107 protein-coding genes, 1 other RNA gene and 2 pseudogenes (1 of these 110 cut by a window edge) are annotated in these 112705 nt (G+C 63.7%); 34 read left to right on the forward strand and 76 right to left on the reverse strand.

What is annotated here, in order from left to right; all coding sequences use genetic code 11:
- Positions 1-210 precede the first annotated feature (210 nt).
- The gene (locus tag AU465_RS00930) at positions 211-1125 is read right to left on the reverse strand and encodes a LysR family transcriptional regulator (RefSeq protein WP_192243111.1); all 915 of its coding nucleotides are present in this window, start codon (positions 1123-1125) and stop codon (positions 211-213) included.
- 104 nt (positions 1126-1229) lie between these two features.
- On the opposite strand from AU465_RS00930, the gene AU465_RS00935 reads away from it, so the two are divergent.
- The 3 genes and pseudogenes from AU465_RS00935 (at position 1230) to AU465_RS00945 (ending at position 3657) form a co-directional block, all read left to right on the forward strand.
- On the forward strand, positions 1230-1778 hold the full coding sequence (locus tag AU465_RS00935) for a hypothetical protein (RefSeq protein WP_192243113.1): 549 nt from the start codon (positions 1230-1232) through the stop codon (positions 1776-1778).
- A gap of 11 nt (positions 1779-1789) precedes the next feature.
- Positions 1790-2023 (forward strand): annotated as a pseudogene (locus AU465_RS00940) (Atu4866 domain-containing protein); the annotation flags it as partial.
- 161 nt (positions 2024-2184) lie between these two features.
- Complete coding sequence (locus AU465_RS00945) at positions 2185-3657, forward strand: MATE family efflux transporter (protein WP_192243117.1); 1473 nt, start codon at positions 2185-2187, stop codon at positions 3655-3657.
- 21 nt (positions 3658-3678) lie between these two features.
- On the opposite strand, the gene AU465_RS00950 is transcribed toward AU465_RS00945, so the two are convergent.
- Positions 3679-4887: an MFS transporter gene (locus AU465_RS00950; RefSeq protein ID WP_192243120.1), complete on the reverse strand. Its 1209-nt coding sequence runs from the start codon at positions 4885-4887 to the stop codon at positions 3679-3681.
- Positions 4888-5029: 142 nt separating this feature from the next.
- Between AU465_RS00950 and AU465_RS00955 the strand changes: the two genes are divergently transcribed.
- Positions 5030-5605, forward strand: coding sequence for a TMEM175 family protein (locus AU465_RS00955; protein WP_192243122.1), 576 nt, complete (start codon positions 5030-5032; stop codon positions 5603-5605).
- Positions 5606-5611: 6 nt separating this feature from the next.
- Here AU465_RS00955 and AU465_RS00960 read toward each other — a convergent pair whose 3' ends face one another.
- Complete coding sequence (locus tag AU465_RS00960; RefSeq protein ID WP_192243124.1) at positions 5612-5893, reverse strand: hypothetical protein; 282 nt, start codon at positions 5891-5893, stop codon at positions 5612-5614.
- Between the two features lie 173 nt (positions 5894-6066).
- Here AU465_RS00960 and AU465_RS00965 point away from each other — a divergent pair, with 173 nt between their 5' ends.
- Entirely contained in the window at positions 6067-6933 is an 867-nt protein-coding gene (locus tag AU465_RS00965) for an SDR family NAD(P)-dependent oxidoreductase (protein ID WP_192243126.1), read from the forward strand.
- Positions 6934-7039: 106 nt separating this feature from the next.
- On the opposite strand, the gene AU465_RS00970 is transcribed toward AU465_RS00965, so the two are convergent.
- The 3 genes from AU465_RS00970 to AU465_RS00980 all read right to left on the reverse strand — a co-directional run bounded on the left by AU465_RS00970 (position 7040) and on the right by AU465_RS00980 (position 9049).
- Positions 7040-7465, reverse strand: a complete 426-nt coding sequence (locus tag AU465_RS00970; RefSeq protein WP_192243128.1) for a low affinity iron permease family protein — start codon at positions 7463-7465, stop codon at positions 7040-7042.
- A gap of 292 nt (positions 7466-7757) precedes the next feature.
- A complete protein-coding gene (locus AU465_RS00975; RefSeq protein ID WP_192243130.1) occupies positions 7758-8399 on the reverse strand; it encodes a DapH/DapD/GlmU-related protein in 642 nt (213 codons plus the stop codon).
- A 164-nt stretch (positions 8400-8563) separates the two neighbouring features.
- The gene (locus tag AU465_RS00980; RefSeq protein ID WP_246505803.1) at positions 8564-9049 is read right to left on the reverse strand and encodes a CreA family protein; all 486 of its coding nucleotides are present in this window, start codon (positions 9047-9049) and stop codon (positions 8564-8566) included.
- A gap of 294 nt (positions 9050-9343) precedes the next feature.
- On the opposite strand from AU465_RS00980, the gene AU465_RS00985 reads away from it, so the two are divergent.
- The 3 genes from AU465_RS00985 to AU465_RS00995 all read left to right on the forward strand — a co-directional run bounded on the left by AU465_RS00985 (position 9344) and on the right by AU465_RS00995 (position 12821).
- Entirely contained in the window at positions 9344-9928 is a 585-nt protein-coding gene (locus AU465_RS00985; RefSeq protein ID WP_312891175.1) for an SCO family protein, read from the forward strand.
- Between the two features lie 78 nt (positions 9929-10006).
- Positions 10007-10879 carry a 50S ribosomal protein L11 methyltransferase gene (locus AU465_RS00990; protein ID WP_192243134.1) on the forward strand — a complete coding sequence of 291 codons (873 nt, stop codon included), beginning with the start codon at positions 10007-10009 and terminating at the stop codon, positions 10877-10879.
- A gap of 97 nt (positions 10880-10976) precedes the next feature.
- The gene (locus AU465_RS00995; RefSeq protein WP_192243136.1) at positions 10977-12821 is read left to right on the forward strand and encodes an aminopeptidase P family protein; all 1845 of its coding nucleotides are present in this window, start codon (positions 10977-10979) and stop codon (positions 12819-12821) included.
- Positions 12822-12842: 21 nt separating this feature from the next.
- On the opposite strand, the gene AU465_RS01000 is transcribed toward AU465_RS00995, so the two are convergent.
- The 23 genes from AU465_RS01000 to mraZ all read right to left on the reverse strand — a co-directional run bounded on the left by AU465_RS01000 (position 12843) and on the right by mraZ (position 40213).
- Positions 12843-13139, reverse strand: coding sequence for a branched-chain amino acid transport AzlD family protein (locus AU465_RS01000; protein ID WP_192243138.1), 297 nt, complete (start codon positions 13137-13139; stop codon positions 12843-12845).
- A complete protein-coding gene (locus AU465_RS01005) occupies positions 13136-13864 on the reverse strand; it encodes an AzlC family ABC transporter permease (protein ID WP_192243140.1) in 729 nt (242 codons plus the stop codon). The genes AU465_RS01000 and AU465_RS01005 overlap by 4 nt, the downstream gene beginning before the upstream one ends.
- A gap of 106 nt (positions 13865-13970) precedes the next feature.
- Entirely contained in the window at positions 13971-14657 is a 687-nt protein-coding gene (locus AU465_RS01010; protein ID WP_192243142.1) for a DUF2461 domain-containing protein, read from the reverse strand.
- The gene (ligA, locus tag AU465_RS01015) at positions 14657-16864 is read right to left on the reverse strand and encodes an NAD-dependent DNA ligase LigA (RefSeq protein ID WP_192243144.1); all 2208 of its coding nucleotides are present in this window, start codon (positions 16862-16864) and stop codon (positions 14657-14659) included. Before ligA ends, AU465_RS01010 begins: the two co-directional genes overlap by 1 nt.
- Before the next feature lie 194 nt (positions 16865-17058).
- A complete protein-coding gene (gene recN, locus AU465_RS01020) occupies positions 17059-18732 on the reverse strand; it encodes a DNA repair protein RecN (RefSeq protein WP_192243146.1) in 1674 nt (557 codons plus the stop codon).
- 8 nt (positions 18733-18740) lie between these two features.
- Positions 18741-19610 (reverse strand): outer membrane protein assembly factor BamD, encoded by an 870-nt coding sequence (locus AU465_RS01025; RefSeq protein ID WP_192243148.1) that lies wholly within the window; start codon positions 19608-19610, stop codon positions 18741-18743.
- Between the two features lie 335 nt (positions 19611-19945).
- Positions 19946-20893 carry a UDP-3-O-acyl-N-acetylglucosamine deacetylase gene (lpxC, locus tag AU465_RS01030; RefSeq protein ID WP_192243150.1) on the reverse strand — a complete coding sequence of 316 codons (948 nt, stop codon included), beginning with the start codon at positions 20891-20893 and terminating at the stop codon, positions 19946-19948.
- A 423-nt stretch (positions 20894-21316) separates the two neighbouring features.
- Positions 21317-22972: a cell division protein FtsZ gene (gene ftsZ / locus AU465_RS01035; RefSeq protein WP_192243152.1), complete on the reverse strand. Its 1656-nt coding sequence runs from the start codon at positions 22970-22972 to the stop codon at positions 21317-21319.
- Between the two features lie 68 nt (positions 22973-23040).
- A complete protein-coding gene (gene ftsA, locus AU465_RS01040; protein ID WP_192243154.1) occupies positions 23041-24348 on the reverse strand; it encodes a cell division protein FtsA in 1308 nt (435 codons plus the stop codon).
- A complete protein-coding gene (locus AU465_RS01045) occupies positions 24345-25286 on the reverse strand; it encodes a cell division protein FtsQ/DivIB (protein ID WP_192243156.1) in 942 nt (313 codons plus the stop codon). Before AU465_RS01045 ends, ftsA begins: the two co-directional genes overlap by 4 nt.
- Positions 25274-26200 carry a D-alanine--D-alanine ligase gene (locus AU465_RS01050; protein ID WP_192243545.1) on the reverse strand — a complete coding sequence of 309 codons (927 nt, stop codon included), beginning with the start codon at positions 26198-26200 and terminating at the stop codon, positions 25274-25276. Before AU465_RS01050 ends, AU465_RS01045 begins: the two co-directional genes overlap by 13 nt.
- A 313-nt stretch (positions 26201-26513) precedes the next feature.
- Positions 26514-27479: a UDP-N-acetylmuramate dehydrogenase gene (murB, locus tag AU465_RS01055; protein ID WP_192243158.1), complete on the reverse strand. Its 966-nt coding sequence runs from the start codon at positions 27477-27479 to the stop codon at positions 26514-26516.
- Positions 27476-28882, reverse strand: coding sequence for a UDP-N-acetylmuramate--L-alanine ligase (gene murC, locus AU465_RS01060; protein WP_192243160.1), 1407 nt, complete (start codon positions 28880-28882; stop codon positions 27476-27478). The genes murB and murC overlap by 4 nt, the downstream gene beginning before the upstream one ends.
- Positions 28879-30003 (reverse strand): undecaprenyldiphospho-muramoylpentapeptide beta-N-acetylglucosaminyltransferase, encoded by a 1125-nt coding sequence (murG, locus tag AU465_RS01065; RefSeq protein WP_192243162.1) that lies wholly within the window; start codon positions 30001-30003, stop codon positions 28879-28881. Before murG ends, murC begins: the two co-directional genes overlap by 4 nt.
- A 6-nt stretch (positions 30004-30009) precedes the next feature.
- A complete protein-coding gene (gene ftsW, locus AU465_RS01070) occupies positions 30010-31161 on the reverse strand; it encodes a putative lipid II flippase FtsW (RefSeq protein ID WP_192243164.1) in 1152 nt (383 codons plus the stop codon).
- Positions 31161-32561 (reverse strand): UDP-N-acetylmuramoyl-L-alanine--D-glutamate ligase, encoded by a 1401-nt coding sequence (murD, locus tag AU465_RS01075; protein WP_192243166.1) that lies wholly within the window; start codon positions 32559-32561, stop codon positions 31161-31163. Before murD ends, ftsW begins: the two co-directional genes overlap by 1 nt.
- Before the next feature lie 8 nt (positions 32562-32569).
- Positions 32570-33652: a phospho-N-acetylmuramoyl-pentapeptide-transferase gene (mraY, locus tag AU465_RS01080; protein WP_192243168.1), complete on the reverse strand. Its 1083-nt coding sequence runs from the start codon at positions 33650-33652 to the stop codon at positions 32570-32572.
- A 26-nt stretch (positions 33653-33678) separates the two neighbouring features.
- Positions 33679-35112, reverse strand: coding sequence for a UDP-N-acetylmuramoylalanyl-D-glutamyl-2,6-diaminopimelate--D-alanyl-D-alanine ligase (locus tag AU465_RS01085; RefSeq protein ID WP_192243170.1), 1434 nt, complete (start codon positions 35110-35112; stop codon positions 33679-33681).
- Positions 35109-36563: a UDP-N-acetylmuramoyl-L-alanyl-D-glutamate--2,6-diaminopimelate ligase gene (locus tag AU465_RS01090; RefSeq protein ID WP_192243172.1), complete on the reverse strand. Its 1455-nt coding sequence runs from the start codon at positions 36561-36563 to the stop codon at positions 35109-35111. Before AU465_RS01090 ends, AU465_RS01085 begins: the two co-directional genes overlap by 4 nt.
- 54 nt (positions 36564-36617) lie before the next feature.
- Positions 36618-38345, reverse strand: coding sequence for a peptidoglycan D,D-transpeptidase FtsI family protein (locus AU465_RS01095; protein ID WP_192243175.1), 1728 nt, complete (start codon positions 38343-38345; stop codon positions 36618-36620).
- Complete coding sequence (gene ftsL, locus AU465_RS01100; RefSeq protein ID WP_192243178.1) at positions 38342-38737, reverse strand: cell division protein FtsL; 396 nt, start codon at positions 38735-38737, stop codon at positions 38342-38344. The genes AU465_RS01095 and ftsL overlap by 4 nt, the downstream gene beginning before the upstream one ends.
- A gap of 4 nt (positions 38738-38741) precedes the next feature.
- Positions 38742-39758: a 16S rRNA (cytosine(1402)-N(4))-methyltransferase RsmH gene (gene rsmH, locus AU465_RS01105; RefSeq protein WP_192243180.1), complete on the reverse strand. Its 1017-nt coding sequence runs from the start codon at positions 39756-39758 to the stop codon at positions 38742-38744.
- Entirely contained in the window at positions 39755-40213 is a 459-nt protein-coding gene (gene mraZ / locus AU465_RS01110; RefSeq protein WP_192243182.1) for a division/cell wall cluster transcriptional repressor MraZ, read from the reverse strand. The genes rsmH and mraZ overlap by 4 nt, the downstream gene beginning before the upstream one ends.
- A gap of 397 nt (positions 40214-40610) precedes the next feature.
- Here mraZ and AU465_RS01115 point away from each other — a divergent pair, with 397 nt between their 5' ends.
- Positions 40611-41726, forward strand: a complete 1116-nt coding sequence (locus AU465_RS01115; RefSeq protein ID WP_192243184.1) for a cystathionine gamma-lyase — start codon at positions 40611-40613, stop codon at positions 41724-41726.
- A gap of 5 nt (positions 41727-41731) precedes the next feature.
- Here the strand turns inward: AU465_RS01115 and AU465_RS01120 are convergent, their stop codons facing one another.
- From AU465_RS01120 to AU465_RS01150, 7 genes are all read right to left on the reverse strand, one after another.
- On the reverse strand, positions 41732-42034 hold the full coding sequence (locus tag AU465_RS01120; RefSeq protein ID WP_192243186.1) for a type II toxin-antitoxin system RelE/ParE family toxin: 303 nt from the start codon (positions 42032-42034) through the stop codon (positions 41732-41734).
- On the reverse strand, positions 42031-42306 hold the full coding sequence (locus tag AU465_RS01125) for a type II toxin-antitoxin system ParD family antitoxin (protein WP_192243188.1): 276 nt from the start codon (positions 42304-42306) through the stop codon (positions 42031-42033). Before AU465_RS01125 ends, AU465_RS01120 begins: the two co-directional genes overlap by 4 nt.
- 147 nt (positions 42307-42453) lie before the next feature.
- Positions 42454-42854, reverse strand: an RNA gene (gene rnpB, locus AU465_RS01130) — RNase P RNA component class A.
- 60 nt (positions 42855-42914) lie between these two features.
- Positions 42915-43625, reverse strand: coding sequence for a lytic transglycosylase domain-containing protein (locus tag AU465_RS01135; protein ID WP_192243190.1), 711 nt, complete (start codon positions 43623-43625; stop codon positions 42915-42917).
- A 186-nt stretch (positions 43626-43811) separates the two neighbouring features.
- Entirely contained in the window at positions 43812-44579 is a 768-nt protein-coding gene (locus AU465_RS01140) for an N-acetylmuramoyl-L-alanine amidase (RefSeq protein WP_192243192.1), read from the reverse strand.
- The gene (locus AU465_RS01145) at positions 44576-45295 is read right to left on the reverse strand and encodes a J domain-containing protein (protein ID WP_192243194.1); all 720 of its coding nucleotides are present in this window, start codon (positions 45293-45295) and stop codon (positions 44576-44578) included. The genes AU465_RS01140 and AU465_RS01145 overlap by 4 nt, the downstream gene beginning before the upstream one ends.
- A 133-nt stretch (positions 45296-45428) precedes the next feature.
- Positions 45429-45635 (reverse strand): hypothetical protein, encoded by a 207-nt coding sequence (locus AU465_RS01150; protein ID WP_192243196.1) that lies wholly within the window; start codon positions 45633-45635, stop codon positions 45429-45431.
- A 186-nt stretch (positions 45636-45821) separates the two neighbouring features.
- On the opposite strand from AU465_RS01150, the gene AU465_RS01155 reads away from it, so the two are divergent.
- The 3 genes from AU465_RS01155 to AU465_RS01165 all read left to right on the forward strand — a co-directional run bounded on the left by AU465_RS01155 (position 45822) and on the right by AU465_RS01165 (position 51541).
- Positions 45822-49433, forward strand: coding sequence for a hydantoinase B/oxoprolinase family protein (locus tag AU465_RS01155; RefSeq protein ID WP_192243547.1), 3612 nt, complete (start codon positions 45822-45824; stop codon positions 49431-49433).
- Between the two features lie 198 nt (positions 49434-49631).
- A complete protein-coding gene (locus tag AU465_RS01160; protein ID WP_192243198.1) occupies positions 49632-50879 on the forward strand; it encodes a BtaA family protein in 1248 nt (415 codons plus the stop codon).
- Positions 50876-51541: a class I SAM-dependent methyltransferase gene (locus AU465_RS01165; RefSeq protein WP_192243200.1), complete on the forward strand. Its 666-nt coding sequence runs from the start codon at positions 50876-50878 to the stop codon at positions 51539-51541. The genes AU465_RS01160 and AU465_RS01165 overlap by 4 nt, the downstream gene beginning before the upstream one ends.
- 8 nt (positions 51542-51549) lie before the next feature.
- Here AU465_RS01165 and AU465_RS01170 read toward each other — a convergent pair whose 3' ends face one another.
- Positions 51550-52938, reverse strand: coding sequence for a serine hydrolase domain-containing protein (locus tag AU465_RS01170; RefSeq protein ID WP_192243202.1), 1389 nt, complete (start codon positions 52936-52938; stop codon positions 51550-51552).
- A 77-nt stretch (positions 52939-53015) separates the two neighbouring features.
- Between AU465_RS01170 and AU465_RS01175 the strand changes: the two genes are divergently transcribed.
- From AU465_RS01175 to AU465_RS01185, 3 genes are all read left to right on the forward strand, one after another.
- A complete protein-coding gene (locus AU465_RS01175) occupies positions 53016-53177 on the forward strand; it encodes a hypothetical protein (RefSeq protein WP_192243204.1) in 162 nt (53 codons plus the stop codon).
- A gap of 42 nt (positions 53178-53219) precedes the next feature.
- Positions 53220-54011, forward strand: coding sequence for a glycoside hydrolase family 25 protein (locus AU465_RS01180; RefSeq protein WP_192243206.1), 792 nt, complete (start codon positions 53220-53222; stop codon positions 54009-54011).
- A 176-nt stretch (positions 54012-54187) separates the two neighbouring features.
- On the forward strand, positions 54188-55366 hold the full coding sequence (locus AU465_RS01185; protein WP_192243208.1) for a lytic murein transglycosylase: 1179 nt from the start codon (positions 54188-54190) through the stop codon (positions 55364-55366).
- An 18-nt stretch (positions 55367-55384) separates the two neighbouring features.
- Here AU465_RS01185 and AU465_RS01190 read toward each other — a convergent pair whose 3' ends face one another.
- Entirely contained in the window at positions 55385-56281 is an 897-nt protein-coding gene (locus AU465_RS01190) for a LysR family transcriptional regulator (RefSeq protein WP_192243210.1), read from the reverse strand.
- Positions 56282-56403: 122 nt separating this feature from the next.
- Here AU465_RS01190 and AU465_RS01195 point away from each other — a divergent pair, with 122 nt between their 5' ends.
- Entirely contained in the window at positions 56404-57135 is a 732-nt protein-coding gene (locus tag AU465_RS01195) for an SDR family oxidoreductase (protein ID WP_192243212.1), read from the forward strand.
- On the opposite strand, the gene AU465_RS01200 is transcribed toward AU465_RS01195, so the two are convergent.
- Positions 57132-58352 carry an alanine racemase gene (locus tag AU465_RS01200; RefSeq protein ID WP_192243214.1) on the reverse strand — a complete coding sequence of 407 codons (1221 nt, stop codon included), beginning with the start codon at positions 58350-58352 and terminating at the stop codon, positions 57132-57134. The genes AU465_RS01195 and AU465_RS01200 overlap by 4 nt on opposite strands.
- Positions 58353-58563: 211 nt before the next feature.
- On the opposite strand from AU465_RS01200, the gene AU465_RS01205 reads away from it, so the two are divergent.
- Entirely contained in the window at positions 58564-59481 is a 918-nt protein-coding gene (locus AU465_RS01205) for a DMT family transporter (RefSeq protein WP_192243216.1), read from the forward strand.
- A 370-nt stretch (positions 59482-59851) separates the two neighbouring features.
- Here AU465_RS01205 and metF read toward each other — a convergent pair whose 3' ends face one another.
- On the reverse strand, positions 59852-60769 hold the full coding sequence (gene metF / locus AU465_RS01210) for a methylenetetrahydrofolate reductase [NAD(P)H] (RefSeq protein WP_192243218.1): 918 nt from the start codon (positions 60767-60769) through the stop codon (positions 59852-59854).
- A complete protein-coding gene (locus AU465_RS01215) occupies positions 60769-61791 on the reverse strand; it encodes an ArsR/SmtB family transcription factor (protein ID WP_192243220.1) in 1023 nt (340 codons plus the stop codon). The genes metF and AU465_RS01215 overlap by 1 nt, the downstream gene beginning before the upstream one ends.
- A 136-nt stretch (positions 61792-61927) precedes the next feature.
- Here AU465_RS01215 and tsaA point away from each other — a divergent pair, with 136 nt between their 5' ends.
- The 3 genes from tsaA (at position 61928) to AU465_RS01230 (ending at position 63846) form a co-directional block, all read left to right on the forward strand.
- On the forward strand, positions 61928-62434 hold the full coding sequence (gene tsaA / locus AU465_RS01220) for a tRNA (N6-threonylcarbamoyladenosine(37)-N6)-methyltransferase TrmO (RefSeq protein ID WP_192243222.1): 507 nt from the start codon (positions 61928-61930) through the stop codon (positions 62432-62434).
- Entirely contained in the window at positions 62431-62745 is a 315-nt protein-coding gene (locus AU465_RS01225; protein WP_192243225.1) for a DUF2293 domain-containing protein, read from the forward strand. Before tsaA ends, AU465_RS01225 begins: the two co-directional genes overlap by 4 nt.
- Before the next feature lie 129 nt (positions 62746-62874).
- A complete protein-coding gene (locus AU465_RS01230; protein WP_192243227.1) occupies positions 62875-63846 on the forward strand; it encodes an aminotransferase class IV in 972 nt (323 codons plus the stop codon).
- Here the strand turns inward: AU465_RS01230 and AU465_RS01235 are convergent.
- Positions 63834-64451 carry an MOSC domain-containing protein gene (locus tag AU465_RS01235; RefSeq protein ID WP_192243229.1) on the reverse strand — a complete coding sequence of 206 codons (618 nt, stop codon included), beginning with the start codon at positions 64449-64451 and terminating at the stop codon, positions 63834-63836. The two genes, AU465_RS01230 and AU465_RS01235, sit on opposite strands and share 13 nt — an antisense overlap.
- Positions 64426-65115 carry a TetR/AcrR family transcriptional regulator gene (locus AU465_RS01240; RefSeq protein ID WP_246505804.1) on the reverse strand — a complete coding sequence of 230 codons (690 nt, stop codon included), beginning with the start codon at positions 65113-65115 and terminating at the stop codon, positions 64426-64428. The genes AU465_RS01235 and AU465_RS01240 overlap by 26 nt, the downstream gene beginning before the upstream one ends.
- Positions 65116-65216: 101 nt before the next feature.
- Here AU465_RS01240 and AU465_RS01245 point away from each other — a divergent pair, with 101 nt between their 5' ends.
- Both AU465_RS01245 and AU465_RS01250 read left to right on the forward strand, forming a co-directional pair.
- Complete coding sequence (locus tag AU465_RS01245; protein WP_192243231.1) at positions 65217-65639, forward strand: tautomerase family protein; 423 nt, start codon at positions 65217-65219, stop codon at positions 65637-65639.
- 140 nt (positions 65640-65779) lie between these two features.
- Positions 65780-66346 carry a methyltransferase family protein gene (locus tag AU465_RS01250; RefSeq protein WP_192243233.1) on the forward strand — a complete coding sequence of 189 codons (567 nt, stop codon included), beginning with the start codon at positions 65780-65782 and terminating at the stop codon, positions 66344-66346.
- 5 nt (positions 66347-66351) lie between these two features.
- Here AU465_RS01250 and AU465_RS01255 read toward each other — a convergent pair whose 3' ends face one another.
- The 5 genes from AU465_RS01255 to ettA form a co-directional block, all read right to left on the reverse strand.
- Positions 66352-67473 (reverse strand): beta-ketoacyl-ACP synthase III, encoded by a 1122-nt coding sequence (locus AU465_RS01255; protein ID WP_192243235.1) that lies wholly within the window; start codon positions 67471-67473, stop codon positions 66352-66354.
- 131 nt (positions 67474-67604) lie between these two features.
- Entirely contained in the window at positions 67605-68396 is a 792-nt protein-coding gene (tam, locus tag AU465_RS01260) for a trans-aconitate 2-methyltransferase (RefSeq protein WP_376774800.1), read from the reverse strand.
- A complete protein-coding gene (locus tag AU465_RS01265) occupies positions 68393-68659 on the reverse strand; it encodes a type II toxin-antitoxin system RelE family toxin (protein ID WP_192243237.1) in 267 nt (88 codons plus the stop codon). The genes tam and AU465_RS01265 overlap by 4 nt, the downstream gene beginning before the upstream one ends.
- On the reverse strand, positions 68656-68904 hold the full coding sequence (locus AU465_RS01270) for a DUF6290 family protein (RefSeq protein ID WP_192243239.1): 249 nt from the start codon (positions 68902-68904) through the stop codon (positions 68656-68658). Before AU465_RS01270 ends, AU465_RS01265 begins: the two co-directional genes overlap by 4 nt.
- 63 nt (positions 68905-68967) lie before the next feature.
- Positions 68968-70617 carry an energy-dependent translational throttle protein EttA gene (gene ettA, locus AU465_RS01275; protein ID WP_192243241.1) on the reverse strand — a complete coding sequence of 550 codons (1650 nt, stop codon included), beginning with the start codon at positions 70615-70617 and terminating at the stop codon, positions 68968-68970.
- A gap of 265 nt (positions 70618-70882) precedes the next feature.
- Between ettA and AU465_RS01280 the strand changes: the two genes are divergently transcribed.
- Positions 70883-72160: a GGDEF domain-containing protein gene (locus AU465_RS01280; RefSeq protein WP_312891171.1), complete on the forward strand. Its 1278-nt coding sequence runs from the start codon at positions 70883-70885 to the stop codon at positions 72158-72160.
- A 13-nt stretch (positions 72161-72173) separates the two neighbouring features.
- Here AU465_RS01280 and AU465_RS01285 read toward each other — a convergent pair whose 3' ends face one another.
- Positions 72174-73184: a ribonuclease T2 family protein gene (locus tag AU465_RS01285; RefSeq protein WP_192243243.1), complete on the reverse strand. Its 1011-nt coding sequence runs from the start codon at positions 73182-73184 to the stop codon at positions 72174-72176.
- Between the two features lie 207 nt (positions 73185-73391).
- Between AU465_RS01285 and AU465_RS01290 the strand changes: the two genes are divergently transcribed.
- The 3 genes from AU465_RS01290 (at position 73392) to AU465_RS01300 (ending at position 77286) form a co-directional block, all read left to right on the forward strand.
- Complete coding sequence (locus AU465_RS01290; RefSeq protein WP_192243245.1) at positions 73392-74351, forward strand: alpha/beta fold hydrolase; 960 nt, start codon at positions 73392-73394, stop codon at positions 74349-74351.
- Between the two features lie 113 nt (positions 74352-74464).
- Positions 74465-75640 (forward strand): CaiB/BaiF CoA transferase family protein, encoded by a 1176-nt coding sequence (locus AU465_RS01295; RefSeq protein WP_192243247.1) that lies wholly within the window; start codon positions 74465-74467, stop codon positions 75638-75640.
- Positions 75637-77286: a thiamine pyrophosphate-binding protein gene (locus AU465_RS01300; protein ID WP_192243249.1), complete on the forward strand. Its 1650-nt coding sequence runs from the start codon at positions 75637-75639 to the stop codon at positions 77284-77286. Before AU465_RS01295 ends, AU465_RS01300 begins: the two co-directional genes overlap by 4 nt.
- Positions 77287-77438: 152 nt before the next feature.
- Here the strand turns inward: AU465_RS01300 and AU465_RS01305 are convergent, their stop codons facing one another.
- Both AU465_RS01305 and AU465_RS01310 read right to left on the reverse strand, forming a co-directional pair.
- Entirely contained in the window at positions 77439-77885 is a 447-nt protein-coding gene (locus AU465_RS01305; RefSeq protein ID WP_192243251.1) for a CHRD domain-containing protein, read from the reverse strand.
- Positions 77886-78048: 163 nt separating this feature from the next.
- Positions 78049-79332, reverse strand: a complete 1284-nt coding sequence (locus AU465_RS01310; protein WP_192243253.1) for a cystathionine gamma-synthase family protein — start codon at positions 79330-79332, stop codon at positions 78049-78051.
- Between the two features lie 123 nt (positions 79333-79455).
- Between AU465_RS01310 and AU465_RS01315 the strand changes: the two genes are divergently transcribed.
- A complete protein-coding gene (locus AU465_RS01315; protein WP_126093047.1) occupies positions 79456-79914 on the forward strand; it encodes an Lrp/AsnC family transcriptional regulator in 459 nt (152 codons plus the stop codon).
- A 139-nt stretch (positions 79915-80053) separates the two neighbouring features.
- Here the strand turns inward: AU465_RS01315 and AU465_RS01320 are convergent, their stop codons facing one another.
- Genes AU465_RS01320 through AU465_RS01335 form a run of 4 tightly spaced genes read right to left on the reverse strand, consistent with a single transcriptional unit; the run spans position 80054 to position 83889 of the window.
- Positions 80054-81025 carry an ABC transporter substrate-binding protein gene (locus AU465_RS01320; protein WP_192243255.1) on the reverse strand — a complete coding sequence of 324 codons (972 nt, stop codon included), beginning with the start codon at positions 81023-81025 and terminating at the stop codon, positions 80054-80056.
- A 39-nt stretch (positions 81026-81064) separates the two neighbouring features.
- Entirely contained in the window at positions 81065-82219 is a 1155-nt protein-coding gene (locus tag AU465_RS01325) for an ABC transporter permease (RefSeq protein ID WP_192243257.1), read from the reverse strand.
- On the reverse strand, positions 82216-83094 hold the full coding sequence (locus tag AU465_RS01330; protein ID WP_192243259.1) for an ABC transporter permease: 879 nt from the start codon (positions 83092-83094) through the stop codon (positions 82216-82218). The genes AU465_RS01325 and AU465_RS01330 overlap by 4 nt, the downstream gene beginning before the upstream one ends.
- A 3-nt stretch (positions 83095-83097) precedes the next feature.
- The gene (locus tag AU465_RS01335) at positions 83098-83889 is read right to left on the reverse strand and encodes an ABC transporter ATP-binding protein (RefSeq protein WP_192243261.1); all 792 of its coding nucleotides are present in this window, start codon (positions 83887-83889) and stop codon (positions 83098-83100) included.
- 116 nt (positions 83890-84005) lie between these two features.
- Between AU465_RS01335 and AU465_RS01340 the strand changes: the two genes are divergently transcribed.
- On the forward strand, positions 84006-84410 hold the full coding sequence (locus AU465_RS01340; RefSeq protein WP_192243263.1) for a cupin domain-containing protein: 405 nt from the start codon (positions 84006-84008) through the stop codon (positions 84408-84410).
- Positions 84411-84433: 23 nt separating this feature from the next.
- On the opposite strand, the gene AU465_RS01345 is transcribed toward AU465_RS01340, so the two are convergent.
- The 6 genes from AU465_RS01345 to aptA form a co-directional block, all read right to left on the reverse strand.
- Positions 84434-84811, reverse strand: a complete 378-nt coding sequence (locus tag AU465_RS01345; RefSeq protein ID WP_312891172.1) for a hypothetical protein — start codon at positions 84809-84811, stop codon at positions 84434-84436.
- 2 nt (positions 84812-84813) lie between these two features.
- Complete coding sequence (gene hydA / locus AU465_RS01350) at positions 84814-86265, reverse strand: dihydropyrimidinase (RefSeq protein WP_192243266.1); 1452 nt, start codon at positions 86263-86265, stop codon at positions 84814-84816.
- Between the two features lie 80 nt (positions 86266-86345).
- The gene (locus AU465_RS01355) at positions 86346-86711 is read right to left on the reverse strand and encodes an endonuclease domain-containing protein (protein WP_192243268.1); all 366 of its coding nucleotides are present in this window, start codon (positions 86709-86711) and stop codon (positions 86346-86348) included.
- 169 nt (positions 86712-86880) lie between these two features.
- Entirely contained in the window at positions 86881-88131 is a 1251-nt protein-coding gene (locus AU465_RS01360) for a Zn-dependent hydrolase (protein WP_192243270.1), read from the reverse strand.
- A gap of 15 nt (positions 88132-88146) precedes the next feature.
- Positions 88147-88545 (reverse strand): endonuclease domain-containing protein, encoded by a 399-nt coding sequence (locus AU465_RS01365; protein ID WP_246505805.1) that lies wholly within the window; start codon positions 88543-88545, stop codon positions 88147-88149.
- A gap of 136 nt (positions 88546-88681) precedes the next feature.
- Positions 88682-90010: an omega-aminotransferase AptA gene (gene aptA / locus AU465_RS01370; RefSeq protein ID WP_192243274.1), complete on the reverse strand. Its 1329-nt coding sequence runs from the start codon at positions 90008-90010 to the stop codon at positions 88682-88684.
- A gap of 254 nt (positions 90011-90264) precedes the next feature.
- On the opposite strand from aptA, the gene AU465_RS01375 reads away from it, so the two are divergent.
- Positions 90265-90894 carry a TetR family transcriptional regulator C-terminal domain-containing protein gene (locus tag AU465_RS01375; RefSeq protein ID WP_192243557.1) on the forward strand — a complete coding sequence of 210 codons (630 nt, stop codon included), beginning with the start codon at positions 90265-90267 and terminating at the stop codon, positions 90892-90894.
- Positions 90895-90901: 7 nt separating this feature from the next.
- Here the strand turns inward: AU465_RS01375 and AU465_RS01380 are convergent, their stop codons facing one another.
- Positions 90902-91774 (reverse strand): helix-turn-helix transcriptional regulator, encoded by an 873-nt coding sequence (locus AU465_RS01380; RefSeq protein WP_192243276.1) that lies wholly within the window; start codon positions 91772-91774, stop codon positions 90902-90904.
- Positions 91775-91876: 102 nt separating this feature from the next.
- Here AU465_RS01380 and AU465_RS01385 point away from each other — a divergent pair, with 102 nt between their 5' ends.
- A complete protein-coding gene (locus AU465_RS01385; protein ID WP_192243279.1) occupies positions 91877-92722 on the forward strand; it encodes an SDR family oxidoreductase in 846 nt (281 codons plus the stop codon).
- Entirely contained in the window at positions 92719-93441 is a 723-nt protein-coding gene (locus tag AU465_RS01390; protein ID WP_192243281.1) for an SDR family oxidoreductase, read from the forward strand. Before AU465_RS01385 ends, AU465_RS01390 begins: the two co-directional genes overlap by 4 nt.
- Positions 93442-93453: 12 nt before the next feature.
- Here the strand turns inward: AU465_RS01390 and AU465_RS01395 are convergent, their stop codons facing one another.
- From AU465_RS01395 to AU465_RS01425, 7 genes and pseudogenes are all read right to left on the reverse strand, one after another.
- Positions 93454-93948 carry a DUF3592 domain-containing protein gene (locus AU465_RS01395; RefSeq protein WP_192243283.1) on the reverse strand — a complete coding sequence of 165 codons (495 nt, stop codon included), beginning with the start codon at positions 93946-93948 and terminating at the stop codon, positions 93454-93456.
- Between the two features lie 100 nt (positions 93949-94048).
- Entirely contained in the window at positions 94049-94426 is a 378-nt protein-coding gene (locus AU465_RS01400; RefSeq protein WP_192243285.1) for a DoxX family protein, read from the reverse strand.
- A gap of 62 nt (positions 94427-94488) precedes the next feature.
- Complete coding sequence (locus AU465_RS01405) at positions 94489-94947, reverse strand: carboxymuconolactone decarboxylase family protein (protein ID WP_192243287.1); 459 nt, start codon at positions 94945-94947, stop codon at positions 94489-94491.
- A 12-nt stretch (positions 94948-94959) separates the two neighbouring features.
- Positions 94960-95484: an RrF2 family transcriptional regulator gene (locus AU465_RS01410; RefSeq protein WP_192243289.1), complete on the reverse strand. Its 525-nt coding sequence runs from the start codon at positions 95482-95484 to the stop codon at positions 94960-94962.
- Between the two features lie 109 nt (positions 95485-95593).
- Entirely contained in the window at positions 95594-96907 is a 1314-nt protein-coding gene (gene preA, locus AU465_RS01415) for an NAD-dependent dihydropyrimidine dehydrogenase subunit PreA (protein ID WP_192243291.1), read from the reverse strand.
- Between the two features lie 2 nt (positions 96908-96909).
- Complete coding sequence (locus AU465_RS01420) at positions 96910-98274, reverse strand: NAD(P)-dependent oxidoreductase (RefSeq protein ID WP_192243293.1); 1365 nt, start codon at positions 98272-98274, stop codon at positions 96910-96912.
- Positions 98275-98388: 114 nt separating this feature from the next.
- Positions 98389-99123: pseudogene (locus AU465_RS01425) on the reverse strand (gamma-glutamylcyclotransferase).
- A 178-nt stretch (positions 99124-99301) separates the two neighbouring features.
- Between AU465_RS01425 and AU465_RS01430 the strand changes: the two are divergent.
- The gene (locus tag AU465_RS01430) at positions 99302-100078 is read left to right on the forward strand and encodes a VOC family protein (protein ID WP_192243295.1); all 777 of its coding nucleotides are present in this window, start codon (positions 99302-99304) and stop codon (positions 100076-100078) included.
- A 139-nt stretch (positions 100079-100217) separates the two neighbouring features.
- Here the strand turns inward: AU465_RS01430 and AU465_RS01435 are convergent, their stop codons facing one another.
- Positions 100218-100724: a hypothetical protein gene (locus AU465_RS01435; RefSeq protein ID WP_192243297.1), complete on the reverse strand. Its 507-nt coding sequence runs from the start codon at positions 100722-100724 to the stop codon at positions 100218-100220.
- A 186-nt stretch (positions 100725-100910) separates the two neighbouring features.
- On the opposite strand from AU465_RS01435, the gene AU465_RS01440 reads away from it, so the two are divergent.
- Positions 100911-101303 carry a DoxX family protein gene (locus tag AU465_RS01440; RefSeq protein WP_192243299.1) on the forward strand — a complete coding sequence of 131 codons (393 nt, stop codon included), beginning with the start codon at positions 100911-100913 and terminating at the stop codon, positions 101301-101303.
- 25 nt (positions 101304-101328) lie between these two features.
- Here AU465_RS01440 and AU465_RS01445 read toward each other — a convergent pair whose 3' ends face one another.
- Together AU465_RS01445 and AU465_RS01450 are read right to left on the reverse strand one after the other, a co-directional pair.
- Positions 101329-103755 carry a GcvT family protein gene (locus AU465_RS01445; RefSeq protein ID WP_192243301.1) on the reverse strand — a complete coding sequence of 809 codons (2427 nt, stop codon included), beginning with the start codon at positions 103753-103755 and terminating at the stop codon, positions 101329-101331.
- 64 nt (positions 103756-103819) lie between these two features.
- A complete protein-coding gene (locus AU465_RS01450; RefSeq protein WP_192243303.1) occupies positions 103820-105358 on the reverse strand; it encodes a trimethylamine methyltransferase family protein in 1539 nt (512 codons plus the stop codon).
- A 211-nt stretch (positions 105359-105569) separates the two neighbouring features.
- On the opposite strand from AU465_RS01450, the gene AU465_RS01455 reads away from it, so the two are divergent.
- Complete coding sequence (locus tag AU465_RS01455; protein WP_192243305.1) at positions 105570-106160, forward strand: transglycosylase SLT domain-containing protein; 591 nt, start codon at positions 105570-105572, stop codon at positions 106158-106160.
- A gap of 126 nt (positions 106161-106286) precedes the next feature.
- Here AU465_RS01455 and AU465_RS01460 read toward each other — a convergent pair whose 3' ends face one another.
- The 4 genes from AU465_RS01460 to AU465_RS01475 all read right to left on the reverse strand — a co-directional run.
- Positions 106287-108503, reverse strand: coding sequence for a dipeptide ABC transporter ATP-binding protein (locus AU465_RS01460; protein WP_192243307.1), 2217 nt, complete (start codon positions 108501-108503; stop codon positions 106287-106289).
- 143 nt (positions 108504-108646) lie between these two features.
- A complete protein-coding gene (locus AU465_RS01465; RefSeq protein ID WP_192243309.1) occupies positions 108647-109804 on the reverse strand; it encodes an ABC transporter permease in 1158 nt (385 codons plus the stop codon).
- Positions 109805-109816: 12 nt separating this feature from the next.
- The gene (locus AU465_RS01470) at positions 109817-110851 is read right to left on the reverse strand and encodes an ABC transporter permease (protein ID WP_192243311.1); all 1035 of its coding nucleotides are present in this window, start codon (positions 110849-110851) and stop codon (positions 109817-109819) included.
- 222 nt (positions 110852-111073) lie between these two features.
- On the reverse strand, positions 111074-112705 hold the 3' portion of the coding sequence (locus tag AU465_RS01475) for an ABC transporter substrate-binding protein (protein WP_192243313.1). The gene runs 21 nt beyond the window's last position; the window shows 1632 of its 1653 coding nt (coding positions 22-1653); the start codon falls outside the window, past its right edge; its stop codon occupies positions 111074-111076.

Genomic DNA, 112705 nt, shown 5'->3' on the forward strand with positions numbered 1-112705 from the left:
AATCACCCAACAGATATCAACTCAACAAATTAATGGGTCCTGACCCTAGCTAGAGCTGCGGCCGGTACCGCAGGCACCGATCTGGGCGGATGCATATGAAACGGGCTGGCGATAACATCGCGGGCTCGCAACCATCTAAAATTGGCCTCTCCGAGCCGGCGAGAACAAGCTGACTTTGCCGTGCTCGCGGCGATAAGGGGTCGGTGGTGGTCAGCGCGATCGACCGCGACGTCCGCCTGAGTTGCCGGCCTTGATATGATCGACCAGGGCCCGCAGCTTCGGGGCCATATTCCTTCTGTTTGGGAAATATAGAAAAAAGCCCGGAAATGACGGCAGATATTGCTCAAGCAAGGAGACGAGCGCGCCGCTCTCGACGTAGGGGCGGAAAGTCTCCTCGGTAGCGAAGGTGATACCAGCCCCAGCCATCGCACTGCGCAGCATGAGGCGCAAATCATTTGTGGTGATCTGCGGCTCAACCGCGACATTGAAGGAAGTGCCGTTTTCTTCGAATTCCCATCGGTAAGGCGCGATTTCCGGCGAACGGCGCCAACCGATGCAGCGGTGGCGGACCAGATCGCGGGGATGTTCCGGCATACCGTTCGCCACGAGGTATTCAGGAGAAGCGACGACAGCCTCTCTCACTTGTCCACCGACAGGCACGGCGATCATGTCCTGCTCTATGACCTCGCCCAACCGAACCCCCGCATCGAACCCGGCGGCAACGATGTCGAATTCCTCATCCGTTACGGTGACATCGACAATCACGTGCGGATGCGCTTCGGCAAAGGCCGCCAACAAAGGACCGGACAGAAACGGCTCGGCAATCGAGGTGACCGCAATCCTCAGCCTCCCCCGGGGGGATTGGTCGCCATCGACACCCTCGAGCACCTGCGCGATATCGGACATCGGCTGACAGAGCGCCTCATAGAGCCGCTGCCCCGCCTCAGTCAGGCGCACGGCCCTGGTGGTCCGCGTGACGAGCATCGCACCGAAACTGTCTTCAAACCGTCGTATCCCCTGGCTGACGGCAGAGCGGGTGACCCCTAGACGATCAGCGGCGGCGCGAAAATTATCCTCCTCGGCCACGGCAAGAAAGAGGGGGAGAAGATTATAGTCTAGCTGCATTGTCAAACACTGCTAACCACTTAGTCGAGCATTCGACAGATACACGCAACATCGATTCTCGTCCAACCTTTTGGTGCCTTTCGACAACCAGAAGGAATATCGACATGAAAGCACTATTTCTCGCAGCCTGCCTGCTGGCCCTGGCTGAACCGGTCGCGGCCCAACCCTGTCCGCAGGACGGAGCCAACGCTCCACTTGCACTTCACAAATCATGGATCATGGAGGGGTGGGAACGCCATGAGGGAGATCCCACTTTCGTCTTCGCCGAGAAGATGAGCCGCTATTATGATTTGAACAGGCCTCGGGGCGTTTTCTACGACAACTTCGCGCCCGGCTCGACACAGCTTTTCGACAACGCCGCTGTCTACGGAGCCAACTGGGAGGATCTGCAGAATGGCGCGCGCTCCGTTCTCCACGCGCTCACCGGCGGTGAGGATCAGATTGCGGGAGGCAATATCGCCTCCACGACGATCGGTTTTGTCGGGCAGATCAGCCGCCTCGACGGAGAGGTCGTCGCATTCGACGGGCGCTCGCAGCTCGGCTGGGTCTGCATCGACGGCGCGTGGAAGATCCGTCAGGAGCTGAATTACGCTCGGGTGGTCAAACCGGAGGATATTGCACACTACTATCGGCAGAAGGCGGAAGGCAAATGAGCATGACCGATGCTACCCATCCCTACGTCGGCATGTGGGTTACGGCAGATGGCCATATCCGGCATGAACTCCTGCCCACCGGTCGCTATGTCGAGGCACGCGGCAATCGTGAGCAAGCCTACGAGGGACGCTACGAGATAAATGCGAGCCACATCGACTATTGGGACGACACCGGCTTCTCCGCCGACGGCGAGTTCGTTGACGGCATCCTGCACCATGCCGGCATGATCCTCTATCGGCAATAGACGGTGGAAATTTGGGGGCAAGGCGTGGATTTCGCGCCCGGCCCTTCCAATACGGCTCACCCTGCAGGCGGGTAGCGCAGGCACCGATCTGGCGGAAATGGATGTATGCGAAACAGGCCTGCGATAGGATCGCGGGCCTGATTCATTTTCGGTGCCCCGCGATGGATGATGACAAGCCCGCTCGCCGGCGGACCAGCGACCTGACCAGCGGCCCCATTCCCCGCACGCTGCTTTTATTTGCCCTGCCGGTGCTCGGCTCCAACGTGCTGCAGTCGCTCAACGGCTCGATCAACGCCGTCTGGGTCGGCCGCTTCCTCGGCGAAGCGGCGCTGACCGCGACCTCCAATGCCAATCTGGTGCTGTTTCTGATCCTCGGCACGGTCTTCGGCATCGGCATGGCGGCGACCATTCTGGTCGCGCAGTCCGTCGGCGCCCGCGACCTGCCGGAGGCACGGCGCATCGTCGGCACGAGCGCCACCTTCTTCTTCCTCGTCTCGGTGGTTTTCGCGGTCTGCGGCTGGATCTGGGTCGACGCCATCCTCACCGGGCTCGGCACGCCGGCGGACGCCTTGCCGCTGGCGCGCGCCTATCTGCGCATCATCTTCGTCGCCGTGCCGATGATGAATCTTTTGTCCTTCGTCATGACGGTGCTGCGCGGCGCTGGCGATTCGCGCACGCCATTTGTCTTCATGGCGCTGGCGGTCGTGCTCGACGTCGTCCTGAACCCGCTCCTGATCCGGGGCATCGGCCCCTTCCCCGCGCTTGGCATCGCCGGGTCGGCCACCTCGACGCTGATCGGCCAGGCGGTGAGCGTGATCGCCATCCTGATCGTGCTTTATGCGCGCAAGCACCCTTTGCGACTGGCGGGCAGCGACCTCGCTCTGCTCAAGCCCGATCCGGCGCTTTTGCGTATCGTCGTCTTCAAGGGCATTCCGATGGGCTTGCAGATGATCGTCATCTCGGCCGCGGCGCTGACCGTGATGGGCATCGTCAACTCCTACGGCTCCCAGGTCGCGGCAGCCTATGGCATCGCGGCGCAGCTCTGGACCTATATCCAGATGCCGGCTCTGGCCATCGGCGCCGCCGTCTCCTCGATGGCGGCGCAGAATGTCGGCGCCGGACGCTGGGATCGCATCGGCAAGGTCGCCGCTTCGGGCGTCGGGTTCAACCTCGTGCTCACCGGCGCGCTGGTGGCGCTGATTTTCCTCTTCGACCGCCCGGTGCTCGGTCTTTTCCTGAGCGGCGACAGCACGGCGATCGACATCGCCGCCCACATCAACAAGGTGGCGTCCTGGTCCTTCATCCTGTTCGGCATCACCATTGTGCTCTTCGCCACAGTGCGCGCCACCGGCGCGGTCATGCCGCCGCTGGTCATCCTGATCATCTCGGTGCTGATCGTGCGCACCGGCTTTGCCTATTCCATGCGAAGCGTCATCGGCGAGGAAGCGCTGTGGTGGAGCTTTCCGGCCGGCTCGATCGCCTCTTTGGCGCTCGCCGCCGCCTACTATCGTTTCGGCCGCTGGCGGACCATGCACATGATCGAGGACCGCCCGGCCGCCGGCGAACCGCCGGACACCGGCCTCGGCGTGCCGCGCCAGCGTGCGCACCTCTCGCCCGAGACGCCGAACGGCTGAGGACGCGCCGGCTGCCCGAGATCACTTCGCGTAGCGTGCGCCGAACCCCAGCGCCACCAGCGAGAAGATCGTGATCATGCCGGCGAAGGCCAGGCTGGCGACGGTTGCATTCGTCAGGCTCGACAGCATGCCGATGCCGATCACCGGCAACGCGTTGCCGCAGAAGCAGCAGATGAAGAAAGCCGAGACCACTTCGGCGCGGCGGTCGGCCGGCGCGATGTGGTTCACCACTTGCAGGCCGCCGCGATAGCCGAGCGCCGCCGCCACGCCGCAGAAGGCCGTGGCGACGATCATCATCGCCATCGACGCAAAGACCTGCGCGGCGACGACCAGCGCCACCGTCGGTATCATCAGGACAAGTGCCGCCAGCATGACGGTGCGGCTGGCGAGCCGTGCCGTCGCCAGGATTGTCGCGGCTGTCACGACCGCCAGCTCGAAAAACAGTGCGCCGGCCTCGGCGTGATTGGTGACGTGCAGTTGCTGGGCCAGAACGCTCGGCGCCAGCGCCGCATAGAAGCCGACAAGAGCCATCGCGCCGAAGCCGGTCACCGCAGGCGCCACGAACCGCGCGCGGATGCTGTCGGGAACCGAAAGCCGCGGCCGGATCGGGATGTCTGAGAGCCGCCTCCGCTCAGACACGGTCTCGCGGGTGCGCCAGATCAGCAGCATGACCAGCACCAGCAGTGCGAGATAGACGGCGAATGTCAGTCTGAGCGGCCAGGGCGCATATTCGGCGAGCAACCCCGATGTCAGTGCGCCGAGGCCAAGGCCGACGAAGTTGGTGCTTGTGGCAATGATGGCGGCGCGCGACTTGTCCTCGCCTTCGATCAGCTCGGCGAGCCAGGCGGTGCCTGTTCCCGCGCCGATCCCGATGCCGAGCCCGCTGAGGATACGGGCGGCGTCGAGCCACGCCAGATTTTCGGCGAAGAGGAAAAACAGCGCGCTGACCACGGCGACGCCCATCGCCGCCATGGCTGCCGGACGGCGACCAACGATGTCCGACAATCGGCCGAAAAACAGCAGCGCCGCCAGATTGCCGACCACATAGACTGCGTAGACCAGCGTCAGCGTGATCTGCGAGAAGCCGAAGGCCTGTTTGTAGATCACGTAGAGCGGCGTCAGCGCGGTGCTGCCGGCAAAGAGCGCTGCGATCATGGCCGCAACGACTGCCATTGCGATACCGCCGCCAAGTTCTTTGTCGCGTGTGATGGTCTGAGCGTAGCTGGTCATCGGAACCTCCGGCCAGTTTGCAAACCCCCGGCCCCATGTAGTGGCGGCCTGCGCGCTTGCCGAACGCCCTCCTGACAATTCTGGCAGTATGGCCTTGCGCGAAATCCTCCCGTAACGTTTGTCGACCGATGACGGAGGAACCATGGGCAAGGGAAGGGTCGAGGCATTCACCGATGGCGTCGTGGCCATCATCATCACCATCATGGTGCTGGAGCTGAAGGTCCCGCACGGTGAGGACTTTTCAGCGCTGGCACCCTTGTGGCCGATCTTCTTCAGCTACGTGCTGTCCTTCATCAACGTCGGTATCTACTGGAACAATCTGCACAACATGTTCCACACCGTTCAGCGGGTCGATGGCCGCGTACTATGGGCGAACCTGCACTTGCTGTTCTGGCTGTCGCTGATGCCGGTGACGACCGCCTTCATGGGCGAGAACCATTTCGCGCCGGTGCCCGTCGCCGTTTATGGCGTCGACCTCGCGCTCTGCGCGTTCGCCTACTACATTCTCGTCATCGAGTTGCGCCATCTGCATGGCGCGGACACGACATTTGCCAAGGCAGTGGGCCGTGACCGCAAAGGCAAGATCTCGCTGGCGATCTACATCGCAGGTGTGCTGCTCACCTACGTCAACCAGTGGATCGGCGTCGCCCTCTATGTGGCTGTGGCGATGATATGGTTCGTGCCGGACAGGCGCTTCGAACGGCTCATCGAAAAGTAGCGGCTGTTACTGCCGCATCGCCTTCAGCTTCTCGGCCGCGGAAGCCGCAAGATCGGCATAGCGCTCTTCCAGCCGCTCCGCGGCCTTGATGACGGGAAAGTCATGGCCGAACTTCTCCAGCGCCAGGCGCAGCTTTTCGGCGAAATCCGCCTGTTGTTCCAGCGCCGAAAACAGCGTCTTGACCTGCGCCTCGCTGATATTGGGGTCGGCAAGCATCTTCGGCACATCGCGGCCCATCTGCTCGCCGGTGGCGGTCTGCTCTTTCAGGATTCCGATCCAATCGGTCAATGCCGAGCTCCTTTTTCTTTGCAGCATGCGCGGCGGACGCTGCCGCGGTCAACCCGTTGCCGCCATCGCGGCCAACCCGTTGCCGCCATCGCGGTCGTCCATTGCGGCGATCAAGGCTTGTCTCGGCCCTGACCGGCGTTAAGTTCGGCTCGACCGGAACAAGGACATCGATCATGACCAGCGACGCCGAAATCCAGACCGCCCTGCCCGCTTTCGCCGCCGGCAATGTCGCCGTCGTCACCGGCGGCGCCAGCGGCATCGGCCTTGCCGCGGCGAAACGGTTCGCGGCCATGGGCATGAAGACGGTGATTGCCGATATCGGCGGCGTGCGTCTCGACCAGGCCCGGCAGGCGGTCGCCGCCATCGCCGGGGACGATGCCGTTCTCCCGATTCCCACCGACGTCGCCAGTGCCGACGAAGTCGACCGCCTGGCGGAACTCACCTATGGCGCATTCGGTGCGGTTTCAGTGCTGATGAACAATGCCGGGGTCGGCAACAATCCGGGAAAGCCGTGGGAAAACCGTGACGCCTGGAAGCGGCTGCTCGACATCAATTTCTGGGGCGTTGTACATGGCGTCGAGGCCTTCGCGCCCCGCATGCTGGCGACGGGCAGGCTGGGCCTGATCATCAACACCGGCTCCAAGCAAGGCATCACCACCCCGCCCGGCAATCTCGCCTACAACGTCTCCAAGGCGGGCGTGAAGACATTTACCGAGGGGCTGGCGCATGCGCTGCGCAACGAGCCGGGAGCAAAGGTCTCCGCACACCTCTTGATACCGGGTTTCACCTATACCGGCCTGACCGAAGGCGCGACGGAAAAGCCGGCCGGCGCCTGGACCGGCGAGCAGGTGATCGATTTCATGCTGGCATCGCTCAAGCAGGACGACTTCTACATCCTTTGCCCGGACAACGAGGTTGCGCGGCCGACGGATGAAAAGCGCATAGCCTGGGCGATCGGCGACATCATCGAAAACCGCCCTGCCCTGTCGCGCTGGCATCCGGATCACAAGGACGCGTTCGCGGCCTTTATGAACCGCTAGAGAACCCCGCACGAGCCGAAAGCCCATAAGCTGAGCAGGTCCGGTTCTTACCGCGCCAATCTTTTCTTTAATTCGCAAAGGTCGTGCCCGAACGACAAGGCTGCGCTCAAGCGGCGTGTTTTTTGGGAGCGTGCTTTTGCGCGGCTTTCTTCACGGCCGCCGCGGCGACCTCCCGGTCATGCCGCTTTGCGGCCTTTTCGCATTTTTCGCGGATCTCCTCGACCTCGGATTCAGTCAGATGCTCGATGCCGATGAAGGTGTTGTGGGCCCGGCTGACCCGGATCAATTCGTCGAGTTTGGTCTGGATGGCCGCGCTGTCACGATTTTGGGTATTCTGGATCAGGAACACCATCAAAAAGGTGACGATCGTAGTCCCGGTGTTGATGACGAGTTGCCAAGTATCCGAAAAGCCGAAGATCGGGCCGCTCAGTGCCCAAACGACGATGACCAAGCAGCACAGGGCAAATGTCGGCGGCATGCCGGCGAGATGCGCTACGGTATTGGCGATCCTGGTGAAAAACTTCTCGATCATCGAAAATCCGTGAACGGCCAAAGCGTTCGGCCGAAGGCTGAATCCTGATCAAAAACAAGTGGCAGCCGCTCCCGGTTCCCTGGCGACGCTATTTCGCGACTGCATCCGGTGCAATTGAACACACGCCAGAAGGGCAGCTCCCGGAAAAAACACCTTATCCGTTTGCTGCCATAGTGCCGGTGCAGGTCAAAAGCCTGCTGCTTCCGCTTCACGGCGGTTTACCTCCAGCCCCTTCCGCTGCGCCACCCCCGCATGGCGGGAGGGGCACCGTCTTCCGGAAAATCATCGAGAATCAGAGTGTTGCGCCTTCCCAACGATCGAGGAAGGCCTCGATCGGCAATGACTGCATGTCCGGGATCGCCCTGGCGAGTTTTTCCGGCGCCCAGTCCCACCAGGCAAGGTTCTCGATGCGCGCCGCGACGTCGGCGGCGAACCTCTGGCGCAGAGGCTTCGCCGGGACGCCGGCGACGATTGCGTAAGGCGGCACGTCATGCGTCACCACCGCGTTGGCGCCGATGACGGCGCCATTGCCGATCGCCACACCAGGCATGATGACGGCGCCATGGCCGATCCAGACATCGTGCCCGATGCTGACCGGCTTTGCCTGCCGCCGCTCGCGAAATGCCGCGTCGACGCCAAGCCAGCGGAAATACTCGTTCGGCCGGTACGTGACCTTGTGCTGGGTCAACCGCTCGATCGGATGCTCGAGCGCGTTGATACGGCTGTTGGCGGCGATGGAGCAGAACTTGCCGATCGTCGTGTAGATCGCTTCCGAATGCCGCTCGAAATAGGAAAAGTCGCCGACCGTCACATCGCGCAGGATCACCCGCTCGCCGATCGAGGCATAGCGGCCGAGCTTGCATCCCTTCAGCTCCGCGGTCGGATGGATGTGCGGCTCGGGATCTTTGAGGACGAGGTGTTCAGGACGGTCCATGGCGCGGCTTTACGCCCGCGCGATTGCTCCCGCAAGCGGCACCGATCGCTCGCTTAAAGCATGTCTCCCGAACCGGTTTCGGGACAAAGACATGCGTAAAATCAAAAAGCCTAAGCGCATGGAGCGAATCTGAAAGATCGCGACGCGCTTGAGGCCGATCGGGCCTATTGCGGCTTGCCCTTCGTCCAAACGACGTTCTGGCCGTAGAGCGGCACGGTCGTGACCGACATCTTCGCCGAGCCGTTCTGCACCTGGCGCGAATGCGAGAGGTAGATCAGCGTCTCGTTCTTCCTGTCGAAGATGCGGTTCACCACCTGCTTCTTCCAGATCAGGCTGAGGCCTTGCTTGAACACCTCCTCGCCGCCCTCGCTCATGTCGATGTCGCCGATGGTGATCGGCCCGGTCTGGCGGCAGGAGATCGACGAATCCGACGGATCCTCGAACCAGTTGCCCTTGTGCAACCGATCGATGATGCTGCGGTCGAAATAGGCGACGTGGCAGGTGACGCCGTCGACTTTCGGATCCTTGATCGCGTCGATCATGATGTCGTTGCCGACCCAGTCGACGCCGACCTTGCCGACTTCGTCCGCCACCGCAGCGCCGGCGCTCAGGGCAAGGCACGCGGCAATCAAGCCGATCAGTTTTCGCAAGGAAGCCTCCTCGGGTTCGCGTTTAGCCGATGTCAGGTGGGATAGGACTGTCCAGTTTGCAAGCACGTTCGCGCGTCTCTGGAGCATCGTTCTACATTTGTATTGCGGCGCGCGTGGTGCTTGGTACAAGCGCCGACACCGGTTGCGGCATCGCGACATCTTTGAGTCGATCTTTCCGATAACTATGGTGATACGAGAATGAAGCGCGGTTTTGATAGGTCATTGACAAACCGCTGTTCCGAACACTCTCAAGCCCGCCTTCGGCAGATCGAAATGGCTAACCAACCCTCGCCCATAATGCGATTTATCCTCGTAGGCATCTTGGTGCTGATGGTTGCGATCACCGGCGTCATGACATTCCAATGGTACAGGAAATTGTACAGCGGCGAGCCATACGGCGCGCCCTTCGCGCTGACCGACCAGAAAGGCGTGCCGATCACCGAGGCCGCGTTCAGGGGGCATCCGAGCGTTGTCTTCTTTGGCTTCACCCATTGCCCGGAAGTCTGCCCGACCACGTTGTTCGAACTGGCCGGCTGGCTGAAGGCGATGGGCGACGACGGCAAGGACCTCAACGCCTACTTCGTTACGGTGGACCCGGAGCGTGATACGCCGCAGATCATCAATTCCTACGTCAGCAACTTCTCCGACCGCATCACCGGCATCACCGGCGATCCCGATAAGGTCCATGCCATGGCCAAGGCCTTCGGCATCTATTGGAAGAAGGTCGACACCGGCGACGGCGACTACACCATGGACCACACGGCATCGGTGCTGCTGCTCAACGCCAAGGGCGAGTTCGCCGGCACGATCGCCTATGGCGAAAGCGCCGACACCGCCATTGCCAAGTTGAAGCGGCTTGCGGCGGGCGGCCAGGCATGATCCCGAACCGAAGGTCGGCGTAGCAAGAAGTGGGAACCGGTTCTCGGAAATGATCATGCTTAAACAAGAGCGGCCCTGATGGGGCAGACCAGGCTCCATTTCACCGCGGGCAAGGCCGAGGCCGACCGCATCTTCGCGGCGTTCGACGCCGCCTTCGAAGACGAAGGCCTGCCGCTTGCCGTGCTGGAGGTAGACGAAGCCAACGACATCCACGAAGTGTCGCTCTACGCCGATGGCGATGTCGATGCCGTCGAAGCCCGGATCAAGGACATTCTCGCGGGCCTCGCCCTGCCGAAGCGGGTCGAACGCGAGGCGCTCCCCGACATCGACTGGGTGGCGCGTTCGCTCGAAGGGCTGAAGCCGGTCCGCGCCGGACGTTTCTTTGTTCACGGCGCGCATGATCGCGGCAAGCGCCGCAGCGGCGATCTCGCCATCGAGATCGAGGCGGGCCTCGCCTTCGGCACCGGCCATCACGGCACCACCGCCGGCTGCCTCGAAATGCTGGAACAGGTGGTGCTGCGCGAGCGACCGCGCGACGCGCTCGACCTCGGAACAGGAAGCGCGGTGCTGGCGATTGCGCTGGCGAAGCTCGCGCATATTCCGGTACTTGCGACCGACATCGATCCCGTCGCGGTGGGCGTCGCTGCCACCAATGCGCGGCTCAATCATGTCAAGGCGCTCGTCGAGACGGTGACGGCGCCCGGCTTCCACCATCCGATCTTCGCCAGACGCGCGCCCTTCGACCTGATCGTCGCCAACATCCTGGCGCGGCCGCTGATGCGGCTGGCGCCACAGATGGCCCGGCACGTCAGGCTGGGCGGCTCACTGGTGCTCTCCGGCATCCTCGACCGCCAGCGCGATGCGGTGATCTCTGCCTATGTCGGCCAGAGCTTCCGCCACGTCCGCACCCTGCATCGCGAGGGCTGGGTGACCATCCACCTCAAGCGGTGAATCAGACTCGATTCAATCCCGCCTGGCCCTGCCGAAACTGATTCCGGTTTGAAGGTGTATGCGTTACGGTCGCGGCTCGCATTCGAGGGAGACGACCATGTTCCAGACCTTTGATTCCGCCGGCGATCCGGCCGTCGGCAAGCCGCGTGTGGCGATGTTGCGCGAATGGCTGGCTGAGAACGGCCTGGACGGCTTCATGGTGCCGCGCGCCGACGAGCATCAGGGCGAGTATGTCGCCGACCGCTCGGCGCGGCTGAAATGGCTGACCGGCTTCAGCGGCTCGGCCGGCGTCGCCATCATCATGCGCGACCGCGCCATCATCTTCGTCGACGGCCGCTACACCCTGCAGGTGAGGGGCGAGGTCGACCTTTCGATCTTCACCGTCGAGAGCCTTGTCGACAATCCGCCGGCCTCCTGGATCAAGGACAATCTCGGCAAGGGCACCAGGCTCGGCTTCGATCCCTGGCTGCATTCGATCGGCGAGGTCAAGGCGCTGAAAGCTTCGGCCGAGCAGTCCGGCGCGACACTGGTGCCGCTCGACAAGAACCCGATCGACGTCATCTGGAAGGACCAGCCGGAGCCGCCGCGCGCACCGGTGGAGCTCCACCCGATCGCCTTCGCCGGCGAACTCGCCAAGGACAAGCTGGCGCGGCTGGCGGGCGCGATCGAAATGGACGGCGCGACCCACGCCGTGCTCACCGACCCCTCCTCAATAGCCTGGGCCTTCAACATCCGTGGCGGCGACGTGGCGCACACGCCCCTGGCGCTCGGCTTCGCCATCCTCGCCGCCGACGGCAAGCACCAGCTCTTCATGGACCCGCGCAAATTCTCGCGCCAGGTCGCCGCCTATCTCACCCAGCTTGCGGACCTGCACGATCCGGGCGAGTTCGAAGCGGCCGTCGCCGACCTTGCCAAGCATGGCGCTAAGATCGCGCTCGATCCCGTGCTGGCGGCGGAAAAGCTGAAGATGCTGGTCGAGGACAACGGCGGCAAGGTCGTTTCGGCCGCCGACCCCGCCCGTATCCCGCGCGCCACCAAGAACCAGGCCGAGATCGCCGGCAGCCGCGCCGCGCACCGCCGCGACGGCGCCGCGGTCGCGAAGTTGCTCTGCTGGCTCGACCGGCAGATGCCGGACACACTCGACGAGATCGACGTCGTGACCAGGCTCGAAGAGGTGCGCCGGCAGACCGGCGAGGAGACGCAGATGCCGCTCCGCGACGTCTCCTTCGACACCATTTCCGGCGCCGGGCCGAACGGCGCCATCATGCATTATCGCGTCTCGCGCGCCACCAGCCGAAAGCTTCGGAGCGGCGAGCTGTTCCTGCTCGATTCCGGCGGGCAGTACCAGGACGGCACCACCGACATCACCCGCACCGTGCCGATCGGCCAGCCGACCGAGGAGATGCGCGAGCGCTTCACGCTGGTGCTGAAAGGCATGATCGGCATCTCGACGCTGCGCTTTCCGGCCGGCACGCGCGGCTCGGAGATCGACGCGGTCGCCCGCATGGCGCTTTGGAAGCATGGCTGCGACTTCGCCCATGGCACCGGCCATGGAGTCGGCTCCTATCTTGCCGTGCATGAAGGGCCGCAACGCATCGCCCGCACCGGCACCGAGAAGCTGCTTGCCGGCATGATGCTTTCCAACGAGCCGGGCTACTACAAGGAGGGCGCCTACGGCATCCGCATCGAGAACCTCATTCTTGTCACGCCCGCCGAACAGATCGAAGGCGGCGACATTGCGGTGCATGGCTTTGAGACGCTGACGCTGGCGCCGATCGACAAGCGCCTCATCCGCACCGATCTTCTGACGCGCGACGAACTGCACTGGCTCGACCAGTATCACGCACGGGTCTTGGCGGAGATCGGCCCAATGGTGGATGGCGAGACGCTGGCCTGGCTGGAAAAAGCCACCGCGGCGCTACCGCACGACGCCAAGATCTAGGCGCGCAGAGCAGGGCGCGCCCTACCCGACGAACTGCCTGGCCAGGATCAACACCGCAGCGCCGGCCAAAAACATCGCCATCAGGCCACCGCGCAGCGACATGATCGCCGTGACGATCAGTGCCGCCCACTCGGCAGGCCCCGCGCCGAGTGCGGCCGGCGCCACCAGCGTCGTCAGCACCGCGGCCGGCACGGCGTTCAAGCCCGCCTCGACGCGCGGATGGATGTTGTCGAAGCGCGAGATGACGAGGTGGCCGCCGACGCGGGTGAGATAGGTGGCTACCGCGCCGGCAAGGATGATCCAGAAGGTCGTGCTCATGGCCTTTTCCCCACGCCGCTGTGGTGTGGCGGCAAGATCACCGCCAGCAGCACACCGGCAATGGCGCCAATCGAGACATGCCAGGGCGAACCGACCGTCTTGTAGGCGACGATCGAGGCGGCCGCGCTCGCGGCGACCACCGGCAGCCACAGCGGCCGCTTGCGGAAACCGAGGACTAGGCCGAGGAAGTAGATCGGCAGCAGGAAATCGATGCCCAGCGCATGCGTGTCCGGAATAAGCTTGCCGAACACCGCGCCAAGCGCGCTTTCGGCCACCCAGAACACATAGACCGGCAGGCCGAGCCCGAGATACCAGACGAACCCCACCGATTGACCCGAGGCCGCCCGCGCCTCGGCCACGGCATATTGCGGATCGGTCAGGATGAAGTAGCCGAGTGCCTGCTGCAGCACCGGCCAGTGCGCGATGCGGCGGCCGATGCCGGCGGAATAGAGCACGTGGCGGAAATTCACCGCGAAGATGGAGAGCACAATCAGCCACGGCGCGACATGCTGGCCGAACAGCTCGATGCCGACCATCTGGCTGGCGCCGCCATAGATCATGGCACTCATCAGGAAGGCTTCGAGAACGGAAAAGCCGTTGTCGACGGCGAGCGCGCCGAACAGCACCGCGAACGGCGCCGAAGCGACGACGACCGGCATCGACAGCCGCACGCCGTCCCAGAAATCACTCTTCACGCCGCTTTCGGAGATAGCTTCCGCCGACATCCAACTGCTCCCTTGAGCGACTTGATGTAGGGAGCGTCGCCTTCCTTGTCACACCAATTCGCTTGAGCCGACGATCAGCGGAACTGATCGCGAAACGGATTTCCGGTTATCCGGTCTTGCCCTGGATCGCCCTGCCCCAGTCGAGGAGCGGTCGGGCGCGCAAGGTGAAGTCGACAAGGCCGTCGACTAGTGCCGCCGTGTGGATGGCGGCGGGATCGATGTCGTGCCGGACCACGAAATGGCGGTTGCGGACGGCTTGGGCAAGATCGGCTTCGGCGACATCCTCGAAGCCTCGCGGCGCACGCTTCAGGCAGTCTTCCGCATCGAGCGCCAGCCCGCCCTTCTTCAGCGCCGCCACCATGCCACGGAACAGCGCCGGCTTTATCACGATCGCCTTGCGCATCGCCTGCAGCAGTTCCGGCGCCGGCTGCCACCAGGCGACGCCGGCGAAGCAGCGCTCGAGCCCGATATGCACGTAGAATACGCCCTGCTCCATCTTCGTGCCGTCTGGCGACAGGATGGCCGACAAATGGCGGTTGTAGGGCCGCTTGTCCTTGGAAAAGCGCACGTCGCGGTTGATGCGGAACAGCGACTTCTTGCGGTCGCCGCGCAGGCCGAGTCCCGCCGCCGCAAAACGCTCGCTGAGCGCCTCGACGAGATTGCAGAATGGCTCCTGCAGCTCGCGCTCGTAGAGATCGCGGTTTTCCTGGAACCACTCGCGGCTCTGATGGAAGTCGAGCGCCTTCAGGAACGGGATTGCCTTCTCGCCAAAACCCTTGAACGCGCCGGCCATCAGCCGCTCCTGCCGATGCGCTGCAGCCAGGTATCTTCGTCGATCACCTCGATGCCGAGGTCGGTCGCGGTCTTGAGCTTGGAGCCGGCACCCGGCCCCGCCACCACCAGATCGGTCTTCGCCGAAACCGAGCCCGCGACCTTGGCGCCGAGACGCTCCGCCATCGCCTTGGCCTCGGATCGCGTCATCTTTTCCAGCGTGCCGGTGAATACCACTGTCTTGCCGGAGACTTCGCTGCCGGCCGAAATCTCGACGACATAGGGCTTCGGGTGGACTTGCGCGAGCAGCGCGTCGAGCACGTCGTCATTGCGCTCGTTGCCGAAGAAGTCCCGCAGCGCGCCGATCACCGTATCGCCGATGCCGTTGATCGAGGGGAAGACGGTGTGCGGATCCTCCGCCTTCGCCGTCTCCTTGCCGACACGGATCAGCTCTTCGATGGTCGAGAACTGGCGGGCAAGCACAGCTGCCGTCGTCTCGCCGATATGGCGGATACCGAGCGCGAAGATGAAGCGGTCGAGCTCCGGCTCGCGGCGCGCGTCGATGGCCGTAAACAGCTTGTCGAGGCCCTCGTAGTTGCGCTCCTCGACGCTGCGCACATTCTTGCGCGTCTTGCCCGACGCCTCTTCGCGCAGTCTCGCCTGCTCCTCGCGCCGCTCGGCCAGCGCCTTGGTGACGGCCGGCCGGCGATCCTTCAGCGTGAAGATGTCGGCCGCGGTCCTGACCAGCCCGGCATTGAAGAAGAGGTCGATGTTCTCGGCGCCCAACCCTTCGATATCGAGCGCGCCACGCGATACGAAGTGGCGTAGTCCCTCCACGGCCTGCGCGGCGCAAATCAGCTCTCCGGTGCAGCGGCGCCGCGAATCTTCCTTGCCGGTTTTCTCGTTGATCTCACGCGTCGCCGGCGAGCCGCACACCGGACAGGTATGCGGGAATTCGTAAGGCACCGCATCAGGAGGCCGCTTGTCGATGACGACGCTAACGATCTGCGGGATGACGTCCCCTGCCCGCTGGATGACGACCGTGTCGCCGATGCGGACATCGATGCCGTCACGGATCGGCTGGCCGTTGCTGTCGAAACCTTTGATGTAGTCTTCGTTGTGCAGCGTGACGTTTTCCACCACCACGCCGCCGACCGTCACCGGTGCCAGCCGCGCCACCGGCGCGAGCGTGCCCGTGCGGCCGACCTGGATGTCGATCCTCTCGACCGTCGTCATCGCCTGCTCGGCCGGGAATTTGTGGGCGACCGCCCAGCGCGGCTCGCCGGTGACAAAACCCCAGCGGCGCTGCAGCTCCAGTTGGTCGACCTTGTAGACGACGCCGTCGATGTCGTAGCCGAGCGAGGAGCGCTGCTCCTCGATCCGGTGGTAGTGAGCAATGAGCTCGTCGATCGACTTCGCCCGCACCATCAGCGGGCTGACCTTGAACCCCCACTCGGCGAATTTCTGCACCGAACCATACTGGGTCGGAGCCGGATCCGCCGTGGTATAGCCCCAGGCATAGGCGAAGAATTTGAGGTTGCGGCTGGCGGTGACCGATGGGTCCTTCTGGCGCAGCGACCCGGCCGCCGTGTTGCGCGGGTTGACATAGTCCTGGCCGCCGACAGCCGCCGAACGCTGCTTGAGCGCCTCGAATTCGGCATAGGTCATATAGACCTCGCCGCGGATCTCGATGACATCGGGCCAGCCTGAGCCCTTCAGCGCCTTCGGAATATCGCCAATGGTCTTCAGATTGGCGGTGATATCCTCGCCGACCGCGCCGTCGCCGCGCGTCGCGCCCTGCACGAACACACCGTTTTCATAGCGCAGCGAAGCCGACAGCCCGTCGATCTTCGGTTCGGCCGTGAAGGCGATGTCGAGATCCTTGTCGCGGTCGAAGAAACGCCGGCCGCGCTCGATGAAATCGGCGACGTCCTGGTCGGTATAGGCCTTGGCGAGGCTGAGCATCGGCACTGCGTGGCGTACCTTGGCAAAACCTTCCGCCGGCGGCGCGCCGACCCGGCGCGACGGCGAGTCCTCGCGCACGAGATCGGGAAAGCGCTCCTCGATGGCAAGGTTACGCCGCGCAAGCGCGTCATACTCGGCGTCCGAGATCGTCGGCGCGTCCTCCGTATGATAACGCCGGTCGTGTTCGGCGATCTCCACCGCCAGCCGCTTCAGCTCCTCCGCGGCTTCGCTTTCGCTCAGCGATTCGACTGGTTTTTCCGACATGAAGCGCGGTCCTCGAATTGTGGCGGGCCACTATAAATCAGGATTCGCCGGCAGGGAGTCGGCTTGCGCAAAAATCATTCCTGAACAGCAGGATGCAGCCATCTGCTGACTCATCCTCCGAGCCGGGGAAACAGAGCTTTGCAGGGTGTGATGAGATTCAGGTCAGCCCGGAATCATCTGAATATCAACGCAGCCTAAGCTGCCGCCGTATTCTCGCGCAGCAACCGTTCAGCGGCGGCGCGTGCCTCGTCGGTGATTGTGGCGCCGGCCAGCATGCGCGCGATCTCTTCCTGGCGCGCGGCGCGGTCCATCTCGGCGATGCCGGTGGCGACGCGATCCTTGCCGCCGGACTTGGAGATCAGGAAATGCGTGGCGGCGCGCGCCGCTACTTGCGGCGCGTGGGTGACCGAAAGCACCTGCACCCGCTTCGAGAGCCGTGCCAATCGCTGGCCGATGGCGTCGGCCACCGCGCCGCCGACGCCGGTGTCGATCTCGTCGAAGACCAGAGTCGGCGCCGAACCTCGGTCAGCCAGCGCCACCTTCAGCGCCAGAAGGAAGCGCGACAGCTCGCCGCCGGATGCCACTTTCATCATCGGCCCCGGCCTGGTGCCCGGATTGGTGCGCACCCAGAACTCGACCTGATCGATGCCGTCCTCCATGCGGCTTTCGGCATCGCTCACCATCTCGACGACGAACTCGGCCCGCTCGAGCTTCAGAGCCGGCAATTCGGCCATCACCGCCTTGGTCAAGCCGGCTGCCGCTGCATGGCGCAGCGAAGAGAGCTGCGCCGCGGATATCTCGTAAGCCTCGCGTGCGGCGGCGGCTTGTTTCTCAAGCCCGTGCAGCCGCTCCTCCCCCGCGTCGAGATCGGCAAGGTCGGCCGCCATCGTGTCGCGCAGTTGCGCCAGATCGTCGACCGCGACATTGTGCTTGCGCGAGGCCGCGCGCAGCGAAAACAGCCGCTCTTCCGCCTTTTCCAGGCGCTGCGGATCGTATTCGGTGGCGCGAAGCGCCGTCTCGACGCTAGATTGCGCTGCGTCGAGCGAGATCATGGCCTCGTCGAGCGACTTCACCACGTCGTCGAGCAGGCCGGGCACTTCGCCTGCCTTGCGTTGCAGCCGCCGCAACAAGCTGGCGAGCTGCGGCAGCGGCGAAGACGGCCCCGACAGCACATCCTGCGCATCGTGGATCTCGGACGCGATCTTTTCGGCGCGCATCATCTGGGCGCGCAATTCGGCCAGCTCGGTCTCCTCGCCGGGTTGCGGATCGAGCTTCGCCAGCTCGGCGACGGAGGCCCTGAGATAATCGGCCTCGCGCGCCGCCGCCTCGACCCTGGCGCGGTGCCGCGAAAGCTCCTGCTCGCAGTTCCGCCAGTAGCGCCAGGCCTCGCCCGTGCCGCGCACGGCGCCGAGATGGCCGCCGAAACTGTCCAGCAATTCGCGATGGGCGCCGGGATCGACGAGCGCGCGCTCGTCATGCTGGCCGTGAATCTCGACCAGCGCGCGGCCGACGTCGCGCATCAAGGTGACGCTGGATGGCTGGTCGTTGACGAAGACGCGCGTGCGGCCATCGGCCGTCTGCACGCGACGCAGGATGATGTCGCCGTCATCCTCTATGGCATTGTCAGAAAGCAGCGCACGCGCCGGATGGTTGCGTGGCACGTCGAACACCGCGATGACCTGGCCCTGTGCCGCGCCATGGCGGACGAGAGAAGCGTCGCCGCGCGCGCCAAGCGCCAGCGACAGCGCATCGAGCAGGATGGATTTGCCGGCGCCGGTCTCTCCGGTCAGCACCGAAAGTCCAGGCAAGAAGTCGATGTCCAGCTTCTCGATCAGGACGATATCGCGGATCGACAGTCTGGACAGCATCAGGGGTGTCAGGCGCCGGTGATCAGCTTCCCGGCCTTGGCGATCCACGATCCGGCATTTTCACGCGGCTGAAGCCCGTTGCTCTGCAGGAGCTTGTAGGAATCCTTGTACCACTGGCTGTCCGGATAGTTGGTGCCGAGCACCGCCGCGGCAGTCTGCGCTTCCGAAGTCAGGCCCATCGCGTAGTAGGCTTCGGTCAGGCGCGCAAGCGCTTCCTCGACATGGCGCGTGTTGGAGTAAGTCTCGACCACGGTGCGGAAGCGCTTGACGGCGGCGATATATTCGCGGCGTTCGAGATAGTAGCGGCCGATCTGCATCTCCTTGCCGGCGAGCTGGTCGGTGGCGAAGCGGATTTTGTCCTTGGCGTCGTCGACATATTCGGAGGTCGGCCAGCGCGTCACCAGGTCCTGCATGGTCTGCACGGTCTGGCGTGCCTCCTTCTGATCCTGGGTGACGTCCTTGATCTGCCGGTAGTAGCTCAAGCCGATGATGTACTGCGCATAGGCGGCATCGTCGGTCGACGGATAAAGCGTCAGGTAACGCTTGGCGGAACCGATCGCCTCGTCGTAGTTGCCGGCGCGATAGTCGGCGAAGGCGCCCATCACCATCGATTTGCGGGCGAATTCCGAATAGGGATGCTGGCGGTCGACGGCGTCGAACTTCTTGCTCGCCTCATCGAGACGGCCGGCATTCAGGTTGGCGAGGCCCTGGTTGTAGAGGACGTCTGCGGGTTCGGTCTGGTCGACATAGGTCGCCAGATTGACGTCCTTCTCGGACGACATGCAGGCCGACAGCAGCAGCGACGGGACGACCAACGAAAACGCCAGGAAAACAGCCCTATACGGCGCCCTCGATTGACCAACTCGCGAAAAAAACATGTTTGGATCCCGCCCTTTCGGCGTCGTTTCGGTCCGGGCCGCAGCCATAAACCATTATCCCCTTGCCCGGCAACGCTATGTCCGGCCAATCGCACATTTTTGTGGCGGCGGCATAGCGCTGAGCCCACCGCGCGATTTGGCGCTCCGGTGATGCATTATTACCACACACCCCTGCCCCACATCAAACCCGGCGACCACGCCTCGCGACACCATGCGGGATGCTACGTCGTCGGTCGCAAAGGAAACGTTACAGGCCGGAAGCATTGGAAACGCTGTGCCTGCGGCTCGGACCTGTGGCCTATGAGATCAGGCGCGGAAGCTAAGCAAAGACCGCTTCAGATCACCCAGGGCGCGTAGACCGGTCCGCTGACGGCGATCATCTCGGCGACGCGGCCGCGCTCGCGGCGCTGCGTCTCGACGATCTCGAAGGCCGTGCGGTCGGACAGCAGGCGGCGCAGCGCCGCCGCGTTCATCCGGTGGCCGCCACGATAGGAGCGGAAGCAGCCGATGAAGCGCGCGCCGGCAAGCGCCAGGTCGCCCATGGCGTCGAGCGTCTTGTGGCGGACGAATTCGTTGGGATAGCGCAGTCCGCCGACATTGATGACGCGGTTGTCGTCGCCGATGACCAGCGAGTTCTCTAGCGACGAGCCGAGCGCGTAGCCGGCGGCCCACAGCCGCTCGACATCCTTCATGAAGCCGAAGGTGCGCGCACGCGCGATGTCGCGACGGAAGATGTCGGGGTTGATGTCGGAGGCAAAGAGCTGGCGGCCGATGGCCGGGCTCTCGAAATCGATCTCCACCTCGAATCGCGTGCCGTCATAAGGGCGGAACTCCGCCCAGGATGCGCCGGCTTCGATACGAACCGGCTTGACCACCCGAATATAGCGGCGCTTGACCGCCAGCGTCTCGATGCCCGCCTGGTCGAAAGCCTCGACAAAGGCCACGGCGCTGCCGTCGAGAATGGGAACCTCCGGACCGTCGATCTCGATGATGAGGTTGTCGATGCCGAGTCCGAACACTGTCGCCATGAGGTGTTCGACGGTTCCGATGTGCTCACCTGCCGGATCGCCGAGCATGGTGCAAAGGTCGGTGGCCCCGACCTCAGAGACTAGCGCGCGAAACTCGCGCCCCTCGCCGCCATTCGAAAGGTGAAACACGATGCCGGTATCGGCGTCGCCGGGCAGGAAATGAACAGTGACGGGCTTGCCGCTGTGGACGCCCGTGCCGGTCAATGTCACGCGCGCTTTAACTGTCGTCTGATAGTCGTGCAAGACAAACCCCATAAGCCCTAGCTGCCAGCGTCCGCTTTGTCGGCCTCTGAGCATTTTCAACCAGATGGATCATCTGGCATCCGCGCAACGCGGCAATGAACAGGGCATGCGGCTCTGATATGATCGGCAGGCAGGGCCAACTCCCCGAATCCCGGCAAACCGACTTAAGTCCGACGCGAAGATAATGGCCCGTCTGGGAGACTCCAAATCACGGTTTCTTACCCTCTGTAACCGCGAGATTGAACGAGAAAGCGTCCGTAACGCTTTGTTTTAGAAGAGCTTTTAACGCCAACAGGCAGACGATTCCCCACCTGCCTGTTAACAACTGTTATATATCGTTAGTGCATGTCGCCCAAAAGTGTGCAGCGGTTTTGGGAGAAACGACATGCATCAAACAAGGCTTAAAGCGCGCCGCCTGTCGCGGCGCGCTTTAACTTAGTTGGCCTGGCGGCGCAGGAACGCCGGGATCTCCAACTGGTCGTCTTCCTGCACAGTGCGGCTCTGCGGCGTGAGGCGCCCCTGGTCGTCGAGCTGGCCGCGGCGCGGCGCGTAGAGCTGCGGATCCTGGCTGGCGAGGCGGCGCATTTCCGGTGCCGCCTGGCGCAGTTTCGGCTCGCGCGGCTGCGCCGGCTGCAGTCGGGCCGGCTCTTCCTCGCGGCGGGTCAGGCCGTTCGTCAGCCGCTTGATCAGCCCCATTGGACCGCTGTTCTCATGGTCGGCGGGACGGGTCTTGGCTTCCACTTCCGCCCTCACCACCGGCGGAAAGTCCTCGACGCGCGGCATGCGCTGCGGCGCCGCCGCCATCGGCTGCGGCATCTCGCGCTGCGGCGCGGGCTGCATGGCCTGCTGCGGCACCACCGGCTGCGGACGCGGCTGGGCCGGGGGAGCCTGGAAGATCTTGCTCTGCGGCTGGAAGTCGTCGACCGGCGCGGGGCGCGGCTGCGCCATCGCGGCGGCGTTCGCCTCCGCAAGCTGGATCGCCTCGGCGACCGGATCGACCGCGCGCGGTTCGTAAGCCTGCTGCTGAACCGGCGCCGGACGGCTTTCCTGAGCAGGCGCCGCCGGCCGGGCGACCGGCTTCTGCGGCGCGCGGATCGAGATCGGCGCCGCGGCGATTTCGGCCGCCGACTTGTCGATGCCGGTGGCGACCACGGAGACGCGGATCACGCCTTCCAGTTCCTCGTCGAAAGTGGCGCCCAGGATGATGTTGGCGTCCTGGTCGACCTCCTCGCGGATGCGGGTCGCAGCTTCGTCGACCTCGAACAGGGTGAGGTCGCGGCCGCCGGTGATCGAGATCAGCAGGCCCTTGGCGCCCTTCATCGAGGTTTCGTCGAGCAGCGGGTTGGCGATCGCGGCTTCCGCGGCGGCCATCGCGCGGCCCTCGCCCGAAGCCTCGCCGGTGCCCATCATCGCCTTGCCCATCTCGCGCATCACCGAACGGACGTCGGCGAAGTCGAGGTTGATCAGGCCTTCCTTGACCATCAGGTCGGTGATGCAGGCCACGCCGGAGTAGAGCACCTGGTCGGCCATGGCGAAGGCATCGGCGAAGGTGGTCTTGTCATTGGCCAGCCGGAACAGGTTCTGGTTGGGGATGACGATGAGCGTATCGACGCATTTCTGCAGCTCCTCGATGCCCATGTCGGCCGTCTTCATGCGGCGCTGGCCCTCGAAATGAAACGGCTTGGTGACGACGCCGACGGTAAGGATGCCCTTCTCGCGGGCGGCGCGGGCAACAACCGGCGCAGCGCCCGTGCCGGTGCCACCGCCCATGCCGGCGGTGACGAAGCACATATGCGTGTTGGACAGATGATCGATGATCTCGTCGATGCATTCTTCCGCGGCAGCGCGACCGACTTCCGGCTGCGAGCCGGCGCCGAGCCCCTCGGTGACATGCGCGCCGAGCTGGATCAGCCGTTCCGACTTCGACATCGTCAGCGCCTGCGCGTCGGTGTTGGCCACCACGAATTCGACGCCGCGCAAGCCGGCGGTGATCATGTTGTTGACCGCGTTGCCGCCGCCGCCGCCAACACCGAACACGGTGATGCGTGGCTTCAGCTCGGTAATGTCCGGCTTTTGCAGATTGATGGTCATTGTCTCCGTCCTTTTGCCTTTCCCGCCGCTTCGCCGCTGCGGCCGCCTATGGGGCTGTCCCCGTCAAATTAAAAACTGTCTCTCAACCACTGACTCATGCGATGCAGTTTTCCGCCCGTTCCGGTCATTTTGAAACCGGAAAGTCCTTTCGCCGAATGGCTCTCGAAGCTCGCCATCTGCGGATAGATCAGAAGCCCGACCGGGGTCGAGAACGCCGGCCCCTTGGCTGCCTCCGGCAGGCCCGCCACGCCGAGCGGCCGGCCGATGCGTACATTGCGTCCGAGGATGCGGCGCGCCGCTTCCGGCAGGCCGGCCAGTTGGCTGGCGCCGCCGGTGAGAACGACGCGCTTGCCGACGGCGTTGCCGTAGCCCGATTTGTTCAGCCGATCGCGCAGAAGCTCCAGCGTCTCGTCGATGCGCGCGCGGATGATGCGCGTCATCACCGAGCGCGGGATCTGCAGCGGCAGTTCGCCCTCCTCGCCGATCGGCTGGATGGAGACCAGGTCGCGGTCGTCGGCACTTCCAGGCAGCGCAGAGCCATGCATCACCTTCAGCCGCTCGGCGGCGTCGAGCGAGGTCGACAGGCCCTTGGCCATGTCGAGCGTCACATGGTTGCCGCCGATGGCGATGGCGTCGCCATGCACGAACTTGCCTTCCGAGAACACAGAGATCGTCGTGGTGCCGCCGCCCATGTCGATGCAGGCTGCACCCATTTCGAGCTCGTCGTCGACCAGCGCCGCGAGACCGCTGGCATAAGGCGTCGCCACCATGCGCTCGACCGACAGATGCGAGCGGTTGATGCAGAGCTCCAGATTGCGCATCGGGGCGGCGTCGCCGGTCAGCACATGCATGTCGACGCCGAGCGCGTCACCGACCATGCCGCGCGGGTCGCGCACGCCGCGTTCGGCATCGAGCGAGAAGCCGACGGGAAGCGAATGGACCACCTCCCGCTCGGCCCGCAATGCCTGCTTGGCGCCGGCGCCAAGCACGCGCTTGATGTCGGCTTCCTCGACCTGGTGGCCGCCGAGATTGATGGTTGCCGAGAAGGCCTCGCTCTTCAGCCGGCCGGCCGTCATGTTGACGATGAGGGAATCGACGGTGAGCCCGGCCATGCGCTCGGCCGCGTCGACGGCGAGACGGATGGCATGCTCTGCGCGGTCGAGATCGACGACGACGCCCGACTTCACGCCCTGCGACTTCTGATGGCCGATGCCGATCACCTGGATGCGATGCGAGCGCCCGCGAAGAAGCTTGCCGTCCTCGTTCGGCTTCAGCTTCGCCACCACGCAGCAAACCTTGCTCGAGCCGACGTCGAGCACCGTCAGCGTGCCCGACCGCCGCGAAGAAGCATCACCGCTGCCGCCAAGCCAGCTCATATCTTCGTCTCCGGCTTGCGCTTCGTCAGGCTCTTCGGCTTTTCGCTGAGCGCGGCTTCGCGCTGTGTCGCCGCCTCCGGCGAGAGCTCCACCACCAGCCGGTCGGACAACCGCATGTCGACGGCAGCGATGTCGCGTGTCAAAAGTCCGTTGTCATCGTCGAGCCTGACGAGATCGGCGATCGCCCGGTCCTCGTCATCCTCCGGCAGCTTCACCGTGATGCCATTCTCGAGCTTGAGATCCCAGCGCCGCTCGCCGACGCGGATATAGCCTTTGATCCGCGCCGCCAGATCGGGATAGCGCTTGATCTTCTCCAGGAAGTCCGGCGCCTTGGCCGGCGCGCCCGTGCCGATGATCAGCGGCAGCAGAGCCTCCTTGCCGCCCGAGAACGGCGCGATCACCTCGCCCGACCGCTCGATCACCGACAGCGAGTTGCCCTGCTGCCAGAGCGCGAAAGGTTCGCGCTCCTCGACGCGCACTTCCAGCGTATGCGGATAGATCTTGCGCACCGCCGCCACCTCAACCCAAGGCAACGTCGCGATGCGCTCGCGCGCGGCCTCGGCGTCGAAGCCGATCAGCGATGTCCAGCCATCGAGGCCGAGCCGGTCCAGTATGTCGATCTCTGAAGTCTGGCGGTTGCCGACGACCTTGATCTGATCGACGGCAAAACCGGTTCGAGCCGTCACGCCCTGCACGATGCTGTCGGAATAGCCGCCGAGATAGGCGCCATAAGCCCCGGCCGAAGCCAACAAGGCAGCGGAGAGGATCGCGGCCGAAAAGCGCGGTGCCTCGTACTCGCCACCGCAGAGACGGGCAAGCACACGCACCGGCCGCCGAAGTTGGCGCGGCAACACGAAATGGTCGAACGACAGCGGCACGCCGAATAGCGCAGGCCCAGCCCCACCGCCCTTGCCCTGTCCCCACCTCAACGCAGACACGAAGCGTCCTCCACCATCCAACTCAACAGATCGCCGAACGAATGCCCCGCTTGCGCGGCGATTTCAGGCACCAGAGACGTCGGCGTCATGCCCGGCTGGGTGTTGATCTCAAGCCAGACAACCTCGCCGTTTTCGGAGTGACGGTCGTCGTAACGGAAGTCCGACCGGGAGACGCCCCGGCAACCGATAGCAAGATGAGCCTTGAGGGTCAGTGTCTGTATTTTTTGGTAAATATTCGGTGAAATTTTTGCAGGGGTTTCGTGTTTTGATCCGCCGGGAACGTATTTTGAATCGTAGTCGTAGAAGGAATGGCCGGTCGGGATGATCTCGCAGACCCCGAGCGCCACGTCGCCCATCACAGCGCAAGTCAATTCGCGCCCATGGATGTAGCGCTCGACCATAACGATCTCGCCATACTTCCACTCTGACGAGCCTATCACCTGCGGCGGATGCGACTGCCCCTCATGCACGATGACGACGCCGAAGCTCGAGCCTTCGTTGACCGGCTTCACCACATAAGGCGGCTTCATCGGATGCTTGTTCTGGACGGCGAAGCGGTTGACCACCTTCGATTCCGCGACCGGAATGCCGGATGCCTTGGCGACCTTCTTGGCCTGCTCCTTGTTCATGGCCAGCGCCGAAGCGAGCACACCCGAATGGGTGTAGGGAATTCCGAGATATTCGAGAATTCCCTGGATGGTGCCGTCCTCGCCGAACGGACCGTGCAGCGCATTGAAGGCGACATCGGGCTTGAGCTCGGCAAGGACAGACCCGACATCGCGCGAAACATCGACGCGGGTGACCTGATAGCCTTCATTCTCGAGCGCATCCGCACACGCATTCCCCGAGGACAGAGACACGGGCCGCTCCGAGGAGAATCCACCCAGGAGAACAGCCACATGCTTCTTCTTCATCCCGTCATTCCCTCTCACGCCGGGCCTGCAACCGATATTTCCGCACGCAACATCCCCGCATATTGAGTCCGAGTCTTCCGGCAGGTTGCCCCCCCCAGACGGAAAACGCGAGTTACGCGTCAAACGACTCAAATCAGGAAACGCTTTAGGGCAGAGAATCAGAGAGTTGATTCCCTGGCAAGTGCCTATGATTCCGAGAGATTCACTTTCCGCGAAAACGGGTCAGAAAAGCGTGTTGTTGAGTCTTTACGGCAACGCTTGACGACCGTTGCCTGTCACGGAAGTTCATGTGCTACTTGAACTTCGCAGCGAGCTAAAGAAGCTGTCCCAGGAATTCCTGGACCGCGTGGCCCGGCCGGAAGTTGCCGAGACGCTTGATCTCCCAGTGGAGCCGGATACCCGAATTTTCCAGCACCCGTGCGCGCACCGTCTCGCCGAGATATTCGAGATCGTAGCCGGTCGCCGTGCCGGTGTTGATCATGAAGTTGCAGTGCATGGGGGACATCTGCGCGCCGCCGATCATCAGCCCGCGGCAGCCGGCCTTGTCGATCTCTTTCCAGGCCGACGAGCCTTCGGGATTCTTGAAGGTCGAACCGCCGGTCTTCTCGCGGATCGGCTGCACCGTCTCGCGATGATTCTGCACGGCGTCCATCGCCGCCTTGATCGCCGCCTTGTCTTCCGGAACGCCCTCGAAGATGGCGGAGGTGAAGATCAGTCCGGCAGGTGCCGATGAGTGGCGATAGGAATAACCCATATCGTCAGTGAGCAATGTATGAACATTGCCCTTGCGATCGAGCGCCGTCACCTCGACGACCCGCTCGCGCGTCTCCACGCCGTTGGCGCCAGCATTCATGATAAGCGCGCCGCCGATGGAGCCTGGAATGCCGTGGTAGAAATGGAAGCCGCCAATACCTTCCTCCAAGGCAAATGCGGCAAGACGCTTGTCCGGGGTGGCGGCGCCTGCCTTGATCCCACCACTTGGAACTCTTTCAATTTGACCAAAGCCCTTGGCCGAGAGCCTCACCACGAAACCGGGGATGCCGCCGTCGCGCACCAGAAGGTTCGAGCCGACGCCGACGACCGTGATCGGAATTTCCTCCGGCACCGCGCGCAGGAAGGCCGCGAGGTCCTCCTCATCGACCGGCTGGAACAGCGCCTCCACCAGGCCGCCGGCACGAAACCAGGTGATCTTGTCCATCTCGGCATTGGGCGTGACGCGGCCGCGCAAGGCGGCGAGCTTGTCGCCGAGTTTATCGATCAGGTCCTGGCCGCGCATCATGAGGGGGCCCCACCGAGTTCCTTGGGCAACGCGTAGGCCCATTGCGTGATGTTGCCGGCGCCCAGGAACACGACGAAGTCGCCGGGCTTGGCAAGCTCGCGAATGGCCGGCGCGACCGCCGCCGGACCTTCGATATAGCGCGCGTCGCGGTGGCCGCCAGCGCGGATGCGCGACACCAGCGCGTCCGAGGAGACACCTTCGATCGGCTCCTCGCCGGCCGGATAGACCGGCGCCACCATGACCGTGTCGGCATCGTTGAAGCAGACGGAGAACTCTTCGAACAGGTCATGCAGCCGGGTGAAGCGGTGCGGCTGCGCGATCGCGATGACGCGGCCCTTGGTGGCCCCGCGCGCGGCCTTCAGCACCGCCGCGATCTCGACCGGGTGATGACCGTAATCGTCGAAGATGTCGACCCCGTTCCAAGAGCCGGTGTGAGTGAAGCGGCGCTTGACCCCGGCAAAGGACGACAGGCCTTTCTTGATCGCCTCGGCCGACAGGCCGAGCTCATTCGCGACCGCGATCGCCGCCGTTGCGTTGGAGACATTGTGCCGGCCGGGCATCGGCAGCCGCAGGCCGGCGATCGTCGTTGTGCCGCGGCCCTTGCGGTCGCGGATCACCACGTCGAACTCCGATATGGCTCCGTCCATACGGTGGTTGGTGAAGCGCACGTCGGCCTGCGCGTTCTCGCCATAGGTAATGACGCGCCGGTCCTCGATGCGGCCGACCAGCGCCTGCACCTCCGGATGGTCCGTGCACATCACGCCGAAGCCGTAGAACGGCACGTTCTCGACGAACTGGCGGAACGCCTCGCGCACCTTGTCGAAGCTGCCATAGTGATCGAGATGCTCCGGGTCGATGTTGGTGACGACCGCGATGTCGGCCGGCAGCTTGAGGAAGGTGCCGTCGCTCTCGTCCGCCTCGACCACCATCCACTCGCCGTCGCCCATGCGGGCATTGGTGCCATAGGCGTTGATGATGCCGCCATTGATGACGGTCGGGTCGAGCCCGCCGGCTTCGAGCAGCGTCGCCACCATCGAGGTGGTCGTCGTCTTGCCGTGCGTGCCGCCGATGGCGATCGCCTGGCGGAAGCGCATCAATTCAGCGAGCATCTCGGCGCGGCGCACGACCGGCAGCAGTTTTTCGCGCGCGGCCTTGAGTTCCGGGTTGGATTTCTTGATGGCCGTCGACACCACGATCACTTCGGCGTCGCCGATATTCTCGGCCTTGTGGCCGACGAAGCACTCGATGCCCTTATCGCGCAGCCGCTGCACATTGGCGCCGTCCGCCTGGTCGGAACCCTGCACCTTGTAGCCGAGATTGTGCAGCACCTCGGCGATGCCGCTCATGCCGATGCCGCCGATGCCGATGAAATGCACGAGGCCGATCGTCTGCGGCATCTTCATGCGCGCGTCCTCCTGTGGTCCGAAACCGTTTTGCCGGACGCAATAGCCTCTGTAAGATCGGCGAGCAACCGCGCAGCATCCGGTTTTCCGGCCGAGCGGGCAGCCGCGGCCATCCCTGCAAGCCGGCCGGGGTCCTCCATTAGCCCGCCGACCAGCGCGGCAATCCGCTCGGCCGAAAGCGTCGATTGCGGATGGACCTCGGCTCCGCCGGCCGCGGCAAGTGCCGCGGCATTCGCCGCCTGGTCGTGATCGAGCGCATGCGGATAAGGCACCAGCAGCGCGGGGCGGCCGATGACGGCGATCTCCGATACCGTCGAGGCGCCGGAGCGCGACATCACCAGATGGGCCGCCGCCATGCGCGCCGCCATGTCGGTGAAGAAGGGCGAAACCTGCGCGTCGACGCCGAGATTGGCATAGGCGGCCTTCACCCGCACCACGTCTTCGGCGCGCGCCTGCTGGGTGATTGTCAGCCGCTTGCGCTGCGCTTCGGACAGGAGCGCGATCGCCGCCGGCACGGCATCGGAAAAGAATTGCGCGCCCTGGCTGCCGCCGAACACCAGAAAGCGGAAAGGCTCGCCGTCGTTGGACGCTATGTAAGGGGTCTTTGCCGCTTCGAGTATCTGCGGCCTGACCGGATTGCCGGTGTTCACCGTCTTGGCGCCGGCCGCACTTGCGCCTTCCGGCAGGAAGCCGCCGGCGATCGCGTCGACCCGGCTCGACAGCGCCCTGTTGGCGCGGCCCATGACGGCGTTCTGCTCATGGATCAGCGTCGGCACCTTGCGGCGGGCCGCCGCGTAGAGCGGCGGCAGTGTCGGATAGCCGCCGAAGCCGACGACGGCCTCCGGCTTGATCCTGGCGATCACCCGCCCCGCTTGCCGCACGCCTTGCCAAATCGTCCAGAAGGCCGAGAGCATGGCAATCGGATTCTTCGAGCCCAGTGTGGCCGACGGGATCGAGTGGACTTCGACAGCGGGAAACTGGCGCGAATAGCGCTCGGCGCGGTGGTCGGTGGCGAGATGCACCTTCCAGCCGCGCTCGATCAGCTCATGCGCAAGCGCCTCGGCCGGGAACAGATGCCCGCCCGTTCCGCCGGCCGCAAGCAGGATAACACCCTTCGACATCCAGCCTCATTCCGCCGCGATAGTGCGCTGCGAGAAAGCATAGCCCATCTGCTTGCGCTTTTCGGGATGTCTGCGCGTCAGCGCCAGCACCATGCCCATCGAGACGGCAATCGCGATCTGCGAGGAGCCGCCATAGGAGATGAAGGGCAGCGTCATGCCCTTGGCGGGCATCAGCTGCAGGTTGACGCACATATTGATGGCCGACTGCAGCCCGAAGATGGTGACAAGCCCGCCGACGGCGTAGCGGGTGAAATCGTCATGCTCCTTGAGCGCGATGCTCAATCCGCGCAGCACGATGAAGGCGAAGATCGACATGATGAAGAAGCACATGATCAGCCCGAACTCCTCGCCCGCGACCGAGAAGACGAAGTCGGCATGGCTGTCCGGAATGACCCGCTTCACCGTGCCCTCGCCCGGACCGACGCCGAACCAGCCGCCATTGATCAGCGCTTCGCGGCCCATGTCGACCTGGAAGGTATCGCCTTCGCCGGTGAGGAACTTGTCGATGCGGGCGGCGACGTGCGGAAAGACCGTATAGGCCGCGAACACGCCGCCGATGCCGGCGGCACCCAGCGCGACGATCCAGAGCCAGGGTAAGCCGGCCATGAAGAACATCACGCCCCAGGTGCCCAGCACCAGCATTGTCTGGCCGAGATCAGGCTGCGCCACCAGGAGGGAGATCACCAGGGCCAGCAGCAGCATGGCGAAAAGATTGCCGGGGATATCGGGCTGGCGCTTGTGCTCGGCGAAAAGCCAGGCGCAGATGATGACGAAGGCAGGCTTGAGGAATTCGGACGGCTGGATGGAGAGGCCGGCGAGCGACACCCAGCGCCGCGCGCCTTTCACCTCGACGCCGATGTAGAGCACCGCCACCATCAGCACCAGCATGATGCAGAGCATCACCAGCGACATGCGCCTTATCTGTCGCGCCTCGAGGAAGGAAACCGCCAGCATCACGATGAGAGCTGGGATGGTGAAGATGATCTGCCTTGTAGCGAAGTGGAAGCTGTCGAGGCCGATGCGCTCGGCGACCGCCGGACTTGCCGCGAAGGACAAAACGATGCCTAGCCCCATCAGCGACAGGAATGCCGCCAGGAACCAGCGATCGATCGTCCACCACCAGGTTGCGACCGGACTTTTGTCGAGACGGCTTTGCATCAACGTGGCCCTCCGATGGGTTTCACCCCATCAATAGCAGTCGCAGCTTGCCTGAAGGCTTCGCCGCGAACCTCGAAATTCTTGAACTGGTCGAAACTGGCGCAGGCCGGCGAAAGCAGCACCACCGCTTCGCCGCCGGTGTCGCTCGCAGCGTCATGGGCTGCATGCTCGACCGCGGCAGCCAGCGTTCCGGATATTTCGTAAGGCACCGCCTCGCCCAGCGTGGCGGAGAAAGCAGGTGCGGCCTCGCCGATCAGATAGGCCTTGGCGATGCGCGGGAAGAAGCCGCGCAGCGGCTCGATGCCGCCTTCCTTGGGCAGGCCGCCGGCGATCCAGTAGATGCGGTTGAAGCTCGACAGCGCTGGCGCCGCCGCGTCGGCATTGGTCGCCTTGGAATCGTTGACGAACAGCACATGATCCTTGCGGCCGACCTGCTCCATGCGGTGCGCCAGCCCTGGGAAGCTTTCCAGCCCCGCCTGGATCTCGCCGAGCTCGAGACCGACCCGCAGGCAGGCGGCGATGGCAGCCAGCGCGTTCTGCGCATTGTGTTGGCCGCGAAGCGAGCCGATGCCCTCGAGGAAAGCGACGCGGCTGTAGCGGCCGTCCACGGCTTCCATCAGGTTGGTGCCCTCGGCGAAATAGCCGTCGGTGAGCGGCAGGCGCTTGGAGATGCGGATAACCTGCCGGCCTGCCCGCTCCAGCCGGTCGGCGATCTGGGCGCACCAGGAATCGTCGACGCCGATGATCGCGGTGTCGCTGCCGGCGACCAGCCTTTCCTTGATCGAGGAGTAATGCGCCATCGTGCCGTGCCGGTCGAGATGGTCGGGCGTCAGGTTGAGCAGGATGCCTGCCGTCGGGTTGATCGAGGGTGCGAGATCGATCTGGTAGGAAGAGCACTCCACCGCATAATGCCGCTCGGGCTCGGGCGGGTCGAGCGTCATGATGGCCCGACCGATATTGCCGCCCATCTGGGTGTCGCGCCCTGCCGATTTCAGGATATGCGCCGTCAGCGCCGTAGTCGTCGACTTGCCGTTGGTACCGGTGATCGCGATAAAGGGCGAGGACGGAGCGCGCTGGATGCGCTCGCGGCAAAACAGCTCGATGTCGCCGACCACCTCGACGCCGGCGCCGCGAGCCAGCTCCACCGTCCAATGCGGCTTCGGATGCGTGAGCGGCACGCCGGGCGACAGGACGAAGGCCGCAAAGCGCGACCAGTCGGCGCCGCGCAGGTCGCCGGTCGCAATTCCGGCGGCGGCGGCCTTGGCCACGCTGTCCGGATTGTCGTCCCAGGCGAGGATATCGGCACCACCCGCGATCAGCGCATGCGCGGTCGCGATCCCCGAACCGCCGAGCCCGAAGAGCGAAACGCGTTTGCCTGCGAAGGAAGTGGCGGGGATCAAGCGGTGTCCTATCTGAGCTTGAGGGTGGAGAGGCCGACCAACGCCAGGATGACGGCGATGATCCAGAAGCGGATCACCACCTGGCTTTCGGTCCAGCCGAGCTTTTCGAAATGGTGATGGATCGGCGCCATCAGGAAGACGCGCTTGCCGGTCATCTTGAAGTAGCCGACCTGGATGATGACCGACAGGATCTCCACCACGAACAGGCCGCCGACGATGACCAGCACGATCTCGTGCTTGGTGGCGACCGCGATGGTGCCGATCAGTCCGCCCATGGCCAGCGAGCCGGTGTCGCCCATGAAGATCGCGGCCGGCGGCGCGTTGAACCAGAGGAAGCCGAGGCCGGCGCCGATGACCGCGCCGAGCACGACCGCCAGCTCGCCGGTGCCGGGGACGAAGTGGATCTGCAGATATTCGGCGAAGACCGCGTTGCCCGAAAGATAGGCGATGACGCCGAAGGACGCCGCCGCGATCATGATCGGCACGATCGCCAGGCCGTCGAGGCCGTCGGTCAGGTTCACCGCATTGCCGGCGCCGACGATGACGAAGCAGGAGAACGGCACGAAGAACCAGCCGAGATTGATGAGGAATTCCTTGGCGAACGGAAAGGTCAGCGAGGACGAGAACGGCGCCTGGCCATTATGCATGATCACCCAGGCAGCGACGCCGGCGATGACGAATTCGATCGCCAGCCGCGCCTTGCCGGAGAAGCCTAGATGCGACTGTTTCGTCACCTTGAGATAGTCGTCGTAGAAACCGATCGAGCCGAAGCCGAGCGTCACCAGCATCACAACCCAGACATAGATGCTGGAGAGGTTCGCCCACAAAAGCGATGAGCCGATGATGCCGCAAAGGATCATCAGCCCGCCCATGGTCGGCGTGCCCGCTTTCTTGAAATGCGTCTGCGGCCCGTCGGCGCGGATCGGTTGGCCCTTACCCTGACGAAGCCGCAGCGAATTGATGATGGTCGGTCCGAATATGAAGACGATGAGCGCCGACGTGATCAGCGCGCCGCCGGTGCGAAAGGTGATGTAGCGGAAGACATTGAAGGCCGAGATCTTGTCCGCGAAATCAACGAGTAAAGTGAGCATGCGCTTCCGTCCCCCGGAGCCCGACCTCAGGTCGGTTCAATGGTTGCGGCTTCCGCCGGAAATTTGCCGAGCAATGCCTCGACCAGCTTTGAAAATCCTATGCCTTTCGACGACTTGACCATCACCACGTCGCCGGGCCTGATTGCCGACATGACGACCGGCTTCAGCTCTTCCGCGCCTGCCCGGTATTCGGTTTCGACATCGGAAGGCAAAACCTCGGCCAGCGCCCGCATCTCCGCGCCGCCGAGAAAGACGTTGTGCGTTTCCGTGCCGACGATGAGTTCGGCAAGCGCCGCATGCAGCTTCGCCGAATGGCTGCCGAGTTCCAGCATGTCGCCAAGCACGGCGATGCGCCTGCCCTCGCCCGATACCGGCGTGGCGTTGAGCAGCGCCATGGCTGCCGCCATCGACGCCGGGTTGGCATTGTAGCTCTCGTCGATCAGCGTGATCGGGCCGCTTGGATGATGCAATATGTGGCGCCTGCCGCGCCCGCGCTCGGCCGAAAGATCTGCAAGCGCCGCCGCCACCTTGTCGAGATCGGCGCCGACCAGTTGCGCGGTCCCCAGCACGGCCAGCACATTCTGCACGATGTGTCGGCCGGGCGCCCCGACCCGGGCCGTCACATCCTTTTTGCCGATCTTGACGGCGATATCGGAATGATCGGCGTAAAGGTCGCAGCCAGCAAGGCGGAACGCCGAGCGGGCGTTTTCGCCGAAGCCGAAGACATGCTCGACACCGGCCTCTCTCGCCATTTTGCCGAGCAGCTTCCAGCGCGGATCGTCGCGGTTGAGCAGCGCGGCGCCGCCGGGCTCTATGCCCTCGAAAATCTCGGCCTTGGCCATGGCGATCTCGTCGAGATTCTTGAAGAAGCCAAGATGGGCGGCGGCAATCAGCGTGACGATCGCGACATGCGGTCTGACCATCCTGACGAGCGGCCTGATCTCGCCCGGATGGTTCATGCCGATCTCGAAAACCGCGTAGTCGCAGTCTTGCGGCATGCGGGCCAAGGTCAGCGGCACGCCCCAATGGTTGTTGAACGACTGCGCCGAGGCATGCACCTTGCCGACCGCCGACAGCACATGGCGCAGCGCCTCCTTGGTCGTCGTCTTGCCTGCCGAGCCGGTCACCGCGACAATCTTGGCCCGTGAGCGAGCGCGCGCCGCAACGCCAAGCTTCTCGAGCGCCGCAAGCACATCCTGCACGACGATCATCGGCGCCGTCAGCCGGCCGAGTGACGGCAGCTTGCCCTCGGCGACGACCAGCACGGCAGCACCCGCCTTCACCGCCGCGGTCGCGAAATCGTGGCCGTCCATCGTCTCGCCCTTGATGGCGAAGAAGGCATTGCCGGGCTCGAGGCTGCGGCTGTCGATGGAAATGCCGGTGATGCCTTCCGGCAGCGAGCCGATCGGCCTGCCACCCATGGCCTCGACGAGCGCTTCCGACGTCCAGAGCAAGCTCATGCGGCGCGCTCCTGAAGCGCCTCGCGCACTTCCTCGTGGTCGGAGAAGTGGAAGGTTTCGGTACCGATGGTCTGGCCCTCCTCATGCCCCTTTCCGGCGACGATCAGCGTATCGCCGGCATGAAGCATCGCCACCGCCTCGTGGATCGCCTTGCGGCGGTCGCCGATCTCGATGGCGCCGGGTGCCGCGGCAAGGATGGCCGCGCGGATGGTTTCGGGGATCTCCGTGCGCGGATTGTCGTCGGTGACGATGACGACATCGGCTAGCCGGGTGGCGATCTCGCCCATGATCGGCCGCTTGCCGCGATCACGGTCGCCGCCACAGCCGAACACGACAACGACCCGGCCTGTGGTGAACGGGCGAACCGAGGTCAGCACATTTTCCAGCGCGTCGGGCTTGTGTGCGTAGTCGACATAGACCGGAGCACCGGCCGCCGTCGTGCCGACAAGGTCGAGCCGGCCCGGCGCGCCTTTGAGTTTCTCCAATGCGGCCAAGGCTTTGCCGACGGATGTTCCAGTCGAGATGGCGAGGCCGGCCGAAACCAGCGCATTGGCGATCTGGAAATCACCGGCCAGCGGCAGGTCGATCTCGTAAAGCACGCCGTCGGCCTCGACCTCTGCGCGCTGCCGCCGCCGCTCATGCTCGACGCGCTTCAGCGTAAGGAACTCGCCGTGGCGGCCGACTGTGAGCACGTTCAGGCCCGCCGCCCGCGCGGCGTGAACCGTCGGCTCCGACCAGGGATCGTCGGCGAAGATGACCGCCGGAGCCCCCGTCGGCAGCAGGGTATCGAACAGGCGCAGCTTGGCGCGATGATAGTCCTCGACCGTCGGATGGTAATCCATGTGATCGCGGCCGAGATTGGTGAAGCCGCCGGCGGCGAGCTTGACCCCATCGAGGCGGCGCTGGTCGAGGCCGTGGCTGGAGGCCTCCATCGAGGCGTGTGTCACCCCTGCCTCCGCCAGTTCCTTCAGCAGCTGGTGCAGCGCAACCGGATCCGGCGTGGTCAACGAACCATATTCGTTGCGGCCGGGCGCCACGACGCCCGTCGTGCCGATCGAAGCGGCGGCAAAACCGGCCTGCTCCCATATCTGGCGGGTGAAGGCGGCGACCGACGTCTTGCCGCTGGTGCCGGTGACGGCGACCATCGTCTCGGGCTGCTTGCCGAAGAAGCGCGCCGCGCTCAGCGCCAGAGCCAGGCGAGGATCATCGACGGCAAAGACCGGGACCGGAAGGCCGGAAACGCCTGTACCATTGCCGGTGACGATTGCAGCAGCACCTCGACTGGCGGCATCGGCGGCATAGGTTGAGCCATCGGCCTTGCTGCCGGCGAGCGCAAAGAAGACGGCGCCCGGCCTTACATGGCGGGAATCGGAGGAGAGACCGGTAACCTCCAGATCGGGGGAAGCTGTTCCCTCGACAGGCAGGATACCGGCTAGATCTTTCAGATGCATTGAGTCCCGTTCACCGCAACAAAATAGCGCGCAGTTGCCGGCGCGCCCCAAGAATCACTGATAGGAAACCAGCGTTGCACCATTTTCATGGCTGAAATCTGGCTTCACGCCAAGCATGGAAGCCGCGCGCCTGACGATGTTGCCCGCCATGACGCCCGCATTCGAGGCTGCGGTGGCGCCCATGCCGGGCTTTTCCGGCTTCGGCTCGTCGGCGATCGTAAGCACGATATATTGCGGATCGTCCATCGGGAAAGCCGCCACGAAGGCATTGAAATTCTTGTCTTTTGAATAGCGGCCGTTGACCACTTTCTCCGCCGTGCCGGTCTTGCCGCCGACGCGGAAACCCGGAACCCTGGCGCTCTTGCCCGAACCTTTCTCGGCATTGAGCGCATAGAGATAGCGCATCGATTCCACTGTTTTTTCGCTGACCACTTTCTTGGCCACCGCCATTGCCTGTTCCACGGTACGCGGCAGGAAGGTCGGCTCGATCAGATAACCGCCATTCATCAGCGCGGCGCAGCCCACCGCCGTCTGCAGCGGCGTCGTCGACACGCCATGGCCGAAGGCGATGGTGATCGAATTGACCTGCTTCCAGACCTTGGGCTCGGTCGGCCGCGCCACTTCCGGCAATTCCGTCTGCATTTTTTCGAGCACGCCCAGCCGATGCAGGAATTCGCGATGTCCTTCGATGCCGACAGCCTCGGCCTCCCTGGCCGAACCGATGTTGGACGAATAGATGAACACTTCCGGCACCGACAGAACACGGCCCTTGGCGTGGAAGTCGTGGATGGTCTGACGGCCGATCCGGATGGGGCGCGACGCGTCGAAGCGGCTTTCCAGCGTCACCTTGCCGGAATCGAGCGCCATCGCGGTGGTGAAGCTCTTGAAGGTCGAGCCCATCTCGTAGAGGCCGGCCGACATGCGGTTCAGCCGGTCCTTCTCCTGGGCGTTGTAGGGATTGTTGGGGTCGAAATCCGGCACCGACGCCATGGCCAGCACCTCGCCGGTCTTGACATTGAGCACGACCGCGCCGGCCGCGATCGCATGGAACCGCTCCATGCCGGTCGCAACCTCGTCGCGGACGATGTGCTGGACGCGCAGATCGATTGACAGCTTCACCGGCTTCAGGTCCCTGGCCACCGCCAGCCCCGACGCCTGCAGATCGGTAAGGCCCTGGTCGTCGATGTACTTCTCCATGCCGGAGATGCCCTGATTGTCGATATTGGTGAGCCCGACAATGTAGGAGGACGTCTCGCCGCTCGGATAGAAGCGCCGCTTTTCGGTGCGGAAGCCGAGACCCGGAATGCCGAGCGCCATGATGTCGGCCTGCTGCTTCGGCGTCAGCTGCCGCTGCAGCCAGACGAAGCCGGCGCCGCTCTTCAGCTTGTGATAGGTCTGCTCGTAATCGATCTCGGGAAGCACGGTCGACAGCTTCTCGATCGCCTCGTCGGCGTCGACGATGCGGCGCGGCTCGGCGAACAGCGACGCCGTCTTGATGTCGGTCGCCAGCACCTCGCCGTTGCGGTCGACGATGTCCGGCCGCGAGGCCGTGACGCGGCTTTGCGGACCGCCCGACATATCCGGATTTTGCAGGCCGAGATAGACGAGCCGGCCGGCAATCGTCGAATAGATGGTGAAGAACACCGCCATTGTCATGACGATGCGGGTCTTGGCCTTGCCGCCGGTCGCCTTGCGGGCGGCATCGACGACGATCGAACCGTCCTCGGCCACCTTCTTTCGACGCTTGAGCAGGTCACCGATCCTTGGAAGCCTGCTGATCATTGCACGGTGCTCCCGGTGACCACCGGATCCTTGCCGGCCGGGGGCGCTTTGCCGGAATTGTCGGCCATGCCGCCAAGCCGCTGCGACGACAGGTCCTCGATGTTGACAGGTTTCATGGGTACGTCGTCGAGACCGCCGATCTGCCGGGCGTTGAGCGGCTCGAGCCCGAGCTGAGACTTGTAGATTTCGGCAAGCTTCTGCAGCCGTGCCGGTTGGGTGAGCAGGCTCCAGTCGGCTTTCAGAAGATCGATCGTGTCTTCCTCGTAGCGGATCTGCGCCTGCAGCTTCTGCACCGCCGCCAGCTGGTCCTCGGCTTCGCGCTTGGTCTTGTAGGTCAACGCCGCCGCCGAGACCATGACGGCGATCAGGACTATGTCGCTGGTACGAAACACGTGCTTACCTCTCCCCCGGCCGCTCGACGGCGGGAAGCTTTGGAAGGCCGAAAATCGAAAAGTCGCCGGGGCGCGCCGGCACCTCGGTGCGGATTGCCGCGCGCAGCCTGGCCGAACGCGCGCGCGGGTTGGCGGCGATCTCGGCCTCGCCCGGCGTCACCCCGCCGCCGGATTTGCGGAAGGTCGCCAGCCGGGCCGGCGCGTCGGGCATGTGGCGCGAGCCCGATGCCGCATCGGCGCGATCGGCGATGAAGCGCTTGACGATGCGGTCTTCCAGCGAATGAAAGGTCACGACGGCGAGCCTACCGCCGGGCTTGAGCACCCGCTCGGCGGCGAACAGCGCGCCCGCCAGTTCGCCGAGCTCGTCGTTGACGAAGATGCGCAGCGCCTGGAAGACGCGGGTGGCCGGATGGATCTTGTCCTTCGGCGCGCGGCCTATATGGGTGGCGATGGCGTCGGCCAGATCGAGCGTGCGCTCGAAGGGCCGTTTCTGGCGCCGGGCCTCTATCATGCGGGCGATGCGGCCGGCATGCCGCTCTTCGCCGAGAAAGCCGAAGATGCGGGCAAGGTCGCCCGCCTTGAAGGTGTTGACGACATCGGCGGCGCTCAGGCCCGCTTGCGCCATGCGCATGTCGAGCGGCCCGTCGGCGCGAAAGGAAAAGCCGCGCTCGGCCTGGTCGAGCTGCATGGAAGAAACGCCGATGTCGAGCACGACGCCATCGGCGCCCCCGACATGCTCGTCCAGCGTCGAGAACGGCGCCTCAACGAGCTTCAGCCTGCCGCCGGCCTGCCGTTCCAGAGCCCTGCCCGCGGCGATCGCATCCGGGTCGCGGTCGATCGCCACGACCGAAGCGCCGCGCTCGAGGACGGCACCGGTGTAGCCGCCGGCGCCGAACGTCCCGTCGACGATCGTCTCGCCCGGCTTGGGTTCAAGCGCCCCCAGCACTTCGCCAAGGAGGACCGGAATGTGACGGACCAGTCCGCCAACGGCGTGAGGATCATCGCCGTGGCCAGCCATCATTCCGGTCGCTCCCCGGGCTTCGTCCCCTGCCGAAGCTGCAAAAGCCTGGCCCGCGCCTGCGCCCCGTAGGCGGCAAGCCGGCCCGGTTCCCAGACCTGAAAGAAATTGCCGCGGCCGACAAAGGCCACCTCGTTCGAGATGCCCGTGTGCTCGCGGATGAAATCGGTCATCGTGATGCGGCCGTCCTGGTCCAGTTTCAGGAACGTCCCGTCGCCATGGCAGAAGAAGGACATGTCGTCCGCCGTCTGCAGGAAGGGATCCTCCAGCGCGATCCGCTGCTCGTAGCGGTCGAGCAGGTCGAGCCCGCCGACGTCCATCGCCGGAAGGTCGAGGCAGCGTAGCGCATAGAGCTCCGCATAGCCACGTTTCTGCACGACCGCGCGGAAGTGCGCCGGAACGGACACCCGCCCCTTCGCATCGATCCTGTTCACTGCGCTTGACAGAAATCGGTCCACTACGCGTTACAGCCGCTGTCGCCGCTGCACCCCTTCCCATGTTTTTCTCCGCGCCGCCGTCGTGCGTCGCCTCGCGACAAATCGCTTCATTCACCAAGGCGAAAACCGGCAAACGCGCAGCCGCCGCGACTGCCCGATTGGCGTACGCTTCACCCTGACGCGGAACGAAGGCTTGATGATGTGAATGGGATATCATGGGGCACTATGGGCGTCAACGGGAAGAGGCATCACAAACGCGCATGCCACAACCAGGAAGAGCAGACTGACGGCACGTCTCGTCTTTATCGTCCATTAAGCCTAACGAACCGTTTAGAACCGTCTGGCCCAAAAGGACGCGGCTTGCTGCGAGCCTTCGGCGCGCCTAGCGTCGAGCCTCTGTTCAGCGAGGAATGAGCCCATGGCCGAAACCGCGAAGTCACGCGCCGCGACACTTGCCCATCTGCGCAGTGGCGATTTCGCCAAGGGCGATCCCATCCCCTTGCCGCTGACAATGGCCTCGATCTTTCATTCGCCGGGCGACGCGACGGGCTTCGATCAATACGGCCGTTTCAGCAATCCGACGTGGCACGCCGTCGAGCATGCGCTTGGCCATCTGGAGGATGCGCAATGCGTTGCCTTTCCGTCGGGAATGGCAGCGATTTCGGCGTCGTTTTTTTCGCTCGTCAAATCGGGCGACCGCATTCTCTTGCCCTCGGACGGCTACCATACGACACGTGCGCTGGCGGAGCGTTTCCTGAAGCCGCTCGGCGTCACCTATGACGTGAGGCCCACATCGAGCATGCTCGATGGCGGTTTTGCCGGCTACCGGCTGGTGTTCGCCGAGACCCCGTCCAACCCGAGGCTGGACATCTGCGACATCGCCGCCGTCGCCAAGGCCGTGCACGAGCAAGGCGCGATCCTCGTCGTCGACAACACGACGATGACGCCCTTCGGCCAGCGCCCGCTCGACCTCGGCGCCGATGTCGTGGTGTCGGCCGATACCAAGGCGATCAATGGGCACTCGGATGTGCTGTTCGGCCATGTCGCCAGCCGCAATCCGGATATTGTCGCCAAGGTCAGGGACTGGCGCGAGACGGCAGGCGGGATCCCCGGGCCGTTCGAGGCCTGGCTCGTCCATCGCGGCCTCGAGACGCTGGAGGTGCGTTTCGATCGCATGTGCTCTTCGGCCGAAGCGATCGCCCGTCGTCTCAAGCGACATCGCGCGGTGAGCGGCCTGCGCTTTCCCGGGCTCGAGGGCGATGCTTCGCATAATCTGGCGCGCGCCCAGATGGAGCGCTTCGGCTTCCTCATCTCGTTCGAACTGGCGTCGGAAGAGAAGGCCGAGGCTTTCATCGACAATTGCGCGCTGTTGGAATCGACAACTTCCTTTGGCGGCGTGCACAGTTCGGCCGAGCGACGCTCGAAGCGCGGCGATGCGGTGCCGCCCGGCTTCGTGCGCCTTTCGGTCGGCTGCGAACCGGTGGAGGAGCTCTGGCAGGCGATCGAGGTGTCGCTGGACCGGCTCGGCGGTTGAGCCGATCACCTCGTGAGATCGTCGGCTCCGATCTTGCGACGTCCGTGCAGCACACGGAGGATTTCGACCGCATGCTCGCCAACTCGATATAAGGTGAGGTAGTCGCCGACGATGAGATGGCGAACACCCGGCGCAACGTCGTCGCGCGGAGGCCCGGAAAAAGGATAGGTAGCCAGTTGCTGCCAACGGCTTTCAATACGATCGAGTAGTCGGTCTGCTGCGATTTCGTTGTCGCCAGCGACATAAAGCCATATGGCAATCAAATCCTCTTCAGCATGCGCGGTTCGAACAATGGGCAGCAAGCTCATGCTGCTCCACTGGATCTCAAGCGCCTTCGCGCCTCAGCCTTGATCTCTTCAATCGATGCGAACCGCCCCGGCCCGCTGTCGATCCCCTCTTGCACCAGCTTGCGCAATTCCTCGACCGTATAGCCGAGCAGGTCACGCCGGTCCTTCCATTGCCTGAGCGCGTCCCGGATCACTTCACTCGCCGAGGCATACTCGCCGGCTGCCACGACATCGTCGACAGCCTGCGCCAGTTCGGGAGAAAGCGTTATGCTGCGTTTGTCGACCTGACCCATCACCGGCTCCTGATATTTGTCCGCCGGCGCCAAGGTACGATTTAATCGTACCGGCTTCAAGAAGCGTGTGTCCGCCTTGAATCAACAGGCGAGCCTGACGGCACAACCCGCTGATTTCAGGAGCTCTCTTGGATGTCGCGAAGAAAAAATGCCAGCTGGCCTGTAAGCCGGGTTCTGTATGGCCCCCGCGCCTTGCGGCGCGGGAACGTGGCGGCCATTCATCTTGGGCACGTGTCGCCACACGCCTCACGCAACCTACCCGGGCGGTGGGCCGGAAACAGCCCTCGAAGGTTTCCCCTCGCACCGCCCCTATTCGGTTTTGCTCCCGGTGGGGTTTGCCGTGCCGCTCCTGTTGCCAGTCGCGCGGTGGGCTCTTACCCCACCCTTTCACCCTTGCCGCGGCATTCGCCGCGGCGGTTTGCTTTCTGTGGCACTTTCCCTGGGGTCGCCCCCGCCGGCCATTAGCCGGCACCGTGTCTCCATGGAGCCCGGACTTTCCTCACCCGCAGCCTTTCGGCTCTTGCGGGCGCGGCCGCCCGGCCAGCTGGCAAGCGCGTATAAAGGGATTCCCGCCGGAAAACGCAAACGAAAAAGGCAGCTGCCCCGCTTTAGGCGGGCGAGCCGAGCGCCGCCATCTGCACCTTCACCTTGCTGCAATAGGCGGCCGAAACCGGATTCATCCGCCTCGCACCATGGCCGGCATTGTATTTGAGGATCGTGCCGCAGGTCGTGCCGCCGCCGAGCCCTTGCGCCATGGCCAGGTACTTCATGCCGTATTTGATGTTGGTGTCGGGATCGAACAGTCCCTTGGCTGAACCGGTATAACCCATCATCCGCGCCGTCGCCGGCTTGATCTGCATCAGGCCGATCTCGCCGGCGCTGCCGACCATGTTCGGCCGATAGTTGCTTTCGATCTTGATGACGGCCTTGGCGAGCGACACCGGCACGCCGTAGCTCGCCGCATAGCGGGCGATGATCGCAGAATATTGGCCACCGCCGGTCGCCGGGGACGACAGGGCGGGCTTTTCGGGATGGATGGAAGCCGTCGTCGTCAGGTCGATGGTCTTCCTGCCGCGCTTTGCATTGCGCTTGACCGTTGATTTCGCCGACCGCGCTACTCCGGCTTTCTGCACCTTTGCCTGGGCGACTTTCGTGGTTTTTGCGGTTTTGGGATCGGGGGCTGTCTTTGGCGTTGCGGGGGTTGCCGCGAACCCATTGTCGGCCGCCCGCAAGCTAAGGGGGGCACTGTTTGCCGGGCTGAAGGCAAAACTCATCACTCCGGCAGCAACGGCTGCCGCTACAACGGTCAATCTTTGCATGTAGTCCTGTTCTGTTAGAACCGCGCGAAGAATTTCGCGCAGCTGGGCCAACTCAACATCGGAGCATCTTGGGGGGATAGATGTCCAACAACTTGTGGGAGATGCGTTTGGAGAGGGAATTGGCGCCAATGAAGGCGAGGCAATTCACTTTGTATGACAAATTGTAATTTAGGGAACGTGGCGAGATTATTTGGGCGAGGCTGTCTTAACGGAAGCTAGCAGCCTTTGCAGCGTGCGGATCGTCGAGCCGTCCGCCACGCCGTCGACGAGTCGCCGCCGGAAATGCAGCTGAAACGCCGCCACCACGATTTCCGTTTGGCGATCGAAGGCGCCCGATATCTCGACGCTGTAGCCGTAAAGCGCCAGCATCGATTGCAGTGCCTCCACGTCGGCGCCGGTGTCGCCCGCCCTCAGCGCCGCACCATGGCTGATCGGGGTCGCGGCAACGAGATGGCCGACGCCGGCCGCAAAGAGCGCTTTCCAGGGAAACTTCTCGCCCGGGTCGACCTTGCGTCCCGGCGCCACATCGGAATGCGCGAGCACCCTTTGCGGTGGAATGGAATGCCGTCCGGCGACCCCCTCGCATAAACCGATAACGGCGTCGATCTGCCGCTTCGGGAAGGCTTTGTAGCCCAGCGAATGCCCGGGATTGACGATCTCGATGCCGACAGAGCAGGAGTTGATGTCGACACGCCCGAACCATGAACTCTTGCCGGCATGCCAGGCGCGGTCGCTCTCGCGCACCATCTGCACGATGCGGCCATCCTCATGGACAAGATAATGCGAGGACACCTCGCTTGCCGGATCGCACAGCCACGCCTCGGCGCTGGCCCCCGTCGCCATGCCGGTATAGTGCAGCACGATCATGTCGGGCCTGAGTGTGTCGCGCCGCGGACCGAAATTCGGCGACACCCTGACCTCGGCACCCGGCTGGTCGGGCAAAAAACCGCTCATACGTGCCTGAGGCCCCGTTCGATCATCTCATAGGCCGCATTGATCGCGGCGACCCTTGTCGTGGCGATCTTGATGAATTCCTGCGGCAGGCCGCGCGCGATCAGCCTGTCGGGGTGATTGTCGGAGATCAGCTTGCGATAGCGCTTCCTGACCTCCTCGAACGGCTTCCCCCGCTCGATGCCCAGAATAATATAGGGATCGGCGGCGCCGAGATTGACGTGCCGCGACAGGATCGCCTGGTAGTGCGCCTCATCGATCCGGAAGATCTCTGCGATGCGATGCAGGAATTGCCCTTCCCGCTCGTGGATCAGCCCGTCGGCCTTGGCGATATGGAACAGCCCGTCGAGTATGTCTTCCAGCATCATGCAATTCGCATGGCCGGAACCGCATAGCTGCGCCATGCGCTGGGCATAGATTTCAAACCCGGCAACGTCGCGCTTGGCGAGGTCGTAAAGGCGCGCCACGTTGCGCGTTTCCTTGGGCGGCACTTCGAAGATTTCCTGGAAGGCGCGCACCTCGTCCTGGGAGACGATGCCGTCGGCCTTGGCCATCTTGGCCGAGAGCGCGATCATCGCTACCGAGAAGGCAACGCGCCGGCGCAGGTCCGCGTCGCCGGAGAACACGGTCCGCACGGCCTCGACGACATCGGCGACGCCCGAGGACGCCGACGACGAAACACGAGCGATGAAGTCGCCGAGGCGGTCCCAAATCGACATGCCGGCTTCTTAGTGCGAACCGGGCACCGCTATCAAGCCGGGACAATGCCGCAGGTCGAACGGCGTTTGATGGCAGTCCCGCCAAAAGAAAGGCCGGCGCAAGGCCGGCCTTCCGATTTCATTGGACAGATTTCTACTGCGCCGGTGCAGCAGGAGGTGTTGCCGGAGCCGGTTCGGCAGGCTTCGAAGCGTCAGGCGAGGCTGGCTTCATCGGCTGCTCGTTGGCCGGCGGGTTGGTGCTCTGGGTGGTCGTTTTGTCCGTGCCGGTGCCGCTGTCGCTGCAAGCCGCGACCCCCAGCAGGGCGAGCGCCGAAACAGACGCCAGAATGAGCTTCTTCATGATATCTCTCCTTCAGCAAGCGTTCACGTTTCGGTGAACGGCCACAAGAGAAATGCATCGAGCGGCTCACAGGTTTCGTAACGTTGCGTTTCCAAATGTAACATCAACTTGCGATTGCCGCCGAAACGGCGAACTAACAGAGCAAGCGCTCGCACAGATTGGATAGGCAGAATGACGGAAGCCGCGGTGAACAAAAAATGGGATTTCTGGATCGACCGGGGCGGCACGTTCACCGACATCATCGGCCGTGACCCGCGAGGACAATTGCATCCCCGAAAGCTATTGTCGGAGAACCCTGAGGCCTATGCCGATGCCGCCATCCAGGGCATCCGTGACCTGCTTGGGCTGAAAACCGGTGCGACCATCCCCCCTGGCCGGATCGGCGACATTAAGATGGGCACCACGGTCGCCACAAATGCGCTGCTCGAGCGGAAGGGCGACCGGGTGCTCCTGCTCACCACCAAGGGCTTTCGCGACGCGCTGCGCATCGCCTATCAGGCGCGTCCGGATATTTTTGCCAAGGAAATCGTCCTTCCGGAACAACTCTACGAGCGCGTGATCGAGATCGACGAGCGCGTGCGCGCCGATGGCTGCGTCGAGCGGCTGCTCGACATCGCCGCCTGCCGCCCGGCGATAGAGCAGGCCAAGGCCGACGGCATCGACGCGGTCGCCGTCGTCTTCATGCATGCCTGGAAATATCCCGACCACGAGAAAGCGGTAGCAAAAGTCTGCCTCAAGATCGGCTTCAGACAGGTCTCGGTCAGCCACGAGGTCTCGCCGCTCATCAAGCTGGTCGGCCGCGGCGACACCACTGTGGTCGACGCCTATCTGTCGCCGATCCTGTCACGCTACGTGCAGAAGGTGGCAGGCGAGTTGGGTGCCGGCCCACGCCTGATGTTCATGATGTCGTCGGGCGGGCTGACCGCCGCCGACATGTTCCAGGGCAAGGATGCGCTGCTATCGGGTCCGGCCGGCGGCGTCGTCGGTATGGTCGAGACGGCGAAGCTCGCCGGCTTCGAAAAGGTCATCGGCTTCGACATGGGTGGCACCTCGACCGACGTCGCCCATTACGACGGCGAATATGAACGCGCCTTCGACACCGAAGTCGCCGGCGTGCGTATCCGCGCGCCGATGATGCGCATTCATACTGTCGCTGCCGGCGGCGGCTCGATCCTGCATTACGAGGCCGGCCGCTTCCGTGTCGGCCCGGACTCCGCCGGCGCCAATCCCGGCCCGGCCGCTTACCGACGTGGCGGGCCGCTCGCCGTCACCGACGCCAATGTGATGCTCGGCAAGCTGCAGCCCGATGTCTTCCCGGCGATCTTCGGTCCCGGCCAGGACCAGCCGCTCGACGTCGGCACCGTGCGCGAAGAATTCGCGGCGCTCGCTACCGAGATCGGCGATGGGCGCTCGCCGGAAGCGGTGGCCGAGGGCTTCGTCACCATCGCCGTCGAGAACATGGCCAACGCCATCAAGAAGATTTCGGTGCAGCGCGGCTACGATGTCACCGAATATCTCTTGAACTGCTTCGGCGGCGCCGGCGGCCAGCATGCCTGCCTGGTCGCAGATGCGCTCGGCATGGAAGCGGTGCTCATCCATCCCTTCTCGGGCCTGCTTTCGGCTTACGGCATCGGGCTGTCGACAGTTTTTGCCTCGCGCCAGCAGGCGCTGCTGAAGCCGCTCGCCGAAGAGTCCCGCTCCTCGATCGAAGAACTGATTGCGGCTTTGCGCCAAAGTGTCGTCGCCGAACTTGCGGCGCAAGGCATTGCGGAAGCCGCCATCGCCTCGAGACCGGTCCTGCAGATCCGTTATGACGGCACGGACACGACTTTGCCGGTGAATTTCGAGCATGGCTCGATTTTCCGCGCCAGAAGCGATTTCGAGGCCGCCCACAAGGCCCAATTCGGCTTCGTCTACGAAAACAAGCCTATGATCATCGAGGCGGTTGGCGTCGAAGGCAGCGATGTCGGGACCGCTGCGCGCGACGAAAATGAATCAAGCCTCGAAGACAAGGCGGCAAGCCCCTGGCAGACCCGGCAATTCTTCGCCGACGGCGCCTGGCGTGATGCCGGTATCTTCCGGCGCGAGGATCTGAAGCCCGGCCATAAGGTGGCGGGTCCCGCCCTCGTCATCGAGCCGAACCAGACCATCGTCGTCGAACCGGGCTGGCAGGCCATGATCACGGCCCTGAACCATGTCCTGTTGCGCCGCATCGAAAAGAAACGCCGGCAGGCGGCGCTCGGCACCGAGGCCGATCCGGTGATGCTGGAGGTCTTCAACAACCTTTTCATGTCGATCGCGGAGCAGATGGGCGTGACGCTGCAGAACACCGCCTATTCCGTCAACATCAAGGAGCGGTTGGATTTCTCCTGCGCCGTGTTCGACCGTCACGGCGCGCTGGTCGCCAACGCGCCGCACATGCCGGTGCATCTGGGATCCATGGACCGCTCGGTCGAAACCGTCATCCGCCTGAATTCGGGCGATATCCATCCGGGCGACGTCTTCGCGCTCAACGCGCCTTACAATGGCGGCACGCATTTGCCCGATATCACTGTGGTGACGCCGGTATTCGATGACGCCCGCAAGGAAATCCTGTTCTGGGCAGCCTCGCGCGGGCACCACGCCGACGTCGGCGGCACGGCGCCGGGCTCGATGACGCCTTTAGCCACCACCGTCGACGAGGAAGGGGTGCTGTTCGACAATTTCCGCATCGTCGATCGCGGCCGCTTCCGCGAGAAGGAGCTCGAGGCGCTCCTGACCGACCATCCCTACCCCGCCCGCAATCCCGCGCAGAACATCGCCGACCTCAAGGCGCAGATCGCCGCCAATGAAAAAGGCGTGGCGGAGTTGCGCAAGATGGTCGGGCATTTCGGCCTCGATGTCGTCGAGGCCTATATGGGCCATGTCCAGGACAATGCCGCCGAGAGCGTGCGCCGTGTGCTGGAACGGCTGCCCGACAGCTCCGACTACGAATACCCCACCGACACCGGCCAGGCGATCAAGGTGAAGATCACTATCGACCGGGAAAAGCGCCAGGCGACGGTCGATTTCACCGGCACTTCGCCCGTGATGAAGAACAATTTCAACGCGCCGGAGCCGGTGGCGCGAGCCGCCGTGCTCTATGCCTTCCGCGTCATGGTCGAGGACATGATCCCGATGAATGCCGGATGTCTGCGGCCGATCAACATCGTCATTCCCGACGGCTGCATGCTGAAGCCCGCCTACCCGGCCGCGGTCGTCGCCGGCAATGTCGAGACCTCGCAGCATGTCACCAACGCGCTGTTCGGCGCCATGGGCGCGATGGCCAACGCGCAAGGCACGATGAACAACCTCACCTTCGGCAACAAGCAATACCAGTATTACGAAACGATCTGCTCCGGCTCGCCGGCCGGCCGGATGAATTCCGGCCGCGGCTTTGCCGGCACTTCCGGCGTCCACACGCACATGACCAATTCGCGACTCACCGATCCGGAGGTGCTGGAATTGCGCTTCCCTGTCGTGCTCGAGGACTTCCACATCCGCGAGGGCTCCGGCGGCAAGGGCAAATGGAACGCCGGCGACGGCACCAAGCGCACCATCCGCTTCTTGGAGATGATGGAGTGCGCCATCCTCTCCTCGCACCGCAACCGGCCGCCGCAGGGTCTCGACGGCGGCGGCGATGGCGAGGCAGGCTCGACCAAGGTCAGACGCAACGACGGCTCGGTCGACGTGCTGAAGGCCTGCGACCAGACGACGCTCGATGCCGGCGAGGCCGTCATCGTCATCACGCCGACGCCCGGCGGATTCGGCAAGGCGTAAGGAAGGCGTCAACTTAATGCATGTTGCGCAAAAGAGTGCAGCGGTTTTGCGAAAACGAGATGCATAAAAACAAAGACCTAAAGCACGTCGCCCGAATCCGTTTCAGCGCGACGCGCTTTAACGTCAACAGCCTGTCACCCGCCTGTCACAACGCTGCGCTACCCGCTTGCGCCAACGCAAACGGGGAATCACTTCGCCATGTCGGATGTCTCGGGAGAACTCGTTTTTCGGCGCGGCAAGGAAGTTGGAAAAGCGGTCTATCAGAACAGCGCATTGTCGAAGGACGGCATTTCCGAGCGGCTTTTCGCCTTCCTGTTCTCCGGCCTCGTCTATCCGCAGATCTGGGAAGACCCCGATGTCGACATGGACGCCATGCAGCTCGGCGCCGGGCATCGGATCGTCACAATCGCGTCAGGCGGCTGCAACATCCTGGCTTACCTCACCCGCTCGCCGGCCCGGATCGATGCGGTCGACCTCAACGCCGCGCACGTCGCGCTGAACCGCATGAAGTTGGAAGCGGTTCGCCATCTGCCCTCGCAGGGCGACCTGTTTCGTTTCTTCGGCGCCGCCGACACCAGCCACAATTCGGAAGCCTACGACCGCTTCATCGCACCGCATCTCGATCCGGTCAGCCGCCACTACTGGGAGCGTAGGAACTGGCGTGGCAGGCGCCGTATCTCGGTCTTCGACCGCAACTTCTATCAGACCGGCCTGCTTGGCCTTTTCATCGCCATGGGCCATCGGGTGGCAAAACTGTTCGGTGTCGATCCGGCCGGCATCATGAAGGCCGAGAACATCGGCGAGCAGCGTCGCTTCTTCAACGAGGAATTGGCGCCGGTCTTCGACAGAAAGCTCCTGCGCTGGGCGACATCGCGCAAGGCCTCGCTGTTCGGTCTCGGCATCCCGCCGGCGCAGTACGACTCGCTGATCACCTCCGGCGACGGCTCGATGGCGAGCGTCTTGAAGGCGCGGCTGGAAAAGCTCGCCTGCGACTTCCCGCTGAAAAACAACTATTTCGCCTGGCAGGCGTTTGCCCGCCGTTACCCGGAGCCCGGCGAAGCTGCCCTTCCCGCCTATCTGGAACAGCGCAACTACAAGACGATCCGCACCAACATCGATCGCGTCGCCATCCATCATGCAAATCTGATCAAGTTCCTGGCCGGCAAGGACGCTGGCTCGGTCGACCGCTTCGTCCTGCTCGATGCGCAGGACTGGATGACCGACGACCTGCTTAACGATTTGTGGACCGAGATCACCCGCACGGCCTCGGTCGGCGCCCGCGTGATCTTCCGCACCGCGGCCGAGCCCAGTCTGCTACCGGGCCGCGTCTCCAATTCCCTGCTCGACCAGTGGCACTATGAGAACGAGGCTTCGCGCGAATTCTCGGCCAGGGACCGCTCAGCGATCTATGGCGGCTTCCATCTTTATGTGAAGCGCGCGGCATGAGCACGACGGAACTGCCGGCCAGCCATGCCGAACTGATGGACGGCGTCTATCGCTGGCAGCGCCACATCTACGACCTCACCCGCAAATTCTATCTGCTCGGCCGCGACCGGCTGATCGCCGGCCTCGACGTGCCGTCAGGCGGCAGCGTGCTCGAGCTCGGTTGCGGCACCGGCCGCAACATCGTGCTGGCCGCCCGCCGCTATCCGGATGCCCGCTTCTTCGGCCTCGACATCTCGGCAGAAATGCTGGAGACGGCGAATGCCGCGATAGCCCGTGAAGGTCTGGCAGCGAAGGTCAACCTCGCGCGCGGTGACGCCACCGACTTCGACGCCAAGGCGCTTTTCGGCACCGCGCGGTTCGACCGCGTTTTCGTGTCCTATTCGCTGTCGATGATTCCTGGCTGGGAAAAGACCGTCACGGCAGCACTGGCTTCGCTTGCGCCCGGCGGTTCGCTGCATGTCGTCGATTTCGGCCAGCAGGAAGGCCTGCCGCGCTGGTTCCGCGCCCTGCTGCGCGGCTGGCTGCGAAAATTCCATGTCGAGCCGCGCGCCTCGCTGCGCGACGTCCTTGAATCGGAATCCGAGCGGACCGGCGCAACCTTCCGTTTCAGAACGCTTTATCGCGGCTATGCCTGGCTGGGCGTGATCGGCGCTCGAAAGTAGGCGGGCTCCTACTGATGTAGGGCCTTCACCAGCGCTGCCACCATCGTCTGCGGCCGGTAGCCGAGCTTGGCCGGCGTCAACCCGAGGCGCACCACCACCAGTTGCTCTGATGGCACGATGGCCACCGTCTGGCCGTCATGGCCCTCCATCCAATAGGTATCCTTGGGCAGGCCGGCGGCGGCACCCGCGCCGGGACTTTCCTCATCGCCCGGTCCCTCGATCCAGACCTGGCCTTTGCCGTAGACTTTCGAGGCCGGCGCCGGCTGCCGCATCCAGTCGACGAAGCCGGTCGGCAGGATCTGCGCGCTGTTCCAGACGCCGCCCTGCAGCAGGAACTGGCCGAAGCGCGCCCAATCATGCGCCGTGGCATAGAGATAGGACGAGCCGACGAAAGTGCCCTGTTCGTCGGTTTCGAGCACCGCGCTGTGCATGCCGAGCGGCTCGAACAGCGCCGTCCGCGGCCATGCCAGCGCTTTCGCCTTGTCGCCGACCGCGTCCTGCCACAGGCGCGAGAGCATCACTGCCGTGCCGCTCGAGTAGGAGAACACCTTGCCGACCTCGCCGGTGAGCGGCTTGGCCTCGCCGAAGCCCGCCATGTCCGCTTCGAGATAGAGCATGCGCGTCACGTCGGCGACGTCGCCATAGTCTTCGTTGAATTCCAGCCCGCTCGACATCGCCATCATGTCGGCAAGGCTGATTGCCGCCCGCCCGTCGGCCTTCCACGGCGCGAACAGGGCCTTGTTGTCGAGCGCCATCTTGCCGTCCTTCATCAGCGTGCCGACGATCGCGGCATTCACCGTCTTGGTCATCGACCAGCCGAGCAGCGGCGTCTTGGCCGAAAAGCCGTCACCATAGCGCTCCGCGACGATACGGCCGTTCTTCACCACAACGATCGCGCGCACGCCGGTCCCGGCCATGGCGGGATCGTCGACGATCGTTGAAACCTCCGGATTTTGCGAAGCATCCACCCGCTCGCCGTCGGGCCAGAGCGCATCTGGCTGTGTCGTCGCAGCGGGCGGTGCCACACGCAGGACGGTCTGCCGCGCCTTGCCGGTGTCGCCATCCGGAACCGATGCGCAGCCGACGCCGTCGCGCTCGACGGCGAGGCTCTTGCCCAGAACCCAAAGCAGGCCCGCCGAAACAAGCCCCCTTTCCTTATCGACGGATACTTTCATCAGCTTGAGCAGTGGATGGCCCGGCGCCTGCACGTCGACGGCCAGCACTTCATTCGGGTCGCGGCCGGCGATGAACACATTGGAGCAGACGATCTTGGCCGAATAGCCGGAGCCGACACGGATCAGCTCGGGCGGCGCAAAATAAAGCCAGGCGAAGAGCGCGACCACCGCCAGCACCACCAGGCCCAGCAGCCATTTGATGAACCTCACGACAGCCCGCATCTTTTCCCGCCCTTTGGATTTCCCGGCTCGCTTTATGTCATCGATTTGCCGCCATTGCTTCCGCAAAATCATGTCCGATGTCGATCGCCGTCAATGGATTATCAACCATGTTCGGCGATGACGGAGGGATGTCGCCCAAAAGTGCCAAGCTGCTTTGGGACAATGACATGCGTGAAGAATGGGCGGTCCTGTGGGGCGATCGTCCGGAGGGGGCCCGCGTAAGCGACCACCATCAATGAAGGACCCATCAGCGGCCGGCTGATCCCGGCTCGGGGGATATCATGCGCCGTCTTGCGGCCATCCTGATGCTTACGCTGTTGGGCGCCTGCTCGACCGTCGAGGATCTTTCGCCGCTGACGCCGTCAGCGCAGACGGTCGCGATGCGCGCGCCCCGTTTCGAGGATTCCAAGCCGCATGAATGGGACAGCGGCGCGCCCTGGACCTACGCCATCCACGGCACCGACGTCTCCAAATACCAGGCCTCGGTCGACTGGCCGACGGCCAAGGCCAGCGGCATCTCCTTCGCCTTCATCAAGGCGACGGAGGGCGGCGACCGTTTCGATGACTATTTCAACGAGCACTGGTCACGCACCAAGGCCGCAGGAATCCCGCGCGCGGCCTATCATTTCTTCTATTTCTGCACGCCGGCCGCCACCCAGGCGCGCTGGTTCATCGCCAATGTCCCGAGAGACCCGTCGGCGATGCCGCCGGTGCTCGACATGGAATGGAACCCGAAGTCGCCGACCTGCCGGCTGCGCCCCGATCCCGCGACCGTGCGCAGCGAAATGAGCACCTTCCTCGAAATCGTCGGGCGCCATTACGGCAAGAAGCCGATCATCTATACGTCGCTCGACTTCTTCGATGACAATAGCCTGGCGACGTTCCGCGGCTATCCTTACTGGCTGCGCTCGGTCGCCGGCCATCCGCGTCAGAAGTATGGCAGCCATCCCTTCGCCTTCTGGCAGTACACCGGCACCGGCATTGTGCCCGGCATGACCGGCAAGTCCGACATCAATGTTTTCAATGGCTCGGAAGCCGCCTGGAACAAGTGGCTGCGGCAGAACACCCGTTGACATCGGCCCCCGTGCCTGCTTTTCGACACGGCGGGCGGCGTATAGTTGCAACCGCTGGTGATGCGGAGCGGCGCACCCAACCGGGGGTGCCGAACGGCGCTCCTGAATTTTGAAATCTACGCATGATCCTGTCCGCACCGGGCCGCCGATCATGCGCCGGTCTCGAAAGGGAAGCGATGCGATTGCGCGTTGAAATCCTGGCGGCGCTGCTGGTCGGCGCTTTCGCCTGGCCTGCGGCGGCGCAGGAATGCGGCGGCGATTTCGAAGCCTGGAAACAGGGCGTGGCTGTCGAGGCCAAGGCAGCCGGCGTCGGCGCCGTCGGCCTGGACGCGCTGGAAAAAGCCGCGATCGACGAGAAGGTGCTGGCGCGCGACCGCGCTCAAGGGGTGTTCGCCCAGACCTTCGCCCAATTCTCGAACCGCATGATCTCGGCCTATCGCCTGAAGCAGGGCGCGGCCAACCTCAAGAAATATGCCGAGGTCTTCGCGCGCGCCGACAAGGAATTCGGCGTGCAGCCGGCCGTCATCACCGCATTCTGGGGACTGGAGACCGATTTCGGCGCGGTGCAGGGCGATTTCCATACGCTGGACGCGCTGGTCACCCTCTCGCATGACTGCCGCCGGCCTCAGCTCTTTCGGCCGCAACTGGTGCCGCTGCTGACCTTGATCGACCGCGGCGTGCTGCCGGCCGACGTCAAGGGCGCCTGGGCTGGCGAAATCGGCCAGACGCAGATCCTGCCGACCGACTACCTCGCCCGCGGCGTCGACGGCGACGACGACGGCAAGGTCGATCTCAGGAACAGCGCGCCCGATGTGATCATGACCACGGCCGACAAGATCCTGTCGCGCGGCTGGAAGCGCGACCAGCCCTGGGTCGAGGAAGTGCGCGTGCCGGACGACATGCCGTGGGACCAGACCGGGCGCACGAACAAACTGCCGATCTCACAATGGGCTCAGTGGGGCGTCACCAACCCGAACGGCACGTCGCTTGTCGATAACGGTCTCAAAGCTGGCCTGGCCTTGCCGATGGGTCGCAAGGGCCCCGCCTTCCTGACCTACGACAATTTCGACGTTTATCTGGAGTGGAACCAGTCCTTCACTTACGCGCTCACCGCTGCGGTGCTTGCGACCCGTCTGGCCGGCGCGCCGCAATTCGACCCACGCACGCCGGAGCAAGGGCTCAATGGCGATCAGATGAAGGCGCTGCAGACCAAGCTCGAAGCCAAGGGCTACGACGTCGGCACGGTCGACGGCATTCTTGGCACGAACACCCGCGAGGCGATCCGCAAGGAACAGATGCGGCTCGGGCTGCCCGTGGACGGCTGGCCGACGCCGGAGCTGCTGGCGAAATTGTGAAATGGTAGCGAGATTCCGCTAACCTCGCCTCGACCGCAAGAAATCGATGAACGCACGCAGTGCCGGCGGCACGAGCCGGCGGCTCGGGTGGTATAGATAGAAACCCGGAAAGCCGGGCGACCAGGCTTCGAGAAACCGGACCAGCCTGCCCTTCTCGATCCATGGCTGGACCTGATAGTCAATCATGTAGGCTACACCTGCCCCATCCAGCGCCGCCTTGAGCATCAACTCCGTATCGTTGACGGTGAGACTTCCCTTGACCGCGATTTCCAGCGATCGCTTGCCGCGCGAAAACTCCCATCGGTAGATGTTGCCGCCGCCGGGCCACTGGAAGTTGATGCAGCGGTGCTCGTGCAGGTCCTGTGGATGACGGGGGACTGCGCGGCCCTCCAGATAGGCCGGAGCAGCCACAGCTGCCATTTGCAGATCGTCACTCAGCTTCACCGCCACCATGTCTTTCTCCAGCCGCTCGCCAAGGCGGATTCCGGCGTCGAAACGCCCCTCGACAATGTCGGTCAGCAGGTCGTCGACGATGACGGTCAGCGCGACGTCGGGATAGGCGCGCTGGAAATCGCCGAGGACCGGCGCGATGAAGCGCATTGCGGCAACGCGCGGAACGTTGATGCGTAGCGAACCGGCCGGGCTGACACGCGCGGTCTGGACCTCGGCAACAGCGTCATCCAGCTCTCCGAACGCAACGCCAAGGCGCGTAAACAGCGTCTCGCCGGCAGCAGTCGGCGAGACACTGCGCGTGGTGCGATTGAGCAATCTCACGCCGATACGCGACTCCAACTGTCGGATCGACTGGCTGAGCGCAGGCGGCGACACCCGCAGCCGCGCCGCCGCGCGGACGAAGCTGCCCTCTTCCACTATCGCCGCAAACGCTTTGAGCTCGGTGAATTCGGATCCGCGCATTATGTATCTCTGGATTAACAAGGCAGTCAGATAATAGGCGATTATCCGATCAATTGCAGGTCGCTATTTCTCAACCCAACGGTCACATCGGCGCAGCCGTGAAGAGTTGAAGGAAATCGATCATGTCCCAATCGCTGCAGGGCAAAACCGCAATCGTCACCGGCAGTTCACGTGGCATCGGCCGTGCCGTAGCCGAGGGTCTCGCCGCCGACGGCGCGTCCGTCGTCGTCAACTATGTCGGCAACAGAAAGGCCGCCGATGACGTGGTCGCTGCCATTTCGGTCAACGGCGGAAAAGCGGTGGCAATCCAGGCGGATATTTCCATTCCAGCCGATGTCCGCAGGCTGTTCGACGAAGCCGAGGACCAGCTGGGCGCCATCGACATCGTCATTGCCAACGTCGGCATCGCCGTCATCAAACCGCTCGTCGAAGCAAGCGAGGCCGATTTCGACCACGTCTTCGGCACCAACGCCAAGGGCACGTTCTTCACGCTTCAGGAAGCGGCCAAGCGTGTCCGCGATGGCGGCCGGATCATTGCCGTCTCGACCGGCGGCACCAAGATGTTCTTCACCCAGACGGCGCTCTATCTCGGCAGCAAGGGTGCCGTCGAGCAGTTCGTTCGCGTGCTCTCGCGCGAGCTCGGGCCGCGCGGCGTCACCGTGAATGCGCTGTCGCCAGGCTTCACCGACACCGACCTGCTGCCGGAGCGGGATCGCGCCGTGGCAGCCGGCATGTCGCCGTTCGGCCGGATAGGCACGCCACGCGATGTTGCCGATGTTGCAGTCTTCCTGGCCAGCGACGCAGCCCGCTGGCTGACCGGCGAGAATATCCAGGCCGGCGGCGGAGTCGCCTAGTCCGCCATTGTCTCCAAGCTCGCAAATCCCTGCGGCGCGTCGCCCTCATCGAACGGCGTCGTCACCTCGACGAACGTGTCCGGAAAGAAGCCGTTGAAGCGCGTCCTCAGTGACAGCGAATAGGCGCCGATATGGCCGATCTCGATCCAGTCGCCGGTATCGACTGTCTCCGGCAGCCAGAACGGTCTGGACAATATGTCGACGGAATCGCAGGTCGCGCCGCAGACCTTGAACGGCACGATTGTCTTGTCGCTGCCGTTGCGCGTGCGGATCGCGGGATCCGGGATGAAGCGCGCCGGCAACGTGATCTTGCCGGTCCATGAATCCGACAGCGATGCCCAGATGCCGTCATTGATGTAAAGCCGTTTGCCCTTGCGCAGCAGCACGCGCACGATCAGCGACAGGCAACGCGCCACGATCACGCGGCCGGGCTCGGCGACCAGCGGCATCTCGTCAAACTGATACTCCTCGAGGTCGCCGGCCAGCCGCGACATGAGCTGGCCGAGTGACGGCATCTCGATGTGCTTGCGATTGGGATCGTGGCCGTATTCGGCGGGAAAGCCGCCGCCCACGTCGAGCCCGGCAATGTCGAAGGTCAGCCGGTTGCGCACCCAGTCGGCCGAGGCCAGCGCCCGCTCATAGGTGTCCGGGTCCTCGATCTGGCTGCCGACATGGAAGCAGAGGCCGACCTTGTATCCGGTGCGGTTGAGCCGCTCGGCAAGCTCGACCGCGTTGGCCGGCCCGGCGCCGAATTTCTTCGACAGCTCATAGGCCGCATGGCCTTTGGTCTGGATACGCACGAACACCGTCACCGCGCCCGGGTCGATGTCGAGCGCCCGCACCACGCGCGTCAGCTTGGTGATCTCGTCCTCATGGTCGAGCGAAATCACCCGGATGCCGTATTTCTCCAGCGCCAGCTTGATGTCCGACTGCGCCTTGACCGGATGCATGTAGAGCATCTCGGCATCCGGTGAGACAGCGCGCACAGCGGCGAACTCGCCGGGCGAGGCCACGTCGAAGGCGCTGACCCCGGCCTCCACCAGTGACTTCAGCACAATCTGTTCGCCATTGGTCTTGACCGCATAGGCTGTCTTGCCGGGGAACATGCCCATGAACTGCAGGGCATCAGCCCTCAGAACCTGAGGGCGGAAGCAATAGACCGGATCGTCCGGACGAAGCGCCAGTGCCGCCTCGCGGGCATTTTCGAATCGCTGCATGGACGAATCCTTGATCTGGGCGCGCACAATTAATCCTAGCTAGCCGCCAAAGAAAACAGTTCTGTGTCTCGCCTTCGCGCCCGGCGGACTGCACCCTTTCCGCCAACGCTAAACCATCGGTCAGGCTTCGGGTGGCCCTTGCCGCCAGACCGTATATCGATTGGAGCTGTTCGGCGGCTGAGATTGCGATCGGCCTGGGAGGGTTGACGACATGACGATTACGGCTGGCGCCGCGGCGACGCGCGGACCGATGACGCTCAAGGACTGGGCGCAGCTCCTGCTGCTCGGCGCGATCTGGGGCGGCTCCTTCTTCTTTGCCCGCATTGCCGTGTCGGAGATCCATCCGCTGGCGCTGGTGCTGTTTCGCGTCGCCATCGCCGCGGCCGCGCTTCAGCTCTATCTGGCGATCCGCGGCCCGTCCTTCCGGCTCGCCTTTCCTTACGCCGGCCTGTTCTTCCTGCTGGCGCTGACCAATAACGTCGTTCCCTTTTCGCTGATCTTCGCCGGCCAGACCGAACTCGGCGCCGGTGTCGCCTCGGTGCTCAACGCCACGACACCGTTCTGGACACTGATTCTCGCCAATGCGCTCACCACGGACGAAAAGCTCTCATGGAACAAGCTGGCCGGCATCGCGCTCGGCGTCGCAGGCACAGCTGTCATGATCGGTCCTGGTCTTGCTGCCGGCCTCGGGGGGCCGGTCTGGGCCAAGTTCGCGCTGATCGGCGCCTCGCTGTCCTACGCGGTCGCCCTGATGGTCGCGCGACGCTTCAATGGCGTGCCCTCGCCGGTCATCGCCACCGGGCAACTGACCGCCTCGACCGTCATCATGATCCCGGTCGTGCTTGCGCACGGCCCGGCCGGACTATTTTCGGCCTCGCCGCCGGTCTGGGCCGCGGTGCTGGGGCTGGCGCTGCTCTCCACGGCCTTTGCCTACATCCTCTATTTCAACCTCGTCGCCTCGGCCGGCGCCACCAATGCCTCGCTGGTCACTTTGATCGTGCCAGTCAGCGCCGTGCTGCTCGGTTTCCTGTTCCTCGGTGAACGCCTGCAGCTCTTCGAAATGGGCGGCATGGTGCTGATCGGACTCGGCCTGATCACCATCGATGGCCGCCTGTTCGGCCGATGGTAGCGGTGCCATTGCCACGGCTTCGCCATAATTTATTCACAACTCTTGGATCGATTTTTGCCGAAGAGTTTCAACGGCTAACGGCAAATCGGAAGTCGCAAATTCCACAATCATGTCGCATTGCAGCACGTTTTCCGCTTGCCTGTGACCCAAATGACTCTAGATTCCGGCCATGGCTCTGAAGAGGAGGCTATGGCATGGGACTGACGAGGCCAATCAACGCTTTGATGATTTGTGCCGCATTCGCATTCATCGGTGCCCTTATCATAGGCGTTCTTCCCTAACCCGCCAAAGCCGGGAAGATCCACACCGAGAGTAGTCCAAACAGTTCGAAAAGGCCGGTTCTACCCGGCCTTTTCCGTTTCCAGCCGTTTCAGGCCGCGGCCGATCCCGCCGCCTCCGCCTCGTGCGAGCGGATGCCGATCATATGGCAGACGGCAAAGACCAGGTCGGCCCGGTTCATCGTGTAGAAATGGAAATCGCCGACGCCCCGCTCGACGAGATCGTGCACCTGCTCAGCCGCTACCGCCGAAGCCACCAGCGCATGCGTCTGCGGGTCGTTCTCCAGCCCTTCGAAGCGTTCGGCCAGCCACGCCGGCACCAGCGCACCGCAGCGCGACGAGAAATTGGCGACCTGGGTGAAGTTGTGCACCGGCAGGATGCCCGGCACGATCGGGATATAGATGCCGGCGCGGCGCGCCCGCTCGACATAGCGCTCGTAGAGATCGTTGTCGAAGAAGAACTGGGTGATCGCCCGCGTCGCGCCATTGTCGACCTTGCGCTTCAGCATGTCTATGTCGGTGGCGAAATCCGGGCTTTCCGGATGCTTTTCCGGATAGGCCGAGACCGAGATGTCGAAATCGCCGGCGCTCTTCAGCGCCCCGACCAGCTCGGCGCCGTTGGCATAACCGTCGGGATGCGGACGGTACGCGGTTCCCACGCCCGCTGCCGGATCGCCGCGCAAGGCGACGAAACGGGTGACGCCCATGCCGGCGAACTCCTGGATGACACCGTCGACCTGATGACGGGCCGCGTCGACGCAGGTCATGTGCGCGGCCGGCCTCAGTGTCGTCTCGTTGAGGATGCGCTTCACCGTGCGTGCGGTGCGCTCGCGGGTCGAGCCGCCCGCGCCATAGGTCACCGAGACGAATCTCGGCTTGAGCGGCTCCAGCCGGGTGACGGTATCCCAGAGCCTAGCTTCCATCTCGTCGGTCTTCGGCGGGAAGAACTCGAACGAAACCCGGACCTTGTCGCCAATGTCGGGGCGGCGGGAAAAGCGGAACTGGTTCATCAGGCTGTTTCCCCCATTGGATATGTTTTGGCTGGCAGCGTGTCATTGGACGGATCGGCGATCAGCAGGCGGCGGTCGCGGCCAAGCCAGAGCTTGACGGTGAGCCTGGCCTCGGCCTGCCCGCGCGGCTCGAATTCCTGTCTGTCCTCGAGATCGAGCCCTGCCTCCTCGAACCAGTCGGCGATCTGCCGGTCTGAGAAGCCAAGCCGCATATGGGCGTGCTGGTCGCGCAGGAACTCGAGATTGTGGGGTGCGAAATCGACGATGACCAGCCTGCCCGACGGACGCAGCAGCCTCGCCGCCTCGCCGATGGCGCGGGCCGGATCGTCGAGATAGTGCAGCACCTGGTGGATGGTGACGAGATCGAAGGCGTTGCGCTCGACCGGCGGCGAAAAGATGTCGCCCTGGCGCACCTGCGCGTTGGCGACCCCCGCCTTGTCGAGATTGGCGCGCGCCACCGTCAGCATCTCGCGCGACATGTCGATGCCGACGCCGCGCCGGTAGAGCGGCGCAAAGATCTCCAGCAGCCTGCCGGTGCCGGTGCCGAGGTCGAGCATCGACTGGAATGGCCGTTTGCCGACGAGCTTGAGCAATGCGGCTTCGACCGCGCGATCGGGCACATGCAGCGAGCGGATACGATCCCAACTCGCCGCGTTTTCGGAGAAATATTCGGCGGCGCGATCCTGCCGCTTGCGCTTGACCGCGGCCAGCCGCTCCAGATCGCGCACCACCTGCGGATCGGCCTCGCGCACGCCGGAGACCAGGCGCTGCACGAAATCGCGCGAGCTGTCCGTGTCCGACAGTCTGAAGAAGGCCCAGGACCCTTCCTGGTAGCGGCCGATCAGCCCGGCATCGAGCAGCAGCTTCAGGTGTCGAGAGACGCGCGGCTGCGACTGGCCAAGGATCTCGGTGAGGTCGGAGACCGTGAGGTCCCCGCGCGACAGCAGCACCAAGATGCGCAGGCGGCTGGATTCGGCTGCCGCCTTCAATGTATCTACCATCGTGTCGAGCGTGACATGCATGAACGGGTTCTCACTGAAAGATATAAAGATATGTTTATGTCGGATTTGAAACCCTGGCAAGCACTATGTCGCTTCCGGACAAGAAAATGGCGCAGCCGTGATCCGCGCGCCGCGAACGATTGAGCGGACGAAGACGATGTTCGAGACGCGCGAGGGCGAGAAGCTCCTGAAGATCGATCCGGCGGATATGCCGCCGGACGGCCATCTCGTCTTCATCGGCCATATCGTCTCGCCCTGGACGAGCCGCGAGGATTGTCCGAAAAACATGCGCGCCGCCCGCGAAGCCGGACGGACAGCGACCATCCTGATTGACGAGCCATACCGCCAGGGGCTGCAGAACCTGGATCGCGCCAGCCACATCGTCATCCTGTCCTGGTTCGATCGCGCGCCGCGGACTCTGATTGTGCAGAAACCGCGCCATGCGGCTGAACCGAAAGGCGTTTTCTCGCTGCGCTCCCCCGCCCGGCCGAACCCTGTCGGCCTGCATGTCGCGAAGCTTGTCGCGGTCGACATCGAGGCCGGCCGGATCGAGATCGACGCCATCGACGTGCTGGACGGCACGCCGGTCATCGACATCAAGCCATACTACGCTTCGATCGATGCCTTCCCCGAAGCGACCATTACCGGACGCGACGAGAAATGAACGCGCCGACCGGCCGTCGCCGCGCCATTGCCAAGGCGCTGACCGCGCTCTTGCCGTTCGCCCCTTATGCCGACATGGAAAAGATCCGCGCCGATGCCGGCGCCATGCATATGAAGACCTTGCCGCCGACGATCGCGGTATGGCTGGCAACCATCGCTCATGTCCGCCACACCCATACCGACTACGAGAAATTGCTCGCCGAAGGCTATGACCGGGACTCGGCGCGCTTCTTCGTCATCGAGCAGACCAATGCGGTGCTGACCCGTTGGCGCGCAACGCGCTTGTTGGAGGAAGACGACGAGGACGAGTGAAGCAGATGGAACCCGCCCGGATCGCGTAGGCTCCTCGCGGGCAGGCCAGGCAGCGCCAGTCGCCTGGCTCTACTTCGTTTAGGACCGAACGCTAGCCTGCATTGCCGCAAACAACGAGGGAGGACTGAAATGAACCGAGCCGCCGCCCCCGAACCGTCCGGGTCGCCGCCCATCGTCTCGGACCGTCATGTTGACCCGCACACCTATCCCGACGGGGTGGCTTACTTCGACGGCCAATACCTGCCAATGTCGCAGGCCAAGGTCTCGGTGCTGGACTGGGGTTTCCTGAACTCGGACGCCACCTACGACACGGTTCATGTCTGGGATGGTCGCTTTTTCCGGCTCGACCTGCATCTCGACCGTTTCTTCGGCGGGCTGGAAAAGCTGCGCATGACGATCCCGTTCGACCGCGACGGGGTCGCCGAAATCCTTCACAATTGTGTCGCGCTGTCCGGCCATCGCGCCGCCTATGTCGAGATGTTATGCACGCGCGGCGCCTCGCCGACCTTCAGCCGCGATCCGCGTCAGGCGAACAACCGGTTCATGGCTTTTGCCGTCCCTTTCGGCTCGGTCGCCAATGCCGAGCAATTGCGAAACGGCCTCAATGTCGCGATCAGTGACAAGGTGCGCATCCCGCCCGCCTCGATCGATCCCTCGATTAAGAACTACCACTGGCTTGACCTGGTGCGTGGGCTCTACGATGCCTACGACCGCGGCGCCGACACCGCGCTGATCCTCGACTTCAACGGCAACGTCGCCGAAGGCCCGGGCTTCAATGTGTTCTGCGTCAAGGGTGGCAAGTTGTCGACGCCCGCAGTCGGCGTTCTGCCCGGGATCACGCGCCGCACCGTATTCGACCTGTGCGCCGAGGTGGGGCTGTCCGCGGTAGCGGCGGATGTCAGCGTGGCCGCGCTCAAGACAGTCGACGAAGTCTTCATCACCTCGACCGCCGGCGGCATCATGCCCGTCACGACGATCGACGGCACTCCGATCGCCGACGGCAAGGTCGGTGCGATCACAAGGCGGCTGATGGCGCTCTATTGGCAAAAGCACGACGACCCGGCCTGGTCGAACCCGGTGCATTACCGTCAGACCCGATAGATCCACTGCTCCGGCACCCGCACCGATATCTCCTCGCCGGATCTGATCGTGCCCGGCTTCTCGACCCAGGCGACGAGGCCGCGCAGCCGTTTCGCCGCCTTCGGGAACACCAGCGCTCCCGCTTCATGGTCGGCCATGCCGGCATTCTCGGCGATCGAGCGGCCGGCGATGCGGCAAGGCCCGTTCTGCCCATCGATCTTGATGGTCGCCCCACCCTTGAAGAACAAGAGCGAGCCTGCCGGCAGCATGGAAAGGCGCGGCACGCCTTCGATCAGCAGGTTGGCGCCGGTCCACTCCGGCTTGATCTCCGCGATGCCCATGCGCTCCGCCACGACGGCCAGTTCGTCTGCTGCGACAAGCGACAATTGACGCTCGTTGCGCATCTCGGTGCCACGCGGATACCAGGGCTCGCGCCCGCCCGAACGCCGCGTCGCGCCGGCATGGAAATCGCCCGCTATGCCGTCGAAGCCGAGGCGCAATTCCTCCACCGGCTTTGTCTCGAAATGATCAAAGGGCGCTATGTAGAGCGCCGCGGCCCTCGCCGCGAGCTTGCGGCCCGGCACGATCTCGACGGGCGTTTCAATCGTGGAGAACAGGTCCGGCATCGGTTCCGCCTTTTGCGTCGGCCGCTTGTCGCACTTCGGCTGCCCAGGCGGCAAGAGCGGTCTCGGCCAGAGCCCTGAGGTCTTCTGCCGAGGCGCCGTCGCGCGCCTGGATCGACATTCCGTGCATGACGCCGGTCAGGTACTTGGCCAATCGCTCGACGGACAGATCCGCCGGCAACTCGCCGGCTTCACGCCCCTTGGCCAGCCGCGCCGCGATCGCCGCTTCGGTCGCCTTGCGATATGTCTTGAGCTCGTCCGCGATGCCTTGCGCCTGCGGCGAGGCCGCCAGCGCGCCGCTGATGAAAAGGCAGCCGCCGGGCTTGCCCGGCCGGGTGTAGGCCTCAGCCGCTCCCATCAGCAGCAAACGGATCGCCTCCTTGACCGGCACCGGCGCGCTGAGCGCGTCCAGCGCAAACCCGATCTCCTTCTCGTGGTAGCGCACCAGCGCCCGACGGAACAACGTCTCCTTGTCGGCGAAAGCGTTGTAGATCTGCGGTGGCGTCAGGCCCATGGCCTCGCGCAGCATGGCAAGCGAGGTCGCCTCATAGCCATGTTCCCAGAACAGATGCATCGCGGCGTCGAGCGCCGCCTCCGGATCGAATGCGCGCGGCCTGCCTCCACGTGACTTCTCGAAATTTTCCATAGTGATCGATACGAAACCCATTGACTCGCCTGTTTCGAGTAACGTAACAATCAATACGTAACCTGACAAGTGCAAGCACCCGAGCCGTCAGAGCCATCCGCAGCAAGCAAAGGAGAACCGACATGCCGATCACCGTGACCGCGCCCGAAGGCGTGCTGACAGCAGCTGGCGAGCGCGAAATCCTGCCCCGCCTGAGCGCCGCGCTCATCGAAGCTTCCGGAGCCACCGGGAATTCATTCTTCACCGCAATCGTCGGCGGAACGGTCCATGTTCTGCCGAATCATCGCATCTATGCGGGCGGCACCAACCGGCCCGTCGTCATGGTGGAGCTGAAATTGCCGAACATCGGCCTGGCCTCCATCGAGGAGCGAGAGGCATTCATCACAGCCGCCGCCAGGATCGTCGCGGACCTTTGCTTGCCGGGCCACAGGCCCGAAAACACCTGGATCAACATCCTCAATGCGCCCGACGGCGGCTGGGGCATCGGCGGCCGGCAATATTCAGGCGAGGCGCTGGTCGCGGCAGCGATGGCCGCCACGCAATAATCGCGGGTCCTCAGCGCGAGGAGACACCCACGCGCGATGCGGCGTTGGCCGGGTCCTGCGTTCGTGGCGATCACGACGTTCTTACTGGCCGCTCGCTGCGCCGCTTCGCTTTAATGGCGGCGCAACGATAAGGATTGACCATGCAACCCGGACCTGCAATCGCGGCATTGTGGCTGATCTGGCTGGTGTCCTGGGCGCTTGCAGCTTTCTGGGCCGATCCCGTGCAAAAGCGCGCCGGCTTCAGGGCTGAGGCCCGGTATCGGGTGCTTTGGCTCGCCGGCACCGTCCTGCTGTTCGTGCCGGCGCATGGCTATGTCGGCCGGCTTCGGCTCTGGACGCCGACGCTTGCCGAGGCGTGGATTTGCGTCGCCCTGATCGCCATCGGCATCGCCTTCGCGTGGTGGGCGCGCCTGCATCTGGGCAGGCTGTGGTCGGGCACCGTCACCGCCAAGGCCGATCATCGCGTGGTCGACACCGGGCCTTATCGGCTGGTCCGCCACCCGATCTATACCGGCCTGCTGCTTTCGATCCTGGCCACCATGGCGGCGAAGGGCACCGTTTGGGGCGTTGCCGGCGCCGCCCTTCTGCTTATAGGCATCGTCGTCAAGGCCAGGCTGGAAGAGAGCTTCCTGCGCGGAGAGCTCGGACCCGCCTATGACGACTACGCCAGGCGCGTGCCGATGCTGGTGCCGTTCGCACCCGCCTGAGCCGGTTACAACATCCTCAGCAGCGCGCCGCCGATCGAATAGCCGGCGCCGAAGGCGCAGAGCAGGCCGAAATCGCCGGCCTTCATGTCGGCATGGTTTTCCGACAGCGCCACGATCGCGCCGGCGCCCGCCGTGTTGCCGAGCCGTTCCAGCACCATCGGCGCGCGGTCGTGGCCGACATCGTGGCCGAAGGCGAGTTTCAGGATCATCGCGTTCATGCGCGCATTGGCTTGATGCAGCCAGAAGCGGCGGATGCCTTGCGGCGTCAGCCCATGCTCGGCCAGGAACTCGACGATGAATTTGTGGCCGGCGACAGTGACTTCCTTGAACACCTTGTTGCCGATCTGCTTGATCAGATTGCCTTCGAGTTTGATCTGGTAGGGATCATCCTGGGCGGTGCGGGTGTGGTAGCCGAGATTGGTGCGGATGTTGTTCGACATTTGCGTCCAGGTGCGCGTGTCGAGCACCTCGAAGCGTCCCGGCCGCTTCTCGCCCTGGCTGAGCCCTTCGACGATCATGGCGACGGAGGCGTCGCCGAAGATGAAATGCGTCTGCCGGTCGCGGAAGTTGAGATGTCCAGTTATGATCTCGGGCGTCGACACCAGGATGCGCTTGTGCGCCCCTGCCCTGACCAGATTGACCGCGATGTGCAGCGCCGCCGCGGCGGAAGAGCAGCCGAGCCCCATGTCGAAACCGGCGCCCTTGGTGCCTAGCGCCTCCTGCATCTCGATGGCGATCGCCGGATAAGGCCGCTGATGATGCGAGGCCGAGCAGATCACCAGATCGATATCCGACGGTTCCACGCCGGCATGGGCGATCGCCTTTCTGGCTGAAGCGACGCCGAATTCCGCCTCCAGCGACAGCGCGTCGTCCGGCCGCGCTGGAATGCGCGGCGCCATGCGGGTCGGGTCGAGAATGCCCTGGCGCTCGATCACATGACGGGTCTGCACGCCCGACGCATGCACGATGAAGTCGCTGTCCGATTTCTGCAGCGGCGTCTCGCCGGTGACGGCGCGGCGCGCATTCTCTGTGTCGACCCAGCTGTTGAAGCTTTCGACCAGTTCTTCATTGGTGATGACAGGCTCGGGGATTTCGGCGCCGATGCCGCTGATGATGACGCGATGCATGTCCAATCCGTCCGAGGCACGGCCTTTTGTTCCGAAGCAAGCCGGCGGCTACCCTTGAAGCATTTGCCCGGTTTATGCCAGCCTAAACCTCTGTTGCGCGCGGCTATCGCGGTGAGTTGACCGGAAGACAGTCAGGCGCGCTTGGCGATGATGAAGATGCGAGGGAAACGCAGCAGCACCTTGCCGTTCGCCGTCTTCGGATAGGCCTTTGCGATCTTGGCGGTATAGCTTTCGAGGAAAGTCTTCTTCTCGTCCGCATCGAGCGGATCGAGGAACGGCTTCAGCCCTGTCGCCTTCACCCATTCGACGATCGCCTCGGCGTCGGCCAGCGGATGGTTATAGATCGTGTGCCAGATATCCACGCGGTCGGCGAGCGGCGACAGAAGATCGTAGTAGAAGGAAACCGGCGGCAGCGGCGCGCGAGCGGCGCCCTTGAGCTTGGCCGAGAACGGCATCTCGGCCGCCGTGTCGCGCATCAACCGATGCGAAGGCTCGCCGAGATTGTCGGGCATCTGGATGGCCAAGGCCCCGCCGGGCGCCAGCAATCCCATCAGCGGCCGGAACACCGCCGGATGCTCCGGCAGCCACTGGAACACGGCGTTGGCGAAGATCACGTCGACTGGGTTTTCCGGCTGCCAGACGGAAGCATCCGCAAGCGCGAAGTTGACGTTGGGCAGCCGCGCCCTCGCCTTCTCGATCATGTCGGGCGAGGTGTCGAAGCCGCTGACCTCGGCATCCGGCCAGCGTTCGACGAGCAGTTCCGTCGAATTGCCCGGACCGCAGCCTATGTCGACGACGCGGCGCGGAAAGTCGACCGGCACCTGCGCCGCCAGATCGCGCGCCGGTCGCGTGCGCTCATCCTCGAATTTCAGATATTGGGCGGCGGACCAGTCGGGTTTCATCTCGGTGGGGGTATTGCTCATCGATAGATTTCGCGACGATTACCAACTTCCACGACCAGAACGATCAGCCGGCTGTCCTGGAATTGAGCGATGACCCTGTAGTCGCCGACGCGAAAACGCCAAGCCTCTTCCCTGGTCGCGGTCAGCCGTTTGGCAAGGGCCTTTGGGTTGGGGTGCGACGATACTCTCTGGTTCAGGAACTCTAGAATGCGGCGTTGGTCTTTGGTCGACAGCCGTTCGATGTCTTTCACGGCTCTTGGCGTGAACTCGACACGCCAGTTCATTCAGCGGCGGGCTTCTTGCGGCGTTCCTCGGCTTCACGACGCTCAAGCTTCCGCATCACGTCGTCCAGCGGAACGCGAACGCCGTCGTCATCCTTCAGGCGTTCGTCCGCTATCCTGGCGTCCTGCCAATCCTCGATCGCCTCGAGGATGGCTTCTGTCACGACCTGATCCGTCGAACGGCCGCTTTCCTTGGCCATGGCGGCCAGCAGCTTCTCGGCTCTCTCAGGCAATTCGACCGTGATCATATGGGAAGCTCCATCCGGTCAATTTAGGTCAAATAGCGGATGCCTGCAACGGATCGGGACGCCCTACCGCGTCAGCCGCTTGTGCGTCATGCGGTGCGGGGTCGCCGCTTCCGCGCCCAGGCGGCGGAGCTTGTCCTTCTCATATTCCTCGAAGTTGCCTTCGAACCATTCGACATGCGCGTCGCCCTCGAAAGCGAGCATGTGGGTCGCCATGCGGTCGAGGAACATGCGGTCGTGGCTGATGATGACCGCGCAGCCGGCATAGGCTTCGAGCGCGTCTTCCAGCGCGCTCAGCGTTTCGGTGTCGAGGTCGTTGGTCGGTTCGTCGAGCAGCAGCACATTGCCGCCGCCCTTCAGCATCTTGGCCAGATGCACGCGGTTGCGCTGGCCGCCCGAAAGGTTGCCGACCTTCTGCTGCTGGTCGCCGCCGCGGAAGTTGAAGGACGAGCAGTAGGCGCGGCTGTTGACCTCGTGCTTGCCGAGCTTGATGACCTCGGCGCCGCCGGAGATCTCTTCCCAGACCGTCTTGTTCGGGTCGAGCGCGTCGCGGCTTTGGTCGACATAGCCGAGCTTGACCGTTTCGCCGATGCGGATCGAGCCGGCATCCGGTTTTTCCTGGCCGGTGAACGTCTTGAAAAGCGTCGTCTTGCCGGCGCCGTTCGGGCCAATGACGCCAACGATGCCGCCCGGCGGTAGCCTGAACGACAGGTTCTCGATCAACAGCTCGTCGCCGAAACCCTTGTTGAGGCCCTCGACCTCGATGACGACATTGCCGAGGCGCTCGCTTGCCGGGATGACGATCTGCGTGTCGGTCGGCTTGCGGTTCTGCGATTGCTCGACCAGTTCCTCATAGGCCTTGATACGCGCCTTGGACTTGGTCTGGCGCGCCTTCGGCGAGGACTGGATCCACTCGCGCTCACGCCAGATCGCCTTCTGGCGGGAATCGTCCTCGCGGCCTTCCTGGATCAGGCGCTTGGCCTTGGCGTCGAGATATTTGGTGTAGTTGCCCTCATAGGGGATGCCGCGGCCGCGATCGAGCTCGAGGATCCAGCCGGTGACGTTGTCGAGGAAGTAGCGATCGTGGGTGATGATCAGCACCGAGCCCGGATAGTCGCGCAGGTGCTTTTCCAACCATTGCGTGGTCTCGGCGTCGAGATGATTGGTCGGCTCGTCGAGCAGCAAAAGGTCGGGCTGCTCCAGGAGCAGCCGGCAGAGCGCCACGCGGCGACGCTCGCCGCCCGACAGGTTGGTCACCTCGGAATCGGCCGGCGGACACTGCAGCGCGTCCATCGCCATCTCGACCTGCTGCTCGAGGTCCCACAGGTTGAGGCGATCCATCTCGTCCTGGAGCTTGGCCGACTCGTCCGCCGTCTCGTCGGAATAGTTCATCATCAGCTCGTTGTAGCGCTCGATGATGGCGGTCTTCCTGGCGACGCCGTCCATGACGTTTTCGCGCACTGTCTTGCTTGCATCGAGCTGCGGCTCCTGCGCGAGGTAGCCCACGGTCGCGCCCTCGGCCAGCCAGGCCTCGCCCTGATACTCCTTGTCGAGCCCGGCCATGATGCGCAGGATGGTCGACTTACCCGAGCCGTTGGGGCCGAGAATGCCGATCTTGGCGTCCGGATAGAAGGACAGGTGGATGTTATCGAGCACCTTCTTGGTGCCGTAGGCCTTCGACAGGCCGGACATGTGATAGATGAACTGGCGAGCCACGCGTGCTTTCCCTGGAAACTGAGGTGTCAGGTTGAATGGGGGTTGCGCGCTATGTAGGCGATGAAGCGCCGAACGGCAATCGCTTTCGGCATGCCGCAATTTGTCCCGGAGCTTTCGCCGGGCTGGAGCACCCGTCCCTGGTATCGATCTTTTCGTCGCCCCGTCCGGGCTGACGAAAGCAGCGGTTAACCATTCGCCGTCAAAACGATGACAGGTGAGCAAAATCGTGTGAGGGCGCGATTTCGGGAAAGATCGGATCGACGCAGTGCTGAACGCTGTCCTGCTCCTTGCCGAAGCGGTTCTCTACTTCGGCGCCATGGTCACGCTCTTCCGCTTCCGGCGCCGCATCGGGCTTGGCGTGTTCGTCTGCGCTATCGGCGTCATGCACTTCCTCGAAACCTACCTCGCCAGCGTCTTCTACGTTGCGCTGCCCTTCGGCATGGTCTCGCCGGGTTCGGCCGTGCTGTTCTCCGGCAAGCTGGTGATGCTGCTCCTGCTATACATGAAGGAGGACGCGGCGACCGTCCGTCAGCCCATCTACGGCCTGCTGCTCGGCAATGCGCTGATGATCGGACTGGTGCTGATCCTGCGCCTGCATGCGATCTCCCCGCTTCCCGACGGCAGGATGCCGGATATCGGCTTCGTCGACGAGATGGGTTGGCTGATGGTGTGGGGCACCTCGCTGCTCTTCGTCGACGCCATTTTGATCATCCTGCTCTACGAAAAGCTCGGCGCCTATCTGCGCCACATGCCTTTCGCCCGTATCCTCGCCTGCGTCGCCTGTGTGCTCACATTCGACCAGGCGGGTTTCTTCACCGCGCTGCATTTCGTCGCCGGCGCACCGATCGAGGTCTTCTTCGGCGGGTGGTTCGCCAAGATGGCGGCGGCGCTCGCTTACAGCGGCATGCTCGTCGCCTATCTCAGGTGGGTCGAGGACCACGACATCACGCTGCCGCGCGGCCTCTCCGACATCTTCGACACCCTCACCTATCGCGAACGCTACGAGGCGCTGGTCAAGCATGTCGGCCGCGACGGGCTCACCGGGCTGCTGCACCGCGGCAGCTTCGATGCCGACGGCGAGGCGGCTGTCGCGGCGGGCATCCGGACCGCCAGACCGCTCAGCCTGCTCATCGTCGACGTCGACCACTTCAAGTCGATCAACGACCGGTTCGGCCACGCCGAAGGCGACAAGGTGCTGAAATCGGTCGCGGCCGTGTTGATCGAGACCGTCGGCAGCGAAAAGCAGGTGTTCAGGATCGGCGGCGAGGAGTTTGCGATCCTGTGCCCGCAGCCGCATGCACTAGCGAAGCTGCTCGGCGAAGGCATCAGGAACGCGGTCAAGACCTCGACGCACACCAGCCGCTTCAACATAACGGTAAGCGCCGGCGTCTCCACCGTCAGCGAGACGACGCGCTGCCTGGCCGACATCTTCGCGCTTGCCGACCAGCGCCTCTACAAGGCCAAGTCGAGCGGCCGAGACCGCGTGATCGGCGAACCGGGCAGCGAGGCCGGCGCCCGTGAGGCGACCCCAAAGACCGCCTAACCCGGCTGCCGGCCTACTGGAACCCGATCGCGTCGACCGTGCCCTTCGGGCAGCCGGCCTTACCCGTCGGCGCCGAGGCCTTGAGCAGGTCGGCGAGCTTGCTGTCAGGGCCGATCGGACCGGAGAGACCGAGCGTCAGCTCGCCGATCAGCCGCCGGCCGCTCGACGGATCGACAAGGCAGGAGACGCGCACGCGCTCGCCGGCACCCTTGCCGAAGGCCTGGTCGAAGGCATCGCGGATCTGGTCCGATGTCAGCTGCTTGCCGATGCTCTTGGTGAAGAGATCGCGCACCGGCGAGGCGTTCACCGCACGCATCAGATCGAGCGCGTCGGAGAAATACTCCTGCTGGCTCTTGCCGTAGCAGGTGCCGTGCTTGATCCATTCGTGGCGTTCGAGCTTGGAGGCCGTGCCAGGCATCACCTGGTCGAGCTCGGCGCGCGTGTTGGCGTCGAGATCGACGGGTGGCAAATCCCCCCAATGCGCGGGATTGTCGTTGGCCTTGTCGCCCGCCGACACCTGGCAATAGAAATTGCCGTTCGGCTGCGGCCACAACCCATGCAGCGTGAAGTGGGAAGCATCGAACTCGCTGGGGTTCTGCGCCTTGCATTCGGGCTTGCTGGCCTTGGTCTCGCAGAAGGCGGGCTGCCAGCTCAGCGCGAAGACATATTCAGGCTTGCCGGAACCAGGCTGCGACGGCTTGGTCTGGCCGGCAGGCGACGGCGTGGCCGACGCGCTGCCGCCGGTGACGTGGCCGCAGCTGATCTTCACCCAACGCCGCTCCGGATCGGCGCCCGGAACCTGGATGAGATAGTGGGTCGGCTCATCCTTGTTGCCGGCCAGAAGCTGATAGCTTTGTCCTGCTTCGGTGGACACGTCGCCGGGGTTCTTGCCGCTCTTGATGGCCTGCGTCGCCGGACAGGCGCTCTCGGCCACGAAAGTGCCGCTCATCTTGACGTCGGCCTTCGCCGCGCCGGCGCCGGCCGCAGCCAACAAGACCGAACCCCATAGTGCCCAAACCCGCATTCCCGCTCTCCCGGCGATCATCGAACCGTATTGGATTCGTCACAATAGAACGGGCGACGTGTCAGAATTGCGATCTTTTTCACCGCGCGAAAATAATCCCCAGGTGAACGCTTCAGCTCCTGCGCATACTGTCAACCTGGTCCACGCGGGCGCTGCTCTCTTGACGCCGCCGAAACCCTCGCCCATCAGTCCCGAAGGGAGCGAGATATGCCATTCGACAAGCAGACCAGGCTGGCCTCACCGACCGGGGCCGACCTATGCATCTATGTGAAGCATGCCGGTGGAAATCCGCGCGCGGCGATCCAGATCAACCATGGCCTGGCCGAGCATGCGGAGCGCTATGCCCGCTTTGCCGAATTCCTCGCCCCGCGCGGCTTCCATGTCTACGCCCATGACCATCGCGGCCATGGCGCGACAAAGGCGCCCGATGCGCCGCTCGGCAGGTTCGCCGACGTCGACGGCATCGCCAAGGTGATTGCGGATGTCGGCGCCGTCCACGACCTGATCGCCTCCGAGCATCCGGGATTGCCGGTCATCGTCTTCGGCCATTCGCTCGGCGCCTCGATCGCGTTGAATTTCGTCCTGCGCCATTCCGAGCGTGTTCATGCCGCAGCGATCTGGAACGGAAATTTCTCGCAAGGCCTGCTCGGCCAGTTGGCGTTGGGTATTCTCGGCTGGGAGCGGATGCGACTGGGGTCCGACGTGCCGTCGCGCCTGCTGCCGAGGCTCACCTTCCAGGCCTGGGGCAAGGCCGTGCCCGACCACCGGACCTTGTTCGACTGGCTGTCGCGCGATCCGGCCGAGGTCGACAAATACATCGCCGATCCGCTCTGCGGCTGGGATGCCTCCATCTCGATGTGGCGCGATGTGGTCAAGATGGCGCTTCACGGCGGCAAGGATTCCAGCTTTGCCGGCGTGCGCCGCGACCTCTTCGTCAATCTGGTCGGCGGCGAGAAGGACCCGGCGTCGGACTATGGCAAGGCGGTTCACCATCTCGCCCGGCGCATGGACCGAATGGGCTTTTCGAATCTGGTTTCAAAGGTTTACGCCGACACCCGCCACGAAAGCCTGAACGAGATCAACCGCGACATCATTATGGGCGATTTCGCCGCCTGGGCAGACAGCGCGCTGAAGTCTGACTGGCGTGGCCCACAGCATGAGCCGTGACACAGCCGGCTACGATTGATAGTGCATGTCGCCCAAAAGTGCGCAGCGGTTTTGGGATAACGACATGCACAAAGCAGGATTCTAGGCTGCGCTTCATCAAACCACGGTGATCCATGACTGAGCCTCCGCTGAAAGGCATTCGCGTTATCGAACTCGCCCGCATCCTGGCGGGACCCTGGGCCGGGCAGTTGCTCGCCGATCTCGGCGCCGATGTCATCAAGGTCGAGAGCCCGGACGGCGGCGACGACACCCGCAAATGGGGGCCGCCCTTCGTCATGAGCCATGACGGCGAGAACCTGTCGGCGGCCTATTATCATTCCTGCAATCGCGGCAAGCGCTCGGTCGCCATCGATTTCTCCAAGCCGGAGGGCGCCGACACGCTGCGCCGCCTCGTTGCCACAGCGGACGTGCTGATCGAAAACTTCAAGCTCGGCGGCCTCAAGAAATACGGCCTCGACTATGAGAGCCTGAAGACGATCAATCCGCGCCTCGTCTATTGCTCGATCACCGGCTTCGGCCAGGACGGCCCCTACGCGCCGCGCGCGGGCTATGATTTCATCATCCAGGCGATGGCCGGCATGATGTCGATCACCGGCGAGCCTGGCCGCGAGCCGCAGAAGGCAGGCGTCGCAATCTCCGATCTGTTCACCGGTCTCTATTCGGTGATCGCCATCCAGGCGGGACTTCGCCACGCGGAAAAAACCGGCGAAGGCCAGCATGTCGACATGGCGCTGTTCGACAGCCAGATTTCGGCGCTGGGCAACCAGAACCTCAACTATCTCGTCTCCGGCAAGTCGCCTGTGCAGATGGGTAACGCGCATATGAACATCGCGCCCTACGAGGTGCTGCCGGTGAAGGACGGGCACATCATCCTGGCGGTCGGCAATGACGGCCAGTTCGCCAAGTTCTGCGCCGTGGTCGGTCTCACCGACCTGCCCGCCAATCCGGATTTCGCCACCAACCCCGCCCGCGTCACCAACCGCGCGAAGCTGCGCGAACTGATCATCGAAACGCTGGCGACCTGGGATCGCGACCCGCTTTTGGCGAAGCTCGAAGCGGCAAGCGTGCCCGCAAGCCCGATCAACACCATCGGCCAGATGTTCGCCGACCCGCAGACGATCGCGCGCGGCATGCGGCTCGACCTCGACGACGGCCACGGCAATCGCCTGCCTTCGGTGCGTTCGCCGATGGTGATGTCCGGCACCCCGCTCGTCTATGAGCGCCCCTCGCCTCGTCTTGGCGAGCACACGCAAGAAATTCTTGCCGAACTGGAGAGATCAGCAAAATGAAGACCGGCGGACAACTGATCGTCGAGGCGCTCGAAGCGAACGGCACCGACCGCATTTTCTGCGTTCCCGGCGAATCCTATCTGGCGGTGCTCGATGCGCTGCATGACTCGTCGATCCGCACCATTGTCTGCCGCCAGGAAGGCGGTGCGGCAATGATGGCCGACTGCCAGGGGCGCCTGACCGGCAAGCCCGGTATCTGCTTCGTCACCCGCGGCCCCGGCGCCACCAACGCTTCGGCCGGCATCCACATCGCCATGCAGGATTCGGTGCCGCTGATCCTGTTCATCGGCCAGGTCGCCAGCCACGCCAAGGAGCGCGAGGCGTTTCAGGAGGTCGACTACAAGCGTTTCTTCGGCGACATCGCCAAATGGGTGGTCGAGATCGACGATGCCTCGCGCATCCCGGAATTCGTCACCCGCGCCTTCGCGGTGGCGACGTCAGGCCGCCCCGGCCCGGTCGTCATCTCACTGCCAGAGGACATGCTGACCAGCGAGGTCGAGGCGCCGGAAGCCCTTCCGCACACGCCGGTCGAGACGCGCCCCGGTGAGGCCGAGATCGACGCGCTGGAAATGCTGCTCGCCGGCGCCAAGCGTCCGTTCGTCATTCTCGGTGGCACGCGCTGGGATGAGAAAGCGGTGGCGCGGATGCAGACGATCGCCGAGACATGGTCGCTTCCCGTCGGCTGCTCCTTCCGCCGCCAGATGCTGTTCGACCATCTTCATGCGAACTACGCCGGCGATGTCGGCATCGGCATCAATCCCAAGCTGGCGGCGCAGATCAAGGCGGCCGACGTCGTGCTGCTTATCGGCGGCCGCATGGGCGAGATGCCCTCTTCCGACTACACACTGCTCAAGAGCCCCTACCCCGACCAGGCGCTGGTGCATGTCCACGCCGATGCCGGCGAGCTCGGCCGCGTCTACCGGCCGACCCTGGCGATCAACGCCTCGCCGTCGGCTTTCGTCGAGGCTTTCGCCAAGCGAAGGCCGGCCGGCACGCCGTCATGGGCGGACGAGACGGCGAAAGCTCACGCCGCCTATCTCGAATGGTCGACGCCACCGCAGACCGGCCCCGGCGCCGTCCAGATGGGGCCGATCATGAACTACCTGGAAAAAGCACTGCCGGAGGACGCCATCCTCACCAACGGCGCCGGCAATTACGCCACCTGGGTGCACCGCTTCCATCGCTTCCGCCGCTTCGCCACGCAGGCGGCGCCGACCTCCGGCTCGATGGGCTACGGCACGCCGGCGGCCGTAGCCGCCAAGGCGCTGCACCCGGACCGCGAGGTCATCGCCTTCGCCGGTGACGGCTGCTTCCTGATGAACGGGCAGGAGTTCGCGACCGCCGTGCAATACGGCCTGCCGATCATCGTGGTCGTCGTCAACAACGGCATCTACGGCACGATCCGCATGCACCAGGAGCGGGAATATCCGAGCCGGGTCGTCGCCACCGACCTCAAGAACCCGGACTTCGCCGCTCTCGCCCGCGCCTGTGGCGGCCATGGCGAGACGGTCGAGAAGACCGAAGACTTCGCTGCCGCCTTCGAGCGCGCACGCGCCAGCGGCAAGCCGGCGATCGTCGAGATCAGGCTCGATCCCGAAGCGATCACCCCGACCCGCACATTGACCCAGATCCGCGACAAGTCGTGAGACGAAGTAATTCCAGGAAAAGTGTGTAACGGTTTTCCGTCCGGAATTGCGCAAAAACAAATAGTCAGAGCAGTTCGGCGTTTCGCGAACCGACGAACTGCTCTAGCAAAACGAGGCGGTTGCCCGCCTCGTTCCTGGCTGCGGAAAGTCCGCTACATCGATCCGGCGGCCTTCTCGATCTGCCCGCGGATCTCACCGTCCGGATTCGCCTTGGTGTGGACGTTGACATAGTACTTGCCGGCCTCGAGGTCGGTGGCTTGCGCATCGGTCAATGTCGCCGATCCTTTGATCGGGCTCTTGAGCTTCTTGAACGGGATTACCGGGTCCGCGCTTTGACCCATCGCGGCCGGGCCGTGAATGTGAGCGGCCACCGCCGGCCCGCTGAGGCCGGAATATTTGACGTTCCAGGTGAGTTTCTTGCTGGTGGTGTTGAATGTGAATGTGGCAGTTCCCTTGCCCTTGGTGGTGACAGGCGGGTTCTGCTGGCCACCATCGAGCGTCGCCTTGAACTTCATCGTCTCGGCCATGGCCGGCGATGCGAGCAGGAAGGCGGTCGAAACGGCTAAAGCCGAAAGCAGCGACAGGGATAGGATGCGCATTGAGGACCTCCGTTTGGCTGACGCATCCGCCACGGCTCCCCCGGCGCGGATGCTCTATTGCAACGGTTGGCCGGCGCTTTGTTTCCCTGCGCACGTATATTTTACCGGCGCCAACAAAAAAGGCGCGGTCGCCCGCCCCTTCTGGATTCCACGAAGGCAATGATCAGACGGCCGCCAGCGCCTGCGCCAGATCCGCGATCAGATCATCCGGGTGCTCGACACCGATAGACAGCCTGACCGTGGTCTCAAGCACGCCGATGCGCTGGCGCACGTCGTAGGGAATGCCGGAATGGGTCATGGCCGCCGGATGGCTGGCCAGCGATTCCGTTCCGCCGAGGCTTACCGCCAGCTTGAATATCTGCAGGCTGTTGAGAAAGGTGAAGGCGGCCTTCTGGCCGCCGCGAATGTCGAAGGAGAACGTGGAGCCGGCGCCACTGCATTGCGCCCGGTAGGTGCGGCCGGCGGAGGTTTCTTCGTTCAGGAACGGCAGATAATGCACCTTCTCGACCTTGGGGTGATCGCGCAGGAATTCGGCGACCAGGCGGGCGTTGTCGTTTGCCCGCTCCATGCGGATCGACAGCGTCTCCAGCGAGCGGCCGAGCATCCAGCAGGAATGGGGGTCGAGCTGCGTGCCGATCGCGCCGCGCAGCGCCTTGATCGGCTTGGTGACCGCCTTGCTGCCCATGGCGGCACCCGCGATCAGGTCGGAATGGCCGCCGACATATTTGGTCAGCGAATAGACCGAAACATCGGCCCCGTGTTCGATAGGCCGCTGGAATACCGGGCCGAGCAGGGTGTTGTCACAGACGATGATCGGCGTCGTTCCTTGCCGGACGCCGATCTCGTCGGCGATCCTCCGCATCAGCGCAATGTCGACAAGGCTGTTGGTCGGGTTTGACGGTGTCTCGATCAGGATGACCGACACGCGGCCCTTGCCGACGGCCGTTTCGGCAGCCAAGCGCACCGCCGCCTCGTCGACGCCGTCGGCGAACGCGACAGCCTCTATGCCGAAGCCGGCGAGCGTGCGCGTCAGAAGGGTCTCGGTGCCGCCATAGAGCGGCTGTGAATGCAGGATGACGTCGCCCGGGCGAGCATAGGCGAAAAGTGTCGTCGCGATCGCCGACATGCCGGACGAGAACAGGATGCAGGCGTCCGTCCCCTCATAAATCGCCAGCCGGTCCTCGACGATCTCGCTGTTGGGATGGTTGAAGCGCGAATAGACCAGACCGGAAGCCGCGCCGCTCGGAGGTTCCTTGCGGCCGGAGGTGTAGTCGAAGAAATCGCGTCCCTCTTCGGCCGATTTGAACACGAAGGTCGAGGTGAGGAACACCGGCGGCTTGACGGCGCCCTCCGAAAGCTGCGGATCGAAGCCATAGCTCAGCATCAGCGTCTCCGGGTGGAGCTTGTGGTTGCCGATATGGGTTTTCGAAGGGCGCGGCGCGGTCATGGCTTTTTCCTGCTTTTCGAGGAGTGTCGCACCGCAATTTATGCGATCCCGATCATGCAGTCCTTGCTATTTTTGCGCTCTTGTGGCCGCATTTCCGCAATATATTGCCCGGAGAAGCCGAAAGTGCAGCAGAAGATAGCCGACGATTTCGACCGCAAGATCCTGCGCGAACTGCAAGCCGACGCCCGCATCACCAACAACGAGCTTGCCGAGCGGATCGGTCTGTCGCCGTCACCCTGCCTGAGGCGCGTGCGGCGGCTGGAGGAAGCCGGAGTTATCAGGGGCTACACCGCGCTGGTCGATCCGGCCGCCTTCGGCTGGGGCATGGTTGCCATCGCCACCATCCGGCTCAGCCGCCAGAACGAGGACGAGATCGTTATGTTCGAGGAAGCGATCCGCGGCTGGGAAGAGGTCCTGGAATGCCACCTCGTCACCGGCTCGCGCGATTATGTGCTGAAGGTCGTGGCAGGAAGCCTCGAACAGTACGAGCGCTTCATCAAGGAAAAGATCGCGCGGCTGAAATGTGTCGCCTCGATCGAGACCAGCTTCGTCATGAACACCATAAAGGAACGGCGCCTCTGAGGCGCCGTTCTCAAAATCAGGATGTGCCGTCAGTGCATGTCGCCCAAAGTGCGCAGCGGTTTTGGGGTAACGACATGCATAAACGACAACTTAAAGCGCGTCGCCTGAATCCATTCAGACACGACGCGCTTTAGTCGGCCTACTTGATCGCCTTGTCGGTGATCGCGGTGGTGTAGGCGCCCGACGGCTCCTTGGCGATGATCTTCTGGTCGAGCAGCGCCTTGGCGGTGCGCTCATAGGTCGCCGGATCGAGCTTGCCGTCGGCGTTGTCGATCAGCTTGGCGACTTCGCCCATCATGCGCTTCTGGTGGTTCTCGTCCTGGCCGCCATTGTCCATGACGATCCCGGCCGCCTCATCCGAGTTGTCGACTGCATATTTCCAGCCCTTCATCGAGGCGCGCACGAAGCGCACCATCTTGTCCTCGAAGGCCGGGTCCTTGAGCTTGTCTTCCAGCGCGTAGAGCCCATCCTCGAGCAGATCGTTGCCCATGGCCGAGTAGTTGAAGACGGTAAGCTGCTCCGGCTTGTAGCCGGCGTCGATCAGCTGCCAGTACTCGTTATAGGTCATGACCGAGATGCAGTCCGCCTGCTTCTGGATCAGCGGCTGCACGTCGAAGCTCTGCTTCAGCACGGTGACGCCGTCCTTGCCGCCATCGGTCTTGAGGCCGAGCTTGTTCATCCAGGCATAGAACGGATATTCGTTGCCGAAGAACCAGACGCCGAGCGTATGGCCCTTGAAGTCGGCTTCGGTCTTGATCGGGCCGTCCTTCGGGCAGACCAGCTCCATGCCGGCCTTCTTGAACGGCTGGGCGATGTTGACCAGCGGCACGCCCTTTTCGCGGGCAGCGAGCGCGCCGCCCATCCAGTCGACGATGACGTCGGCGCCGCCGCCCGCGATCACCTGCTCGGGCGCGATATCCGGACCGCCTGGCTTGATGTCGACGTCGAGGCCCTCGGCATCATAGAAGCCCTTGGCCTTGGCGACATAATAGCCGGCGAACTGGGCCTGCGTGACCCATTTCAGCTGCAGCGTCACCTTGTCGGCGGCCATCGCCTGGAAAGCGGCCAGCGACATCGCACCGGCCAAAGCAGAAATTACAAGTCTTTTCATGTTTTTACCCTCTGAAGTTAGCACCCAAACCCACCGCCCCTATCCACCACGGACAGAGGGATGCCAAAACGTGACGGCTCTTTCGACGAGAGCGACCACGCCATAAAAGACCGAACCCGCCAGTGCTGCAACTGCGATTTCGGCCCAAACCATGTCGATGTTCATCCGCCCGACTTCCGTCGAAATGCGGAATCCCATGCCGACAACAGGCGTGCCGAAGAACTCCGCGACGATGGCGCCGATCAGCGCCAGCGTCGAGTTGATCTTCAGCGCATTGAAGATGAACGGCATTGCCGCCGGCAGCCTGAGCTTCAGCAAGGTCGGCCAATAACCCGAGGCATAAGTGCGCATCAGGTCGCGCTCCATATGGCCGGAGGCGGCAAGCCCGGCGACCGTGTTCACCAGCATCGGAAAGAAGGTCATGATGATGACGACCGCCGCCTTGGAGGGCCAGTCGAAGCCGAACCACATGACCATGATCGGCGCGACGCCGATGATCGGCAGCGCCGACACCATGTTGCCGATCGGCAGCAGCCCGCGCCGCAGGAACGGCACACGGTCGGCGAGGATGGCGACGATGAAGCCGGCGAAGCTGCCGACGATGTAACCGATCAGCACCGCCTTGAAGATCGTCTGCCGAACGTCCGACCCCAGGATCGGCAGCGAGTTGGCGATACGCGCGCCGATGGCGCTCGGCGGCGGCAAAAGGATGAAGGGAATGCCGGCGCCGCGCGTCACCGCTTCCCAGATGATCAGGATCCAGGCGCCGAAGATCGCCGGGATGACCAGGCGCAATGCAGTCTTCGCCCCATTGGCCGCGGGCCTTAGCGAAGACAGGAGGCCCACGCAGCGCCAGGCAAGCAACCAGGCGGCTGCGAGAGCCAAAAAGTAAGGCGCCAACGCAGTGCCCTCGAAGCCGCCTATGCCTTTGATCAGCAGCCAGGCGGCAATATGGGCGCCAACGAACAGCACGACGCCTTCGACAAGTGGCGCCAGTCTCACCGTGGAAACCAGCGCCGCGATCAGCAGCAGCGCGAGGATCAGACCCTTCGTGTCCATATACGGGTAGGCGATCGTCGCAGCGGGCTCAGCCAGCGCGGCCGCTTCCGGTTTCGACATCGCGCCAAGCGCGAAGGCCACCAGGCAAAGGAGGATCGCAAGCACTGCTTGCCAGGATGGTTTCAGCCAGATCATGCCGGCCTCCCGCCCATGGCGCGGTCGACCAGGCGGCCGGCAATGCCGACCACCATCACCAGCAGCGCAGCAACCACTGAACCGGCGACCAGCGCCGACCAGATGTCGATGGACTGGCTGTAGTAGGCGCCTGCCAGCAACTTCGCGCCGATTCCGGCGACCGCGCCGGTCGGCAGTTCGCCCACAATGGCGCCGACGAGGCTTGCCGCGACCGCCACCTTCATCGAGGTGAACAGGAACGGCACGGAGGCCGGGACGCGAAGTTTCCAGAAGGTCTGCGAGGCGCTGGCATTATAGGTGTGCATAAGATCGAGATGCATGAGCTCGGGCGAGCGCAGGCCCTTCACCATGCCGACCGCGACCGGGAAGAAGGACAGATAGGTCGAGATCAGCGCCTTCGGGATCAGGCCGGTGATGCCGATCGCCGCCAGCACCACGATGATCATCGGCGCCACCGCCAGGATCGGAATGGTCTGCGAGGCGATGATCCACGGCATCAGGCTGCAGTCGAGCGTCGCCACATGCACGATGCCGACCGCGATGACGATGCCGAGCGCCGTGCCGAAAGCAAAGCCGAGCAGCGTCGAGGACAGCGTCACCCAGGCGTTGTAGATCAGGCTTCGGTTGGAGGTGACGCTGCGCAGGAAGGTATTCTGGAAGAAGTTTACCGCCACCTGGTGCGGCGCCGGCAGCGTCGGCTTCGGCTGCGACAGCGTCTTGCCGATGAATTCGACCGCGCCGGGCGTCTCGTTTGCGCGCTGGTCGAGATCGCGCTGGAACGGCGCGTTGAGGATAACGGCAAAGACATACCAGATCGCCACCACGCCGACGAGGATGGTGGTGACGGGGATGATCTTGGAACGGAAGGAGTCCATTCCTTAGTCCTCGTAGGAGTGGCCGGCCCGCAGGCCGTCGCGCACGCGCGCCGCGATCGCCAGGAATTCCGGCGTTTCGCGGATGTCGAGCGGCCGCTTCCTGGACAAGGTCGATTCGATGATGTCGGTGACACGGCCCGGCCGCGGCGACATCACCACGATGCGCGTCGACAGATAGACCGCCTCGGGGATCGAGTGGGTGACGAAGCAGATCGTCTTGTTGGTCCGGTCCCAAAGCGAGAGAAGCTGCTCGTTCAGATGGTCGCGCACGATCTCGTCGAGCGCGCCGAACGGCTCGTCCATCAAAAGCAGGTCGGCATCGAAGGCCAGCGCGCGAGCGATCGAGGCGCGCTGCTGCATGCCACCCGACAACTGCCAGGGATATTTCTTCTCGAAACCAGACAGGTTGACGAGTTCCATGGTGCGCTTGATGCGGTCCGCCTGCTCCGCCTTGGAGAGGCCGATGATCTCCAGCGGCAGCGCCACGTTGCGTTCGATCGTGCGCCACGGAAACAGGGCTGCCGCCTGGAAGACATAGCCGTAGGCTCGGCTTTCGCGCGCCTGCTCGGGCGTCATGCCGTTGACCGAGATGGCCCCCGCCGTCGGCTTCTCCAGATCGGCAATGACGCGCAGCAAGGTGGTCTTGCCACAGCCAGACGGCCCGATGAACGATACGAATTCGCCCTTGCCAATGGTGAGATCGACATTGGACAGTGCCTGTACCGGACCATCATTGGTCTGGAAGGTGAGGCCGAGTTTGCTTGCCGAGACGACGGCTGGCGACTGTCCGCTCATTGGCAGAAACCTGCCTTTCGCAGCCGCTGCCGCGCAGGATGAAATCCCGTTGCTTTTGCGTCGATGTTGTTTTCCACTCGTCCAGTCCCATTCGATCGACGCCCGGAGCCTTGCCGATGTCGCCTAAATCCACTTGTCATCTTATTCGCCCTGAAAGCACTTATGAAGGCAAGCAGGGGCTGAGCTATTTCGCCGGTATTGCCGCCGAGACCGTCGGCTCTTCCGGCATCTGCATGCATCTTCTCACCATCCCGCCCGGCGCCCGCGCCAAGGCGCATATGCATGAGAACCACGAGACGGCGATCTATGTGCTCTCCGGCGAGGTCCATACTTGGTACGGCGACCGGCTTGAGCATCATATCCTCGTCAAGGCCGGCGACCTCTTCTACATCCCGGCTGGCGTGCCGCATCTGCCGGCCAATCTGAGCGGCGCGCCCTCTTCGGCGGTCATCGCCCGCACCGATCCCAACGAGCAGGAAAGCGTGGTCCTGCTGCCGGAACTGGATGCGTTGGTCGCCTGAAGCTGAAGGATGGGCTCTCGCCGTCATTTGCACCGGGAGACTTCGCCCATCACGGTGCCGTCCTCGCCGGCAATCACCAGCTTCTTCGGGCTCTTGGCGCTGCGCTTGATGGTGAAATGGGCAGGCGTCTGCCCCTCCTCGCCTTCCGCCTCGCACTGCGCTGTCACCAAAAGGGAGCCATCCGCCTGGGGCTTCTTGTCGGTGAAGGTGCAGGCGCTCGCCACCGTGACAAATGCCTCGCTGGTCAGGAGCAGCATGTCCTCGGCATAGACTTCCTGGCCGTTCTTGTTGATGCAGCCGGATTTGTTGCCGTAAGGCTTGGAGAGGTCGATGCCGGCCGCAAAGGCCTGGCCGGCGGCCAGCAGCATGGCTGCCGCGACGAAAAGGGGAGCTGCGCGCACGCTCAAACTCCGGTCGCCGGAATGCCGGAACGCTCCACCTTGCGCGGCGCGCTGATCTCCTTCCAGGTCGACAGCGCCCGGTTGACCGCGGCGTTCGGCTCGCGCGCGACGAACTCGCCGTGGCCGATCTTGACCTTGACGTCGGACTCTTCGATCGAGAGCTCGCCGCGCGAGAAGACGAAGCGCGGCAGGCCGGTCACCTCGAAACCTTCGAAGACATTGTAGTCGATCACCGACTGCTGCTTCTTGGCCGAGATCGTCTTCTTGCGCTTCGGATCCCAGACCACGATGTCGGCGTCCGCGCCTTCGACGATCGCGCCCTTCTTCGGATACATGTTGAGGATCTTGGCGATGTTGGTCGAGGTCACCGCCACGAACTCGTTCATCGTCAGCCGTCCGGTGTTCACGCCGGTGGTCCACAGGATGGGCAAGCGATCCTCGAGGCCGCCGGTGCCGTTCGGGATCTTGGTGAAGTCGCCGACGCCGTTGCGCTTCTGCTTGGTGGTGAAGGAGCAGTGGTCAGTCGCCACCACCTGCAGCGAGCCGGCCTGCAGGCCTGCCCACAGCGAATCCTGGTGCCACTTGCTGCGGAAGGGAGGGCTCATCACGCGGCGCGCCGCATGGTCCCAGTCCTTGTTGAAATACTCGGTCTCGTCGAGCGTCAGGTGCTGGATCAGCGGCTCGCCGAATACCCGCATGCCCTTCTGGCGGGCGCGGCGGATGGCCTCGTGGCTCTGCTCGCAGGAGACATGCACCACATAGAGCGGCACACCGGCCATGTCGGCGATCATGATGGCGCGATTTGTGGCCTCGCCCTCCACTTCCGGCGGGCGCGAATAGGCATGGCCTTCCGGGCCGTTGTTGCCGGCCGCAAGCAGCTTCTGCGAGAGCGCGGCAACCACATCGCCGTTCTCGGCATGGACGAGCGGCAGCGCGCCGAGATCGGCGCAGCGCTGAAACGACGCATACATCTCGTCGTCGTCGACCATCAGCGCGCCTTTGTAGGCCATGAAGTGCTTGAACGAGGTGATGCCCCTGTCGACCACGGTCGCCATCTCGTCGAACACCTGCTTCCCCCACCAGGTGATGGCCATGTGAAAGGAATAGTCGCAGGACGCCTTCGACGTCTTGTTGTCCCACATCTGCAGCGCCTCGAGCAGCGACTGCTGCGGCGCCGGCAAGCAGAAATCGACGACCATGGTCGTGCCGCCGGAAAGCGCCGCGCGCGTGCCCGATTCGAAATCGTCGGCCGAATAGGTGCCCATGAAGGGCATTTCGAGATGGGTATGCGGATCGATGCCGCCCGGCATGACGTAGCAGCCGGTGGCGTCGAACTCGTGATCGCCATGCAGATCCGTGCCGATGGCGATAATCTTGCCGTGGCTGAACACGACGTCGGCTTTCCAGGTGCGGTCAGCCGTGACGATGGTGCCGTTCTTGATGACTTTGGTCATTTCTCTTGTTCCCTTTTTCTTGCTGCGCTTCTTCGGAGCGCTTTAGTTGTTCAAAACATACGAGACGTGGGGGGCCGACACTACATCACGCCAACTTCCCGCAATATCTCTTCCACACAACCGTCGAAGGATTCCGCCAGTTCGCCAGTAGAAAATCTGAGCACGCGATAGCCTTGCTGGCCAAGCCAGGCGTCACGTTTTTGGTCCTTCTCCATCCGCTCCGGCGTGAAATGGTGTTCGCCATCCACCTCGATGACTACGCCCTTCTCATGCAGGACGAAGTCCACGATGTATGGCCCGATAGGTGCCTGTTTCCTGGCATGCAGCCCATAAAGGCGACGAAACTCTTTCAACTCAGACCAGAGCTTGCGTTCGCCCTCCGTCATGTTTCGGCGCAGCGCCCTTGCGCGCGTGATCATGGTCGGGTCGATCGCGGTCGGTGCCAAGGCGAGTACCCCCACCCTCAATCCCTCCCCACAAGGGGGAGGGAGGTTTGGCGCCGCGCTATCATCATCCCACTATTAAAGTGCTGCGCTACCGGAGAAAGCGGCGGCGATGCCAGTCCCCCTCCCCCTTGTGGGGAGGGGTTAGGGGTGGGGGTACAGCGCCGCCGCTTCACTCCACAATCCCCGCTGTCTCGACCACCGCGTGGAACAGCACGTCGGCGCCTGCCGCCGCCCACTCCTTGGAGATGTCCTCGGCCTCGTTGTGGCTGAGGCCGCCGACGCAGGGGCACATGACCATGGTCGCCGGCGCCACCTTGGCCGCCCAGCAGGCGTCGTGGCCGGCGCCCGAAATGAGGTTCATGTGGCTGTAGCCGAGCTTTTCGGCGGCCGTGCGCACACGGCCGACCAGCGTCGGATCGAAGGTCACGGGATCGAAATGGCCAACGGCCTCGACCGAGCATTTGACGCCGAGCGGCTCGCAGATCTTCGGCGCTTCCTTCTCGATGCGGGCGCGCATGCCGTCGAGCTTGGCTTGATCGGGCGAACGGATGTCGACGGTGAAGATCACCGTGCCCGGCAAAACGTTGCGCGAATTGGGCGAGAACTTCACCTGCCCGACCCCGCCGACGGCGCCGGGCTGGTTCTGCATCGCGACCGTCTGCACCATCTCCAGGATGCGCGCCATGGCCAGCCCTGCATTGACGCGCATGTTCATCGGCGTCGAGCCGGTATGCGCCTCCCTCCCGGTCAGCGTGAATTCCAGCCACCACAGGCCCTGGCAGTGGGTGACCACGCCGATCTGCTTGTTCTCGGCTTCGAGGATCGGTCCCTGCTCGATGTGGTATTCGAAATAGGCTTGCATCTTGCGCGCGCCGACCTTCTCGTCGCCGACCCAGCCGATCCGCTTCAGCTCGTCGCCGAAGGTCAAGCCATCGAGATCCTTGCGGGCATAGGCGTAGTCCTGGGTGTGGACGCCCGCGAACACGCCGGAAGCGAGCATGGCCGGGGCGAAGCGCGCGCCCTCCTCGTTCGTCCAGTTGGTGACGACGATCGGATGCTTGGTCTTGATGCCGAGATCGTTGAGCGAGCGCACGACCTCGAGCCCTGAGAGCACGCCAAGCACGCCGTCATATTTGCCGCCTGTCGGCTGGGTGTCGAGATGGGAGCCGACATAGACGGGCAGCGCGTCCGGATCGGTGCCGGCGCGCGTCATGAACATGGTGCCCATCTGGTCCACGCCCATCGTGAGCCCGGCCTCGTCGCACCAGGATTTGAAGAGCTCGCGGCCTTCTCTGTCGGAATCGGTGAGCGTCTGGCGATTGTTGCCGCCGGCAATGCCGGGGCCGATCTTCGCCATCTCCATCAAGGAGTCCCACAAACGGTCTGAATTGATACGCAGATTCTCGCCGGGGGCGGCCATTCAAAGTCCTCTCATTTACGCGGCGTCCCCCTCCCCCTCGAGGGGAGGGTGGCCGCGAAGCGGTCGGGTGGGGTCGCCGGCCATACGCGCGGCCTTTTCCTTGATCACCTGCGCGACGTGCCAGGCACTGTTTATGACATCGGGCTCATCGACACGAAAGACGTCGTATCCGAGTAAACGCAAATAGGCGTCGCGGACAGCATCATGGCGTTTGCCTTTGTCATGCTCATGCAAATCGCCGTCGATCTCAACGATCAGCTTTACTGCGAGACAGGCAAAGTCGACGATGTATGGCCCTATGGGGCACTGTCGGCGGAACTTGAGACCAGAAGCCTTCAATTCGCGCAGTTCATACCAAAGCAGGTTTTCACCTTTGGTCGCGTGAATTCGAAGCGCGCGCGCTTTTTGCCGCATTTCGAAACTCACGCGGGTCCTAGGCATCAGGAACGACCTCGCAAAAGATCAGGTCGGCGCGCGTCGCCGCGGACCCCACCCGGCCGCTTCGCGGCCACCCTCCCCTCAAGGGGGAGGGATATCCGCGCCCGGTCTCTCAATCTATCGACCTCAACACATCCCGAACATGGTCGATCAGCTCGTTGATCTGGCCCTTGGTGATGATCAGTGGCGGCGACAGCGCGATAATGTCGCCGGTGGTGCGGATCAGCGCGCCACGCTCGAACGCCTTGACGAAGGCCGAGAAGGCCCGCTTAGTCGGGCTTCCGGCGATCGGCGCCAGCTCGATCGCGCCGATCAGGCCGATATTGCGGATGTCGATGACATGCGGCTCGCCCTTCAGCGAGTGCAGCGCGTCTTCCCAATAAGGCGCCAGCTCCTCGCCACGGGTGAGCAGGCCTTCTTCCTTATAGGTGTCGAGCGTGCCGAGGGCCGCGGCGCAGGCGATCGGGTTGCCCGAATAGGTGTAGCCGTGGAAGAACTCGATCATGTGCTCGGGGCCGGTCATGAAGGCGTCATGGATCTCCTTCTTGACGAACACCGCGCCCATCGGGATGACGCCGTTGGAGACGCCCTTGGCCGTGGTCATGATATCCGGAGCGACGCCGAAATAATCCGCCGCGAACGGCGCGCCGAGGCGGCCGAAGCCGGTGATCACTTCATCAAAGATCAACAATATGCCGTGTTTGGTGCAAATTTCTCGAAGCTTCTGCAGATAGCCCTCCGGCGGCAGGATGACTCCGGTCGAGCCCGCGACCGGCTCGACGATGACCGCAGCAATGGTCGAGGCATCGTGCAGCGTAACCAGGCGTTCCAGCTCGTTCGCCAGCTCCGCGCCATGCTCCGGCACGCCCTTCGAGAAGGCGTTCTTCTCCGGAAGGTGGGTGTGCGGCAGATGGTCGACGCCGCCGAGCAGCGTGCCGAACATCTTGCGGTTGCTGACGATGCCGCCGACGGAGATGCCGCCGAAATTGACGCCATGATAGCCACGCTCGCGGCCGATCAGGCGGGTGCGCGAGCCTTCACCCCTGACGCGGTGATAGGCGATCGCCATCTTCAGCGCGGTTTCGACCGATTCCGAGCCGGAATTGGTGAAGAAGACATGGTCCATGCCCTTGGGCGCGATATCGACCAGGCGGTTCGCCAGCTCGAACACGATCGGGTGACCCATCTGGAAGGCCGGCGCATAGTCGAGCTCGGCTGCCTGCTGCTGGATCGCCTCGGTGATCTTAGGCCGGCAGTGTCCGGCGTTCACGCACCACAGGCCGGCCGTGCCGTCGAGCACCTTGCGGCCGTCGCTCGTCGTGTAGTGCATGTCCTTGGCGGACACGAACATGCGCGGCGCCTGCTTGAACTGCCGGTTTGCCGTGAACGGCATCCAGAATGCGCTGAGATCGTTCGGCGTGACTTTCAGCCGGTTGGACATGACCAAGATTTCCCCTTGTAACCTGTTTCGGTGCGCTAACGCTTGGTCTTCCCAAGGCTTGGTCTTCGTTGCGTTTTCGTGCTACGCAAAATTTTGACCGGTTGGACAAACGTTAGCACCGCCCTGTCGGCGGTCAAGGGACTACTAGCGGAAATGCGGCATCGAAAGCGCGCTCCACGGCTCGGAGAAAAACTGGTCCAGAGGATTGGTCCAGAAAGACCGCGCAACAGCGGCCGGCAAGGATGACGGACACGATGGAAGGCTCAGCTCCCCGCCGCACCCGCATCCAGCAGGAAAAGCGCGAGCTGATCCTGGAAGCCGCGCTCGAAGTCTTCTCCACTAACGGCTTTCGCGGCTCGACCATCGACCAGATCGCCGAAGCCGCCGGCATGTCGAAGCCGAACCTTCTCTATTACTTCCGCCGCAAGGAAGACATTCACGAGACGTTGATGAAGCGGCTCCTGGACACATGGCTGGCGCCGCTCCGCGAGCTCGACGACATCGGCGACCCGATGACCGAACTCAAGAGCTATATCCGCCGCAAGCTCGAAATGGCGCGCGATTTTCCGCGCGAAAGCCGGCTCTTCGCCAATGAGATCCTGCAAGGTGCGCCGCGCATCATGCCTATGCTGGAGGGCGAGTTGAAGACGCTGGTCGACGAGAAGGCCACGGTCATCAAGGGCTGGATGCGCGCCGGCAAGATCGCCCGCACCGACCCCTGGCATCTGATCTTCTCGATCTGGGCGACGACACAGCATTATGCCGATTTCGATGTCCAGGTCCGCGCCGTGCTCGGCCCCGATCGCGGCGGCGAAGGCCGCTTCGAGGACGCCGCGCGCTTCCTCGAGCAGTTGTTCCTCGACGGGTTGAAACCGAAAGGCTGAGATCCAATCAGGCGCTGCGCCGCTCGGCAGGCTGCGCTTCGAGCAGCTTCTCCAACTTGGCGATCGAATTCTGCTCAGGCAACGGCGTGTAGACGATCGGCCGCATATCCGAGCCGTCGTCGATCGACAGGCTCATATGCTCGAAGGCCATCGCGCCGGCGCTCGGGTGGCGGACATGCTTCACCCCCGTCAGCCTTCGCGCCACGTCCCGCCTCGGCCACCAATCCCGGAACTCCGGGCTTGAGCGCATCATCAGCGCGATCAGCCGCTCGAAATCCGGATCGCCGACATATTTCGCGCTCTCGGCGCGAAACGAAGCGAGCACCACGTGCGCGAGTTCTTCCCAATCGACCAGCAGCCGCCGGTGGTGCGGGCTGGTGAACACCAGATGGACGATGTTGCGGGCATCGCCCTCCAGCAGGCCATAGTCGCCGAACACGGCAACCGCTGCATCGTTCCAGGCCAGCACATCCCAGCGCCGGCCAACGACATAGGCCGGCTGCAGGACGAGGCTCTGCAGCATGTGCAGTGGCGTCCCGTCGACCTTCTCGGGCGCGGCTGAGCGGCGTTCCGGCTGTTGCCGGCCGGCGAGGATGAACAGATGCCGCTTCTCGACGGCATCGAGGCGCAACGCCTCGCATAGCGCGGTCAGCACTTCCACCGAGGGCCGCACGTCCCTGCCCTGCTCGAGCCAGGTGTACCAGGTGGTGCCGACGCCGGCGATCATCGCCACCTCCTCGCGCCTCAGCCCGGGGGTACGCCGCCTGGCGCCGGTGGCGATACCGATGTCGGCAGGCGACAGTCGCTCACGGCGCGAGCGCAGGAAGGCGCCAAGCTCGTGGCGGCGGCTGTCCTCGGGAGATTGGGTCACGGCATCCATGAAGTTATTATAGCAGTACTGATACCAGGATAAAGTTTGAACTGTTTGCGCCGCGCGCCGTGCCCCATCTTGAGTTCAGAGCAGCATAAGGAGGCTCTGAACATGGAACTCAAAAACAAGACAGTGCTCGTCACCGGCTCGACGGACGGCGTCGGCCGCGTGATCGCCGAAAGGCTCGGGAGCGCCGGCGCCCACGTGTTGGTGCATGGCCGCGACGAAGGCCGGGGCGAGGATGTGGTGGCCGCCATCGAGGCAAAGGGTGGCAAGGCGGAATTTCTCGCCGCGGACCTCGCATCGCTTGCGGAGGTGCGCCGCCTTGCCGAAGCCGTGCGCGCCAGGACCGGCCGGCTCGACATTTTGATCAACAATGCCGGCGTCGGCACCGGCGGCGAAAGCGCAAGGCGGCAGGTGAGCGCCGACGGCTATGAGCTGCGCTTCGCCGTCAACTATCTCGCCGGCTTCCTGCTGACGTCGGAACTGCTGCCGTTGCTCAAGGCAAGCGCACCGGCGCGCATCGTCAATGTCGCCTCGGCCGGCCAGCAGGCGATCGACTTCGACGATGTCATGCTGACCCGCGGCTATAGCGGCGTGCGCGCCTATTGCCAGAGCAAGTTGGCGCAGATCCTGTTCACCCTCGACCTGGCCGAACGGCTCAAAGGCACCGGCGTCACCGTCAATGCGCTACACCCGGCAAGCTACATGGACACCACCATGGTCCGGCAGGCGGGCGTCACGCCGTGGAGTTCGGTCGAGACTGGTGCCGATGCCATCCTCAACCTCGCCGCATCGCCGGCGCTTGAGGGACGTAGCGGCTTCTATTTCGACGGCCAGCGGGAATCGCGCGCGGATGCCCAGGCCTATGACGAAAAGGCCCGCCGCCGGTTGCGGGACCTCAGCCTCGAACTGACCGGACAATCTTCTACGACATCCAGGGAACAGCATTCATGAATGGGACTATCGAACATTGCGTGATCATCGGCGGCTCGTCCGGCATCGGCCTTGCCACGGCCAAACGGCTGGTCAGCCCCACGATGAAAGTGACGATTACCGGCCGCAACGAGGAGAAGCTGAAGAGCGCCTGGAAGAGCCTTGGCGGCACTGTCGGCAAGGCTGCTTTTGATGCGACCAAGCCGGATGAGGTCCGGCATTTCTTCGACGGTCTCGGCCGGTTCGATCATCTCGTTCTCGCTGCGAGTGGCGGCAAGGGACTTGGGCCGTTCGCGACCCTCGACCTTGCCGACATCGGCAGCGGCGTCGACGAAAAAATCCGGCCGCAGCTGTCCTGTCTGCAGGCTGCTCTCCCGACCTTGAACAGGGCGGGATCGGTCACCTTCATTTCGGCCGTCTCGGCGCAGCTCGCGGTGCCCGGCGTTGCCGGCATCGGCGCCATCAACGGCATGCTTTTGACCGTCGCGCCGATCCTCGCGGTCGAGTTGAAGCCGCTGCGCGTCAATGTTGTGGCGCCGGGCGTCATCGACACGCCCTGGTGGGACTTTTTGCCGGGCGAGCAGCGACAGGCGGTCTTTGCCGAATATGCCGGCAAGACGCCGGTCGGTCGCATCGGCCGCGCCGAGGATGTCGCAGCGGCAATAGCCTTCCTGGTCTCCAACAGCTTCATGACCGGCCAGGTACTGACCTGCGACGGCGGGCTGCGCTTCGCCGCGTGAGCGGCGAATAGTTCAGTCGGAGATCAGGCCGGGCCAGAAGGCGAGCGTCATCAGCCCGGCAACGATCGCATACCAGACAACCATGTGGACCGTCTTCATGAGAGGGCGGCCCACCTCGCGCGCCCGCTTCGGGTGGAGAGGGTCATACATTACTTCGACCGCGGCGCCGATCGACCCGGTCGTTCCGTTGACCGGCAAATAGGAACTGAACCGCCAGGTCTTGCCCAGCCGGTCGACGAATTCGATGATCGGTGTGTCCGGGCCGTCATCCGACTTGTCGATGCCCACCACCTTGCCGCTGGCAACGGCGCCGCGCCGCCTGAGCATGATGTCGCCGTAGCTCTGCGCGCCGACGACCGCCAGGAAGAAGACGCCGCACAGGAAGCACCAGATTTGCATGTCATTTGGATGCCGGCCGAAGGCTTCCGCGATTGCGCGGAACGGAAACAGCGCCTGATGGAAGGCTTCCGAAACGCGCGCCCAGAATGCGGTCCAGCTCTGCTCCATGAACGCTCCAAGGGGCGAACCTATATTTGCCAATACAGGACGATCGCGACGGAGCGATTAACACTGAGCCATCAATTGCGCGGAATCCGCTAGTGGGCCATCAGGCATAGTGCGCGATCAGCGCCAGGAACCCGCCGGCCAAGGCAACATTGCCGACGAAGCCATTGATACGAGACGCGCGGTCCGGACCTTGATGGTCCCAGAAATTATGGAACATCGGTGTTGCGACGATGAGGAACAGAATCAGGCAGGCTGCCGCCAGCGCCGTCCATAAGCCGCCAATCACCAGCAGCCCGGCGGCGACTTGCAGGACGATGCCCAGCCACAATGCCGGGCCCGCCTGCGGCACGCCGCGAGCCGCCATCATCGGGATGAGCAGGTTCGTGTTCTGGATGTTGCGCAGGCCAGCAAAGACGAAGGCGCCGCCAAGCAGCAAGCGCGCGGCAAACAGAATCTCGTTCTGAAAATTGTCAAGCATGTCCCATTGATCTCGCAAATGAAAGCGCGCGAGCCACGACAGCCCGCGCGCCAGTCAAAACCTCAGGCAGCTTTCGCGGCCGGCATCGGATGGATGGCGTGGAAGGAGACGCAGAGCCGGTTCCAGGTGTTGATCATGCCGATCACCACCGTCAGCTTGACCAGCTCCTCCTCGGAGAAATGTTCGAGCGTCCTGGAATAGAGATCGTCCGGAACGCCGTTGTCGGAGATGTTCGTCACCTTCTCCGTCCAGGCGAGCGCGGCGCGCTCGCGCTCGGAAAACAGCGGCGATTCTTTCCAGGCGGCGACAAGATAAAGCCGGGTCTCGGTCTCGCCGTCGCGCCGCGCCTCACGGCTGTGCATCTCGACGCAATAGGAACAGCCATTGATTTGTGAGGCCCTGAGCTTGACGAGATGCATCAGGCTATCCTCCAGCCCGCACTCCTCGACCGCCTTGTTGAGCGCCATCACCGCCTTCATGATCTCCGGCGCCTTGGCGAAGAACTGTAGCCTCTGTTTCATTTCTCTTACCTTTCACACTTTGCTGGGTTGATTGGATTGATTTTTCTGCGGTCGCTGGTGGCGCTCGACGAAGGCGCAACTGGCAGAGACCGTGCGGGGATCGGCGTCGTTCATGAAATCGACGACGATGTCGGAGAGCTTTGCCTCGGCAAGCGCGGCGCGATAGGCGCGCTCGGCCTTGAGCATCGCGGCATTGATACCGCACGGCTTCACATAGGCGGAAGCGTCGAGCCTGACCGGGCCGCGCTGGCGGATTTCCCCGCAGCGGAAGGCAGGCTCTTTGCCTTCGACCGCAAGCACGATGTCGAGAAGCGTGATGCGCTCGGCCGATCGCGCCAGCCTGTAGCCGCCAGCCGGTCCCGGCACCGATTCCAGGATACGCGCCGCTGTGAGCTGATTGAGATGTTTCAACAGATAGCTCGGCGACAGGCCGAAGGCCTCGGCCATGGCGGCGCCCGACATGGTGCTGTTGCCGTCGACGCCGGCAAGCATGGCGGCGCAGTGGATCGCCGCTTCGACGCCTTCTCCGAGCTTCATGATTTGATGCTTCTATTCATGGATAACTTTTATCATGGATATTTTTTATCCGCAATAAGGAATTAAAAGCGGCGCCCGAAGGCGCTGCTTTTCGTTCGAATGCTGTTCCCTACTCCGCCGCCACCTTGGCCATCGGATTGTTCGGGTGCGTCGTCCAGTTGGCGTAGATCGGCGACACCGGCTTGCCGGTGCGCTGGTCAATCGAGCCTGCCGCCAGCGGCTCCATGGTGATGCAGCCTTCGACCGGACAGACATTGACGCAGAGGTTGCAGCCGACGCATTCGGCATCGATCACCTCGAAATGCCTCAAGCCGTCGACCATGCTGGTGATCGCCTGGTGCGAGGTGTCCTCGCAGGCGATGTGGCAGCGGCCGCATTTGATGCAGGCGTCCTGGTCGATATGCGCCTTGGCGACATAGTTGAGGTTGAGATACTGCCAGTCGGTGACGTTAGGCGTGGCGCGGCCGATGATGTCGGAGAGCGAGGCATGGCCTTTCTCCTCCATCCAGTTCTCCAGCCCAGCGATCATCTCCTGCACGATCTTGAAGCCATAGGTCATGGCCGCCGTGCAGACCTGCACGTTGCCGGCGCCGAGCGCCATGAATTCGGCGGCATCCCGCCAGGTGGTGATGCCGCCGATGCCGGAAATCGGCAGACCGTGCGTTTCCGGATCGCGTGCGATCTCGGCCACCATGTTCATGGCGATCGGCTTGACCGCCGGGCCGCAATAGCCGCCATGCGAGCCCTTGCCGTCGATGGTCGGCTGCGGCGCGAAACTGTCGAGATCGACGCCGGTGATCGAATTGATGGTGTTGATCAGCGACACCGCGTCGGTGCCGCCGGCCTTGGCCGCGCGGGCCGGCTTGCGGATGTCGGTGATGTTCGGCGTCAGCTTGGTGATAACCGGCATGCGCGTGTACTGCTTGCACCAGCGCACCACCATCTCGATATATTCCGGCACCTGGCCGACTGCCGAGCCCATGCCGCGCTCGCTCATGCCGTGCGGGCAGCCGAAATTGAGCTCGATGCCGTCGGCGCCGGTCTCCTCGACCAAGGGCAGGATCGCCTTCCAGCTCTCCTCCTCGCACGGCACCATGATCGAGGCGACCAGCGCCCGATCCGGCCAGTTCATCTTCACCTGCTTCATCTCGCGCAAATTGGTCTGCAGGTCGCGGTCGGTGATCAGCTCGATGTTGTTCAGGCCGAGCAGACGTCGGTCGGCGCCCCAGATCGCGCCGTAGCGCGGGCCGTTGACGTTGACGACCGGCGGGCCTTCTTCGCCCAGCGTCTTCCACACCACGCCGCCCCAGCCGGCCTTGAAGGCGCGCTCGACATTGTAGGCCTTGTCGGTCGGCGGCGCCGAAGCCAGCCAGAACGGGTTGGGCGACTTGATGCCGACGAAGGTGTTACGGATGTCTGCCATGCTCATGCCCTCCCGTTAGAGGTCAGTGCCCGGTGGATGGATTCGGCGGCGTCGCGACCCTGCGCCACGGCCGAGACCGTCAGGTCGTCGCCGCCGAAGATGCAGTCGCCGCCGGCCCAGACTTTTGTGAGCGAGGTGCGGCCTTCCGCGTCGACCTTGATGCGGCCGCCCTCGAGCTCGATCGAGGCAACGCTGCCGTTGAGCACCGCTGGCGCAAAACTCTGGCCGATCGCCTTGAACACCTGATCGGCGGCAAGCGTCAGCCGTTCGCCGGTGCCGGCGAGCTTGTCGCCATTGATCGCGGTATATTCGAGCTCGATGGCCGACACCTTACCGTTCTCGGCAATGACGCGCTTCGGCTGCAGCCAGTGGCGGATGGTGACGCCGTTGGCGGCGGCGAGATCCTGCTCGAAGCCGGAGGCGTTCATGTGCTCCTGCCCGCGCCGGTAGCAGATCGTCACCTCTTCGGCGCCGAGCAGCTTCGACTGAACGGCAGCGTCGATCGCCGTCATGCCGCCGCCGATGACGACGACCCGCCGGCCGACCGGCAGGCTGCCAAGATCGCTTGCCTGCCTGAGCTCGGCGATGAACTCGACGGCGTTGGCGACACCGTCCGCATCCTCGCCATCGGCGCTGAGCGCATTGATGCCGCCAAGCCCGAGGCCGAGGAACACCGCGTCGTAGTTGCGGATCAGGTCGGAGAGCTGGAAATCGCGGCCGAGCGCCTTGCCGTTCTGGATGTCGATGCCGCCGATCGAGGTGACATAGTCGACCTCGGCCTGGGCGAAATCGTCGACGCTCTTGTAAGCCGCGATGCCATATTCGTTGAGGCCCCCGGCTTTCGGCCGCGCCTCGAGGATGGTGACGTCATGACCGTGGCGGGCAAGACGATGCGCCGCCGCGAGACCCGAAGGCCCGGCGCCGACCACCGCGACCGTCTTTCCGGTCGGCTCGGCGCGCTTGTAGAACTGCTTGTTCTCGTCCATTGCGACGTCGGTGGCGTAGCGCTGCAGCCGGCCGATCTGCACCGGCTTGCCCTCGGCGACCTCGCGCACGCAGACCTCTTCGCACAGCGTCTCCGTCGGGCAGACGCGGGCGCACATGCCGCCAAGGATGTTCTGGTCGAAGATCGTCTTGGCCGAGCCCAGCGGATTGCCGGTCGCGATCTGCCGGATGAACATCGGAATGTCGATCGAGGTCGGGCAGGCATTCATGCACGGCGCGTCGTAGCAGAAGTAGCAGCGATCGGCCTCGACCAGCGCCTCGTGATGGTCGAGCGGCGGATGCAGATCGGAAAAATTGTCAGCATATTGCTCGGCCGACAACCGGCCGCCGGCAATGCCTTCGATGAAATGACCAGTCGCCATTCCAGTTCCCCTTGTTGTCGTTTTGGGGAAGGCTAGCACGTTTTATTTTTTTATCAATTGGTCAATTTTCGGGCAAGTCGCTGTATTGCTTGCATAAAAACATGATAATTGCAGTCATGTTACAGCCATCACAGGGACAGCGGCCGGCTCAGCGCTTTCAATCCTGGAAGGATGGATCGACCTGAGCTCGTCGGCGACGAGTTCCTGCAGCGGCCACAGATTGCGGTCATGGATGCCGAATTCTTCAAGGTGACTGACGGTGTTGTAGAGATACTCGGCGCCGGAACCGACATGGCCGCAGGCACGCGCCAGCACCCACGCCACCTTCTCCAGCGGCTGCCCTAGCGACGTGCCCCTGCCGGTCACGCCGACCCAGAAGCCCAGCGCCCGCAGCGATCCTTGCGCCGTGCGCACCGGAACCCAGCGGACCGAGCTGATGCTTTCATGGTCGTCGATCTCGCGCCGCAACAGTCTTTCGATCTAGGCGGGCTTCTCGCCATCCGGCAGGCGATAGATGACACCGTCGCAGCGCCCGCCGCGTTCGAGCGCCATCATCAGCCCCGGCTGCGCAGCGCTGCCTCTCCAGCGCACCAGATCAAGGCAGAAGGAGCGATGCCAGCCATAGGCCGAGGCTCGCCGTTGCTCGACGGATTCGAAGGCCGGCTTCCAGATCAGCGAGCCATAGGCGAACACCCAGAGCGGCCCCTCGTCGGCTTCGCCTGACAGGCGCAAGGCAAGCGCCCGGAAGTCGTTGTCGCTCAGTTGCGTCCAGGCTCCGCTCGGACCGGGATCGACCTCCTCCCGGTGGCACAGAGCGACAAGCTCAGGCGTGAGCGACATTCGACGCAACGGAAAACACAGCCCCTCTTTGACCGCAGCAAAGTCGAAATCGCATGACGCGCAAGATCATGGTCCCCAGCGCCTTGCCGTCCTCGATTTCTGGTCCAGATGTCGGATTTCTGTCGCCGAGATCGTCCTAGGATGGATCGAACCGCGATCGCTGCCTGAACCGGTGAGGAGACCGACCATGCCGAATTCCCCCCAACCTTTCTTCTGGTACGAACTGATGACCACCGACCTCGACGCCGCCGAGGCCTTTTACACCGCCGTTGTCGGCTGGAGGGCCGAGCCCTTCGACAAGGCGCCGGGCATGCCCCGCTACATCGTGATGAACTCCAGCGTGCGCGGCGTCGGCGGGCTGATGACGATCCCGGAAGACGCCGCCAAGATGGGCATGCCGCCAGCCTGGCTCGGCTACATCTACACCAAGGACGTCGATGCCTCGACGAAGGCGTTGCAGGAGGCAGGAGGCGCCGTCCACCGCGCGCCCGATGACATTCCGGGCGTCGGCCGCTTCGCCGTCGTCGCCGATCCGCAGGGCGCGACCTTCATGTTCCTGCAGCCCAACCAGCCCGAACAGCCGCCGGTGCCCGCGACCACGCCTGGCCATGTCGGCTGGCATGAGCTCTACACCTCGGACTGGAAGGCCGCCTTCGACTTCTATTCCGGCCAGTTCGGCTGGGAAAGCGCCGGCCAGTTCGACATGGGCGAGATGGGCATCTACCAGACCTTCGGCGCCGGCCCTGAATCCGGCGGCGGCATGATGAACAAGCCGCCGCAAATACCGGTCCCGGTCTGGCTGTTCTATTTCAACGTCGACGCCATCGATGCCGCCGCCAAGCGTGTCGCCGACAATGGCGGCAAGGTGCTGATGGGACCGATGGAGGTGCCGAGCGCGCAATGGGTCGTCCAATGCCAGGACCCGCAAGGCGCGCATTTCGCGCTGCTGGCCTCCGTGCGGTAGCAACTGCCAATTTTCCATCATGGGGGTCGAGGAGCGGTCCGCGCAGCGGACGGGAAGCCACTTGCTTGCTTTCCGAACGACCAAGGCCGGCACGACAGCGGAGCGCGCTGTCCTGCCGGCCTTGTGCACCTCTTAGGCGTCACTCCGGCGTCAGTACCGCCACTTTGAGATCGGCCTTCTTGGCGCCGCTGAGCTGCACGGTGGCCGGACCGGCGGACAGCTTGAAGCGCACGCTCTTGCGAATTCCCGGGCAGGTCTTCACGCCGCTGAAAGCCGTCGACTTCACGGCATGGCCGTCCTGCACGATATCGATCCAGGCATCATCGGACAGGCTGAACTGGAGCTCGCCTTCAGGTGGTACGGTCACGCTTGCCGTGGCGCCGAACGTGCCGGCTGGCGGTGCGCGTTCCGGCGGCACTTCAAAGCTGATCGTGTCGACCGCCGCGAGTGTGAAATCCATCGCTTGCCCGACCGCCAGGGCAGCGCCGGACTGCGCGGCCGACGCTGACGGAAACAGGGCCTGCTCGCGTGCCACCGGCCATTTGAATGCATCACAACCGGCGTCGCCGGCCATGGCGAAACTCGTGCCTGCAAGGATTGCGAATAGGCTGATGACGACTTTTTTCATGGCAAAGGCAACCCTCATGGTTTGGTGTCTCTACATACCAATACAACCATAAGGACATGAATGCAACCATAGAGAGAAAAGATTAGGGGACCAGACTGGAACGATTTCCAATCACCGATTGTTGATGGCAGGCCAGGGGAAGTGAGTGGTCCATTACCGGACGATAATTTATGGCCGGTCCGGACGGGTAAAATGGAGTTTTAGATGAAGCTTTTCGAAGGCCTTGCCCAATACCGGCCGCAGGCGCTGGGCGTGCTGCGCATCGTGACGGCGCTGCAATTCATCGAGCACGGCACTCAGAAACTGTTCAATTTTCCCGTCGGCGAGCACGCCGGCGCCTTGACCGGTCTGCCGCTGGCGGCCGGCATCCTGGAATTCGCCGGTGGCATCCTGCTGGTGCTCGGGCTCTTCACCCGCCCGGTGGCGTTCCTGCTCTGCGGCGAGATGGCGATCGCCTATTTCATGGCGCACATGCCGCGCGACTTCTTCCCGGTCAACAATGGCGGCGATTCAGCGATCTCGTTCTGCTTCATCTTCCTCTATCTGATCTTTGCCGGCCCCGGCGCCTTCGCGCTCGACAACCGTCGCAGCGCTTGACCTTCGAGCGGATGCGCGCCTGGTTTCAGGCGCGCATCCGCTCGAAATTGGCGTCGAACAGAGGCGCCGGTTGGACCCGTGCCGGATGGCGCTTGCCGAGTATTTCGATCTCGAAGCCGTCCGGCCTGTCGGCGATCTCCTTCGGCACATAACCTATCGCGACCGATTTCTTCGAATGATGAGCGTAGCCGCCTGAGGTGACCCAGCCGCGCACGGCGCCGTCATGCCAGATCGCCTCGTCGCCAATGACATCGGCGTCGGTGGCCTCGACGATGAAGGCGCGCAGCCTGAGCTTGCCGCCTTGCTTGCGCTCGGCAAGCACCGCTTGCTTGCCGATGAAGTCGGCTTCCTTGCCATAGGCGACAAAACGGTCGAGCCCGGCCTCCAGCGGCCCATAGATCGGCCGGTATTCGCGCGCCCATGAGCCGAAGTTCTTCTCAAGCCTGAGCGCATTGAGCGCGCGCGAGCCAAACAGGCCGATGCCGAATTCCTCGCCTGCCTTGATCAGCGCCTGGTAAGCGGCGCGCTGATATTCCGGCGCCACCCAGATCTCGTAGCCGAGATCGCCGGTATAGCTGACGCGGCCGACCAGGCAGGGCGCCATGCCGATATCCATCCTGGCGACAGCCATGAAGGGGAATGCCGGGTTGGAGACATCGGCGCGGGTGACCTTGGCCAGCACCTCCCTCGCCTTCGGCCCGGCGATGGCGAGGCCTGTGAGTTTCTGCCCCAGCGCCTCGATGCGGACCGAGCCGTCCTCGGGCAGACGCGCCTCGAACCAACGCATGTGATATTGCTCCGCTACGCCGGAGCCGGCGATGAACCATTCGCCCTCTCCGACATTGGCGAGCGTGAAGTCGCCGATCAGCTTGCCGTCTTCCTTCAGCATCGGCGCCAGCGTCATGCGGCCGGGCTTGGGGAGCTTGCAGGCGAGCATGCGGTCGAGCCAGGCTGCCGCCCCCTCGCCCGTCACCTTGTATTTGGCGAAGCTTGAAATCTCCGACAGGCCGACGCCGTTGCGAACGGCGGCAACCTCCTTCGCGACATGATCGAAGTCGGTCGAACGCCGCCACGAGAACTCGTCCCTGACGCCTTCGGGCGCATACCAGAGCGGCACTTCCAGCCCATAGGCCACGCCCCACTGGGCGCCCTTGGCGGACAATGTGTCGTAGACCGGCGTCGTCTTCAGCGGCCGTCCAGCCGGCAGCTCCTCGTTGGGAAAGCGGATGGAGAAGCGCCGGGAATAATTCTCGCGCACTTTGGCGTTGGTATAGGCCATCGTCGCCCAGTCGCCGTAGCGCGCCACGTCCATCGCCCAGATGTCGGCGCCTGGGTCGCCCTCGATCATCCAGTTGGAGAGCGCCAGCCCAACGCCGCCGCCTTGCGAAAACCCTGCCATGACGCCGCAGGCGACCCAGAAGCCCGGCAGACCGCGCACCGGACCGACCAGCGGATTCCCGTCCGGCGCGAAGGTGAAGGGGCCGTTGATGATCTGCTTGATGCCGGCCTTCTGGAAGGCCGGGAAATGGCGGAAGCCGACCTCCAACGACGGCGCGATGCGGTCGATGTCCGGCTCCAGCAGTTCATGGCCGAAATTCCAAGGCGTCTGGAACTCGGACCAGACCTTGTTGGCCTTCTCATAGGTACCCATCAGCATGCCGCCGCGTTCCTGGCGGAGATAAAGCTCGCCGTCGAAGTCGACCGCATGGATGATCTCGGTGCCGGTCTTCTTGTTCCAGTCGGCGACCTCCGGCATGTCCTCGGTGATCAGGTACATGTGCTCCATGGCGAGCACCGGTAGCTCCAGCCCGACCATGCGGCCGACTTCGCGTGCCCAGAGCCCGCCGGCATTGACGACATGCTCGGTCACCACCTCGCCCTTGTTGGTGATGACGCGCCACAGGCCGTCCGGCCGGCGCACGATGTCCTCGACCTTGGTGAAGCGCTCCGCTTCCGCGCCCAATTTCCGCGCGGCCTTGGCATAGGCATGCGTGACGCCCGACGGATCGAGATGGCCGTCCTCCTTGTTGCGCACCGCGCCGACAAATTGTTTTGGGTCGATGAGCGGCATCAGCTCGGCCGCTTCCCTGGGCGAGATCACTTCGAGGTCGATGCCGAGATAGCGGCCCTTGGAGACCACGCCGCGCAGCCAGTCGAGCCGCGCCTCGGTTGCCGCCAACAAGACGCCGCCGGTCAGATGCACGCCCGTCGCCTGGCCGGAAAGCTCCTCGATCTCCTTGTAGAGCGAGATCGTGTATTTCTGCAGCTTGGCGACGTTGGGATCGCCGTTGATGGTGTGCATGCCGCCGGCCGCATGCCAGGTCGAGCCCGAGGTCAGCTCATCGCGCTCCAAAAGCACGACGTCGGTCCAGCCGTGGCGGGCAAGATGGAACAGCACCGAGCATCCGACGACACCGCCGCCGATGACCACGACCTTTGCATGCGACTTCATGGGTTCTTCTCGTTATTTCAGTGAGTTGAGAGATTGAAATGAATCAGATTGGCAAGCTGTTCCTTCACGGCTCGCCCTGCCCGATCGCTTCCTTGCGGCGCGCGATATAGGCTTCGAGCGCCTCGCGCACGCCAGGATCCATGGCCGGCTGGACATATTCCACCAGCGCCTTCTTCCACAGCCGCGTCGCACGCGCCGTCGTGTCCAGCGCGCCGGCCTCCTGCCAGGCTTCGTAATTCTGCCAGTTGGAAAGCATCGGCTGATAAAAGGCGGTGGCGTAGCGCTCCAGCGTATGCGGCGAGCCGAAGAAGTGGCCGCCGGTCGGCACGGCGCCCAGCGCCTCGACGGCCAGTTCGCCTTCATCGACCACGATCGGCCGCAGGAATTCCATCATGTGCTGCATCATCTCGACATCGATGATGAGCTTTTCGAACGAGGCTGTCAGCCCGCCCTCCTGCCAGCCGGCGGCGTGGTAGATGAGATTGCCGTGGCCGAGCACGGCGCCCCACAGCACCATCAGCGTCTCATAGGCGCCTTGCGCGTCGGCGGCGTTCGAGGCGGAGCCCGGCGTCGTGCGATATGGCAAATTATAGCGCCGCGCCAATTGCCCGGAGGCAATGTTGGCCTTGGTGTTTTCCGGCGTGCCGAAGGCCGGCGCGCCGGACTTCATGTCGACATTGGAGGTGAAGGCGCCATACATCACCGGCGCGCCTGGCCGAACCAGCTGCGTCAGCACAATGCCGAACAACGCCTCGGCATTCTGCTGCGCCAGCGCGCCGGCAAGCGTCACCGGGCTCATCGCTCCCATCAGCGTGAACGGCGTCACCGCCACCGACTGGCCGAACTCGGCCATGGTCATCAGCCCTTCGGCCATCATCTCGTCGAAGCGGCGCGGCGAGTTGACGGAAATGATTGTGGTGACGCCGGGATCCTGGCCGATCTGGTCGAGCGTCAAGCCACGCGCAATCGCCGTCATCTCGATGCCGTCAAGCGCCCTGCCCGGTCCGATCGCCGAGACATGGAAGCATTTGTCGGTTAGCGTCAGATTAGCGAAATAGGCGTCGAGATGGCGCGAGTTGGCCGGCAATTCGATCGGCGCGCAGACCTGGTTGCCCAGCATATGGATGCAGTTGAAATGTTGCGCCAGCCGGACGAGGTCTGAGTAGTCGGCGAGATTGCCGGCGCGGCGGCCGCGCTCCATATCGTGCACGTTGGGCGGTCCGGCGACCAGCGTGAAGTTGATGGTGTTGCCGCCGAGATGGATGGCACGGGCAGAGTTGCGTGGGGTGAGCGTGTAGCTGGCGCGCGTCGTCTTCAGCGCCTCATCGACCATGCCGCGGTCGAGGCGCACATTCATCGAGCTGTGATCGACTTTGGCGCCGGCGCGTTCGAACAGGGCGAGCGCCCTCTTGCTCATCACCTCGATGCCGAAATTTTCCAGGATATGCATCGACGCCTGATGAATGGCCTCGATCTGGTCGGCGGAAAGCACCGCCATCGGCGGGTAAGGATTCGTCACGCGCCTGAGCGGCAACTGCGGGATGGCGGACGGCCCCCGGTTGCTGGTTCGCTCGGCACCGCGTTTTCGTCTTGGTTCGGTCATGCGCGCATCAGAGCGCTGGCCGGGCGCGGTAGCTGTCAGGAATTCGCCATTTGCCGGCGTGATTTTAGCCACGGCGGCATTTTTTCAAATCGACGAAAAGATATACGACACATTCGGTCGAAATATCGATAGACCCATGATCGGCCTATCCCGGCCGGCGTTAAGGAAGCTCGAAAGACTCCTTTTATGATTTACGCCTATTCGTCTTCCGATGCGTAGGTCGAGTTTTAGTAAAATTGTCGCTGTCTCTGTGCTGCTGGCGCTTTCGGCCTGCGCGACGGCGCCCAGCCACATCAACAATGTCTGCGCCGTCTTCGACCAGAATGACGGCTGGTTCGACAACTGGCAGTCCGCCGCCGAGCGCACCGAGCAGAAATACGGCATTCCCGTCCCGGTGCTGATGGCGACGGTGCGCAAGGAATCCGGCTTCAAGAGCAATGCCCGGCCGCCACGCACCAAGCTGCTCGGCTTCATTCCGTGGAAGCATGTCTCCACCGCCGCGGGCTACTCGCAGGCGCTCGACGGCACCTGGTCGCAATATCAGATGGAGACCGGCAACTGGGCGGCGCGGCGCAGCCGCTTCGCCGACGCCATCGATTTCGTCGGCTGGTATCATTCCAAGACCGTCGACACTTTCGGCGTCGCTCGCAACGACACTTACAACCTCTATCTCGCTTATTATCTTGGCTGGTCGGCCTACGGCCGCGGCAATCGCGGTGACGCCGGCGTGCAGAACTACGCGCGCGCCACCGACCAGATGGCCAGCGACTACGCCACGCAGCTGCGGCAGTGCGGCAGCTGATGGCGGCGCGGAAGCGCGCTGCCCCTCAGAGCAATTCCAGGAAAAGTATGTAACGGTTTTCCGTCCGGAATTGCGTGAAACAAAGAGATAGAGTGGTTCGGCGTTTCCGTGGAACGGTCAACCACTCTAGTTCGGCTTCGGCTTGGGCTTCTTGCCGCTCGGACGCTTCGGCGGAGTACCGGCAAAGCCCGGCCCTGCGCCATGCGGCGCGTCATCCGGCACGCCCTCATGCGCCGCATGCTCCTTATCGAACTTGATGACCGGCTCCATCTTCGCCAGCACGTCGTCGGCAAGCCAGCACAGGCTCATATGGCCGTCGCCGAGATTCTTCACCGGCGGCACCTTCGTCTCGCAGAGATTGTCCGGCACCAGCTTCTTGTAGCCGCAGCGCGTCTGGAACGGGCAGCCGGTCGGCGGGTTCATCGCCGACGGGATGTCGCCCTCGAGCACGATGTGCTTCTTGACGACGCTGGTGTCGGCGATCGGAATCGCCGAGAGTAGCGCCTCCGTGTAGGGATGGTAAGGCGGCGAGAAGATCTGGTCCGTCGTGCCCTGCTCGACGATATAGCCGAGATACATGACGACGACGCGGTCGGCGATGTAGCGCACCACCGACAGGTCGTGGCTGATGAACAGCATCGTCGTCTTGTTCTTGCGCTGGATATCCATCAAGAGCTCGGTCACCGCCGCCTGCACCGAGACGTCGAGCGCCGAGACCGGCTCGTCGGCCACCACCACCTTGGCATCGCCGGCGAAGGCGCGCGCCACGCCGATGCGCTGCTTCTGCCCGCCTGAGAGTTGGCGCGGCTTGCGGGTCTCGAAGGCTCGCGGCAGCTTCACCAGGTCGAGCAGTTCCAGCATGCGCTTGCGCCGCTCGGCGACCGTCTTGCCGACTTTGAACTTCTCCAGCGTGCGGATGATCTGCGAGCCGACCGTGTGGCTGGGGTTCAGAGTGTCGAACGGGTTTTGGAACACCATCTGGATCGAAGACACGGTCTCGACATTGCGGCTCTCGATACCGGTCGACTGGATCTCCTTGTTGCCCAGCGTCACCGTGCCCGAGCTTGCGGTCTCGAGCCCCAGAAGCACCTTGGCAAGCGTCGACTTCCCGCAGCCGGACTCGCCGACGATCGCGACCGTCTCGGATTCGCGCGCGGTGAACGAAATCGTCTCGTTGGCCTTGACGACGCGGCCTTCGCTGGAACCGAATACCTCGCTGCCGCCGACCTTGTAGTACTTCTTGAGGGCTTCGATCTTGAGCACCGGCGCGCCGGGCTCGACCTTTTCGTTGACCTTCTTGGCGCCGGGCGGCAGCGCTTCCCAGTCGATCTCGTTGAAGCGCACGCAGCGCGAGAAATGGCCCTCATGCCCTTCGACGGCGATCATCGGGATTTCCGCCGCGTTGCAGACGCCTTCGACGAAATGGTGGCAGCGGGGGCCGAAATTGCACCCTTTCGGCCGCTCGTGCGGCAATGGCAACTGCCCGGGAATGGAAATCAGCGGCCGCGAATTCTTGTCGGCACCGGGCAGCGGGATCGAGCGGAACAGCCCTTGTGTATACGGGTGGCGCATCCGGTCGAAGACGTCCTCGATCTTGCCGGTCTCGACCGCCTCGCCGGAATACATCACCGTGATCTTGTCGCAGGTCTCGAGGATGAGGCCGAGATTGTGCGACACGAAGATCATCGAGGTGCCGAACTTTTCGCCGAGCCCCTTGACCAGTTCGACGATGCCGGCCTCGACGGTGACGTCGAGCGCCGTCGTCGGCTCGTCGAGCAGGAGCAGCGCCGGCTTCGACAACAGCGCCATGGCAATGACGATACGCTGCTGCTGGCCGCCGGAAAGCTGGTGCGGATAGGAGCGCATCATGCGCTCCGGATCGGGCAGCCTCACCGCGCGTACCATTTCGAGGGCGCGTTTGTAGGCCTCTTCCTTCGACACCTTGTCGTGGATCAGCGGCACTTCCATCAATTGCTGACCGACCTTCATCGCCGGATTGAGGCTCGCCATCGGCTCCTGGTAGATCATGGCGATCTTGTTGCCGCGGATGGCGCGAAGCTCCTCCTCGGACAATTCGCCCATATCCTTGCCCTGGAACTTGATCTTGCCGCCCACGATCTTTCCGATATTGGAGAGGTCGCGCATGATGCCGAGCGACACGGTCGACTTGCCGCAGCCGGATTCGCCGACGATGCCCATCGCCTCGCCGGGCATGACGGTGCAGGAAAAGTCCATCACCGCCGGGATCTCGCCCTTGCGCGTGAAGAAGGAGATCGAGAGATTCTCGATCTCGATGATCGGCCCATTGGTCGGCTTGGCTGGATTTCGAACTGCCTCGTTCATGGGTCGCTCCAATCCTTAGTTTCTTATTTTAGCATGATCTTGTCCGAAACCGGGTGCCACTTTTTGCTACGCTGACCTTCGGTTCGGGATCATGCTCCGGGCAATTAGGGTCCTCTGGGCAAGTAGGGCCTGGGACCCCGCCATCAATCCTTCATCGACTGTTCGCGCAGCGAATCCGCCAAGAGATTCAGCCCGAGCACGAACGACATCAGCGCGATCGTCGGCGGCAGCGCAGGATGGATGAAGGAGCGCAGCAGGCGGCTGGCATCCTTGATCGCAGTGCCCCAGTCGGGACTTTCCGGCGCCAGGCCCAGGCCGAAATAGCCGAGCGTGCCGAGCAGGATCGTCGTGTAACCGATGCGCAGGCAGGCATCGACAATCAGCGGTCCGCGCGCATTGGGCAGGATTTCCCAAAGCATGATGTACCAGGGCGACTCACCGCGCGTCTGCGCTGCGGCCACATAGTCGCGCGTCTTGATGTCCATAGTCAGCCCGCGCACGATGCGGAACACGCCGGGGCTGGAAGCGAACACCACCGCCACGAAAATGTTGAGCTGGTTCGGATCTATGTGGACGATCTTCAGCGGGTCGGCGTCGAAGACGAGCCCGGCATAGATCCAGCCGCCGACGACGAGCGTGATGCCAAGCAGGATATAGAGCCGGTCCGGCCGGTTCTTGAAACGCGTCCAGAACAGCACGCTGAAGAAAATGATCGGGAACAGGAAGAACAACCCTGCCATGGCATAGGGGATCGGTGTGTCCATGATCCCGGGCGTCACCAGCAGGTAGAACAGGAGGATGACCGGGAAAGCCAGCACTAGGTTGGCGAGGAACGATAGCAACGTGTCGATCTTGCCGCCATAGTAGCCCGCCGGCAGGCCCAGCGTGATGCCGACCATCAGCGCGAAACCGGTCGCCGCCGGCGCGATGATCAGCACGATCTGGCTGCCATAAACCATGCGCGAGAAGACATCGCGCGCCAGCTTGTCGCCGCCGAAATAGTAGACGAGCTTCGATGTCGGCTCGATCGCGCCCGGCAGCGTGTCCTTCATGATCGACACTTGCGCCAGCGGATCGAAAGGCGAGATGGTCGAGGCGAAGATCGCCGTGAACAGCCAGAACAGGCAGATGCCGACGCCGGCAATGCCGACGCCGCTGTCGAAGAGCTGGCCGTAGAGGGCGAGCTTCTTCTTGTAGGCAAAGCTAACGCCCATCACCAGGACGAGCGCGATCCACACCGGCCAGAAACGCTCAAGCACACCGAGCACGACGTCGAAGGCGCTGATAAATTCGGTCTGCATCCGCCCTGCCCCCTATTGAACCCTGATACGCGGATTGAGAAACGCGTAGCCGACATCGGAGATGAGCTGCGTGATCAGCACGATGAACACCGAAACCAGCGAGCAGCCAAGCAAAAGGTCGATGTCGTTGTTTCCGGCGGCTTCGACCAGGGTGTAGCCGAACCCCTGATAGCGGAACATCACCTCGACGATGACGACGCCGGTCAGCAGCCACGGGAACTGCAGCATGATGACGGTGAACGGCGCGATCAGCGCGTTGCGCAGCGCATGCTTGACGACAACGCTGCCGAAGGAGAGGCCCTTCAGGCGCGCGGTGCGGATATATTGCTGCGTCATCACCTCGACCATCGAGGCTCGTGTCATGCGCGCGATATAGCCGGTGCCGTAGATGGCCAGCGTCATCACCGGAAGCGTGAAATTGTAGAAGGTGAGGCCTTGGCTCGCCGAGGCCGCCGAGCCGTTCAGCCAGCCGAGCCACGAGGCGAAGATGACGGTGAAGATGACGCCCGACACGTATTCGGGCGTCGCCGTCGAGGCGATCGAGGCGACCGACAGGGTCCGGTCGGTGCGCGAGCCTTCGCGCATGCCGGCAAGGATGCCGATGAGCAGCGAGATCGGCACCATCACCGCCAGCACCCAGAACATCAAAAGCCCCGTGGCGCCAAGCGCCGGAAAAAGCTTGGCCGCGACCGTCGTCTTGAACTTGGTCGAGCAGCCGAAATCACCCTGCAGGACACCCGAGAATTTCGGCTCGACCGGATCGTTGCAAAAAGAGAAGCGCTGCGCCGGCTTGCCCGTCGCCGGATCGATGATCGGCTGCTTGGGCAAGACACCTAGCCACTGCCCGTAGCGAACGAAGAAATTCTGGCGGTAGCCGTGGTTGACCAGCCAGTCCTCTAGCTGCTCGGCCGACGTATGCATTTCGGTCTGGCTGATCGCCAGCTTCTTCAGGTTCGGGTTGAGATTGATCAGAAAGAAGACGACCAACGTCAGGCACAGCATCGTCAATGCCATCGTGCCAAGACGCCTGAGGATGAAAGAAAGCATGGCGGCCCCTGCCGGTCTGGTTGGGGTTGGAGCCTGTCTGGAAACCAATCTGGCCGCCAGCGGCCAGGTTGCCTGTCAAACGGACCCTCGAATGCGATCAACCCTGTTTTTTCGTTGCATGCCGTTGCCGGAAAAGCCCACGCCCTTTGCGGCATCGGCTTCCGGTTCCGGCATTGTGCGGGGATTGAGGGGAAGGGGCAAGGCCCTTCCCCCACGGTTCGATCACGCCTGGTCGAGCCAGACCTTGCCGTAATCGCGCTCGAAGGTCGGGTGCATTTTGTAGTTCTGCACCGCTTTGACCGAGTGGCTGTAGAGCTTGCGCCAGTAAGGCTGGATGATGATGCCGGAATCCTGCAGGATCTGCTCGATGTCCTTCATCATCTCCTTGCGCTTGGCGGCGTCGGCGACGGCCAGCGCGGCGTTGAGCTTGGCGTCCCAATCGGGGTTCGACCACGCCGTCTCGTTCCAGGCCTCGCCGGAGCGGTAGCCGATCGCGAGCACCTGGACGCCAAGCGGACGCATGTTCCAGTTGGTCATGGACAGAGGATATTTGGTCCAGTCGTTCCAGAAGGTCGAGCCCGGCAGCACCGTGCGCTTCACCTTGATGCCGGCGTCGCGCATCTGCGCGGCGATCGCATCGCCGGTGTTCTTGTGCCAATCCTCGTCGACTGTGATCAGCTCATGCTCGAAGTCGGCCTTGCCGGCTTCCGCCAGCAGGGCCTTTGCCTTAGCGGGATCGCGCTTGATCTTCGGCAGTTCGAAATATTCCGGATGGATCTGGCACACGTGATGGTTCTCGGCCACCGTGCCGGCATTGCCGTAGCCAAGTTGCAGGACGACATTGTTGTCGACCGCGAGCTGCAGCGCGTTGCGGACCTTCTGGTTGTCATACGGCTTGTTGTTGACATTGGTGCGGCACACGATCGTCGAGGCCGTCACCACTTCCGACTTCACAAGGTCCATACCGTCGAGGATCGTCACATAGTCGGCCGACGTTTCGAAGTTGGTGTGGACTTCGCCAGCCTCGAAGGCGCTGACCATGGCACCCGGGTCGGTGCCGTAGTCGATGAACTCGATGCCGTCGAGGAATACCTCACCGTCCCACCATTTGTTGTCCTCGCGGCGCTTGTAGACCACTTTCTGGCCGACATCGTAGGAGACGAGCTCGAAGGGACCGGTGCCGATCGGGCAGGCTTTGAAATCGCCGCCCTTCTCGTCGAAGCTCTTGTGGACGATCAGGCCCGGGTAGTCGCACATGTTCGGGATCAGCGCGATGTCGGGCTTGCCGAGCTTGAGCTTGATGGTCATGTCGTCGACCTTGGTGACGGCGCTCTCGTCCAGCTTGTCGTCTTTGACCAAGGTGCCAAGACGACCGGGCATCGAATTGCCTTCGGCCTTCTTGTCGGCCCAGCGCTTGAGGTTGAAGATGACGTCATCGGCGGTAAAGGCATCGCCGTTCGACCAGGTCACGCCCTTGCGCACATGCAGGGTGTATTCGGTGGCGTCATCATTCACGTCCCAGCTTTCCAGCAGATAGGGGCGGAACGTGTATTCGGTTGTGTACTTGACCAGCGGCTCGAGCGCCTGGCGCTCGGCATTGGCGATTTCCGACCAGTCGGCCTTGCGCGGATCCTTCGGGTCCTTGATCCACTGCGCGACCTTCAGCGTGCCGCCCTTCTTGCCCTGCACGTCCTCGGCTCTCGCCGGGGTCGGATCAGCGAGGCCGAGCAGGCCATAGGCCATCGCCGTGGACGCCCCGAAGACGCTGGCCAAAGCCAGGAATTCGCGACGGTCGACCTTTCCTGCCTTGGCTTCTTCGGCCAGGGCTAGGATGTGGTCCGGAACGCGGTCACC

The sequence above is a fragment of the Mesorhizobium silamurunense genome (assembly GCF_014843905.1).
Lineage (GTDB): Bacteria > Pseudomonadota > Alphaproteobacteria > Rhizobiales > Rhizobiaceae > Mesorhizobium > Mesorhizobium silamurunense.

Bases quoted from the DNA above. Each gene is read 5' to 3' on its own strand.
- preA (WP_192243291.1), bottom strand. From the start codon at position 96,907: ATGGCAGACATCCGTAACACCTTCGTCGGCATCAAGTCGCCCAACCCG.
- ftsW (WP_192243164.1), bottom strand. From the start codon at position 31,161: ATGCAAAGCCGTCTCGACAAAAGTCCGGTCGCAACCTGGTGGTGGACG.
- AU465_RS01295 (WP_192243247.1), top strand. From the start codon at position 74,465: ATGACTGAGCCTCCGCTGAAAGGCATTCGCGTTATCGAACTCGCCCGC.
- AU465_RS01365 (WP_246505805.1), bottom strand. From the start codon at position 88,545: ATGCGGCAAAAAGCGCGCGCGCTTCGAATTCACGCGACCAAAGGTGAA.
- AU465_RS00990 (WP_192243134.1), top strand. From the start codon at position 10,007: ATGGGGCAGACCAGGCTCCATTTCACCGCGGGCAAGGCCGAGGCCGAC.
- AU465_RS01120 (WP_192243186.1), bottom strand. From the start codon at position 42,034: ATGAGCTTGCTGCCCATTGTTCGAACCGCGCATGCTGAAGAGGATTTG.
- lpxC (WP_192243150.1), bottom strand. From the start codon at position 20,893: ATGGGGTTTGTCTTGCACGACTATCAGACGACAGTTAAAGCGCGCGTG.
- AU465_RS01005 (WP_192243140.1), bottom strand. From the start codon at position 13,864: ATGTCGGCGGAAGCTATCTCCGAAAGCGGCGTGAAGAGTGATTTCTGG.
- AU465_RS01360 (WP_192243270.1), bottom strand. From the start codon at position 88,131: ATGGCCGCCCCCGGCGAGAATCTGCGTATCAATTCAGACCGTTTGTGG.
- AU465_RS01165 (WP_192243200.1), top strand. From the start codon at position 50,876: ATGAGCACGACGGAACTGCCGGCCAGCCATGCCGAACTGATGGACGGC.
- AU465_RS01340 (WP_192243263.1), top strand. From the start codon at position 84,006: ATGTCGCCTAAATCCACTTGTCATCTTATTCGCCCTGAAAGCACTTAT.
- AU465_RS01290 (WP_192243245.1), top strand. From the start codon at position 73,392: ATGCCATTCGACAAGCAGACCAGGCTGGCCTCACCGACCGGGGCCGAC.
- AU465_RS01270 (WP_192243239.1), bottom strand. From the start codon at position 68,904: ATGATCACGGTCGAATTGCCTGAGAGAGCCGAGAAGCTGCTGGCCGCC.
- AU465_RS01160 (WP_192243198.1), top strand. From the start codon at position 49,632: ATGTCGGATGTCTCGGGAGAACTCGTTTTTCGGCGCGGCAAGGAAGTT.
- AU465_RS00965 (WP_192243126.1), top strand. From the start codon at position 6,067: ATGACCAGCGACGCCGAAATCCAGACCGCCCTGCCCGCTTTCGCCGCC.
- AU465_RS00970 (WP_192243128.1), bottom strand. From the start codon at position 7,465: ATGATCGAGAAGTTTTTCACCAGGATCGCCAATACCGTAGCGCATCTC.
- AU465_RS01000 (WP_192243138.1), bottom strand. From the start codon at position 13,139: ATGAGCACGACCTTCTGGATCATCCTTGCCGGCGCGGTAGCCACCTAT.
- AU465_RS01175 (WP_192243204.1), top strand. From the start codon at position 53,016: ATGTCGATCGCCGTCAATGGATTATCAACCATGTTCGGCGATGACGGA.
- AU465_RS01405 (WP_192243287.1), bottom strand. From the start codon at position 94,947: ATGAAACAGAGGCTACAGTTCTTCGCCAAGGCGCCGGAGATCATGAAG.
- rsmH (WP_192243180.1), bottom strand. From the start codon at position 39,758: ATGATGGCTGGCCACGGCGATGATCCTCACGCCGTTGGCGGACTGGTC.
- tam (WP_376774800.1), bottom strand. From the start codon at position 68,396: ATGAGCAATACCCCCACCGAGATGAAACCCGACTGGTCCGCCGCCCAA.
- AU465_RS01465 (WP_192243309.1), bottom strand. From the start codon at position 109,804: ATGCAGACCGAATTTATCAGCGCCTTCGACGTCGTGCTCGGTGTGCTT.
- AU465_RS01205 (WP_192243216.1), top strand. From the start codon at position 58,564: ATGACGATTACGGCTGGCGCCGCGGCGACGCGCGGACCGATGACGCTC.
- AU465_RS00995 (WP_192243136.1), top strand. From the start codon at position 10,977: ATGTTCCAGACCTTTGATTCCGCCGGCGATCCGGCCGTCGGCAAGCCG.
- AU465_RS01125 (WP_192243188.1), bottom strand. From the start codon at position 42,306: ATGGGTCAGGTCGACAAACGCAGCATAACGCTTTCTCCCGAACTGGCG.
- metF (WP_192243218.1), bottom strand. From the start codon at position 60,769: ATGAACCAGTTCCGCTTTTCCCGCCGCCCCGACATTGGCGACAAGGTC.
- mraY (WP_192243168.1), bottom strand. From the start codon at position 33,652: ATGCTCACTTTACTCGTTGATTTCGCGGACAAGATCTCGGCCTTCAAT.
- AU465_RS01095 (WP_192243175.1), bottom strand. From the start codon at position 38,345: ATGATCAGCAGGCTTCCAAGGATCGGTGACCTGCTCAAGCGTCGAAAG.
- murC (WP_192243160.1), bottom strand. From the start codon at position 28,882: ATGAAGATGCCGCAGACGATCGGCCTCGTGCATTTCATCGGCATCGGC.
- murB (WP_192243158.1), bottom strand. From the start codon at position 27,479: ATGATGCGCGGCCAGGACCTGATCGATAAACTCGGCGACAAGCTCGCC.
- AU465_RS01025 (WP_192243148.1), bottom strand. From the start codon at position 19,610: ATGTTTTTTTCGCGAGTTGGTCAATCGAGGGCGCCGTATAGGGCTGTT.
- AU465_RS01050 (WP_192243545.1), bottom strand. From the start codon at position 26,200: ATGAAGAAGAAGCATGTGGCTGTTCTCCTGGGTGGATTCTCCTCGGAG.
- AU465_RS01090 (WP_192243172.1), bottom strand. From the start codon at position 36,563: ATGCATCTGAAAGATCTAGCCGGTATCCTGCCTGTCGAGGGAACAGCT.
- AU465_RS01455 (WP_192243305.1), top strand. From the start codon at position 105,570: ATGCGTAGGTCGAGTTTTAGTAAAATTGTCGCTGTCTCTGTGCTGCTG.
- ftsA (WP_192243154.1), bottom strand. From the start codon at position 24,348: ATGAGCTGGCTTGGCGGCAGCGGTGATGCTTCTTCGCGGCGGTCGGGC.
- AU465_RS01395 (WP_192243283.1), bottom strand. From the start codon at position 93,948: ATGGAGCAGAGCTGGACCGCATTCTGGGCGCGCGTTTCGGAAGCCTTC.
- AU465_RS01240 (WP_246505804.1), bottom strand. From the start codon at position 65,115: ATGGGTTTCGTATCGATCACTATGGAAAATTTCGAGAAGTCACGTGGA.
- AU465_RS01460 (WP_192243307.1), bottom strand. From the start codon at position 108,503: ATGAACGAGGCAGTTCGAAATCCAGCCAAGCCGACCAATGGGCCGATC.
- AU465_RS01335 (WP_192243261.1), bottom strand. From the start codon at position 83,889: ATGAGCGGACAGTCGCCAGCCGTCGTCTCGGCAAGCAAACTCGGCCTC.
- AU465_RS01320 (WP_192243255.1), bottom strand. From the start codon at position 81,025: ATGAAAAGACTTGTAATTTCTGCTTTGGCCGGTGCGATGTCGCTGGCC.
- AU465_RS01150 (WP_192243196.1), bottom strand. From the start codon at position 45,635: ATGAAGAAGCTCATTCTGGCGTCTGTTTCGGCGCTCGCCCTGCTGGGG.
- AU465_RS01390 (WP_192243281.1), top strand. From the start codon at position 92,719: ATGAATGGGACTATCGAACATTGCGTGATCATCGGCGGCTCGTCCGGC.
- AU465_RS00950 (WP_192243120.1), bottom strand. From the start codon at position 4,887: ATGACCAGCTACGCTCAGACCATCACACGCGACAAAGAACTTGGCGGC.
- AU465_RS01085 (WP_192243170.1), bottom strand. From the start codon at position 35,112: ATGAGCTTGCTCTGGACGTCGGAAGCGCTCGTCGAGGCCATGGGTGGC.
- AU465_RS01440 (WP_192243299.1), top strand. From the start codon at position 100,911: ATGAAGCTTTTCGAAGGCCTTGCCCAATACCGGCCGCAGGCGCTGGGC.
- murG (WP_192243162.1), bottom strand. From the start codon at position 30,003: ATGTCGAAGGGTGTTATCCTGCTTGCGGCCGGCGGAACGGGCGGGCAT.
- AU465_RS01380 (WP_192243276.1), bottom strand. From the start codon at position 91,774: ATGGATGCCGTGACCCAATCTCCCGAGGACAGCCGCCGCCACGAGCTT.
- AU465_RS00935 (WP_192243113.1), top strand. From the start codon at position 1,230: ATGAAAGCACTATTTCTCGCAGCCTGCCTGCTGGCCCTGGCTGAACCG.
- AU465_RS01250 (WP_192243233.1), top strand. From the start codon at position 65,780: ATGCAACCCGGACCTGCAATCGCGGCATTGTGGCTGATCTGGCTGGTG.
- AU465_RS00945 (WP_192243117.1), top strand. From the start codon at position 2,185: ATGGATGATGACAAGCCCGCTCGCCGGCGGACCAGCGACCTGACCAGC.
- ftsZ (WP_192243152.1), bottom strand. From the start codon at position 22,972: ATGACCATCAATCTGCAAAAGCCGGACATTACCGAGCTGAAGCCACGC.
- aptA (WP_192243274.1), bottom strand. From the start codon at position 90,010: ATGTCCAACCGGCTGAAAGTCACGCCGAACGATCTCAGCGCATTCTGG.
- AU465_RS01265 (WP_192243237.1), bottom strand. From the start codon at position 68,659: ATGAACTGGCGTGTCGAGTTCACGCCAAGAGCCGTGAAAGACATCGAA.
- AU465_RS01385 (WP_192243279.1), top strand. From the start codon at position 91,877: ATGGAACTCAAAAACAAGACAGTGCTCGTCACCGGCTCGACGGACGGC.
- AU465_RS01180 (WP_192243206.1), top strand. From the start codon at position 53,220: ATGCGCCGTCTTGCGGCCATCCTGATGCTTACGCTGTTGGGCGCCTGC.
- AU465_RS01235 (WP_192243229.1), bottom strand. From the start codon at position 64,451: ATGCCGGACCTGTTCTCCACGATTGAAACGCCCGTCGAGATCGTGCCG.
- AU465_RS01190 (WP_192243210.1), bottom strand. From the start codon at position 56,281: ATGCGCGGATCCGAATTCACCGAGCTCAAAGCGTTTGCGGCGATAGTG.
- AU465_RS01225 (WP_192243225.1), top strand. From the start codon at position 62,431: ATGAACGCGCCGACCGGCCGTCGCCGCGCCATTGCCAAGGCGCTGACC.
- AU465_RS01135 (WP_192243190.1), bottom strand. From the start codon at position 43,625: ATGCAAAGATTGACCGTTGTAGCGGCAGCCGTTGCTGCCGGAGTGATG.
- AU465_RS01410 (WP_192243289.1), bottom strand. From the start codon at position 95,484: ATGAAGCTCGGAGAAGGCGTCGAAGCGGCGATCCACTGCGCCGCCATG.
- AU465_RS00955 (WP_192243122.1), top strand. From the start codon at position 5,030: ATGGGCAAGGGAAGGGTCGAGGCATTCACCGATGGCGTCGTGGCCATC.
- AU465_RS01255 (WP_192243235.1), bottom strand. From the start codon at position 67,473: ATGCATCGCGTCATCATCAGCGGCATCGGCGCCGAAATCCCCGAGCCT.
- AU465_RS01230 (WP_192243227.1), top strand. From the start codon at position 62,875: ATGAACCGAGCCGCCGCCCCCGAACCGTCCGGGTCGCCGCCCATCGTC.
- AU465_RS01310 (WP_192243253.1), bottom strand. From the start codon at position 79,332: ATGACCGCGCCGCGCCCTTCGAAAACCCATATCGGCAACCACAAGCTC.
- AU465_RS01435 (WP_192243297.1), bottom strand. From the start codon at position 100,724: ATGAGGGTTGCCTTTGCCATGAAAAAAGTCGTCATCAGCCTATTCGCA.
- AU465_RS01300 (WP_192243249.1), top strand. From the start codon at position 75,637: ATGAAGACCGGCGGACAACTGATCGTCGAGGCGCTCGAAGCGAACGGC.
- AU465_RS01445 (WP_192243301.1), bottom strand. From the start codon at position 103,755: ATGAAGTCGCATGCAAAGGTCGTGGTCATCGGCGGCGGTGTCGTCGGA.
- recN (WP_192243146.1), bottom strand. From the start codon at position 18,732: ATGCTGTCCAGACTGTCGATCCGCGATATCGTCCTGATCGAGAAGCTG.
- AU465_RS00930 (WP_192243111.1), bottom strand. From the start codon at position 1,125: ATGCAGCTAGACTATAATCTTCTCCCCCTCTTTCTTGCCGTGGCCGAG.
- AU465_RS01185 (WP_192243208.1), top strand. From the start codon at position 54,188: ATGCGATTGCGCGTTGAAATCCTGGCGGCGCTGCTGGTCGGCGCTTTC.
- AU465_RS01305 (WP_192243251.1), bottom strand. From the start codon at position 77,885: ATGCGCATCCTATCCCTGTCGCTGCTTTCGGCTTTAGCCGTTTCGACC.
- AU465_RS01430 (WP_192243295.1), top strand. From the start codon at position 99,302: ATGCCGAATTCCCCCCAACCTTTCTTCTGGTACGAACTGATGACCACC.
- AU465_RS01375 (WP_192243557.1), top strand. From the start codon at position 90,265: ATGGAAGGCTCAGCTCCCCGCCGCACCCGCATCCAGCAGGAAAAGCGC.
- AU465_RS01285 (WP_192243243.1), bottom strand. From the start codon at position 73,184: ATGCGGGTTTGGGCACTATGGGGTTCGGTCTTGTTGGCTGCGGCCGGC.
- AU465_RS00975 (WP_192243130.1), bottom strand. From the start codon at position 8,399: ATGGACCGTCCTGAACACCTCGTCCTCAAAGATCCCGAGCCGCACATC.
- AU465_RS01400 (WP_192243285.1), bottom strand. From the start codon at position 94,426: ATGCTTGACAATTTTCAGAACGAGATTCTGTTTGCCGCGCGCTTGCTG.
- tsaA (WP_192243222.1), top strand. From the start codon at position 61,928: ATGTTCGAGACGCGCGAGGGCGAGAAGCTCCTGAAGATCGATCCGGCG.
- AU465_RS01200 (WP_192243214.1), bottom strand. From the start codon at position 58,352: ATGCAGCGATTCGAAAATGCCCGCGAGGCGGCACTGGCGCTTCGTCCG.
- AU465_RS01140 (WP_192243192.1), bottom strand. From the start codon at position 44,579: ATGAGCGGTTTTTTGCCCGACCAGCCGGGTGCCGAGGTCAGGGTGTCG.
- hydA (WP_192243266.1), bottom strand. From the start codon at position 86,265: ATGACCAAAGTCATCAAGAACGGCACCATCGTCACGGCTGACCGCACC.
- AU465_RS01470 (WP_192243311.1), bottom strand. From the start codon at position 110,851: ATGCTTTCTTTCATCCTCAGGCGTCTTGGCACGATGGCATTGACGATG.
- AU465_RS01450 (WP_192243303.1), bottom strand. From the start codon at position 105,358: ATGACCGAACCAAGACGAAAACGCGGTGCCGAGCGAACCAGCAACCGG.
- AU465_RS01145 (WP_192243194.1), bottom strand. From the start codon at position 45,295: ATGTCGATTTGGGACCGCCTCGGCGACTTCATCGCTCGTGTTTCGTCG.
- AU465_RS01010 (WP_192243142.1), bottom strand. From the start codon at position 14,657: ATGGCCGGCGCGTTCAAGGGTTTTGGCGAGAAGGCAATCCCGTTCCTG.
- AU465_RS01420 (WP_192243293.1), bottom strand. From the start codon at position 98,274: ATGGCGACTGGTCATTTCATCGAAGGCATTGCCGGCGGCCGGTTGTCG.
- AU465_RS01245 (WP_192243231.1), top strand. From the start codon at position 65,217: ATGCCGATCACCGTGACCGCGCCCGAAGGCGTGCTGACAGCAGCTGGC.
- AU465_RS01325 (WP_192243257.1), bottom strand. From the start codon at position 82,219: ATGATCTGGCTGAAACCATCCTGGCAAGCAGTGCTTGCGATCCTCCTT.
- ligA (WP_192243144.1), bottom strand. From the start codon at position 16,864: ATGTCGGAAAAACCAGTCGAATCGCTGAGCGAAAGCGAAGCCGCGGAG.
- AU465_RS01195 (WP_192243212.1), top strand. From the start codon at position 56,404: ATGTCCCAATCGCTGCAGGGCAAAACCGCAATCGTCACCGGCAGTTCA.
- AU465_RS01115 (WP_192243184.1), top strand. From the start codon at position 40,611: ATGGCCGAAACCGCGAAGTCACGCGCCGCGACACTTGCCCATCTGCGC.
- AU465_RS01330 (WP_192243259.1), bottom strand. From the start codon at position 83,094: ATGGACTCCTTCCGTTCCAAGATCATCCCCGTCACCACCATCCTCGTC.
- AU465_RS01215 (WP_192243220.1), bottom strand. From the start codon at position 61,791: ATGCATGTCACGCTCGACACGATGGTAGATACATTGAAGGCGGCAGCC.
- AU465_RS01170 (WP_192243202.1), bottom strand. From the start codon at position 52,938: ATGCGGGCTGTCGTGAGGTTCATCAAATGGCTGCTGGGCCTGGTGGTG.